Raw genomic sequence first — 115,343 nt, forward strand, 5'->3', positions numbered from 1 at the left:
AAGTGGTATGCTTTCACATGGTGAATCCCTTCCTTCTTTACGTTGTATGGCCACAGATTTACAAATCAATGTATTAACTGTTCGTAAAGCTTATAAACAGTTAGAAACGAAAGGGTATATACGCATCGAACAAGGAAAAGGTGCTTACATATATAAACGTGTAAAGAAAGATTTCAAACCGATACCGTATAAATGGCAACAATCAAGATCTATTAATGTTATGCGTTCTCAATATGCAATGAATAAACACCGTAAATATTATGATTTTTCACAAGCAATTCTGTATCCCCGTCTGTTACCAAATCCATTTTTGGCAGACGAAATGCATAAATTGCTAGATAAAAATCCGATGTTGTTAGCAACTTATGGGCCAGTTCAAGGCGATTATGAATTGCGAGTTGAAATAGCAAATTACTTAAATGAACACCAGAAATTAGTGACGGACCCATCTCAATTATTAATTACAAGCGGAGCACAACAAGGAATTGATTTAATTGCTCAAACATTATTAAAACCTGGAGATACTGTATTAGTAGAAAGTCCGTGTTACAGTGCCGCGCTTGATGTTTTCATCAATAAAGGTGTTCAAATCATTCCTGTTTCTCTTGATAATCATGGAGTTCGCTCCGACTTAATTGATGATATTTGTCAAAGTAAAAATCCCGTTTTATTGTATACGAATCCGACCTTCCAAAACCCGACAGGTACAGTAATGAGTAAAGAACGAAGAATGGAACTTATAGAACTAGCGGAGCTATATCAATTTTTTATCATTGAAGATGATTCTTTCGGAGAAATATATTTTGAAGATGCTGTAGTACCACCTCCAATCAAAAGTTTTGATAAGGATGGCCACGTAATATATATAAAAGGATTTAGTAAAACGTTAGCACCAGGATTGCGTATTGCAGCACTTATTGTCGGTGGCCCTATTTTTGAATGGCTATATGCAGTGAAAGGTTCGATGGATATCGGTAGTCCTTTATTAACACAAAAGGCACTTCTACCGTTTTTACGTGCGGAACGTATGAAAAATCATTTAGAAAAATTACGAACAGCTTTACAAATGAGACGTGATTTAACAATTGATATATTATCGCCATTAAAAGAACTAAACTTTGAAATACCAAATGGCGGTTTTAATTTATGGGTGACACTGCCTGATTCGATAGATCCCTTTACCTTATTACAAAAAGCAAATGAAGTAGATGTCTCTTTTTTACCAGGAACAGCTTGTCTATTAAATTACGAAACAAATGATAACCAATTAAGAATTAGCTATTCAATGTTAAACGAGAAAGATATGGAAATTGGATTAGAGAAATTACACGATACAATACGAAACAGTATTTGTTAGAAGTAATATCACAATAGCCAACAATAAATAATACCCGCAAATGAAAATGTATAGTATGGGATATTATCTATTGTTGAGCTTTTTCGTTATTCAAATCTAGTTACTCTATAAGCTGTAATCTTTATTATCATTCCACTTTAACTACAATCTTTCCTCTAACATGTTGTCCTTCACTCAAAATATGAGCTTCTCGAACTCCTGCTTCATTAAATGGCACCACTTTACTTATGATTGGTTTGATTTTTCCGTTTACAATTAAAGCTGATAATTCTTCTAATTGTTTTCCATTTGGTTTTAGCCATAAAAATTCTGATTTTATTCCTTCTACTTTTTGTAGTGGTTCATGAACAATAGAAACTAGAACACCACCAGGTTTAATAATTCGAAAACTTTTTTCTTGCACTTCGCCACCTATTGTATCTAACACAATATCAAAATCTGATACTAGTTCTTCAAATTTATCTTTTTTATAATCAATAACGAGATCCGCTCCTAAAGACTGTAAAAATTCTTTATTTTTACTACTAGCAGTCGTGGCAACAAAAGCTCCAAATGATTTTGCGATTTGGATTGCCAAACTTCCAACGCCACCAGCTCCAGCATGAATGAATACACGGTCATTTTCTTTTATTTTTGCGTAATCTACAAGACTTTGCCACGCTGTAAGTCCTGCAAGAGGAATAGAAGCTGCTTCTTCGTAACTAATATTATTAGGCATATGTGATACTAAATCTAATTGTACTGCAATGAATTCAGCATAAGAGCCGCTTCCTATATTTTCAGGTTTCGTAAACACTTTATCTCCTATATTGAAGCACTCTACATCTTCTCCAACTTCTTCAATAACTCCAGCTACATCTAATCCTAAAGTGATTGGAAATGAAAAGCGTAACTGTTCTTGTAAGTCACCTTTTCTTATTTTCCAATCAACTGGATTAACAGATGTTGCATGAATACGTATTAATACCTCATTATTCTTAACAATCGGTTTTAAAACTTGTCTTTCTTTTAATTCTTCAACACTACCATATTGATCAATAACAATTGCTTTCATTTCCTCTCCTCCTTGCTGTTTATTTTAATAACATACAATTATTTCTCAAAATTTTTTGCCTTGAATTACCATATACTTATTTTTGGGGGTAATTATGCAAAAAGCATTATAAAGTAAAACTTTAATCATTCCTCACCAATCGGGCTCTTACTGCCCGGCAAATAGCGGGATGAATTTCAAAAAGAATCTTACACACATCTTAGAATTATTCAAAACTGTATTATTAATTAAATTCAAAAGAAATGGGGCTAACTTTATGAGTGAAAAGATATTTAAAATAAACGGTATTGATATATGTACAGAAAGCTTCGGTAACTCTAATGATCCCGCTATTTTATTAATTATGGGAGCTACTTGTTCAATGATATATTGGGATGAAGAATTTTGTGAACAGTTGGCGAACACAGGAAAATTTGTTATTCGCTTTGATAATCGCGATGTTGGACGCTCTGTTACATATGAACCTGGCACTTCAAATTATTCAGTAACAGATATGGCTGAAGATGCAATCGGAGTATTAGACGCTTATCATATTGATAAAGCCCATCTTTTTGGTATGTCATTAGGTGGTATGATTGCTCAAATTGCCGCTGTAAAACATCCCGAAAGAATTTTGACGCTAACTTTACTAGCGACTAGTATAATAGGATCTGATAATAATACTCGCGATTTACCCCCAATGGATGAAAGGATTTTAACACATCATGTAAAGAGCGCAAGTATAGATTGGACAAATAAAAATGATGTGGCAGAGTATTTAGTTTCAGGATCTCGTCTATTATGTGGATCAGAACGAATATTTGATGAAAATAGAGTTTATACACAAGTAAAACAAGAAATAGAACGCGCAAACAATTTATTAAGTATGTTTAATCACGCTTTACTTCAAGGTGATGATGCATATGAAGGTGTACTTCACTCCATACAAGCACCAACATTGGTTATTCACGGAACAGACGATACAGCACTCCCATTTGAACATGGCCTCGCACTAATTGATGAAATTCCAAACTCAGTACTATTAACTCTTAAAGGGGCAGGTCATGAAAATCATCCAAATGATTGGGAAAGCATAATTACTGCGGTTTCTAAACATACATCTGAAATTTAGACAAACAAATAATTAACAGAAGGGGCACAATTTGTATTGTGCCCCTTCCATTTACAAACAAAAACCCATCACTGTATTCGTATGTATAGTGATGGGACTTCTTATATTTTTCTATGTTTAAAAAAATGGACAATCTAATTGATCAACAGATTCCCATAATTTTTTTTTTGCATTTTCAGTGGATGTATTTGCTTCTAGTGTCATGTTTTTAAAAGGGTTTACTTCGACTTTTAATAAGGATGAAGGCTCCACATATAATGAGAAAACATGGCTGCTTGGTAAAGCTTTTGAAACGTCAATATCTCCTACTTGTTTAAATAATTGCTGCGCAGCAAAAAAGAAGAAATTAGTTGGATTTGATTGTTTATTCAGCCACGCAAGCATTTCAGGTGATACCGATTTATGAATATTGATTTTTACTCGATCACCACGTTTATATCGCCTAGATCGCATACTTCCACCAACTAACTTATCGTTAAGTTTGTAAATCCTAACTCTTTTTGCTTATGCTCTCTATATTTTGGCGAACAAGTATAAACTAATAATCCTCGTGCATTTGTAAATAACGGATTATCTACAAAGATTACATTTTTGAGTCGTCCTTTTTGCTTTAAAATCATTTTTAAACTGTTTTTAATAATTACTGCACCCCCGCCATAAATAAACACGTATGGATCGTCTTTCATATCATCAATTTTATTTATAATATCTGTTGCAACACGTGCTGCTAAACCTAATAGCGCTGGCTGTGATTCCTCAACTAATAAGGTATTTCTCGGATGCTTATCATTTAAATAAATTTGATTGAATTCTGTAATACTATCAATCGTCTTAGTTGGATACTTCCGGTTCCATCTCGTAATGATTTGTAGTAACGTCTCTTTTACACCATAAGATAAACCTTTACTTAGTTGCGGACGGAAATTTACCCCTAATGAAACGACTTCTTCTGTCGTCCCTGCACCAATATCAAAAGAGAGTAGAGTTTTATCTACAAAATCAATTTCAGAAACTTGATTTTGCTCACATTCTATTTTATGTTTCACAACATTTCCTTCTTCATCGTATACAATGCCCCACGTCCCAGAAGCACCCTCAGGCAGGCATTTACAATACTCAATTGAAACATTAATTGTCACATCGCGTCCGTTCGGATAATGGAAAATAACCTTATGATTTCCCATATAACGTTTTGCATTTTCAGCAGCTATTTCTTGTGTAATAAGCTGCATAGGAAGAGCGACAGATAAATCATATCGAATATTAATATGGCTAGAAGTTGGACTTTGACGCATAGCGCTTACCGCCAAACCTGATAGTATTGTAATAACCATTAACTCATCCGTTGACTTATTTGATTTCTTCTCTACCTCAGTACCTTTTAATTGATCTTGAATGACTTTTTCTCCAACGATGTATCGTACATTATTTAGCATTAACGATGGCGAACTTATAGTCACATCAATGTGGTTTTCTAATTCAGATAATGAAACATCTACCTCGTCTAAGAGTCCTGTAGGCTCACCTATATATAAAGAATAAATACTCGGAATAAAAATAGGGTCTTGCCCTTTCACCATTAACTTCAAACCGTTGTTTCCTGCATCTGCACCAGCTTTTAAAAGTATAGACATAACTACCCCCTAAATTAATCTGACATCCCTTCCAAATATATGCGAGCCCATTCTTTTACATTCAAATGTATTGTAATTTTTTATTTATCATAAAACCAAAATATTGCATACTTACATATTATATGTAAAAAGTATTTGACATGATTCTTTTCCAATTTTATACTTATATTTGTAAAGAGTTTTTTACAATCGAGGGGGGAATTATTTATTGAATACTAAAAAAACTATTTTTATAATCATTGTTTTAGCATTAATTGCAATACTAGTACATGGCACATATAAATACATCACTGAAGGTTCTATTTTGGGTGGTACGATTTTTGCTATCTCGTTAATACTTAGTAATTTAATTAATCACATTACTTGGGGAGATCCCCACGGTGTATCAGAAGAAAGTCAAGATGAAATGGGCCAGCAAATTACATATAAAAGCTTTAAAATTGCGTATTTTGTGCTTGTAGTTGTAATGTTCCTTTTATTAATCTTCTCCGAAGGATTTTCTATGGGGGCTAATTTAGATGGCGTTAAAAACCTCCCTCTGTTCATCGCAATTTGCTCTTCATTCTTTATTTATCCTATTGTCGAACTCATAGTTGCAAAACAATATAAGTAAAAAGATGAGGTTTTCTACATGTAGAAAACCTCATCTTTTTATATTTACATACTCTCTACAATTGCTTTTAATTTATTCACAGTACGCCAATTCCTAACTGTAGCTGGTGTATGTAACTTCTGAAACTGGTTCATTAATTTAGAATTTCGAATGCTATTTTTGAAAAACAAATAAGCAACCTTCTCATCTATATAGCAATCTTCAAGTTCACTTTTAAATGTAAGCAATTGACTACTTTCCTCTTCAGAAAGTACATTAGCTAAAAAAGCAACATGAACACTTTCTCCTTCTAACAATGAATGAACTTCATACGGACATTGTTTAATAATATTTATAAATTCACCATATGTTCTTAGCATAACTGGAACATCGAAATCAAATTCATTTTTTATTTCAGATTGTATTCGGTCCTTTAGAAAGTTTATATCTTCCTCAGATTCGAATACGATATTACCACTTTGTATATATGTTTTCACTTGTTTTAACCCTATTGATTCAAACACTCGTTTTAAATCAGCCATTTTGATTACTTTATGTCCACCGACATTGATTCCTCTTAGTAATGCAATATAAAGTGTCATATTATTCCCCTCACAATAAAATAAACTTATCAATTGAATCGATTTTCCCACTCATATTTCTCGGATATTTGTTTTAATTCTTCTAACATATCATGAATAGATAATACCTCAAATAAAATAATAGACTCACTTGAAAAATGGTGATGATAATGATTTGGTTTATAATCTTTTAAATCATTTTTATAACTCCAAGTTGAGATATTAAAAAATTCACAAACTAACACTGTAAGAAAAACTGCAATCCCAGTTTTAATCACTCTTCCCCCAACGATATTCCATTTTCTATCTTGATTCATTTTTTATATCCTTCATTTCTGTTTCATTTTATATACATATATTATATATTACTAAAATAAAAAAACCTACTACGTGAATATTCAAGAGTAAGTTTTCTATCTCATTATTTCATTATAGGTAAATGCATTATTATTTGTTGGCCAATTGGTCCCATTCTTCTAAAACCTTTATCCTCGAAGCCGACTTTTGCATATAAATTTTGTGCAGGAATATTTCTTTCATTCACAGCAAGTACAACTTCATTTTTTATTGGAAAATAGCGTTTTACAAACTCTTCTAATAATAACAATGACTTTTTAGCGAATCCTTTTCTTTGTCTATTGTGATTAATAGAAAATGACGTTAAAAGTAAAGCATCCTCATTATCTGTGAACTCCTTTACTCTATCTCCCGTTTCCAATGCGAAAAGACCCACCGGTACGCCATTGTAATCTAAAATAACAATCACATTTTTTGTACGATCACTTTTTGCTTTTTCCAGTAATGCGCTTGGATCTGCTGTAAACTGAACTTGTTCACTTGGTAAAGTAAATGTTTGTATAACTTCTTTATATTTCTCCTTATACGGAACTAATTGAATTTCCCCTGTGTGTATGTTCATGCTAAACTCTCCCATTTTTTAGCTTATTAACTTATACCTTGCTGTGCTTTTGAATGCACTCTTCCATCTAAAAAGGTAATTTCAACAAATGAATTTGGATTGTTTCCTTTCCAAGCAAAAATTTGTTTAATTTGTGTAGAATGTTCTACCCCTTCTTCTATAAGTAAATCCCCTTCAAAACCAATTAAATCTTTCACTTCTGTATAAGTCATTCCTTCATTTATGTTCGAGAAATGATTTATATTGATAGATTCTTTCTGTTGCCTTTCCATCACAGTAGAAGAAGTTGCTGTTTGATTTTTCACTTCTTTTCTCTTTTCACACGCTGTCATACTGAAACCTAAGCATAAACTAAACAATATACATGCGCTTTTTTTCATCATAACAGTTGTCCCTCCCATCATAATTAAACCATATATTCCCTTAAAAATAAACTGAATATTTAATATTATAGTTAAAAACCTCGCACAATTAAGTACGAGGCTAATTTCATTTATTCAAATGATTATTTGATTGATCATCCTGTTCTTTTCTTAACTCTTGTTCTTCATCTTTTGGTAATTGTTTATCATTATCTTTAATTGGATTCGTTTCTCGATTTTCAATCATATCATTTGGAACTTGTGGCATTACTCGTCCCACAATAGCCGCTAATTCATCTAGTATACCTTCACCTGTTTTTCCTTTTTTAATTTGCTTTCCGATTTGTTTGAGGCGTTCATACGTATCAACATCTGCTACAACGACTGCATTAGCACCGTCAGGGTCATTTTTTAAACTTTCTGCAACAGAATATTTAATTGATTCAACACGAGTTCGATCAAGTTTTGCTTTTACGTCTATACCTACAATAGCATATTTTCCAACAACGACCGCTGTCGCATCATTCACACCTGGCACACTTGCTGCTAAAGATGCTAAATGATCTGCCGCTTTTTCATTTGGCTTATTTGATTTATTCGTATAATTAACATTTTTCATTGAAACATTTTTTTGTTCCGGCTTTTCGTTTGGGTTTTCTTTTGTTCCAATACTGCATCCAGTTATAACGAAGCAAAGCATTAATATATATATTAGAGTTTTCATTATTTTCACCACTTCACTTTTAAGGTTTAATCATAAATTTTTTCAACAGCTTGCATTTTCTTTACCTTTTCCTCGGCCCCGCTATTAGCATTAATGAATATTTGGTACGTATCTTTTCCTAAAGTACCTACAAATTCATAGCAAAGTACTTCATTATGCAAATCATTAACTACTACAGCTTTACGTTCTTCCATTACTTTTACATCCGGATTGATTTTCTTTCTTGCTTCTGCTGCAGTTAGCTTTGCCGATGGAACTGTTCGTTTTTGATGTGACGCTAAATATTCTTTTGCGGAGAACCCTACGATAGAACCGTCATCTAAAGCAATTTTCATTTGGATTGCTTCTGGATAAATTCGTACTCCATTTTCATTTACTACATACGTAAATACACCAACATTATCATATTGAGAGCTATCATAAAGCTCCATATTATTAAACTTATGATCCTTTAAAAATTTTAAACCTTTACTACCTGCATCGTTTAAACTAACTTTCTGTTCTTTAATTTCGCGGTTATTCATAACCCAAATTGGATATCCGCCTTTTCCGGTAATATCCATATAGAACTCATTGTTCGTTGCTTCATCTTTAATTTTCACACTATAGAAGGATTCTTTCGCACCTTTTCCACTTTTCTCTACATCTACTTTTTCATTTCCTTTTAAATTTAAAAACGATTTGGCAATTTTCGCCGCTTCATCTTTAGAAATTGCCTTTCCTTCCGCTTCAAATCCGCCTTTTTTATTTTTTTGCGCACTTGTAAAGGTCGGTCCGAAGTTTGTAGAAGAATATGATGTTACGTTTTTCTCTACAGTTTTCAATCCATCAATAATTGTGTTATCTGCTGGATCACGATTTGATGCAAGTGCCATTTCTACATCCATCCAGCGTAAATTATTTTTCAAAACAAGATGTTGTACTTTTCTTAGTTCATCTTGTATATTTCCTGCATTTGAATATAAAGTTTGTAGCGTTTTATATTCTTGCTCATTTAACGGCTCTTTTTCTAAATCACGAATGGCTGCACGGTAACTGAAATCACCGATATTCGCTAAAAATTCTTCCGTTTTATTAAATGGCATTAATGTTAAAGGAAGTTGTCCAACATCTGAGCGAGCTTCAGATGTTAAACGCCATACATCCGCTAATGCAGGTGATAAAGATGATCGTGAATTCATCGCAAGTGTTGTGCCAATTTTATCGTGTAATAAATCGACTTCGTATGCTAAATCATGGAATGCACGTTGATAGCTATTTTCCGCTCGAATTAAAACCGCATTTTTCTCTTGGTGCTCTTTATAGCCCCAATAGCCTGTTCCTACTACACCGACTGTTAATAATACAATGATAATACCTCGTAACATTGTCCCACCTCCGCTCTATTTACAGAAAATATGTTTACCGATTTTTTTAATTTGTGGACGAGTCCAAATCCATTTACTAGTCGCAGTATCTGGATTGAAATAATATAAAGCATTTCCTGTTGGATCCCATCCGTTAATCGCATCTAAAACTGCTTTTTTTGCTGTTTCATTTGGCGTTAAATATATTTGTCCATCGGCTACTGCTGTAAATGCTCTAGGCTCAAAGATTACACCTGAAACAGTATTTGGGAATGACGCACTTGTAACACGATTCAAAATAACGGCAGCTACTGCAACTTGTCCTAAATACGGTTCACCACGTGATTCGCCGTATACTGCGTTTGCCATAAGCTGAATATCATTTTGAGAATAACCGTTCGGAACATTTGTCCCTTTATTTTGAGGTGGTTTATTCTCTTGTGCAGTTCCGCCGCTATTTCCTTTATTCGTTGTTGTCCCTTTATTAGCAGTTGACTTGTCATACTTCGTTGCCTTCACGAGCATTTGCTTCGTTTTAGCTCCAGCTAAACCATCAACGGGTAATCCGAATTTCTCTTGAAAATTCCGAAGTGCCCAGTATGTACCCCATCCGAAAACACCATCCACTTTTCCCGTATAAAATCCGTTATATTTCAAACGAGATTGCAGTTCAATGACATCTTCGCCAGATGCTCCTCTTTGAATAACTTGATTAGAAAAAGCTTCTACATTCTTTAGTTGTATACTACTGACCATTAAAGACAGTCCTATGAACGCAAGTAAAACTGCTATTTTAAAAATAGCTTTTTGGCGCATAATTTTCCCTCCTTAATTACGGAAATGATTTCTTGGTTATGTTTTGTAAAAGCCTCGCTTTTATGTAAAGAAGACAAAAAAATCCAAACTAATATCGTTGAAAAAATATGTAAACAATATAAAAAAAGGATGAAAGGAGTTCATCATGAAGAAATCGTTAAAACGTGTCGCACTCGTCATTCTGTTCCTAACAACATGTTCAAATATATATACAGACTCATCAATTGTTCATGCGCAGCCGCCGTATGCCAAATGGGGTAAACTTGCCGTAGAAAAGACGAAAGAACAATACCCAAAAGCAGAAATTATTGACTATCTTCATATAGGTAGAAAACCAAAAACAGTTCAAATAACTGTTGAAAAATTTAAATTGTGGTTACGTGAAGATGGAAAAGAATATGGTGTTTTTGTTGATGTAGAATTTGAAACGAAGACGGAGAAATTTATAAAGTTGTCGTTTCAGAAGACGAGTAGATAAAGTGAAACCCCACTGTTAAAAATGGAAACAGTGGGGTTCCTTGCATTTCTAAAATTCTTTCCTAAAGTTTCGATTCCCTAAAAATCTTACCAATATACAAATAGCGCCAATTACTACAGCTATCCCTATACTATATAAAAGTACTTTACCATATCCACCTATTCTCGGATCTAAAAACGGATATGGATACCAATTCACGATTGGACCACGTATTAAGCTATATACAACGTAAAAACACGGGAATAAGAGCCAACTTGCAGCTTGCTTCCAAGTGATTTTCTTAATAGGTGGATTTAAAATCCAATCTAAAAGCATTGCAATCGGCATGATATAATGTAGCACAGTATTTACCCATGGTATTGCCGTTTGAAGTGACTCTTCTAACCCTCTTAGTAACAAAAAATAAACGAGTCCTGTCGTAAGTATGTATACCGTTGCCCCACCACGAAGTATACTAAACTGTTCTGAGCGACCAAATGTAGCTGTTCCGATACTGCTTAAAAGGAGAATACATGCAACTAAAATGTTACTTTCAATAGTGAAGAAACTAAAAAAGTTAACTGGATTAAACGGCTTCACTTGTGCCCTAATTATGAATTGCGTAATAATGGCGCTACACACTAGAAGACTTAAACATAATCTAAATAAAGATAAAATTTTTTCATCCTTCATACATTCCCTCCTTTTCTTATATATAATTAGAATTTCCCTGTACATGCTCAATAAATAGTTTTAATGGAACAAGCCCACGTTTTGGCATATGACTACTTATAATAGCTACTATTTCTAACTGAGGAATGATAACGATGTATTGTCCGCCGTATCCCATAGCAAAATATATACAATACGGTATGTGAAATCTTCCGTTATCTAATACCCACCAGTGATATCCATATGCACCGACATGTTCATATGTTTCAAATAGAGCCCTACTTGACTCTTCTAACCATTTCGCTGATACAATTTCTTTTTCATTCCAATATCCATTTTGCAAACATAACTTTCCTAATTTTAATAAATCGGTAGATTTCATTTTCATACCGAAGCCGCCGACATATATACCTTGCGGATCTTGTTGCCACTCGTATTCGTTAATTTCTAATGGATCAAATAAATATTTCTTTGCAAACCGCTCTGTCGACATTCCAGTAGCTTCTTGAATAATATAGCTCAGTAAATGAGAAGAACCTGAATTATAATTCATTTTTGTAGCAGGTTCTTCAATTATTGGCTTTTCTAATATGTACTGTACCCAGTTCTCTGATTCTACAAAGTCATTTGGGAATACTACTCCATTTCCAAACTCTTTCCAATCCTCACCAGTAGTCATTGTTAATAAGTGATAAAGCGTCAAATCATGTTTTTCCCCAGGTACATTTTCAATCCACTCTGTAATCGGTGTATGTATATCATTTATATAGCTCTTATCAAGAGCAATACCAATTAATAAAGATACAATACTTTTTGTAATCGAATTTATTTTATATAATTTATTTGCACATTCAGGTGTTTTATAGTACTCAGTTGTTAATTCCCCTTTTTGATAAACAAGAAATGTATTCACTTTTTTCTTTTCGAATTTATTTTCTAGTTGCTTGAAATCCAAAAACTTTACCTCCATTTAAATAGTTACTCCATTTATTATATCTTGTTCCTTCATTTTAAACATAATTGTGCTCAAATAAAAATAAACCTGTCAGTCATAATGAACTGACAGGTTTATTTTTATAATTTCGTACGAACATTCCACAGCTCTGGGAAGAATTGTTGATCAAGTACTCGTTTTAAATAAGAAACACCGGAGGATCCACCTGTTCCCATTTTATGTCCAATAATTCGTTCTACTGTTTTCATATGACGAAAACGCCATTGTTGTAGCCAGTCTTCAATATCAATCAATTTTTCAGCAAGCTGATATAAATTCCAATATTTTTTCACATCCGCATATACTTCTAACCACGCTGCTTCTACTGTTGCATCTTCTTCATAAGGTTGCGTAATATCACGGTTTAACACATCTTTATGAATAGGGAATCCTTCTTTTACTAATGCTTGAATCGCGACATCATATAGACTTGGTGCATGTAGCGCTTTATGAAGTCGTGCATGTAATTCTGGATCCTTTTCATAAATTTTTAATGCGTGTGGCGTTTTATAGCCAAGTGCATACTCAATCATACGATATTGATACGATTGAAAACCTGAAGCTTGACCGAGTGAATCACGAAACTCAATATATTCTGATGGTGTTAATGTCGCAAGAATATCCCAAGATTGAATAATTTGAGACTGAATTTTTGATACACGTGCTAACATTTTAAAAGCTGGTTGTAATTTATCTTGTTTAATAGATTCAATCGCCGCATTTAGCTCATGTAAAATGAGCTTCATCCAAAGCTCACTTGCTTGGTGAATAACGATAAATAACATTTCATCATGATGGTCCGATAATCTTTTTTGAGAAGATAGTAAACTATCTAATTGTAAATACTCCCCATACGTCATATTCTCTTTAAAATCCGTATGAATCCCTTTTTCCATAATTACTTTTTCATTTTCTTTCATATTAGCCAAACGCCCCTTTTATATGATTCTACTTATATTGGTCTAATAACGGCTCGAACTGGACTTCCATCTGCATCAGTTAATGCAAGTGGTAATGCAATAAGTTCATAATCACCGTCTGCTACATGATCTAGTACGACATTTTCTAAAATATGAATTCCATGTTTAAATAATTGATGATGCGCTGCTAATTCTTTATCATCTAGCGGATCAACTGATGGTACATCTACTCCGATTAAACGAATACCTTTCTCTGAAAGAAAAGGTGCTATGTCTGCACGTAAATGAGGGATCACATCTGGAAATTCTTCAGCTTTTCCATGTGAAGATGTACGTAATAATAATCGTTCTACACCTTCTAAATGAAAGCTTTCTAATTCCTTTTTCCCGATGCTTTCAAAATTAGAAACGTCAATAATCCGTGCTGGACCAACATAAACTTGAACATCTAAATCTAATACTTTCTTTCCATCATTATCAAAATGAAATGGTGCATCAATATGAGTGCCTGTATGAATACTCATCGTTAACTTTCCGACATTTACCGAGCCACTTTCTTCTTTTGACCATGAAACTTCATACGAGAACGGTGTGTCTCCTGGCCACGTTGCAATATTATTATTTAGCGGTTGTGAAATATCAATCCACTCTGGTGTTTTCATATTTATGCCACAACCTCTCGCTTATTTTCAAACTGCTTATACTCTTCATTTTTCATAATTTTCTTTAATATTTGTACAGATTTCCACACTTCTTCGTATGTGTTATATAAAGCGACCGGCGCAAGTCTCACCCCATTTGGCGCTCTAAAATCTGGAATTACTCCATTTGCTTTTAGTGCTTTACATATACGTGCTGCTTCTGCATGCTCTAAATAAATGTGCCCGCCTCGTTTTTCATCCTCTAATGGATTTCCAATTGTAAATTCGAAATCTTTTAATTCATGTTCAATTAAATTCAGCATGTACCTCGTAATATGTAAAGATTTCTCACGTAAACGCTCAATACCAGCATCTTTGAAAATTTCAAGTGAACCAATTAATGGTGCTGTACTTAAAACGTGAGGTGTACCAATTTGATAAGCACCTGCATGATCAGCGGCTGTTAATGTATGCTCCATATCAAACTGCTTATCTTTTCTAGAACTAAACCATCCAGACAACCCTGGTAGTCTATTAAAATGTTTATTATTTACATAAATTCCTGCAACGCCACCCGGTCCTGCATTTAAATATTTATAATTGCACCAAACAGCAAAATCGACATCCCAATCTTTGAAATGATGCGGAATAGATCCTATTGAATGGCATAAATCAAATCCAATGTGAATGCCGCGTTTATGAGCTTCCGTTGTTAAACGTTTCATATCCAGAATTTGACCACTTCTATATAAAACAGAAGGTAATAAAATTAAAGCGATATCATCTTCCATCGCATAAATAATATCTTCTTCAGAAAGTGTTCTACCATCTCGGCTTTTCACTCTTACTAAATGCTCCTCTGGATCTAATCCTTTTAAACGAATTTGACTTTGAAGTGCATAAATATCTGATGGGAAAGTTAATTCATCCGCAAGTATTTTTGTACGTATTCCTTTTGGTTCGTAAAACGTCGCAATAACTTGGTGTATATTTGTAGTTGTAGAACCGGTTACAATAGTTTCTTCCGGTAAAGCACCAATAAGAGGGGCTGTAAGTTTACCTAATTTCTCTGAAAGGAAAAACCACGGGTGCTCACCTTCTGTCCAGCCGTCAATGCCATACTCTTTCCACGAATCTAGCAACGTAAGTAATGATTTCTCTGCTCTTTTTGAAAGTAGTCCTAATGAGTTTCCATCTAAATATATCGTTCCTTCTTTTTTATAGAATTCAGTTTGAAAATCTTTCAGTTCATCATGTTTATCACATTCAAGCGCATATTCATAATTCGGTTGAAATGGTTCTTTATACATGGTGTCACCTTCTCTTAATTTTCTTTTTATTCTAACTAATTGAAATATATCACCTCAATTGATACGACGTCAATGATATTATGTCAGTTGACTTTATATATGAATTTCTTTTACAATACAGTTATATTTTCAGATATTTCAGTATAAAGAGGTGATTCTTTGAAAAACAGTACCCTTTCATCAAGAAAACACCGCTCCTTAGAAACGAAGAAAAAACTATTACACTCTGGTTACACTATTTTTATAAATAACGGATTTCAAAAAACGACAATTACACAAATTATTAAACATGCAGAAACTGGTTACGGAACAGCATATGTATACTTTAAAAACAAAGATGATCTCCTCACCGTTTTAATGGAAGATGTTATGAATCAATTTTATGATATTGCCAAGCGCTCCTTTTTGCCTCAAACGAAGGAAGAAGCACATAAAATGATTCAAAATCAAGTTAGAGCATTTCTACAACTAGCAAAGAAAGAACGAGCTATTTTACAAGTTGTAGAAGAAGCAATCGGATTATCAAAAGAGATACGTCAAAAATGGGACGAGATACGGGAACGCTTCATAAACAATATTACGCAGGATATTACATACTCTCAAGAAAGTGGATTAGCACAGCCTGAATTAAATAAAGAAATTGTAGCACGTGCTTGGTTCGCAATGAATGAGATGTTTCTTTGGGCAATTGTGAAAAATGATAAAAAATTTGAGTTAGAAGAGATAGTACATACATTGACGGAGATGTATACGACCGGGTTATATAAATAGCACACCTTCAATAAGTAAGGTGTGTTATTTTACATCTATAAAAATATATTATCTAGGTATGGTAGCGCTAAAGTAGGCTTTTCAGAAAATGAGAAATATTGTAGTTTTAAAGATTCACCATCTATCGATTTCAGTTTTCCACTAGTAATTTCACATTCAAACACAACAACAATATATTCTACTTGATCGCCATTCGGATATATATGACGGAACCTTTCCCCTCCAAATACCCCTTTTTGTTTTTTTACTTGCACTTTCAAACCCGTTTCTTCCCACACTTCACGAACTACCGCTTCTTCTGGAGTTTCTCCAGGCTCAATTGCTCCAGCTGGCAAACTCCAGTATTCTCCACCAGGATATTGAAATAAGATTTTCCCTTGCTCATTTTTAATAACAGCAGCTACACTCGGTATTAGAATTAGTTCATGGCCTAATTGCTCACGAATTTTTTTATAATATAGCGAAATTGACATACAATTCTCTCCTAACCTATTAATAACTGTATTTTCTGATATTAATTGTATAATATTCTTAATACAAACTACTATATAGAAAGGATAAGAACATGTCACAAGAAAAACTTGTAAACAAGTTTCTATCGTTTTTAGGTGCTACAAAACAACCTACTAGCTTAAAGTTTTTAAATGAGCTTATTAAAGCTCATCAAGAAAAGGTAAAGTGGGAAACTCTTACTAAAATAATTGACTGGGAAAAAAGTAATGAAACAGAGGATTATTTTCCTTACATTGAGACATACATAAACCGTATTACAACAAAAGGTTTGGGCGGTACTTGTTGGACACACTCAATTGGATTCCATTGGTTACTATCCAATCTTGATTTTGATGTTCATTATATGTATGTATATGGATCCTGGACATTTATGTTTACGAGTTAATTTAGAGCAACCTTATTATGTCGATGTTGGTTACTGTGCGCCTTTATTCCAAGCTTATCCACTTTATGAAGCATTTCAAGTAAGTAATGTAAGAGAAACTTTCACTTGTGAAGTCTCAAATAATAGGATTAAAATTGCTAGAAATCCAGGTCCAGCAAAAATCTTACATACAGAACCAATACATTTATCAAGTATGAAAGAACTCATTACAAAGTCTAATGATTGGCGTATATCTCCTGTATTAAAGAAAATTCAGATTTTCGGTTATATCGATGGCATTCCGACTTCTATTAATAATAATGTTTTAAAACAATATTCCCAAGGTAAGAAAATAGAACAAAGCCTTACATTTTCTGAACTTAATTATTGGATAACAGAAAGATTTTGTATTAATTAAGAAATATGTGAAAGAGCTATTGAGATTTTCAATGAAAAATCTTCAAATAGAATATTACAAACAAGTTCTTTAATATCTTTAGGCTGAGGTAATTATCTTTTTAAAATATTTTAGTAGTGGCCATAAAGCATACTCCTTATGATCTACATAACTAACAACATCCCATTTTAACTTTTCATTAATTTCACTCATAAGTTGGGGTATTACTACTTCACCATATTTTTTAAAACATTCATGAGTTCCTTCGTAATTTTAAAATAAAGTTTGATTAAAAATATCGTGTTAACCCGTATTCTATGGTAAATAAAAAGAATCCATTTTGAAAAAGATTGATCAAAATGGATTCTTATCCAGCAGGTTTATGTTTTGGTTTTATAAAAAAGTTTGATCATTTTCTATCAATGAAAACAATTAATTGACTATTTTTATTATGAAAAGGTCGGAGCAGGAAATTCATCAATTTTGATACGAAGTAAACTATAAGGTTTCTGTCGTAAGTCTTTTCCATAATGAAATCTAGGCTGTCGATGTAATTGGTTCACAATGACATACAAATATTGATCCGGACCAATTGAAAAAGTATCCGGCCACAAAATTCTCGGATCATGTGCGATAGCTTCCATTATGCCATTTGGCAATATCTTACGGATACTGTTGTTTTCATAATCTCCAGCATAAACAGCTCCCTTTGCATCGGTGATCATTCCATCAGACGCACCTTTTTCTCCCCAATACTCCACATGATAAGGTAAATTCATGTCCGGTATCGTTCTGTCTCTCAAGGCTTCTGTTGAGATCGAGAACAAATGCCGACTGGTTAGTGGAGCAAAAAATAATATCTTTCCATCGGGAGAAATCGCAAGACTATCAGACGCCAACCTAAATGGAGAAGTTGAACCGTCTTTGTTTCGATTCATTAAAATTTGACCTTCTACTTTCGGTAAAAAATAGGGATCGGGTGAAGTTGAATTTGCTCCATTTAACCGTCTAAACGCGTTTCCATTTGATAAATCTACGACGATAATAGCTCCTGGTCCTCTTGAAGAAGAATCCGTTATATAGGCATAACCTGCTTTTCCAACACGAAAATCAAAACGGACATCATTCAGATAAGTTGTAGGCAGGACAACATCTTCTGTAAAGGTATATACTTTTCTTATTGTATTGGTTTCTAAATCAACAGCGACTAATTTTGCCCCCCCTTTAATAGGTTCAGAAAAATTGGGTGCCGCTGTATCTAATATCCAAAGCGTTCCCCTTCCATCAGCAACTACACTTTGGACACTGATGAAAGTCATTGGGATATTCTCGGGGTTAACCAAATTGGTTTGTAAATTAGGATAAGGCTGCAATTTATCCTCAAAAATTTCCGCCACCGTAAATTTAACATCGTCTCCCCATTTCGGAAAGCAAATGAAAATACGACCAGTTTCTGAAACAGTAACACCTGTAGGCATAGCCCCATAAAATGCATAAACTAGTTCTAAATTACCAAAATATTTTTCACTAGGTAACATAGGTTTCATAATATCCTCCTCAAGCATTCAAACGGGATATCTCCTATATATGATTTATATTTTTTCTAGTGCATGTTTCTTAATAAGTTTTTCTATACGAAAAGATGATTGAATTGATTGTTTTCGAAATTTAATAAGTCTGTCAGAAGAAAGGAAACATTTTAATTTAAAGGTCTCCAGATGAAGTAGAATTCAATTAGCAGGTAGCGAAGTTCAACATTCCCGAATCAACGTTAAGCTGGTATAAAAAATGGGGAAATTTCCCCATTTAAATTTGTGAAAAAATGTACTTAAGCTAAACTGCCCGTTAGTTTAAGTGTAACACTTCACAAACAATCTTTTGAGTATTCTTATTATTCCTGTTTCCTCAACAATCTGGCCCTTTAATTGAACAATACAACTGAAATTTAAGGGGCAAAAGAAAAATCTTATATTAATACAGGGTTTTATCAATCTTTTTTATAAATTATCAAACTTTATTTTAAATCAATACCACACTTTATTCCATGTTCCATGAGTGACTAACGGGTGCTTTGAACAAGAAAATAAAGGTGAGTACATATTATACATGACTAATATGCGCTCACCTTTATTTTTTTAGGATTTTTAGCTTTTAGGTCTTGATAATAATTTTTAGTGGTTTTATTAACAATTTATATTTAGTAAAATTGCTTTTTATGAATTTAATATAAGTCCAAAGAATTTCCTGGTCAATATAATAACGTATATCAGCACACTTTTTCTTTATTTATTCTACTTACAATTCCAACTATAAATTTATATTCAATCCTCCTCTTCTTAGTTTTTTTAAACCCTTCTTTCGTATCAAAAATAAAACACGTTTTCCGAAACCAAATTCGTACATATAAAGACTCAAAATAAATAGGTTTTATAATTCCTCGTTCCTCAAATTCAGTTCCATCTTTATTTTCAGTTTCTGTTCGAACGAACCACCTATTTCCGAAGCCAATTTCAATATACTTCACATAAGTCCCCCTTTCGGAAATTAATTTCTAACTGTTCTATTATTTCCCCGGTAAGCGCACATTCCGACAGAACATGAGCCCACAAAGAAAAAGTAGATTACAAAAATCTACTTTATAACTTATATTTTTGCATTCGTTTATAAAATGTACTACGGGGTACATCTAATAGTTTTGCAGCTAATGAAACATTTCCGTTTGTCTTTTGTAATGCTTCAATCATGCTATCACGCTGTATTTTTTCGCGAAAATTCAATGTATGTTCGGTTTTATTTTCAACTTGTAACTCAAGTTGTTGTTGATTTCCCATCATTGTTTGTATCAAAAGAGCGACTTGTTTTTCGCATATTTCCCGTCCTTGCGACAAAATGTAAATGCGTTCTAATGCATTTACTAGTTCTCGAATATTTCCGGGCCATGTATGTTGTAAAAATTGATTGCAAATACTCTTCGGAAATACAACATTCCAATTCTTCTGTTCGCAAAAGTGTTGTATAAAATATGGGATATCCTCTTTTCTTTCTATTAACGATGGAACATATAACGGATAAACGTGCAAACGATAATATAAATCTTGACGGAATTTCCCTTCTTCTACTAACCGTAGTAAATCTTTATGTGTGGCAGTAATAATACGAATATTTACTGGTACCTCTTTTGAACTTCCTATTGGAGTTATTGTACGTTCTTGTAAAACACGCAATAATGCTACTTGCATCTCTGGTGATACTTCACCAATTTCATCTAAAAATAATGTTCCTCCATTCGCTTGTTCAAATTTCCCTTTATATCCTTGACGTCGCGCACCTGTAAATGCACCTTCAGCATAACCGAACAATTCACTTTCTATTAATTCTTTAGGCAAAGAACCGCAGTTAACAGCTATAAAGGGCCCGTCTTTTCTTGGACTATTTTCATGAATCGCTCTCGCAACATATTCCTTTCCCACTCCTGTCTCACCACATACATACACACTAGCATCAGTCGGTGAAACAAGCTTAATTTCTTCTAGTGTGTGTTGAAATGCTCTGCTTGTCCCAGTAACTCCTGGAAAAGTAATTCCTTTTATAAATGTGAGAGCAGAATATGTATTCATTTGTTCGTTTTCCTTTAAATACATACATTTCCCAATCATTCTTTCATTACTATATACTGGTATCTCTAATTTAGTTTCTAATCCATGGTGCATTAACTCTTCAAGTTTCATTCTTGACCAATTATTTATTCGTTCACGAACGCTCTTACTCGCAGAAACGATAACATCACGATGATTACAAATAACTACTTGTTCATCACTATCAATGACATCTAAAAAACGATGAATTAAGTGTAATTCATTTTGATGAACTCTTATGCTACATTCACGTTCTATCGCATGTGCAATTGAAGTTACCATACCGAGCATATATGGATGCGAAAATTCAATTGGACAGGAGAAATCTAGAACACCAATTAATTTCCCGTCATCATTATGAATGGGAGCAGCCGCACAACTCCAGCTATGAGATACCACGGAGTAATGTTCAGTACCACTTATCATAATAGCTTCTTCAATTTCTAGCGCTGTTCCTATTGCGTTTGTCCCCACAGCTGCTTCCGTCCATTTTACACCTTCAATAAAATTAATATGTTTCGCTCGCTTTAACGTTTGTTTATTTCCACTTAACGATAGAACATAACCATCTGGATCGATTAATAATGCCATCATTTGTAGTTCATCAATGGTTTTTCTCATATTTTGTATTTGAGGGATTGCGATATCTAGGAAGATTTCACTCTTTTTCTTTTGATCTTGAAAAAAATTAGAAGACAAAATTTTCTGACCTTTATTCATGTGAGGATTCACATTTGCTTGTTTACATCGATGCCATGACTCTGAAATTCTTTCGTTTATACGGTTCGAATCAAGGACTCCTTCATTAATAAACTTTTTCCATGTATGTAAGTAAAACGGTGAAGCTAACATTGTATCATCTCCCTATTCATTGTTTTGGAGATCTGTAAAAACATACTTTTATTATAAAACTGAATAAAAGCGTTTTCAATAAAACTAGAAAGACGACACAAATATGTTAATAATTTGAATATCTTAATGCACTTCTTTATTCTTTTTTAGTAGCACTATATTTTGTATAATGGAAGCAAAGAAAATACATAACCAAAACCACTTTTGTGGATTACCGTTTATAAAGAAAACAATCACGGCTATTGCAAATAAAATAGTGGATGCTAAACTAAAATATAATTTTGTTTTCATTCCTATTATCCCTCACCCCTCTATTACTTTACAGTACATACTAACTCTTCATTTTTCATCTCTACTATGTACTCCTGTAAAACATATTCTTTCCCGCCATGGTTTTCATACCATTCATGTATTCTTCTAATATGCCTCTCGTCACTTCTAATTTTCGATTCTATTTCTTTATACTGTTCATAACTATCATATTCCCATATGGCAAATACTTCAGACGTACCATTCTTATTATCTTTCATCCAGCGTCCTATTAGCTTAGAACCATGCTTTAATTGATTAGGTAAGTTCGTGTTATTGAAATGATCATTAAAGACTTCTATGAATTCATTTTTCACTACATAGTACTTCCTTCTGTAAAACATACTTCTTCACCTCTTTTATGAAAAGTATCAGTAAACCTTCCCATCACTACCGTATTATAATACTTTCCGTCCGATAGTCTTTTGTCATTTTTCAAAACGCCTTCTACTTCAAAACCTAATTTTTTATAAAGATGAATAGCTTTCTCGTTTGTCTCTAATACTTGTAAAGATATTTTATTTACTGCATTTTCGTCAGCCCATTTAATAGATTGTTGTAATAGGCTCTTACCCATTTTATATCCCCAAAACTCTTTTAAAATGCAAACGCCAAACTCTACTTTATGAGATAATCTCTTAAAATTTGATCCTTCACACCTTGAAAATCCAACGATTCGATTGTGCACTTCTGCAACTAAAAAGAGATTCTTCGCCTCTTCACTATCTGTTTTTATTATTTTTTGAAACCCTAGGTCATCTATAAATCCCTCTCCAGCATCTCTATCCATATTTTCAGTTTCTCCATCAATCTGAACTCTAATTTTCGATAACTGGTCAGCATCTTTCTCAGCTGCAGAACGAATTGTATAAGTTAATCCATTTATATGAAACTCTTGCTCTTTTACAATCATGTCAAACTCCTTTCAAATGAATATAATGGCGCTATTACAACTTGTTTACCTTGTTTCTCAAAGTCCTGAACAGTTTCTTTACTAGCCTCTTCGTCAGTTATAATAATGTCAATTTTTTTTAGAGACTCTCCTCTTATAAAACAATCTATTCCAAGTTTATTATGCGGAACTAAACAAATATTTCTTCTAGCAATTTCACTTACTCTTTTACTAAAATAAGCAACTTCAGGTGTTGCGGTACTAATACCTTGTAATGAAATGCCTCCACCTGTAGAGAAATACAGATCAATAGAAAATCTACTTATCAATTCAGAGGCAAGTGTATCAGTAATATTCCCTGAAGGTTTTACTTTTCCGCCAATTAAATACGTATCAATATTCTTATATTCTCGTAGATAACCAGCTATTTCTATAGAATTCGTAATAACCGTAAATGATACTTCCGGTAAATATTTCAGCATCGCATTATGAACGGAAGCCCCACCAATAAAAATTGAATCACCTTCTTGTATATAAGATACCGCAACTCTTGCAATTGTGTCCTCATATATTGAGCTATCACTATAACGTTTAGTTGGTTCCGCAGCTAAGTTTCTCACTCGCGTAAGTTCAATTGCACCTCCGTGCGTTCTTTTTAATAAACCATCCTTTTCCATAATAGACAAATCTCTTCTTATAGAATCAATAGACATATCAAATCTTTCCGCAAGATCCTTTGCTATTACTCTTCCATCTGTATTAAGTAGTTCTAAAATTTTCTCTCGACGTTCTTCAGTAAACATGTTATCACCACCGTTATTGAAGGTTCAGAAACTTAAACTTTATATTAATTATATGCATGCCTCTTCCGTTTTACAATATTTTCAATTCTTATTTATTCCGTTTTATACAGTCTTCTCCCTCTTTCTATCCTGTTAACTTGACAACCGAATAAATGTATATCTGTATATTACGCAAAAATACTTCCATTTACCTTCCTATTGATGTAAAATTATTCCTATGTTTTACTTTTTAATACAGAAAGGGATTACTATGAAATCATTAATCAAAACGACATGTACAGCATTATTATTTACTGGAATATTAACAGGATGTAATAGCAATACTACATCAAAACAAGAAAAGAGCGCTCTCAAAAAGAATGCAATGCACTATGGAGAAATAGTTAAAAACGAATACTATAGAGCGACAGTTGAAAATGCAAAGTTTGAAAAAATAGACAAAGAGCGGCGCCTTACTACTCGTGTTATGATTAATAATGTTCGGGACGATGGACAAACTATTGATCTTTCGGAAATAAAATATTTCATACAAGATGAAAAAACTGGCGAGAAATATGAAGGTGAAGCTCATCCGATAGATGACGAGCACTATAAAAATGTTCCACACGAATTCTCTTTAACTACTGACATTGTGTTTGAACTGAAAACTTCACCAAAAGATTTAAATAATATGTATTTATACATAGATAGCAAAGCTGCGCCGTTAACAAATACATATTGGAAGCTTGATAATTTAGTATCTAAATAGAAAGGCCAGCCTTATACGACTGGTCTTTTTACATTCATACATTTAACACTTATATTCATTTTCTAATAACAACTTGAATAACATCAGCTAAACCAGTGTGCCCTTTCCCTTCAACTCGCTCTTGTTCTCCATTAAAGAAATGAATTACCTTATGTTCTTCACACCAAGTAAGGATATCAATTGGATCATACAGCATATCAACATCTTTTGGTCCACCAGTACTATAGTTTATTTGTTTTTTTGAGTAAACTTCAAACATAATTAATCCACCAGGTTTTATCGTTTGTATCATTTTATCTAATATCATTTTTTTATAATCATCATGAAAATGTCCAAATACCATAATTGCCGCATCATATTCATTTTCTGGCAAACTATCAGCTAATAAATCTACTTTTTTTGTATGCACGTTTACGTTATGCTTCTCTGCCAATTTTTTTGTCTTTTCTAATCCATCTTCCGAATAATCAATAGCTGTTACTTCGTTCCCTTGTCTTGCTAGAAATACAGCATTTCTACCTTCTCCCTCCGCAAATGCTATTACTTTATTATGATTTGCTAAACGAAATGCTTGTTCTTTAATAAATGTATTAGGTTCTTCCCCGTAAAAATATTCATCTGATTTATATCGATCATTCCAAAAATTATTCATCATCTTCTCTCCTTCTTCATATCATTTTCTAACTACAATTAAAGATATTAAAGAGCCCTTTTATCCTTAATTAATTTAAAAATAAAAGCAGATTAAAAATCCACTTTTATTTTTTTCGCAAGATCTACGATTTTTTGATTTCTTAACTCTTCTTCCATTTTCTCTTCTGCTGCGAGCATTGCCTCATTAATTAAACATCCAGGTTTGTCATGTAAACAACAGTCAAACAATGATGTTTTGCCTTCAATTGCATGTATAATATCTAAAAATGAAATATCTTCCCAATTCTTACTAAGCGAGTAACCGCCCTTTGGACCAGATGATGAGTGTATCATCCCTTCCTTTGTCAACTTAGTTAGTATTTTAGACAAGTACGTTGGTGAAACATTTTGCATTTCTGCTAATTGGTGAACACTAACTAACTTATTTGGTGTGGCCTTTGCCAGAAAAAGCATTGTATGAAGAGCATAATTTGTAGCTTTAGAATATTTCATAGTACAGCTCCTATTGTAGACTTCATGTATCTACAATAACTTTATTTTTTTATTATGTCAAACGTTTGTAATACTCCATACAACATTATTTCTTCACAAGTAATACATCTGCTGCGCAAATCGTCACTTCTCTAAATGGAGAGTCAAATAAAACACCTAGTTCAAAACCATCTTCAGTAAGAGCTATTTCATGATATAGCCACCAATAACTGTCAAAGTTTTCCTGCATAGAACACTTTGTTACTCCTATAAAGGTTACTTCAAGTTTATCAAATTCACTAAAAGTACCACTGCAATCTAATACGATAGACAAAGTATCTTCTGATTCTCTCTTTATTACTTTAATTACACTATCTTGTAGTGATGTCTTGTGTAACTGAGCGACATTTGACGGAAGTTTTTTCTCAATGGAATTAAAATATTCTACGTATGATTGATCTAATTGTGCCATTCTTTTCTCATAATCTGTTGTCCACTCTTGCATAAGTTTTTTCAGTTCACCTTATGGGTATTCTGAATTAATTGTTATGTTTTGTATAATTGAGTATATCGATTCAGGAAGGAATTTTAATAAATCTATTTTCCTTTCCTCTATTTCTTCCTTTAAACTTTGTATATCCATTTCCGACCATTCTTTTATAGACTCTATAAAACTTACAAATTCTAAAACTTGCATTTTTTTATACCATTCTCTTGTAAAATATTTCAATGACACCTCTCCTAAAATATCTTTACATCCAGTAAAAGCAATACATCCACTTATTATATCATTCCAATAACCATTTTTTCTAAAGAAATAATGTAAAAATGTAAATATTCCGCCTATTATTTCTAAAACTTCAGAATATTTACAAAAGTATAAAATTAGAATACATTTTAGCTGTACAAGATTCACCTGTACAAAAATTCAAACAAAAAGGGATGGTTATATGTTGAAGAAATTAGTAGCAGGGACATTAATAGCTGGTTTTGCATTAACTGGAGGACTAGGTGCAGTAAGTGCTGAGGAAAAAAGTAACACAATTAAGTCATTTGATTATTTAAAAGTGGATGAACAAAATGTTAATTCATTTGCAAAATTAAGTGATCAGGATAAGAAAGATATCCAAATTACTATGGTATTACCAGAGCAAAATGAAAATGGAGATTGGCTAGCTTATGGTTTTACTAGCCGTGAAACATTGGATGCGTATATTGCAAAGGATAAAAAAGCAATTAAAAATAATATTAATCCTTTAGGTAGCGGTGCTGGTAGTACTGATTTTTACGAACATAAAGATAAAGGTGGTCAATATATTTACTGGAGCAGCGGCTTTAAAAACTTACCATCTAGCTGGAATGACAGAATTTCTTCTGTAAGTACAGCGTCACCTTCTGCAAGTTATTCAACGACACTTTGGGAGCACACTTCAACACAAGGATATGGAAAAGGTGTTATATTTAAACACGCTGATTGGTATGGTAAAACTGCTAATTTAGCTCCTGATTGGAACGATATTACTTCAGCGATTGAAATTAAAAAATAATAAGATATTCTATTAATAAAAAATCAAACCACTATTCTCTTATTTGTTTAGAGAATAGTGGTTTATTATATTTCCATTTAAGCATGTACAGCATGTCCTACCGCTTGCATTAACGCTTCATGAATTGCTTCTGATAAAGTAGGGTGTGCTGCAATATAATCTCTCATTATATCAGCGGTAACTTCTGTATGAATCATTATGGTTCCTTGACCAATAAGTTCAGTTGCATGAGGACCGATAATAGAAATCCCTACAATTTCTTGGTATTTAGGTTCTACAATGACTTTTACTTTACCTACTTGTTCTCCTAAAATAAGAGCTTTTCCGTTCGCTGTAAAAGGAAATTCTCCGATGAGAATATCACCATATTGTTCTCTTGCACCTTTTTCACTTAACCCGACACTAGCTATTTCTGGAGCTGTGTATATACAACGGGGCACAGCGTGATAATTTACTTTCACGTCTTCTCCGCTTGCGTGTAATGCTGCTGTCGTTCCTTCATGGAAGGCAACGTGAGCAAGCTGAATTCCACCGATCACATCACCAGCTGCGTAAATATGCGATACGTTCGTTTGCATATGTTCATTCACAGCAATCCCTTTATTTGAAAACTGAACCCCTGCCTTTTCTAATCCTAATTGTTGCACTCGTGGTTTTCTTCCTACAGAAACAAGAACAAATTCTGGAGTTACTTCGTGAGTAATTCCCTCGTATTCAAATGAAGCTTGCTTCTTATAGTTATTTAAACCTTTTAAAACTGCTCCCGTAAAAATTTTCACCCCATCTTTTTCTAATTTCTCTCTTAAAGTATTCGCGATATCTTCATCTTCACCAGGTATTAATTGCGGTGCCATTTCAACTATCGATACTTTTGTGCCAAGTCTACTATAAATGCTTGCAAACTCGCATCCTATTACACCACCACCAACGATTAACAATGAAGATGGTACACTCTCAAGAGACATGGCATGGCTACTATTTAAAATCCATTTTCCATCAAACGGAGCGAATGGTAATTCTGTAGGTTCGGAACCAGCTGCGATAATAAAGCTCTCTCCATCAACTACTTCTTCTTTATTTCCTTGTACAACTCGCATACGATGATCCGTTTCGAATTTCGCTGTTCCTTTTACAACTTTAATTTTATTTTTCTTCATTAAATATTGTATTCCTTGGACGAGTTGCATTACGATTTGTGATTTCCTCGCCTGTATTTGATCCCAATCAATTGATATACTTCCTGTATTAAGCGTAACCCCATAATCATTCGCTTTTCTCACAATGTCATGTACTTCAGCACTTTCTAACAGTGATTTCGTCGGCATACACCCAACATTTAAACATGTTCCGCCAAGGTCAGCTTCATCAATAAGAGTGACATCTTTGCCATTTTGAGCCGCGGTAATTGCTGCTACATAGCCAGCAGGTCCGCCCCCAATAACAACTAATTTACTCATTCTCTCACCTTCTCTTTATAAAAGAATTGTTATAGGTTCTTCTAAATAATGTTTAATTGTGCGTAAAAATGCAGCTGCTGGTGCACCGTCTAATACACGATGATCGAATGTTAAACTTAAAGGTAACATACTTCCTTTTCTTAATTTTTTCCCTTTAAATACAGGAACATGTTCAATTGCACCTACACCTAAAATACCAGTTTCAGGTGTATTTAATACCGGTGTGAAATATTCAATACCAAAGCTACCTAAATTACTAATTGTAAATGTCGTTCCGTGCATATCATCACTACTTAAGCTACCTGCTCGTGCCTTTTGTGCCACATTCTTAATCTCTTTAGACAACTCTACTAAAGATAAATTATTTGCAAAGCGAATAGCTGGAACGACTAACCCTTTTTCTAATGCGACTGCCATGCCTAAATGCACATGTTCAAATTGATGAATTGCATCATCTATATAAGCGCTGTTCATTTCTTTATGCTCTCCAAGTGCTAATACAACAGCATGCGAGACGAAATCCGTAATAGTTAATTTATTATCATATCTTTTTTGTACAACTTCCGCTATTTCTTTATGTAAAGCAACTAAATCTGTTACATCTACTTTCATCGTTAACGTTAATTGTGCGCTATTTTGTAAGCTTGCGTGCATACGATTTGCGATTGCTTTACGCATACCAGTAACAGGAATCGCTTTACTTTCTTCTCGTTCAGATATTTCCGGAACGTTTACTCTTACCTCAAGTGCTTTTAATACATCTGCCTTTGTAATCCTTCCGCCAGGACCTGTACCAACTAATGCCTTGATATTCAGATTTTCAGACTTTGCAATTTTCTTGGCTACAGGTGAAATTTTAATTCTTTGCTTCGATACTTCTTTCCCATTTGCTTCTTGATTTTGTACATTTTGTACTTCTATATTAGATGTTTTTTCTTCTACAACATGTGTGCTTTCCTGCATTTCTACCTTTTCATTCGGTTTACCGATGTAGCAAATTACAGTACCAGGCGGCACTACTTCATCTTCACTTACAGCTATATCAAGTACCGTACCATCAGCTGGTGCTTCAATTTCCGTTTCAATTTTTTCTGAATTAATACTAGCAATTAGTTCTCCTTTTGCTACATTATCGCCTGCTTTAATATTCCAGCTCGTAATAATACCTTCTTTCATCGCCATACCTAACTTCGGCATTACAACTTCTACAGCCATGTCTCTCTCTCCCTTCTCATCGTTTTATTACACATGTAATAAAGATTGGTCTCCGATCATTTCTGATACAGTTTCAATTACTTTTTCTGGTGTTGGCAAATACAACTTTTCAAGTGGTGGTGAGAACGGAACAGGTGTATGTGGTGCTGTAATTCGTTTAATAGGTGCATCTAACAAATCAAAACCTTTATCCGCTACAATTGCCGCAATATCTGTTGCAATACTACATCTAGGATTCGCTTCGTCAATGACGATAAGACGATTTGTTTTTTCAACAGATGATAAAATAGTATCTTCATCAAGTGGTGATAAAGATCGTGGATCAATTACTTCTACTTCAAGCCCCTTTTTCGATAATTGCTTTGCAGCTGCAAGCGCTGTATGAACTTGCTTTCCGATTGCGACAATTGTTACATCAGAACCTTCCCGTTTAATATCTGCTTTTCCTAATGGAATTGTATAGTATCCTTCTGGCACTTCACCTTTCATATTGTAAAGTGTTTTATCCTCAAAGAAGATTACTGGATCATCATCTTCAATTGCCGCTAATAATAAGCCTTTTGCATCATACGGTGTGGAAGGAACAACAACTTTAATACCTGGTATGCTCGTAAATAATGCGTACAAACTTTGTGAATGTTGAGCTGCTGCACTAAAACCAGCGCCATGCATCGTACGTACTGTAACGGGTACTTTTGCTTTACCTCCAAACATATAACGGAATTTCGCACCTTGGTTTAATACTTGGTCAAGACAACTACCGATAAAATCATTAAACATTAACTCAGCTATCGGACGTAACCCAGTTGCAGCAGCTGCCATCGCAGCTCCCATATAACCCGCTTCAGAAATTGGTGTATCCAATATACGATTTCGGCCAAACTCTTGTACAAGTCCTTTCGTAACACCAAGAACACCACCCCAAGCTTCATCATCTTGCAGGTGATCAACTTGTGCACCGCCTGCAACATCTTCACCTATTAAAATTACATTTTCATCACGACGCATTGAGATTTTCATCGCTTCATTAATTGCAGTTGACATACTTACTGTTCTAGTCATAATTTTTCACCCTCCTCTTATTTGTAAGAAACGTATACATCTTTTAATAATTCTTCATCGTCTGGGTATGGACTATTTTCACTAAATTCAATGGATCTTTGTACTGCATCATCTACTGCTTTTTCCATATCAACAAGTTCAGATTCTGTTAATAAACCTTCATGAATTAAATGCTTACGGAAATTCACAATTGCATCTTTTTCGTTTAAATGTTCTTCTTTTTCTTCTGATGTTTTATATGTTTGCGCTTCACCTTCGAAATGACCATAATTACGATATGTCATACATTCAATAATTGTTGGACCATCACCATTACGCGCACGTTCAACTGCTTCTGCAGCAGCTTTATATACAGCTAGAAGATCTTTTCCATCTACTTGAACACCTGGAATATTATAAGCTTTTGCGCGATCAGCGATAGAATCACAACTTGAAGCATATTCAAATGTAGTTGCTTCACCGTAACCGTTATTTTCTGCAATAAAAATAACTGGTAACTTCCAAATCGCCGCTAAATTAACCCCTTCATGGAATGTTCCTTCATTATTTGCTCCGTCACCGAAGAAGCAAACACTTACATCTTTTGTTCCTTTATATTTAGCTGTTAATGCTGAACCGCAAGCAAGTGGGAAACCCCCGCCTACAATGCCATTCGCACCAAGCATTCCTTTATCCAAATCGGCAATATGCATGGAACCGCCTTTACCTTTACATAATCCTGTCGCTTTCCCGAAAAGTTCAGCCATCATACCATTTAAATCACAACCTTTTGCGATACAATGTCCATGACCTCTATGTGTACTTGTAATACTGTCACTATCCGTTAAGTGGGCACATACACCAACTGCTACCGCTTCTTCACCTGCGTATAAATGAACGAAACCTGGCAAAACGCCTTGCGCGAACAATTCATGCACCTTATCTTCAAACTTACGAATTTCTAACATTTTTTCGTACATCCAATGAGCTTGTTCTTTCGTAATTTCATTCCCTTTACTTTCAGTTGTTTTTAACATGTCCAGCCCTCCTATTTTCTTGTTCGTCTTTTATATTGCAAGTATTGTGCCAATTTCGAATCCTTGTTTTAATAGGTTTTCTCTATCTTTTAACAATAAAAAAGTGGACAAAATGAGACGTTTGTCTCGTTTTGTCCACCTTTGTTCCCTTAATAAGAGAATTGTTACTTTATTCATTATCAAAGCTCTTCTGTAATTTTCGGATGTAAATAATTTGACCAATATGATATGCATTATGAGTTGTTACATTCGCTAGCACTTCCCACCACTTTGCAGAAACAGGAAATCCCACTACATCACTTTCAACCTTTTCTTCATTTATGAGATTTTGCCATTGTAACAGTTTTTCTAGTAGTTTTTCCCGTAATTCATCGAAAGTTTGATTATCTGAGAGCATAAAACTTTTGTTATTATCTCCTATAGCGGGTACTGCATTCACATTTGATTCTTTATACCTAGTTTGCCACGTAGAGTTCCAATACAGTAAATGTTGTACGATTTCAGCTATACTATTACTCTCTTCATTCGGTTTCCAGAAAGCTTCCCTCTCAGATAAATCCTTAACTGCATCTGAAAATGGCATATACCAACTGGGATCATTTGCATTCGCTAATAGCTGATCTGCTAATACATCTTTTACATGGACCATTTTTCTTCCCTCATTTCATTATCATATTAATATACACTACTCTATATACGCTGATTCCCTATGATCCCCTTTTTTTACATACAAATTGATTTCATACTAAATGTAAGAATAATAGATTTTCTTATCATAACTCGTTATGATAAAAGAAAAAGAAAGCTGGCGGAAAATGAATAAAAAAATCGCAATAATTACAGGAGCCTCAAGTGGATTTGGACTATTAACTACACTCGAACTCGCAAAAAAAGATTATTTAGTTATCGCTACAATGCGAAACCTAGAAAAACAAGGAACCTTACTATCCCAAGTTACTCAACTTAACTTACAGCACAATATAAAAGTTCAACAATTAGATGTAACAGATCAAAATTCTATACATAATTTCCAATTGTTTTTAAAAGAAATTAATAGAATAGATCTCCTTATAAATAACGCAGGATATGCAAATGGGGGCTTTGTAGAAGAAATCCCAGTAGACGAATATCGAAAGCAATTTGAAACGAACCTTTTTGGAGCTATATCAATTACCCAGCTTGTTTTACCATATATGAGAAAACAAAGAAGTGGAAAAATCATTAATATAAGCAGCATTAGCGGCCAAGTTGGATTCCCTGGTTTATCTCCTTATGTATCTTCAAAATATGCATTAGAAGGCTGGAGTGAATCGCTTCGCTTAGAATTAAAACCTTTCGGAATAGATGTCGCTTTAATTGAACCTGGTTCTTACAATACAAATATATGGGAGGTTGGTAAACAACTAGCTGAAAACCAATCTGATACAACATCTCCTTACAAAGAATATATGGATAAAATACAAAAACATATTAATAGCGGTAGTGATACATTTGGTAATCCGATAGATGTTGCTAATAAAATCGTTGAAATTGCTGAAACAAAGCGTACTACTTTACGATATCCTATTGGAAAAGGTGTAAAATTTATGATCTTTACGAAGAAGATTCTTCCTTGGAGATTGTGGGAACACCTTGTTTTGAGAAGCTTTAAGAAGATGTAATAAACTTTTTGAAAACTATTTTGAAAGAGGTGCTAATTAAATGTTAGGTTTACCGTATGGGAAAGTGTTTTTAGTGCCGTGGACTGAAGAATGGGAAATTGAGTTTATGAAAGAGAAACAAATCATTGAGGAACAAATTGGCGAACATATTTTAGCGATACCCCATATTGGTAGTACTTCTATTCTATATTTAAGTGCAAAGCCAATTATTGATATAGCAATTGAATTAGAAAATTATACGGACGGTATACATTTTATTAAAAAGTTAGAACTACTAAACTATAAATATAGAAAAGAAGTATTACCCGAAAGATACTATTTTAATAAAAGTGAACCAAGAACTCATCAAATTCATATATATGAACAAGAGAATACATATTTAATAGAACAATTACAATTTCGTGATTACTTAAAAGACAATAAAACTGCACGCATGCAGTATGAACAGTTAAAAATTCAACTTTCACAAGCTAATCCTACTGATAAACATAAGTATGCAGAGGATAAAACTAATTTCATTACATCTATATTAACTAAAATAAATGCTTAAATAAACAAGAAACCATTTAGTAGTAAATGGTTTCTTGCTTATTAGTTATTTCATTATTTGTACTATCAAATTTTTATTATACAGCAGGTGGAAAGAAGTAAAATAGTATCGAAGTCATAAAAATAAACGTGAATACCCCAATTACCGAAAATATATATTCTTTCGATTCTTTATCATACTTCCATTCCATCAATGCTCTTAAGATTAACGTCCCACCTAAATAAGTAAAAATGACATAAGCGATATTAACACTTTCAAATTTAAAGATAAATATAAAGCTAGTTATTAAATAAATAAAAAGTAGTCCTATTTCCAATTTTTTATGTAAACTATTTACATGTTTCTTATATCCCCAAAAACCACCCTTGGGCATATTCAATTTTTTTCTTAAAAACTTATCGAGAAAGTAGACAGCTATACAAAAAACAATAGTTATAATCCCAAAAGTAGAAGCTCCCATTTTCACCCCTCCTATTATTTCATTTAATTACTTGAAATAAATTGGACTATATTACGGTTATCCCCTTCTAAATAACTTATGATGCCTTCAGGATATGTCGGCTTCTCCTGTAATTCCTCTAGACTTTTCCAAATTAATATAATATCCTCATGCTCTTTATGCCTTATTTCATTTGTAATGATTTTTTCAACAGTCCCCCAATGTATCAATGTACAATGATGACCATTTTCGTTGCCCCACTCAAAAATATGTTCATTTACAATTGCTAACTCTTGAACATCAACTTTCAAATCGTATTCTTCTATTAACTCTCGGATTATTGCTTCTTTTGACGTTTCACCAAATTCAATAGAGCCACCTGGAAAACGATAAAATGATTCATTCTCATCACATTGTACTAGTACTTTTGAATGTTCGTCGTTTACAATCATTACTTCAGCCCGTAAACGTGGTCTTATCATTTTCTCACCCTTTATTTGTATGACCATTCATCACCAATACGTATTATAGAATACATTCAAAATAAAACCTGTAATTATTAGTAACGGAACAATTCCAAACGAAATAATATATTCTTTTGCTTTCCTATCATATTTCCACTGCATATATCCTTGAAAAATGTACAACGTCATAAAAAAGAAAATTGGTATATAAGTCATGTATATTGGATTCAAAATTGAACCTATCATCATAAGTACTACATAAGAAATAATGATAATCCATTGCCCCCATTTATGTGATTGGCTGACATATTTACTATTCCATCCAGTTTGTCTCGGTATATTTAACTTCTTCCTCACAATTTTTTCTAAAAAGAATAAAATTATAATCCATAACAATAAGACAATTAGTTTCAAAAGAAACAGAAAGGCCTCCTCCTTTACCTTTTCTCCGGCTGATCACTCGGATACGTAGCACTCTCTTTATTTTCAACGTCCCAACTAATTATAGTCGCACTATCGCGTCCGAATTGATGATGAACGTGCTCTAATACATGATGAACACTTTCTTCAAGTTTTTTATTATTTCTATTCATATTATTATACAGATTTACTGGCGTTTCATATCGGCGTTCCCCGCATTCTAATACTCCATCTGTCACCATTACAATTCGGTTCTTTCCAGTACGTAATTCACGAATACCTGATGAATAACAAGGAACAGGTAAATCAAATGTGTTTACATTTCCAATCCATTCGTAAAAATGACGTTGATTTAATGCATATTGTCCTAACTTATGTAACTCTTCATGAAATACATACACTAAACAATCACCAATAGAAAGCCACCATATATAATTTTCTTTTCTTACACATAGTAAGCAAGCTGTTTCACCTTGTATTCTTTTGCACTTTTCCTTAAATGAAGATGACTGAAAAATTGTCAGTATATGATTTTCAATAGATTGAAACACTGTATTAATTGGTTCATTCAAAATTACTTTTATATTTTCATATTCTTTTTCGATTGTATTTACTACTAAATCAACACTTTCTGCACTATTATGTCCATCTAATATAGCTGCAAATTCCCATTCACCATTTGACCAAACTAATACACCATCTTCATTCTTTTTCGCTCCAGCACTTATATTCCCGCCATATTTACCAAGTACAATATCACCATATTGCTTAACTGAAATTTCTCCTAAACACATTTCTATATTTCCAACCCATGAATATTGTGTATTATTTGTTGTATGCATACTCATTTACCATATACTTACGTATTCTTTCGCATAGTTTTTTTATTTTCTCTTCATCACCATATGGTGCACCAGTCCATTTCGCTACTTCGGTTGGTGACCAAAATTCTTTTGGTGTATTTGGATAACGTGGAATAATGTGCATATGCATATGTGGTACACCATTTCCTGAAACAAAAGTGTAAATATGCTCTGCACCTTCGCTTTCTTTTAGCGCTTTACTTACTCTACTTGTTATAAGTCCGAACGCTTTCGCTTCTTCATCTGTTAGTTCAGCAAGGCCAGGTACATGTCTTTTTATATCTATCATTACATAACCTAGGTATGTTTCTTCACTATCCCAGTAGACATGTCCAACGTAAACGAGTTCATCTTCGTAAATAGCTCCACCTGGAACTATAATATTTCCTTTATGTTTTTCGCAAATGAAGCAGTTTTGTTCTACTTGATTGTTTGTTGACATATCCATCACCATCCTTTTCATATATAATATCACAAAAAAAGGAAAAATAAGTTTCGTATTCCGAATTTTCATTCTCTTTATACAGCAATTTTTGAAATGAATTTACACCTCATTATTTCTTCAAAAACGCAATCCCAATTATAATCCCAATCACAATTCCGATTACTAAATTATTTGTAAAGTGCCCTTGAAATACACCGATTACAACCCCTATACCGACACCTATTGCCAAAGCATCATTTCTTTTTTTATTTTTAGCCAAAATTGCATCTCCTCCCATCATTTCTCCCTAAACAACATGCATTCACTTAAATGTATTAATATACGCACTATCTCGCTTGAATCTTTTCAAAAAATGCACTTTAACTTCATATATAATATTTTCCATTTTCTGTACATACTCCTTTTATAATGAAAAAATTTCAAGTAACCATTAAATATATATAGGCATTTACTATAAGAAAGATCCGTAATTTATTGAAGGAGGAACGATTCAAATGCATCCTCATTGGAATCCAAATATAAATCAACAGTATGTTTATTCCCCCATCCTGTAAGGAATACATTGCATCATGATTCACAATATATGATGCAGCGCATCGCAAGTCTTGAAAGTCAGTTAGCTAAATTAATCTCATTAATTGAAGAAAATAATCAATTAATTAAATCCATGGAACAACAGCAAAACCAAGTTTGTGCACCAGCTGGAGGTTCTGTTATCGTTCGTATGTAAACTGGATGCAATAAAAAACACACTTTGTAGTATAAAAGTGTGTTTTTTGGTCATTATTTTCTTTTCGTATGGAACCCTTGTGTAATTCGGTCTAATATAATTGCGATTACTACGATAGCTAATCCAGCTTCAAATCCCATTCCGATATTAACTTGTGTTACCGAGCGATATACATCAACTCCAAGTCCAGGAGCTCCTACAAGTGACGCTGTTACAACCATTGATAACGAAAGCATAATACTTTGGTTCACACCAGCCATAATCGTTCCGGTTGCAAGTGGTAATTGTACTTTAAATAGTTTTTGTGATGCAGTGGATCCAAATGCATTCGCTGCTTCAATTAAATCTTCTGGAACTTGTCTAATTCCTAAGTCAGTAAAACGAATTGTCGGTGGCATTGCAAAGATTACTGATGCAATAATTCCAGGTACTACACCTACTCCGAAAAATGTGATCGCTGGAATAAGGTATACGAATGCAGGCATTGTTTGCATAAAATCTAATGTTGGTTTTAAAAATTTTGAGAAACGTTCATTTTGAGATGCTAATATACCAATTGGAATTCCGACAATAATTGAAATAATAACTGACGTAAGTACGAGTGCTAATGTTTGCATCGTTTGTGCCCAGTAGTTAATATTCAAAATAAATAATAATCCAATAAGCGTAAAAATGACTAAAGATAGTTTTCTCGTTGTGTACCAAATGAGGAAACATAAGATAATAATCATCAATATGGCAGGAATTATTATTAAAAAATTAGTGAGTAAATCAACGAATCCACCAATAATATAAGAGAATCCTCGGAATAAGCCTTCAAAGTGCTCATATAAACTTACAACAAATGAGTCGACCCATTCCCCTAACGGAATACGCGGTATACTATTCATCGTCTTTCACCTCTTCCTCAATGTTTCCTGCAAGAGCTTGAATGACACTTTCACGTTTAATAATTCCTCTTAGCCTTTTCTTCTCATCGATTACTGGTAACGGATATTTCATCTCCGCCATTTTTGCATACGTCTCTTCCAGTAAAGTATCTAAATACACATGCGGAATATCATTAAGTAATAAATCAGCAATCGGCCACTGTTTTTGTACTGCCTTACTCGCATCATCCGCAGTTAATATACCTAAAAACTCATACTTTTTGTTTACAACATATACAGTTGAAACACCAGCATTCCTCATAATTTGAAGGGCTACACGAGGTCCACGATCAATTAATAAAGTTTCTGGTCGTTTTAAAATAGACTCCGCCGTAATTACTTTTCCTAAATTCACGTCCGCAACAAACTTTTCTACAAATTCATTAGCGGGGCTCATCATAATTTCTTCTGGCGTTCCAATTTGAACGATTTCTCCATCTTTCATTAATGCGATACGATCTCCAATTCGAAGCGCTTCATCTAAATCATGCGTAATAAATATAATCGTTTTTTCCATTTTATCTTGCAACTCTAACAATTCATCTTGCATTTCTTTTCGAATAAGTGGATCTAATGCACTGAATGACTCGTCCATTAGTAATACATCTGGATTATTCGTTAGCGCCCTTGCGATTCCAACGCGCTGCTGCATACCGCCACTAAGTTGACTTGGATAATTATCTTTATGATGATCGAGTCCTACTAACTGTAGCGATTCTAACGCTTTTTTCTCTCGCTCTTCAACCGGAACTCCTTGTATTTCTAACCCATATGCAACATTTTGTATAACTGTACGATGCGGAAATAGAGCGAATTTCTGAAATACCATACTCATTTTCGTTCTTCTTACTCTTCGTAACTCTTCTTTTCCCATCGTTGCGATGTCTTCACCATCTATGTATATATGACCTGCAGTTGGTTTAATCAATTGATTTAACATACGAACTAGCGTAGATTTCCCGCTACCAGACAAACCCATAATAACGAAAATTTCTCCAGAGTATACTTCAAACGTTGCTTTTTTCACCCCAACGTTCATTCCTGTCTCTTTTAAAATTTCCGATTTACTTTTTCCTTCTTTTAATAAGGAAAGGGCTCTTTGCGGATGTTTCCCGAATACTTTTGTTACGTTTTCAACACGCACCTTTGTATTATCCATGTCACTACTCCTTTTCTACCCATCTATTCACATAGTGTTGCGATTTTACAAAGAAATATTACATAAAAATGACATTCATAAGATTTCTTTAAAATTCTCGTTTCCGTTCATAATAAGAATGCTTACTTATACATTTATTTTATAAGGCAAACGTTACTTAGGAGGTTTTCAATGCGAAAGAAAATTTGGTTTATATGCCTTGCATTATTTATTACTATGATTTTCACTTCATGTAATGCAACAAATGCAAATTCGAAAGGGAAAATTAAACTTGGTGTAACAAGTTGGAAAGAAAATATTGCAACTGCAAACATGTGGAAAGTTTTATTAGAAGAAAAAGGCTACAAAGTTGAGCTCATGTATTTAGAAAAAGCCGCAATTTGGACTGGTGTTGCTCGTGGCGATGTTGATGCGAATTTAGAAGTATGGCTACCAGTTACAGATAAACCGCTAAACGATCGTTATAAAGATGATATTGTCTTAAAATCAAAATGGTACGAAGGTACTGGACTAGGTTTAGTCGTCCCTTCTTATATGAAAAATATAAACAGTATCGAAGATTTAAATGCTCATAAAGATGAACTAGATAATAAAATTGTCGGTATCGAACCCGGTAGTAGTCTTATGAATTTAACGAATAAAGCAATGAAAGAATATGATATAAAACTAAAACTTGTCCAATCCTCTGAAGCTGCGATGATGAGTGAACTAAAGAAAGCATATACAAAAAAGAAACCAATCGCTGTTACGCTTTGGAATCCGCATTGGGGGTTTTCAGAATTTGACTTGAAATATTTAAAAGACCCTAAGAAAGTATATGGTGAAAAAGATGACATTTATTACTCCGTTCGTAAAGGTTTCGAAAAAGATCACCCAGATGTTATAAAATACTTTGATAAATGGAAAATGAACGATGAACAGCTCGGTACGTTAATGGTCATGTTAAATAAAACAAAAGATCCTGAAGAAGCTGCGCGAAAATGGATTAAAAAAAATCAAGCATTAGTTGATGAATGGGTAAAGGATTAATAAAAAGGCTAGAGAATTAATATATCCTCTAGCCTTTTTCATCTTATTTTTTCGTAACAACATCATCTACAATCCCATATTCCTTCGCTTCTTCTGCAGTCATAAAATAATCTCTTTCTGTATCATGTGCTACTCTTTCAATCGGTTGGCCTGTTTTTTCTGCAATCATTTTATTAATATCATGCTTTAACTTTAATATTCTTTTCGCAGTTATTTCAATTTCTGTTGCTTGCCCTTGTGCACCACCAAGCGGCTGATGAATCATAATTTCACTGTTAGGGAGCGCAAACCGTTTTCCTTTTGCTCCAGATAATAATAGCAATGCACCAAATGATGCCGCAAAGCCCATGCACAGCGTTTGCACATCTGGTTTAATTAAATTCATCGTATCTAATATTGCAAAACCTGCTGTCGTTGAACCGCCGGGGCTATTGATGTATAAGAATATATCTTTCTCTGCATCTTCTGCTTCTAAAAATAATAATTGAGCTACGACACTACTCGCTACTTGATCATTAATTTCTGAACCGATAATAATAATGCGGTCTTTTAATAACCTTGAATATATATCATAGGAACGTTCTCCTAATTTTGTTTGTTCTACTACATATGGAATTGCATTCATTTTAAATCCCTCCAATACTTGTTATGCTGCGCAAAGCATACAACTGTAGGAAGAAGGTTGTTTCACATTAAATAATAAGACTGGCTGTTTAGATGGTAACTTAGTAAAATCTATTGACGGAAGCAGTTTCGTTAATAATTCCGGTCTCTCTTCTCGAATAGACGTTACTACAACTTCCATATCATCTGTGAATTCGACTATCTCGACCCCTTCTTCACTTACAGTTTTCAACCTATTTCTACTCCGGAATAAAGAAGCTTTCACTGCACCTTCTGATACAGAACACACTTTAGCAATATCAGCGATACTATATTGAAAAACATCTTTTAATAATAAAATTGAGGATTGCTGTACATTTAATGAAGACAATACTTTCCCTACCATTTCATGCAAATCTGCAATGTTCTCATGTGGTTCTTCAGAAGTGATTTGTTCTCTTATTTTTTCATGAACAGACTTAGACTTCATCTGATCTAACCAACGATTTCTTGCTATTTTATAGACGAGTGTCATACAAATATCTTTATTTCTATATTTTTGAAGTACTTTACACACTGTTTCTTGGGCGAGATCTTCCCCATCCCATTTGTTTTTCGTTAAAAAAATACAGTATCTTTTTAACTCTCCATATTGTTCAATTAAAAAGTTTATATTTGAATGATTCATATCGATACGGTTCTTTAAAACATGAGTTACTTTTGTGCACAAAATAACCACTCCTTTTCAGCGCTTACTTAATAAACGATTCAACATTAAAAAAAGTTACGGGGATATAAAAAAATAATGTTTATGTTCAATAATTCGCGGTCATAAATATGTTATGTACAATTTTACATGAGGAGGAACAAATTTGCCAAAATTAACAATTGAAGGTGCGGGAACATTTGATGTAAAAGAAGGAACGAAGTTAGTATTAGCAATTGAAGATAGCGGTGTCAACATTCTTCATCGTTGCGGCGGGAATGCACGTTGCACAACTTGTAGAGTAGAAATACTAGCAGGTGATTTCTGTGAAGCGAGTGCGAATGAGAAACATGCAATGACGGAAAAAGGGATTGAAGATCATTTACGATTATCTTGTCAAATGCGTGTACATAAAGATATAGTCGTTCGTCCGGTACTTACAGTTGAAAATTCAGGTCTTGATGCTGGACCGCGTCCGGCGGAGTAAAGCGATGAATTTAAAACAGCTCGCTGGCGAATATGCCGCTAACTTTGTAAATGATGGCATGAAGATTGGGCTTGGTACAGGTTCTACTGTATATTGGACAATACAAAAATTAGGTGAGCGTGTAAAAGAAGGATTATCATTTCAAGCTGTACCGACATCAAAGGAAACTGAAGCATTAGCACATCAACTAAATATCCCCCTAATTTCGTTAAACGACGTACAAAGTCTTGATCTTACAATTGATGGAGCGGATGAAATTGATTCAAATTTACAACTTATAAAAGGCGGTGGCGGTGCATTACTTCGTGAAAAAATCGTTGCCTCTTCCTCTAAAGAACTAATTATCATTGCTGATGAATCGAAACTTGTAACACATTTAGGTACTTTTCCATTACCTATTGAAATCATCCCTTTTTCATGGAAACAAACCGAAAATAAAATTCAGTCTCTAGGATGTCAAACAACATTACGTTTGAAAAATAATGAAACCTATATAACCGATAACAATAACATGATTATCGATTGTATATTCCCTAATCATATTTCTAATCCTGCCCATTTACACACTCAATTAAAAATGATTACTGGTGTAGTTGAAACAGGGTTGTTTATAAGTATGACGAGTAAAGTAATTATCGGCGCTAAAAATGGGATAAAGGAATTGTAATAAAAGCTAACTTTTTAAAGTTGGCTTTTTAGTATGTTCTTCTCTTAATAGCGCTTTATTATGATATACTATGAAAACACAAGCTGATTACACTAGAAAGGACTGAACATTTTGCAATCCAAACTTATAACAGAACTTGCTGATTTAGAAACTGCCTTTCATATTCGAAAAGAAGTATTTGTAAAAGAACAAGGTGTCCCTCTTGCAGATGAATTCGATACATTCGATGAAATCGGAGAGCAATGTAAACATATTTTAGTTTATTATAATGAGCTTCCTGTAGGTACAGGGCGTATACGATTTGTTGATGGCGTCGGAAAATTAGAACGTATTTGCATTTTAAAAGATTATCGTACATACGGATTAGGTAAAGTCATCATTCAAACGTTAGAAGAAATTGCTCGTAACGAACAAGCTACAAAAGTGAAACTACACGGGCAAACACAAGCTGAAGGATTTTATAAAAAATTAGGTTATGAAACTTCTTCTGATATATTTATGGAAGATGGCATTCCGCATATACTTATGACGAAAATGTTATCATAATAAAAAGGGTAGTGTATGAATCTTATGTATTCATACACTACCCTTTATTATTAATAGAAAAGTGAATTCTCAAGATTCTCTTTTGAAATCAAAGCCCATCATCTCTTAGTTCATATCTAGGTAAAGCTTACACTGTTTTCCATAATGATAATGCATAAATCCAGTTCGGATCACCATTTCCTTGATAACTCTGGACTGCTTCATATACTTTTCCTTCGTGTAGAACTCTATCTCCCTTTTTATATGCTTTTTTTGCATCCCACGCTTCATGTGAAGCGCTTTCAGTTTTTGTAGTAATTGTGAATATATCACTCTGTACGGATTCATTTCCAGCTACATCAACAGCTTTCACTACATATTTATAAGTAGTATTAGCGAGCAGATTTTTATCCATATAAGAAGTTGTATTGGATGTTGCAATCTTTTTCATTGACCCTTCTGTTTCTCTATAAATATCATAATGGTCTACACCAATATTATCGTCAGATGGACTCCACATTAAATCCACACTTGACGCTGTCGTTCCCATACTATGTAATCCTTTTGGTTGTGTTGGTGCTTCTGTATCAGGAGTCTCAACTGTCGTTTTTACTGTAAGCGCTGTACTTTCTTTCGATACATTGCCAGCTGCGTCAATTGCTTTTACAGTATAAGAGTATTCTGTACTTGGTTGTAACTTCTTATCAATAAAATGAGTCCCTGGTACTGTATCAATCATCTCTCCGTTACGGAAGATTTGATATCCTTTTACCCCTACATTATCCGTAGAAGCGTTCCATGTTAGTTCTACACTATTCGCTGTTACTTTTTGCGTCTGAAGTCCATTTGGAATACTTGGCGCTTCTATGTCTGGTTTCACATCATTAATAAGATTAACATCAATTACATTATAGAATGCATTTGCTGTATCAGCTACATCCCATACTGCTAAAATCACATGATATCCACTACGATCAGTAGGTACATTGATTTTATGAGTTAAATTATTTGAAGCTGCAGAACCATCATGTTGTACAGTTCCAATTGGTTCGAAATCTGCTCTTGTTAGCGCTTTATTTGGATTCCATCCTTTTTTAGTAATATAGTAATGCCACTTACTCGTTAAGTGAGGCGCAGTATACTTCCAAGTAAATGTATTTTCCCCACCAGTGATTGTATTTTTAAACCAACGATTTGCTGTTTGTTGATCTAAAATACCACCAAATTTTCCGCCTGCTGAAGCAATTTGTCCATCTACTGGACCACCTTGTGGGAAACCTTTTGGAGCTTCTAAACTTTGTGGTTCATACATAACACTTCCACAGTTTACATTTAGCGCACCATAAGTTGAACTACATAAAGCGGATCGGCTACCGGGCTTTTCAACAAAACCGTGCGCATAAGCATTTTGAGGAATAAGTGTCGTACTAATAATTCCAGCTGTTAATGCTACAGCTCCTAAACTTTTTTTGTTCATTTTCATATTTTGTAGTTGTTTTAAAAATCGATTATTCATGTTCATGTCTCCTTCTTGTTATACTTTGTAGTGGAATGTGGGCTTTGATGTAAAAGAATAACAAGAGACAAACTTGTACCGATGTATGTGTTAATTATGCATACACCGCAGTGAAATTATATTTTTCTTGTGAAACATTTCACTTTATGAATATATCATGACATAGAAATTACCTAAGTATGTGCAGAAGTTGTGCAGAAACAGTGAAATTATTACTAACATGTAAAACTAAGTCCTAACATTTTAAAATAAAATTTGAATATATTTATCTATCATCTTTACTTCATAATTGACAATACATTTAACTGGTTAACTTTTATTCTTATACTTATATCTCTCAGTGCCTTAGTTTTAACCATACTAGATATTAAAAATAAGAATTATAAAGTTAAATAAAAAGCATCCTATTTAGATGCTTTTCTAATGTATAATTTCATTTTTTCACTGACCTACAAATATAAAAATTTCATCAACAGCTTCCTTATATCCACCTGATTTTTGGAAAGATTTCTTCAAATTCAAAGCAACTTCTTTAAATGACGGATTATTTAATACCATTTCTACACTTTCACTTAGTTGATCCGCAGTTAATCCTTGCATTTGTAATTTTATTCCTGCTCCAAGACTCTCCACTTGCTTTGCGACTACTGGCTGATCTGCACTTTGCGGTATTACAACGAGCGGAACCCCGTTATACAGTCCTTCATGCGCACTGTTCATCCCGCCGTGTGTAATAAATAGTTTCGTATATGTAAGCAGCTCAGTTTGGGGTACATAGTTTTTCACAATGAAGTTTTTAGGAATTTCGCCTAGATCCCTTATTTTTGTTTTACTACCAATAGACATAACAATTGTATGCTCACTATTCTCAAAGGCCTTCATACACAGTTTATAAAAGTCAATCGCTTCATTAAAAACAGTACCTAATGAAATATAAATCGGACTTTTTTCTTCAATTGAAGTAAAATCAACGTCTCTGTTTTTCATTTGTGCAGAGATAGATGGTCCTACAAATTTATATGTTTCATCAAACGTATCACCAAAAGGCTGGAACTCCTTAATTGTATACACAATAGTAAGGGGTGCAGGATTACAGAAAACTTCATACGATGATTTTATTTCAACACCATATTTTTCAGCAATTCCCTTCGTTAAGTTTTGAAAATCATTCTGTATTTTATCATGAATTTCTACTGGGATATTTTTTGACAGATGACCTAACATTTGCTCAAAAGATTTTTCATCCTGCGCAAAAGATGTACATGAATTTATGGATGGCAATTTAAGAATTTGAGCAATTAAGTGCCCACAGCCAAACATAGAATCATGAATTATGTAATCAAAATGTTCACCTTCAATTTGTTCTAGAACACTAGGTATAACAACATCTGCTGTATGTAGAAGACCGTTTATTCTTTCCTGTAAATAATTTCTGCCTCCAGATAGAAACGCTTTTATAAATTTTTGATCGTCAATCGTTCGTACAGTAGCACCTGTCTTCTCAATTCGTTCCCTAAAAGCTTCTATTGAAAAATAAACGACCTCTTCACCGCGAGAAATCAACTCTTCTACAACTGGCAAAGTTGGATTTATATGTCCTTCTGATCCAGCGTTAATAAATAAAACACGCGCCATTATAAACACTCCTTACGTTAAATCATTCCTATGTTGGCAAGAGTATAGATCCCCTTCGTATCATATTCCTGCTAAATTGACCTAGCAAGTCTAAAACCGAGATCTTCTATATGAAATGTAGGATGGCTTCGACGACGACAAGTAGCGCCGCACCCTCTCGCTGTTTCAGCCCAACTACCACCACGAAAAATGCGGTATGATCCGTACACTGTTTCATCATACAAATCATAACACCATTCCCAAACGTTCCCTAGCATATCATAAAGTCCCCATGCATTCGGTTCTTTTTGGCCAACGTCATGAATCTCTCCATTTGAATTTTCATTATACCACGCTATATCATGAAGTTTCCCGTATGTATATCCGGTTGTACTTGCTTTACATGCATATTGCCACTCCGCCTCAGATGGTAATCGGTAGCCATTTGAATCTAAATTACATTTCACAATTTGACCACCATCACTAATAGAATAATATTCTTTTAATCCCGCTTTTTTTGAAAGTACATTACAAAACGCAATGGCATCGTTCCATGAAATATTGACAACTGGTTTATGATTTTTATCAAAATTATTTAATGTACTATTTGTAATAGCATCATATAGTTCCATTGTTACAGCATACTTTGCAAGAAGAAATGGTTGAATTTGTACTAGCCATTCTTTTTTTATTCGATCATCTCTTAATACTACCTCTCCAGCTGGAATATTGACCATTAATGAATCGATTAGTTGAATTAAATCGTTAGTCATTTTCTATTCCTCCAAACGTTCATTTTATATGAACTTAAAGTCATATACTCATTACAAAATACAATTTTCAAAAAGCGTTAAATTTTTCATAATAAAAAACGATTAGTTTTATTAAACTAATCGGTAAGATTCACAAAGAATTTTTGTGTTACATTCTATAATTATATGTGCTCTAAAAATTTCCGAACCTCATTTGGAGATTTTAAAACAATAACCTTTTTCTCTTCCGGCAATTGCTCTAACCCTTTTAAAATTGTAGGTCGTTTAGCATTAGGATATTCCCATATCCATTTAAAAAATTGCAAATCAAATCTTTCTTCACATCCCGCGCCCATATCTGGTCTTGTTTTATTTCGGTATTTTACAATTCTTTTAAAAGCCCTATAAACACAAATTGTTCTATGAATATCAAGGAAGATAATTGTATCAGCTGCATTCAGTCTTATACCCATCGTCCCGCCATAATTCCCATCAATAATCCATTTCTCATCTTTAATTAAGTTATTTTGAACTGTTATTTGTTCTTCTCTCGGAACACCTTCCCAATTCGGTTTCCAAAATAATGCATCAAGATGATGCACCTTAATATTTAATTTATTCCCTAACTGCCTTGCTAATGTAGATTTTCCTGAACCACCAGAACCAATTAATATTATTTTTTTCATAAAGGGCTCCTTTTTAAAATCGATTATTTCCTCCGTAACATAAACTCACAAAGTATTCCCACTCCAACACCAATTGTATAAGCCACTACATCACTCCACAAAAAACCGTATCCCAACACGAGTCCCCCCAAAGTCGTTGCACGAATGCTATCTATCCATTCCGCATGATACAATTGGCTCGCTTCAATCCCGTAGCAAAACATTAAACTAATAAAAGCCAACTTCTTCGTCTCTGTTTTAGGAAACAAAAATCCAAAGCCAGTGAAAATCATTAATGCCCATAATGCATCACCTAAATAATCATTTAATAGATGTGGTAGTGCAAAAGCAAACTTTCTTGAGCTAAGACCTAAAATAATAACAACTATAGTAAATAGTGCATATACTACTCTATTTCGTTTCGTATTCATTTTAAAGTCTCCTAATATGTAATGTAAAACTGTAAATAGCTAGTAAAACAAAGTTATTTTACTAGCTATTTATTGATTGCTTTTATGATAAGAAAATGTGGATTCATATTTAAATAATGATATGATTTTTCGCTTACTTCTTTCATTTTTTCAATTGCCTTCGGTTCCACTATCTCTTCTAATACAAAATAATTTGTAGTTTCATTTAGTATGTCTTGTAATGATCTTCTAAAAAACTTGACTTCAATAGTAATATTCGGTTTAACCCAAGTATCTATTAATAACTGTTTTTCAAAATAATTTTCACATGGAAACTTTGTGAAATCCATAAAAGGATGATGAATAGAATAAATAAGTTCTCCACCTGGCTTCAATACACGACGAAATTCTTGAAATACTTGATTCCAATTTTCTATATAATGAAGAGTTAATGAACTTACAATCACATCATACATATTATCTTCAAATGGCAATGTTTCTTGCAGATCATGACAAAGGAACGTCGCTTCTTCTCCTATATTTTCTTTTGCTGCTTTTACCATTTCAGGACTTACGTCAATTGCTGTAACATTTGCTCCTCTTCCTATGAATTGAGAAGTATACCATCCAGCTGCACATCCAGCATCTAGTATCTTTTTTCCTTCTAGTTCCTTTGAAATAAGCTCCATCATCGCCGGTCTTTCATAATAACTGTTATATGGATTTGCGAAATCTAGATTTTCTTTATATGTACTCGCTAATTTATCATACGTATCTTTAATCGAATCTTTCATTACACACACTCCTAATACATATTAATTCATTAACTCCTGCTGCTTTTTCTTTGAAAATGATTGTAATACTAAATCATACGACCAATCAATCATTTTATTTATTTGCTCCTGTTCTATACCCTTATGAATATAAATAGTATTCCAATGTTTTTTATTCATATGATAGCCTGGAATAATTGTTTCTGGATAATCTTCTCTTATTCTTAATGCGACTTCTGGGTCACACTTCAATGTAATCGCAGCTTTTTCACCTTCTTCATGATTTACTATCGCAAATATTTTATTATTAAGCCTCATACATGTTGCACTCCAGCCATCTGGAGAATCTTCTTTCGCTTTTCTTTTCGATAAACAGTACGCTCTTGTTGCATTCATTTTAATTGGCACCTCTTATTCTTTCCCTGTTTGATTACGATGCATCACAATTTGCTTCGTTGTTTGAAATTGTTGCTCACCATAAAACTTTATTAGCTTCTCTCCGCAAAATAGACTAACAATATCAATATGAGATATTTCTCGAAGTAATATTGTTAGCATCTTCTCTCCAATACCATTATTTCTTACACTCTCATGTACGACAACATCTTCAATGTATGCTCGAAAAATACCATCAGAAACGACTCTAGCAAATCCAACTAATTCATTTTCTTCCCATACTCCAATGGCTATGCTATTCTTTAACATTTTTTCAATATCGACTTCTTTTCTTTCTGGCCACCAACTGACAGAATCATAAAGTTTTTTTATTTTTTCTGCACAGATTGGTTGTTCTTGTTGCAATTTATACGTGTACATATTCTTTCTCCCATCAAACAGTATACATAATATTATTATAATCTCTTTTCAAAAAAGTGCTGACTATGACCTTTCGGGTGATCTTCAACAATACCATACTCCCTGTAACCGTGCTTTTTATAAAATTCTGGTGCTTGAAAACTAAATGAATCTAGCAATATTAATCTACACCCTTTTTCCTTCGCAATACCCTCAATTTCATGTAAAAGTTGGCTGCCATAACCGTCATGACGAACTGATTCATCAACCCATAAAAAGTCGATATGAAGGTGATAAAAATACATCGTACCTGTTACGCCACCAAAAATTTTTCCTTCTTCATTTTTTACTACGAGGCGTACTTCTTCCATCGTCTGTCTTGCCTCATCTGTTAAGATGGACATATTATATTGAATAACTTTATTTTTAATATATTCTCCTTCAGTGCGTGTACCGTGCTTTATATGTTTCATTTATATTGCTTCCTTTCAGCTTAGTAATCTACATTTTATTTTTTCTCTTTAAAATACTAATACATACGAATCCACCATATGTAACAAAGCATGAAAAGCCAATTATCCCTGGTACAGAGACATATCCTACCCTTATGTAACTTATAACCGCAAAACAAACAATAGACAATAAAATAGATGGCCAAAATATAAGAACTGTTTTTCTTCTTCCTCGTTTCGATGTACTTTCTTTCTCTCCAGAAACACGTGTGCCAAAAAGCAATACAATACAAATAAGGATCGCTGTAAAGTAAATTGTATCTAATGACAAATCGTGATCATATAGTGCGATTCCAACTTCAAGAGCAATAATCGTTAAAATTAAAATAATGATTGTTGAAGTCTTTAAGTTTCTTTTCAACCGTTCACTCCTAGCATGTTTTCACTATATTCTTTGTATATGTACTTTAAAACTACTGCAAAAGCTTCATCTACCTCTTTATTTTCACGGCGATTCGGTAAATCTTTTCCCCTCATCACATAAAGAAGCGGAAATTCGTTAAACATTCCTATTATACCAATAAATTCAATATCGAATATAAAAAAACTTTTCGGCAGCTCATATCAGCTATTTAAATAAGAAAAAGGTAGCATGAATTTTTTCTTGCTACCGAAAAATATTTATTCTTCTATAGGATTTTCAGGACCGTTAAGTTCCAGCTGATAAAAAGCTAAATCTAGCCATTTATTAAACTTATAACCAGCTTTTTTTATTGTCCCTGCATGAACAAATCCATAGTTTTGATGCAAGGCAATACTTTTTTCATTCTCTGCATCAATTCCAGCAATTAAGGTCATATACTCTCTTTCCTTCGCAATTTTGATTAATTCTTTCATTAATGAAGACCCAATGCCATTTTTTCTATATGCCTTATCTACATACACAGAATGTTCAACTGAATATTTATAAGCAGGCCACGCTCTAAATGGGCCGAATGTCGCAAACCCTACTACTTTATTATCTAATTCATATACGAAAATGGGATACCCTTCAGCCTTTTTTTGTTCATACCAATCTATTCTATTTTCAAGGGTTACAGGTTTATACGCATATACAGCTGTTGTATAAAGTATCGCATCGTTATAAATATCTAAAATGTATGCTAAATCTCTTTTCGTTGCTTCCCTTATCATTATTTTCTTCCTTTCATCATGTTCATCTTATTTCACTATCTTTTTAATAGTTTTATTTTATCGAAATTTCCGATTTTTATCTACATACGAATACTAGCTTTTCGGAAACCATCAAATATATTTATTGCAGCAGATAACATATAAAAGAAAATTCCTCCCCCAATGAGCCACGTTTTAAACTCCTCTGGGGAAATAGTAAATGCAATTGCCAAATACGTAATAAATCCTGCGTTAAATAAATGTGGATTTACTACAATTACAATGAATACTATCGTCCCAGCTACTTGAAGAATAGCATTCCCAATCGCCAATCTTTGAGTCCATTGTCCCTGCACCAATTTATAAAGGGATATACATATTTCAAAAACAATCATAATTACAACGATTGGCCAGTACTGCAATAAAACATCTTGATTAAAAGTTGGCGAAACAAACTTCAGTCCATTTGCCGTACCGTTATATACGCCAACAAGATGATTCGCATAAAAGTAAAGTGTAGCCCAAACTGCTGTCCACATTAAACCTGCAAAAACTTCAAACTTCGAGATTGCTTTTTTCTTTGGGATATACGAGATGTTTTTCAAATCATCTGGTGTCTATTTTTTTAAACTTGTCGTCAACGGCTCGATACCTTTGTCTTTATCTGTTCTTTCTAAAATAACAAACACAAGTGTCAACCAGAAAAATACATGGAGGCCCACTTCAAAAATTTCCCCAATGCCTTTACCTATCAATTGTAAAATAACATTTAATACCGCTTGATCACCACTATAGCCTATAAAATTTTCTGCAACCATTGATATGAGTGCAATGACAGCTGCGATTGGTATAATCATTTTTAACAACGTTGTATATACATCAAAATAACGTGGTCCAATTAAATGCATCGGTCTATCCAAATAACCATTAGCCAATGAAACCGGACTCCCCAATTTTTCGAGAACGCTCTTTACATCTTCCTCATTATAATCTTCAGGTAACATATCATCTATAGTTGACCTTAGTTCAAGTGTAATATCTTCACGATTTTTTTCAGGTAATCTCTTCGCAACCTCTTGGATATAGAGATCAATTAAATTCATTCCCTTCCTCCTCCTTTAATAAGTTATAAAGTTCTTTCGAATCTTTTATCCATTCTTTTTTCAACTGCAAAAATATTTCTAATCCATAATCACTTAAAACATAATACTTACGAGGTCTACTCTCCGTTTTATCCCAACTACTCGTCACTAATTCCTGCTTTTCTAATCGGCGAAGTAGTGGATATAAAGTACTTTGATCAATTGTAACCCCTGATTGCTCCAATAACTGGACAAGTGAATATCCGTACTGTGGCGTTCTTAATTGGCTTAAAACAGCTAACGTTAATGTCCCTCTTCTTAACTCAGTAATTAACGAGTTTAATAAAGTATCCATTCACTCACCTCATTTCCATTACTATATGTCATACAGTATGTGTTTTATACTATGTATCGTACAGTATTAGTGTGACAAAAACTGTGCTTTTTTTACCAAAAACAGATAATGAAAAGCGCAAATTATATGATTTGTGCTTTTTTAGCTAAGTTATATATATCTATAACACTCTAAAAGGTAGCAACCTTAACTACTAATTTTGAAATTCCAGTAATGCTATATTAAGTTACAAGTATCGTACACATATGATGTGACCATAACATATCACTATAGGAAGCTAATAAAACGGAAAATTACCATGGTTGAATGATTCCTGTTTTATTCTTTAGGCACTGTTGATTTCACACTGTTTTCAGCACCTAATCAACGTTATTTCCTTCATAAACTTCATCTTGTTCAAAATCTCTATTTTTATTTGGTTTATTAAAGTAAAATAAAAAAACAATTAAATTAGGTTAATTGTTTTTCAAATGCAAAATCTTTATTTTTTTAAATAACCTATGATATTCGAAAAGACAAACTCTCCAAATGCAAGTGGTATATAAATAAACCATAACTTTAATATTGCCTTTGTTTCTTTGTGATCAGAATCCCCCATTAAAACCAGCCCAATCCTTTTTCTTCTAATATTTTCATTTTAATTCCAATAACAAGGAAATTATACCATTTATTAATGTTATAGTCTATGTTTTCTAAAAATTAGATAAATAAAATTTTTGTATTCCCTCAATATTCAGATAAACGTAATAATTTTTTTACGTTTCATCTTCAAAGTCTATAATGACTCCTGTTAGAACTGCTTCATTACCAATCGATTGGATCCCGTGACCAATAAAATCCATCTTAAATTCTTCCCACTCTAACTGCTCTTTTGTGATTCATCGTCACATTATGATGAATCACTCATACATTATCTAGAAGTAAAAACCCTAATTCACTTTTCTCTTAAAGAGCACTATTCAAATGTGCTCTTTTTAAGTCTGTTCGAATAAAATTAAAAATCCTACTGATAAACAAAAAATCTCGTTTATCAATAGGATTCATTAGCTATATATAGCAATTATAGCGAACTCCATCGCCTATTACTAAAGTCGAACTGATTTAAGTAATATAAATTCCCCTTTTTCTTTAGAAAATGGAACAACCTCTACAATCGCCTCAACATTAATTACTCCGTAAACATGCGGATATTCTTGACCGTTTGAAGCAAGTTCATATTTTACTTCTGCTTTTAATAGGGCTGGATCAATTGTAAGTAATAAAACATCTTCTTCATGCTTGAAATATTTTTCTGCAACTCTTAAAGCTTGATCTACTAATGAACAATGAATAAATCCCTCTTCTATAAGGGAATCTTCATTAATTTTTCCAATTATTTTTGCGATTTCCCAATTACTTTTCGTAATTACTTTTGTAATCATAGTAACTCTCCCTTTTTAATTTATGTAATGATATAATAACACTAAATTTTCAACACGTTCTTAATAGATTGGGGACTTATAATGGATAAACCTCTCACTACATTACAAACTATTATTATACATATGAATACAAATGAGCATTGGCATGATTTTATTTGTTACTGTCAGCATCGCGAAGCGGGACTTCGAAAATTAGCTTATAAACATTTAGAGACATTTATTTCCAATGCAAAAACATGGGAATCAAAAGATCAAGAAGAGTTTGCCATTTCGCTGTTTACTATTTTAGATGCATTAAACGAAAAAGATGAGGGCTTAACTTTCTCACTAAATAGTTTTCTAATTGACATTCTATATAGATGGACAGAAAACAACCCGATTGATTCAAGACCTTTTAGATGGATAGGAATTTATATGGACTCTAGCAATAAAGAAGACGATTTAGAAAAATCCCTTCGAAAAGCGATTGAATTAGGTGGTGATACCGAACAAAAAGCCATGATATACCTAGTTTCTAATTACATCAATACTTTAGAATTTGGTACACATGAATTCCCTTCAGGTTATTGCGGAGATTTAAGCGAATGTATAGAAAAACTTCCCTATATGCTTCAATTAACTAATAGAATTCAGAATAAGAACATAAAGGAGCAAAACATTGGTCAAATACAAGAACAACTACACCTTATTCTAGATTGGTTAAAACATACACAAACTCCAGTAGATGCTGTTCGTACATGGGAAAAAGAACAAACTAAGGAATTAGAAAAAAGCATCGTATATCATTTAAACAACAGCTCAAGTCATTAATTCGTCTACCATTTTAATATAAAAAAGAGGATCTTCATACTGTACTAGAAAATCCTCTTTTTATATTTATCCCACATTAGCTTGCAGTAAAACTCCCCACTGATTATAGTTTTACTTTATTTTAATCCTTTAATTAAAGGTGACGCTTCCCCACTATGGAAAATCCATAAGTCATGAAGTGATCTCGTACATCCAACATATAGTAACTTTGCATCATGTTTTGTATTTTTGTAATGTTCCTCATCCACATCAATTAAAAGCACCGCATCAAATTCTAAACCTTTCGCTAAATAGACAGGTACTACTGATATACCACCTTCATATTTACTTTGGTTTGCTTCAATTACGTTTACCGTTAATCCTGCATTTGTTAATTTCACATATATATCACGGCATTCATCTTCTGTTCTTCCGATTACCGCAATTGTTTTCACATCTTCATTTTGCAAATGTTTTACCGTCTTCACAATTTCAGTAAATTGATTTTCTGTATGAATTACTTTCACATCTTCTCCACTGCGGAAGACTGGTGTTGCGAGTCCTACTGGGATTTCTGCATTTTTAATTATTTCATTTGCAAATTCAATAATTTCTTTTGTAGAACGATAACTTCTTGTTAATTCATAATAACCGGTTTCTTGGAATACTTCCTTAAAAGCATTCCAATCTTCAATTCCTTGATAATCATAAATCGCTTGCGATAAATCACCTAATATAGTGAAAGAATTACCTAATGTAATTTCTTTTAATACATAAACTTGGAAAGGCGAAAAATCTTGCGCTTCATCAATAACAACGTGATGAAACTTCTGCCCTATTTCAATCCCTGTTATACGATGATGTATGTATATTAAAGCTGGTAAATCTTCTACATACATTTCTTTTTTACGACAACTCTTTTCTGTTTCTTGAACAAGTTCTTCAGGTAATACCTCAAGTATTTCTTTACTTTTTACTATTGAACTATACAGTGATAGAGCACTCATTTTCGGCCAAAACTTCATATATGCGTTCAGTCTCTTAGTCGCTTCTTTTTTTAGTAATTTTTTCTCGTTTGTTTCCCCGAATTTTTTAAGTTCAATTTCAATCCAGCGCTTCATTCGTCCTACTAATCGTTCTCTTCTTTTCTTTAAAGGATAATGTTTATATTCAACTTGCATCCATTTTTTAATATCTTCTACTGGAATAATCGCTCTATCCCACGCCTCAAAATCTTTTGTCGGAACTAACTCATTTTCAAATTGGATCATTCTCTCTTCAATATACGTCTTAAATTCCAACGTACCCTTTAATTTACCTAGCATTACCTTCTTTTCATCACGATTAATTGAAAATGCTTCTTTCAATTTTTCTTCTGTCTGCTTTAGTATAACTGAATCATCTAACGTACGTAATGCCCAATCCGAAAACGTTGTTTGACTAATATTCCCTACACCTAATTCAGGAAGTACACTCGAAATATAGTCTAAAAACAGACTATTCGGCGCAAATACGATCATTCTCTCAGCTTCTAGCTGCTCACGATATTCATAAATCAAAAAAGCAAGGCGATGTAAAGCGATTGTTGTCTTTCCGCTCCCTGCAACCCCTTGAATAAGTAATGGTAAATTTCTTTCCGCTCGAATAATATCATTTTGTTCCGATTGAATCGTTGAAACAATATCCTTTAGCTTATTATCTTTATTCTCACCTAATCGATATAGAAGAAAATCATCGGCATGCGATACATCTTCATTTCCTTTTACATATGTATCAACAACACGTTCAAGTTCTCTTTTTCGAATAGAAATGTTTCGTTTTAAATACACATCACCTTCTACTAACCCATCTGGTGATTGATAAAATGCTAATTCTTCTCCACCGGTAAATGAATAAAACATACTTGCGACAGGTGCTCTCCAATCAATAATGATTGGTTTCATCGTGTCCATATCCGAAACCCCTACTTTTCCAATATAAATCGGCATAACTGCTTCTTTACCATCTTCCTGAAAATCTAACCTTCCAAAGTACGGCTCTTGCACACCAATACGTAAATTTTGTCTATTAGACTCTCTCATACTTTCAAGAATTTGCTCTTTAAAATCTTCTCCATAATAAACTGGGATTTTTTCAAGCTTATCCAATTGCTCATCCATCGTATGTAAAGTATCCTTCATTTTTTGTAACTCATCTTCAAATATGTTGCTCATTTCGACGATTCCCTCCTGTCCGTTCTAATTTTTCAGTCGAAGTATTATTGTATTAAAAATCCAATCATAAAGTCAATAGTTTCCATTTTAATTTTTCGAAAAAACTTACTTTTCATCTTTCTAATTTAAAAAGAATATGCAACATCTAAATCACACAAATACACATATAGTATAGTGATGCATGCAAAAGATACTACTTTCTATTTGTCTCCTATTTAATTTATTTATTAAAAAACATTGTAAAAATTAAAGACTTTAATCGATGGGCGTTTTACTGCCCATAAATAGTAGGATAAACAAAAGTAAAGGAGGCTCTTCAAATGAATGTCGCGAAAAAGAAATCACTAAAGTTATATTTACTTATTTTTGTATTAACTGTTTTGGCCAGTGGATGGATTGGGGTATTTCTAGATTCTCTTCTAACAAATCAACCTGAAGGAAATACTTTAGGTATGGGGTTATGGCTAATATTACCTTTCCTCGTAAGCATTTTACTTAGAGTTATTAGCCGAGATTGGAATGATTTTGGCATCAAGCCAAATTTGAAAAGAAACTTTATATGGTATTTCACTGCACTACTTATTTATCCATTCGTTACAGTAATAACGATAAGCATATCGCTCATTTTTGGAGTAGCTCATATTGCTAGTTTTGATATATCCACGTTATTGTCACTCATAGTCATGTCTACTATTGGTAACTTTATTAAAAATATTTTTGAAGAGTTTTCTTGGCGTGGTTATTTAACTCCAAAGTTGATTGAACTAAATCTAAATGATTGGTACATTTATATTATTTCTGGTTTAATTTGGGCACTTTGGCATGCTGCATATTATATAGTCTTTTTGCCAAATGAATATTTTGAATCTATCTCAAGATTAAATATGCTTTTATCTGGCTGTATCCTTATGGTTTGTTGGTCAATTATGTATGTTGAAATATATAGACTTACAAAATCCGTCTGGCCATGCGTTATCATGCATGCGATCGAGGATGCTGTTCCTACTGTTTTAGTTACCATAACAGGGATTATTACCCTTACAAACAGTAGTGATTTTTGGTTAAATCCTATTAGCGGGGTCGCTGCTACTGTTTTATTTCTCGGAATTGGAATCGTACTAAGAACTATAAGAATAAAAAGAGAACGACAATTATTCACACAATAAAAAGCAGATAATGAATTCGTCATTATCTGCTTTCCAATTTTTAAAACTACCTTATTATATTTTTTGATACATAAGCCAGTCACCAGATTCTATCACTTTCTTTAACATCTTTTTATCTTGAGCGATATACACATATGCCTCAATTTCTCTATCAGCAACATATACTGTTTGCGTGATTCGATCATATAAATCAGTCTCCGCATTACCTGTATATTCTTCTAGTTCATCTAACTTACACAATATCTCATCATTTACTACATAAACTTCTCCATACACCTGTTCTTCAATCGAATAAGTCATGGCCGGATATCCTTCATTCGTATCAAATAATTTTCCATATGTCCAAGCTCTGTCTGCGATGCATGTTGCACCTTGCATATAATGAGCATTCGTTTGTCCTCTTCTTAACGTGCCATAAACGAAAACATGATACATAAATTCTTATCCCCTTTATATGTCTCTACTTTCTTATTTGTAAATAAGCACGAATCATAAAGTAACTCACTTCATTCGGAAGCTGTTCTTTAATAGATTTCAGACCACCCTCTGCATTTTGAACGGCAGTTTCAATAAGAGATTCATACTCTGCTGGAACAAAACTTTGCCACTCTACTTCCATTCCATCCTCGTAGCAGCGAATTAAATGGTTTTCGATTGTTTGTCTTGATAAGTTGCGTTCTTTTGCAATCTCATTCAAATCAATACCTTGTTTATACATTTCATACGTTTCTAAATGAGAATTTGCGGACGCTTTTCCTGACTTTTTACGCTCTGAAACTACTTCTGTCTTAATCGTTTCAGCATAATTTGGATTTTCTTCAATAAAATGCTGAACTGCTTGTAAGAAGTGCGAGCCATATTTCACAAGTTTGTGTTCTCCGATACCTTTTACCGTCAACAATTCGGAATCACTTTGCGGCATTTTCACGCACATATCTTTCAATGTTTGGTCAGAGAAAATAACGAACGGAGGTACACCTTCTCCTTGTGCAATTTCTTTACGTACTTCACGAAGCACTTCAAATAAAGGATGGTCTTGAACAATTTGTCTTGTCTCTACTCGTTCTTTTCGTAAAACATTCTCTTTACCAAGTAATACTTCTTTCCCTTTTTCAGTTACTTTTAACGTCGGATAAGTGCCATGTTCAACTGCAATTAACTCGTCTGAAATTAAAAACTCAATAAACTCACTGACCTCTTTTACACTACGGTTCGATAAAAGCCCATACGTTGGTAAAGTATGAAAATTAAATTCAATAACTTTCTTATTCTTCGACCCCGTTAATACTTGCGCTATCATTTGCTTTCCAAAGCGTTGGTTCGTTCTAATCATGCATGATAAAACCATTTGTGATTCCCTTGTCACATCGATGCTCTCGCGATTGTCTGTACAATTACCACAGCGTCCACAATCTTCTTTCGGTTCTTCTCCAAAGTATTGCAAAATGAATGATTGTAAACATTGTTCTGTATGACAGTAATCGGTCATATTTTGCAATTTTTCAAGTTCATTTGAAAAACGTGATTCTCCAGTTGATTGATCAATTAAAAAACGCTGTACTTGTACATCTTGAGAAGAATATAACAATATACATGTACTATCTAATCCGTCACGACCAGCACGTCCTGCTTCTTGATAGTAACTTTCCATATTTTTTGGAAGCTGATAATGAATTACGTAACGAATATTCGATTTATCAATACCCATCCCGAATGCAGATGTTGCTACCATTACACTTACTTCATCTCGTAAAAAGAGTTCTTGTTGCTCATTTCGATCACTATCACTCATACCAGCATGATATTTTGATACAGAAACACCTGCCTTCATCAAATCTTCATATAACTGATCGACTACTTTTCTAGTAGCTGCATATATAATCCCGGATTCCTTTTGATTTTGACGAATATAATCCGCCAAATATGCATTTCGATCTTGCCCTTTAATGACAGAAAACGATAAGTTCTCACGCTCAAACGTTGTCATAATTGTATTTTCTTGATTAATTTCAAGTGTGTTACAAATATCATCACGTACTTGCGGTGTTGCTGTTGCTGTTAATGCTAATACGAGCGGCTTTTCTGGAAGATAATCTAATATGCGATGTATATGTAAATAACTTGGACGGAAATCATGTCCCCACTGTGAAATACAGTGTGCTTCATCAATCGCAATCATAGGGATTTTCATATCGATAAGTTGATCAACAAACTCCATCGAATCAAGACGCTCAGGCGCCACATAAAGTAACTTGTAATGTCCTTGTTTCGCTAATTGAATTCGCTGATTTGCTTCTGCAATAGATATAGAACTATTAATATATGTAGCTGAAATGCCATTCTGTACCAATGTATCTACTTGATCCTTCATAAGTGATATTAGAGGCGATATAACCAACGTCGTTCCTTCAAATACTAATGCCGGAATTTGATAACAAATCGACTTACCACCACCCGTTGGCATAATACAAACCGTATCTTTCCCATCTAGTACATTTTTAATTGTTTCATCTTGTCCTCTTCGAAACGAAGAATAACCAAAGTAGGACGCTAAAAGTTCTTGTGCTTTAGTAAACAAAAAAGAGTCACCCGCTTTTCTTTATCTTTCATCTACTTCTATTATATCAATCACTTATGCGACTTGAAAGGGATGATTAGATGCTTATTGTTTTTTCATTATTCTATGTTTCTTCACTTATTTAATATGAATTAGCATCATTATTTTATATGTTTTACAACATTTATAACGTAAATCCAGTACACAAGAAGAAAGAGTTTCAATTTAAATGTTCATTTTATTTCTCTTTCTTGAATACTACTAATCGTATACATATAAATTCAGGAGGTTACTATATGAAACATCGTAATATTAGTTCCATCAAGGCAAAAACGAAAACACAAAAACTCCAATTCTCTAATAATGATGCGTGGAAATATGAATCATACTATAAGTACCAGCCATTATTCTCTTATAAAAAGCTTTTTAATTTTCTTTCTCAACTTTTTAGACGTTAATATATGTGCAAAAAATATATCATTCACAGAATTTTTCTCAATATTAAATGTATAGACTTACTACAATTCAGTTGTTACCATATATAATAATCTGTTGGATAAACCCCTTAAGTTGACCTGCTTATATTAGCAGGTCTTTTTCATGATTACATACTTCTGTGTACCTCGATCTCACTTCTAAGTCTTTTCTCCATTTTATAACCATATTTAGATCCCAACAATTAATGATAATCATAAATTGTTGGGATCTAAATTGTTCACATATAATTATGCAATTCTTCTTTCTCAATACACAAAACACATTTTACTTGTTACTATAAAAGTACTCCAGATGAGTTTTTTGCTCATCGACATTATCTAGTTATTGGGGCCTGCCGCGGGAAGCAGGTCCCTTTGACTGTATGAAGGTCCCAATTTCATTTGGACACATTTACCAGGTTTTTTCAAAAGAATTTTATGATAACATTACGTAGTCGAGTCCGACATCTCGGCAATACCCTTTTGAGGGTCTGCAACTTCCCTTACAGACCCTCTTTTACTTTATATTCAATTTATTCATATATACCACAACACCATTCATTGAATTTCTCCATTTCAAATTCCCTAAAAATAATCTAGGACACGTAACTAAAAATAAATCTTCATCATACTTTGAGTTATACATGTTCAAAGGAGTGTTACTATTTATGTATTCTTATTGGCAATCGTATTACTCCCCCTACCATAACCCTTATGTAAACTATGATTTATCCGTACGGAACTACCGAATTAGTAAAAATGAGAATTTTTTAAAAGGGTATATGCGTTCTTTATGGGAACAACACGTCGCTTGGACGAGATTGGCTATTATAAGTATAGTATTTAATTTACCAGATGTTAATGTTACTGTTGGACGACTTCTACAAAACGCAACACATATGGGACTATCACTTGAACCATTTTACGGTGAGGATGCAGTGAAAAAATATAGTGCATTAATTAAAGATCACTTAGTAATTGCAGCGGATCTTGTTAAAGCCGCAAAAGCTGGTAATCAAAATGCAGCGGCCGCTATAGAGAAAAAATGGTACGCTAATGGTGACGCAATTATTGAATTTCTTAACAGTATCAACCCATATATAGATAAAGAAGAATTTAGAAAAATGTTTTATGAACATTTATCACTAACGAAAGCAGAAGCACTTGCCTTCCTAAATAAAGATTATGAAGCAGGAGTAAAACTTTACGATAAAATTGAAAAAGAAGCATTAGAAATGGCTGACATGATAACAAACGCAATCGTAAAACAATTCCCGCAAGTCTTTCAATAAAGTGAAACTTTAATCAGTGAGGGGTTTGTTCATCCCCCACTGATTATCAGCTCTCACCAATCGGCTTATTTAGTTTTCTCTCCATGATATTTCACCTCTCCTCTTTACATTTAGCTTATATCGATATATTTTATTAATATCCGTTTTTTATAGGAGGAAATAGTTTGATTAACGCGATTGGTCTCGTTTTTATACTTACAAATAAACACGAGAAAAAAAAGAAAGTTTACTTAAATGAAAAATTTGCACTAATAGATATTATTGATTCTAAAGAAGTATTTGATGATGAAGGGAATCCTTTAGTAGAACTAACATGTAAATACAGTATATATTTAGATGAAAAATATTACTGTAAATCTCTCGATGATTATACCGGACAAGTCTTTCCTTTCTTAAGTGCAAAAATAGGAAAAGGTCTTCTAAGAAACTTAAACTACTACTTTTCTTACGTTGATGCCTATGATAAGAAACCACCAGTTAAAGAAATAAGACCACTTATGAAACAAGTAACTAACAGATAGCCAAAAATACAAAAAAAAGAAAGCATCTAACCCTGGATGTTTTCTTTTTTATTAAAAACTCATTAACTTTCATCCTCTTCTAAAAGTATGTATCCAAGCATATTTTAAATTAAAAACATTGGAGGATTAGAGTGAATGAAATACTCAGAAACAATTATAAGCAAACGACTTCGAATACTTAAAATGACGGGTATGTTTTTCATGCTAGTGTTAATAGCATGGATTGGCTATACAAAATTACTTTATGAAAACGGCTTTCTTCAAGAAAAAAAGAATTCAGTAGAAGTAATGAATACTAGCATTACAGGAGAAATAGAGCAGCTTTTTCATATAAACTTGCAAGGTTATCGAAAAACAAGCCTTGATGCTGTTATAGAAGCAAGCAAAACCGATCCAAGCGAACTATCCCTAATTGAATTGGTCAACAAATCCTGCTCGCGAGATTGCATAGGCGAACCAGTAACATATGTAAACTCAAACAATGGATATATCTTTTATAAGGAATCTAATGGAACTAATGTAGCTATAACGGTTAAAAAGAAAGACACATGGGTAATTGTAAAGAAATCTGTTCAAGATGGATTATAATTCCCCCCCAAAAAAAGAGTACGTATCGTACTCTTTTTTATTATTAATTCCCTTCCTCTTCATCCCTACAATGGCATTTCGGTTTTGTTTTACAATGACATTTTTCACACTCACATTTCGGTTTCTCTTTGCAACAACATTCGTGAAAATCTCTGCGTTTACATCTACATCTCCCAAACATTAAATCATCCCAAAATTTATTACAATTTCGGGAATGCCCACAATGACAAGTATTCCTCATGAATATACTTCCTCCTAAATAGAATTCATCATATTCTATGTTTGAAAGTATACAAAGGCTTGTATATTAGTCTATTTTCTCCATATCATAAGTAGAGTTAGAAGATTATATAATAATTAGTCTTATCTCACATACTCATAGTACCACTTACGTGAATCTAACCAAGCTGTAAATTTATCGATATTTCCAGCCGGGTAACCATTCGTTATAGCATAACCAATGCCATCTTTCTGAACGACAATTTGTCCATCAATACCCGCATCAACCATCGCTTGAGCCAAAGCTTGTAAATTACTAAATGCTACACCGCCAGTTTTTACTTTGAGCAAATCCACTGCACCTCCTCCAGTTTGTCCTGTAAGAGCAAATACAATAGAATTAGCGATTTTATCAACATTCCATTTTGCCATGTCGGATTCATTGTCAATAAATCCTAATTCTATAAGAATAGCAGGTGCTTTCGTCCCATTTAATACCGCTAAATCTGTACGCTGTTTCGCACCTCGATCACGCCATCCAATATCTTTTGCTAGTTGAGCTGAGATTTTAGCCGCCAAGTCTTTCTGATCATAATACAGAACCTCAACACCCTGTCCATTTCCATTGCTCGCATTAAGATGAAAAGAAATAACTAAATCCACAGCATGGGAATTGCTTTTACGAATAATATTATTTAAATTTTGTGATTGAGTTGTCCCTACCTCGTCCGTATCGTCATAAACCGTGTGTCCCAAGGCTCTTAACTTAGCCGCCACAGCATCTTTAACTTGCCTATCCAGAACGTGTTCTCTCCGATTCCCAAAATTAGCACCTTGAACAATACTATTGTGTCCTCCGTGCAAACTATATCTGGCCATTATTCATCAACATCTCCTTTCTTAATATCCTATTCAAAACTTGTCTCATTGCTATTCCCACTTACAATCTTAACTGCACCAATACGTCATACATTTTCTAAAAGTGAAGGCAATTCGTTTTCGATTAAAAAAGAGATGTCACTTCACAAATCGGATTCTTTATTCTCTAAATTGTATTAACTTGAATGGTAACACGAACAAAAAAGCATCACCTTTTTGGCGATGCTTAAAAACTCTATTTTACTTTTAAGTTTCCTAAATAAAGTTTAAGATCATGGTGACCGAAACTATACCTATATTTCCGCCTCCTCCTTCACTGCCTCTTTTAACCTCTGCAACATATACCCAATTCCTTTACACCCCTCTAGCGGATATGTAATCATTTCTTCTGGATATAACTTTGTCACTACTTTTTTATGCTTCTTCCCTGCTAGTAAGACGATTTCGTCAAACTGTAGTAAACTTTTATCTACCATCTGTTTTTGTAATTTCTCTATACTTATTACCTCATCGCTTTTTGAATCAAATGCAAGATCATAGTTTTTTAATACAATATCATTTGGCCTTAAAAATCCATGTTTCGCTGATAATATAACCCAGTTTTCGAAAAACATGGATGCGTACGCCTGACATGCTTTTCCGAACGGACTAATATATACATCTTTTGCTTCCATCGGTCCGTAGTTTGAATGCTTATCCCAAATTTTCTTTTTTCCACATGGAATTATACATAGCCTTTTCATATATATTTCTACTCCCTTTACTTCAATAAATAAAATCCATTATTTTGTACATTTTTCTCTCGAAATACTATATAATAATTCTGAAAGTTTTAATTACACATTTTACCATATAAGTGCTATGGATCACTCTCAATGCAAATATTATAATACCATAAAAATTTTTCTTTTTTTCTTCAAAATAATAAAAACAAATCGCAATATTATGATGTACGAATAAAAATTAAAAAGGAGGTTCGTAAAAATGAAAAATATTATCCCTGCACTATTAGTCTATTTTATCGTTTGCGTTATTTCCGTTATCATCCCAGCATCTGAAGGCTACAATTATGTCGGCTGGAAGTTATTTGTTGGGCAAGTGTATGCGATACCTATTTTCTTCATTACTGCGATAATCACATTTTATATAAACAAGAAAAAATCTTACGAATAAACAATTGTAAGGATAGCTAACGCTATCCTTATTTTAATTCGTTAATCAAATCTAAAATAGCCCTTGCAGTACTTTGTATCCTTTCTTCCGAAAAGTCAAACGCAACACCTGTATTTATATATATTTCCTGTATAGATAAATTCCAATCTGAACTCGCTCCCTCTTTAAAGAAAGTAATCGCTTGTTCCGGATTCTCTCGATAAATTTGAAACAATTGAATCGCTCCTATTTGTGCAATTGCATATTCAATTTTATAAAAAGGAAACTGAACAAAGTGAAATGACTCGAACCAACTAGAACCAATTTCATTCTCTACTCCTGCAATATCAACTGATGAATATTGATACCTTTTACATAGTTCAATATATTTCTCATCTCGCTCTTCTGGTGAATGATTTGGATTTGTATAAAGCCAGTGCTGGAATACATCTCCTGAAACTGACGATATTAATAACGATAAAGTACGATATAATTGAACTCGCTGTACTTCTTTATAATCATCCTCTTGCGTATAAAAAATAGTAAGCTTATCCATTAATAATAACTCCAGGCTAAGGGAATAAAGTTCCGCCACCTCTTCACGAAGGTATCTTTCCTGCATACTACTTTCATTGTTAAATTGTTTATGAAAATGTAATGCATGCCCCAATTCATGTATTAATGCATGAATTGCATAAAATGACGGACTAAAATTAGAATAAATAAAAACGTCTTTACTATGAGGTAAGGTAAAGCAAGCAGCTCCTGATGCTTTATTTTTCCGTTCTTGTACGTCAATTAATCCCGCTTCCCTTATATGAGTAAATTCCTCATGAAAACATGAATCTGTCTTCCGAAACATTTCTTCAACCCCATCCAATAAATCAATGTAATTTTCAAATGAAGATTTTTGCAAATTACAAGGAGCAAGATCCCAAGGACGATACGTTTTTACATCAAGATTCTTTTTAAAAAGACTTCCTAACTGTTTCCAAATTGGTACAACACACTTTTCTATCGACTCATGAAACTTATAACAATCTTCAATACTGTAATCTCTATTTTTTTGTTTAAAGGCATACTCACTATAATTATTAAACCCTGCATTTAAAGCCATCTGATTCCGCAATTGTACGAGTTCCTTCATAATACAATCTATTTCTATTTTTACTATACTTCTTGCTTCGCATAAAGCGTACCAAGCTTTTTCACGAATAGCTCTATTTGGGTTATCTATCCTTGCTTTTACGTATGCATACGTCTTTTGCTCGCCTTCCCAATTAATAGATAGGTTAGACATTATTTCTCTATATTTCGTAATAAGTTCTTGCTCTTTAACGGAAAGCGCTATGTTCTTTTCATTAAACATTTCACTCTTCACAAATCTTGCTTTTTTCATAAATCCATATTTCTGCTCATCTAATAAATCAGAAAACGGACAATCTCTAAATTTCTGGTCAAATTTTGCATTGTATCTTTTTAAAAGTGGCTGAATTTCATTTTGGTTATACATATGTATATCACGTATATTACTATCTTTTGTATCTCTATACATAGCGATTAAATTGATCGTTAACTCTTCTTCTATTTCTGCGTTTAAACGCAGCTCCTCCGAAAGCCAGCTCTCTAATTCTGAAACCGACGTAATATTTCGCTCTAAAAGTGACTGTAATTTACTCTCCAAATCATTCAACATACACAATCCTCCCGTTTTTAATTTTCTGTTTTTTAGAGATAAAAAAGGACAAGTAGCCAATCTGACTACTTGTCCTTGCTGTTTATGTGTACTCAATAAAATTAAGCTTGGAATGCTTCTGTTAATACTGGTACGATTTGTTTTTTACGAGATACAACACCTTTTAAAGTAGCTGTGTTGTTTTCTAGTGATACGTTGTATGCTTTCTCAACAACGTTTGCTGCTTTGCCGATCGCAAGACCGACAGAATCGTTAGTTAAGATATCAGTTACAACGAATAAGAATAGGTCTAAACCTTTCTCTTCTACTACTGCAGAGATTACTTTTTCAAGTTCCGCTTGGTGTACAAGAACGTCGTTTGTATCAACAGCGTTTACTTGTGCGATTTCAACTTTCGCATTACCCATTTGGAATTCTTTAGCGTCAAGAGAGATTAATTGCTCCATTGTTTTTCCGCTTAAGTCAGCACCAGCTTTTAACATTTCTAAGCCGTAGCTATCAGCATCTACACCAGCGATTTCCGCTAATTCACGAGCAGCTGCTACGTCTTGTTCTGTGCAAGTTGGAGATTTGAATAGTAAAGAATCTGAAATAATTGCAGATAACATTAAACCTGCAACTTCTTTACGAATTGTAACGCCATTTTCTTTGTACATTTTGTTTAAGATTGTAGCTGTACATCCAACTGGCTCACAACGATAGTATATAGGATCGCTTGTTTCAAAGTTAGCAATACGGTGATGGTCAATAACTTCTAACACACGAACTGATTCGATATCGTTAGCACTTTGTTGACGCTCGTTATGGTCAACTAAAATAACGTTGTCCACTTCGCTTGCTACTGTCTCAACAAAACGCGGTCCTTCTACTTTAAAATAGTCTAACGCAAATTGAGTTTCACCGCTGATTTCGCCTAAACGTACAGGCTCAGCATTCATTCCTAATTCTTTTTTCAATTCTGCATAAGCAATTGCAGAACAAATTGCATCTGTATCTGGGTTTTTATGCCCGAAAACTAGTACTTTTTCCATGTTTTCCACCTCTTCATGAAAAGGATATCTTAAAGAAGCAAATATGACAATATTTAAAGCATATTTTTTTATAAATAATTGCACTTTCTTCTATATTTTTCATCATTTTCATAAAAAAAATCATCTAAAATGAATTAGATGATCGAAATATATGTTTCAATTAAAATAGTGTAGGAGTTTGCACTACGTTGTTAAAAGCGAAATTTGAAGCTAAGCCATTATTCAAAAGGTTTACATCTATAACTTGATAAAACGCATTTCCAGTGTCTGCAATTTCCCAAACAGCTAAAATAAGATGGTATCCACTACGGTCAGTTGGTACATTTGCTTCGTGCGTTACTGTTGTCCCTGGTCTAGCTCCACCGTCATTTTTCACATAGAATGGCACTAAATCTAAATCTGATCGCGTTAAAGGTTTATTTGGATTCCAACCTTTTTTCGTAATATAATATTTCCACTCTTTTGTACTATGAGGAGCCGTAAGTTTCCACTTGAATGTATTCGTTCCGCCATTTAACGTAACTTTCTTCCACCTATCTACAGTTTGAACATCTAACGCAGGAAAATGACCAGCCCCTGCAATTTGTCCATCAGAAGGTCCTAGTTGCGGAAATCCACCTATCCCTTCTACACTTTGTGGTTCATATTGAATCGGTCCACAATTTACATTTACCCCTTGCTTACATAAATAAGATCGGCTCGCTGGTGATTCTACATATCCATGAGCTGAAGCCTTTTCTGAAAATCCAAATGTTAATAATCCCGTAAGTAATACGCCACCACTTAAAATAACTTTCTTCATCTTTTGTAAACTATTCTTTTTCATTCTTTCATCCCCTTCCAATAATAAAGCGAAAATAACTATAGTTGCCTAGTCATCTTCTCTACATTTATTATAAGACGAGAATCATTACTAAAAGAACCCTCTAAAAACTTTCTCAAATTCATTTAGTGCGTTAATTAGATTATAATTAACTATTTTAACACCGCCAGAAAAATATAGACTGTGTTAAAAATAGTCGTTTATTATTCACTTACTAATAATTAAGCACTCTCCCCGTTTGATTATACCTTAAATGTTTTTATAATAAATAACCGTAGCATCTAACTTTCCATTCGGAGAAATTGCATACCCTGGTATTGTTCCAACTTCTTGGTAGTCTAGTGATTTGTACAATTTATTGGAAGGATCTCCTTCTCTAGTATCTAATACTAAAAGAGACCTGTTTTCTTGCTTTGCTCGTTCCTCTGCTTTTTGCATAAGCGATCGTCCAATACCGTTACGTCTAAAGTTTGGATGAGTCATTAATTTACAAATCTCGGCTCTATGAATTCCGTTAGGCTTTGTAACTAATTGTAATTGAATACTCCCTGCTACTTCGTTGTTTATTTTAGCCACATACAATATCACTTCTGGCGCTAATACTGTTTGCCAATACTTTGTTGCGTCTTTTTGTTCCAGTGGAGGCAAAAAACCAATTGATGCCCCATCATTTACAACCATTTTCAAAAGTTTCGAAAGTTCTTCCATATCATTTTCTAGTTTCTTAATTTCTTCAATTACTAAATTTCGCATTACTTTTCCCCCTTTTGTTTCATTGTAACAATTTTTAAAGAAGGAATAATGAAATAATAAGATGAATTTATATTAAGATATGATTTTTTTTGAAAGGATAACGATATGAAATATATATTAGATAGAACGTACGCAAAAGAATTACTCAAATGGGCATATGAACAAAACCCGGGCCCTTGGTTTGAACATTCACTACATGTTGCTCATGCAACTGAAAACATAATTATAGAACTTATAAAAAAAGGGTACAAGCTAGATGCTGACATAGCATATAACGCTGCCCTTTTGCATGATATCGGAAGATACAAAGGTTTTACCAAATCGGTCATTCATTCCTATGATGGTTATATGTATATGAATGATTTAGGATATACAGGAAACGCCATTATTTGTGTGACACACTCATTTCCCTGTAAAAATGAACATATAGATATCGCAGCGGAATGGAGTCTCGTTCCTGACCATATGAAAAGCCGATTAGTTGCAATATTGAATGAACATAGTAACTACGACTTATATAATAAAGTAATTACTCTTTGTGACGCTCTTGCTGATGCAGATGGCTTTACTACGCTGGAAAGAAGATTAATTTCCGTTGGTTTGCGTCATGGTACAACATCTCATACATCTTTACATTGGAAAGGGTTTTATGCGATTAAGAAAGAATTAGAAGCTTTAATCGGTAAGAGTATATACACAATTCTTCCTGATGTAGGAAAATCTATTTATGAAGATATAGAATATTAAATTGAATACAAATTGAAAACGATAAAAATTGAACCCATCCTAGATAATGTTTATACTCAAATTTAATTTCACATAAAAAACGTTTTAAACATAAAGTTTAAAACGTTTTTTATTCAATGCTTTTGATTTTTCAGTTCTGTTAAACACTCTTGCACTAAAGTTACCGCTTGACTCATCGCAGCTCCGCCAGCAAATGCTGCTGAAACACCACATGCTTCCAGAATCTCTTTATCCGAACATCCTTGATCAAGACAACCTTTTGTATGATAAATTGTACAATACTCATCTTGCGTTGCTAAACTAATTCCTAATGCAATAAGTTGTTTTTCTCTTTTTGTTAAAGCACCCTCTTGAAAACAAGCTTGCGTGAACGCATTATATGTCTCAGCGATTTCAGGAATTTGATTTGTAAAACTACCTATACCTTCTTTATAATGATGTAGAATATCATTTATCGAACTATGTTGCTCATGTTCCATCTTATTCCCTCCAGTCATATTATCCATACCTATTGTAGTATGCGATGAAATGGAGGCAATATACCTTCTTTTAAATTAAGAATTTTCAGTTAATTTACGTTATAATTTTAAATTATCATCTACAATAACTTTTTCTCTAGAACTTTTTCTTTCAACCTCTTTACTTCTTTCTTCCCAAAATGTTAATCCTTCAATCCCCACATTTTTAGGATTAAATACTGGATCTTTCCCTTCTTTTTTCTGCCTTTCATAGTCTTTTAACACTTTTAATGCGATTTTACTTAATAATAGAATCGCGATTAAGTTTAACCATGCCATACTACCGATTCCTAAATCTCCGAGATTCCATAAAAGCGACGCTGATTCAACACTACCGATGTAAACCATAATTAAAAATCCAAATTTTAAAACTGGTTTTAACCAGCCATACTTCAATTGACGATCTAAATAAGTAAGTGTCGTTTCAGCGATATAGTAATAAGCGAGTAACGTTGTAAATGCAAAAAAGAAAATTGCAATTGAAATAAATATTGGACCAAACCCTGTCATCACAGTTTCAACTGCTTGTTGCGTATAAATTGGACCTGCTTCCACATTTCCTATGTTTTTTACAATAGCGCTTTTCCCTTCAGGTATAACATTATACATACCTGTAATTAATATCATAAGAGCTGTCGCTGTACATACGACAATTGTATCGATATATACGGAAAACGCTTGAACTAATCCTTGTTTTGCAGGATGCGATACTTCAGCAGCAGCCGAACTATACGTCGCTTCTCCGACACCAGCAACGTTTGAAAATACAGCACGTTTTACACCCCATGCAATAGCTGCACCAACAATTCCACCAAACATTTCATTTACACCAAATGCGCTAGAGAAAATTAAAGCAAACATACTTGGGATCTCCGTTACATTCGCAATTAATATGATACATGTAACAATTACATAACCAATTGCCATAAATGGAACAAGCATTTGAGAAACGCCAGCAATTCTCTTTACACCACCAAAAATAATTGCCGCTAGTAACACGACTAAAAATATACCAGTTATATATTTGTTAATACCATTAGAGTTTTCGAATCCAACTGCGATACTACTAGATTGAATACCTGGTAATAACATGCCATATGAAAGTGTTACAACTACCGCTACAATGACTGCAAACCATTTCATTTTTAAACCTTTCTCAATGAAATATGGAGTACCGCCGCGATATTCATTCCCTACTTTACTTTTGTATACTTGAGATAATGTTGATTCAACAAACGCACTCGCTGCCCCTAACAAAGCCATTACCCACATCCAAAATACAGCTCCAGGCCCGCCGAAAGCGATCGCTGTCGCTACCCCTGCAATATTACCAATTCCAACTCTTCCTGATAAGGCTAAACAAAATGCCTGAAAAGATGATATTCCCGTCTCGGAACTCTTTCCTTCAAATAATAGTTTAATCATCTCTTTAAAATAACGAATTTGCAAAAAACGTGTTGCAATCGTGAAATATACGCCTGCCCCTAATGCAAAAACAACTAAACCGATACTCCACACTTGCCCTACTAACCATTCTACTAAATTCTCCATCCAAATCCCCCTTATCATTCTTTTGAAAAGCAATTTTGTATATAAGAAAACGGACAACTATTATCAAACTTTCTAGTTGTCCGCATCTTTCATTATTTCATCCCTCAATTTTTGTCAGTAAAACACCCTATTACTTTATATTTACCCAAACACTTTTCACTTCTGTATAATTATCAAGCGCATATGAACCTAATTCGCGGCCAATACCAGATTGTTTGTATCCACCAAATGGTGCAGCTGCATTTTCTAAGTTATAATCATTAATCCACACTGTTCCTGCTTTTAATTTATTTGCCACTTGATGACCCGTTTTGATATTTTGCGTCCATACACCCGCAGCAAGGCCATAGGATGAGTTGTTCGCTCGTTCAATTACTTCTTCTGTCGAATCAAATGGAAGTACAACAACAACTGGTCCAAATATTTCTTCCTTAACGATTGTCATATCGTCTGTAACATCTGTGAATACAGTTGGTTTAACGAAATAACCTTTTTCAAGCGCACGTTCGCCACCAGCCGCAACTGTAGCACCTTCTTTCTTCCCTTGCTCAATGTAATTTAACACACGCTCTTGTTGTTTCTTAGATACGAGTGGACCCATTTCCGTTCCTTTCTCCATACCTGCTCCAAGTTTTACGTTGTTCGCCATTTTCACAAGTGCATCTACTACAGTTTCATAATGTTTACGATGAACAAATACACGTGATCCTGCGCTACAATTTTGACCATGATTATACATAATACCTTGGAATGCACCATTAATTGCTTCTTCCAAGTCCGCATCTTCTAAAATGATGTTTGGTGATTTGCCGCCAAGCTCTAACGTTACATGCTTAATCATTTCTGCAGACTGACGCATAATATACTTTCCTGTAACAGTAGATCCTGTAAAAGCAACTTTATCAATGTCATGATGATTTACAATTGCTGCTCCTGCTTCAGGACCAAAGCCTGGTACAAAGTTTACAACACCGTTTGGAAATCCAGCCTCTTTAAAGAGTTTTGCTGTATATAGTAAGGATAAAGGTGTTTGCTCTGCTGGTTTTAATACGATCGTACAACCTGTCGCCAGTGCAGCTCCCATTTTCCAAGAAGACATAACGAGCGGAAAGTTCCACGGAATAATCTGACCTACAACACCTACAGGTTCATGTCTCGTGTAATTTAAGTAATCTTTTGAAATTGGGATTGTTTGCCCAATAATTTTTGTAGCCCATCCTGCGTAATAACGATAATTTTCTACAGTCGCTGAAATATCATCATCAAGTGCTACTTGATATGGCTTTCCATTATCTAAAGCTTCTAGTTGCGCTAATTCTTCTCTATGTTCTTCAATTAAATCTGCTAACTTATAAATAAGATGCGCTCTTTCAGCAGTAGTCATTTCTGCCCACGGACCAGATTTAAATGCAGATCTTGCTGCTTTTACTGCAGCATCAATATCCTCTTCTTGCGCTTCACATACGACTGCTAGAACATCTTCTGTTGCTGGATTGTATGTTTCAAACGTCTTTCCGCCAATAGCAGAAACAAATTCGCCATTAATAAACATTTTAATTTCTTCATTTAAAAACGCTTCCACTTTTGGTTTCAGCTCAATATTTGTCTTTAACATTATGTTCTCCTCCTTATTTAAACAGCTGCATGAGCTGCAATATTTGATAAAATCGTTTGAAGCTTTTGATCTTCGTCAACAGTTAATCCTAGTCTTGGATAGCGAGAAGGTCCTCCCGCTTGCCCATGTAATTCCATGGAACGTTTAACGATTTGAACATATTTCCCTGATCCTTCAAGAAACTCGCAAAGTGGTAAAATAGCATCGTTTATTTCCCACGCCTTTTCTAATTCACCATTTTGAAAATGCTCATACATTTTTGTAACGAGACCGGGAACGATATTTCCTGCTACTGAAACCCATCCCGAAGCACCAACTAAATATGATTCCATAACTAAATCTTCAGAACCACAGAAGACTTGGAAAGCCCCTTCACTTTGTCTTACTAAATCTCTCGCTTTTCGAATATCTCCGCTAGATTCTTTAATATGTGTAACATTTTCACACTCTTTTCCAATACGGAGCATTAGCTCTGTACTCATATCGACACCAGAAGTAAATGGGTTATTGTATAGCATAATTGGTATATTTACAGAGTTTGAGATTTCTTTAAAATGAAAATAAATCTCCTCTTCCTTCGGTTTACAATAGTAAGAGTTTATAATTAATGCACAATCCGCTCCGTGCGCTTCTGCATGTTTCGTATATTCAATTGTTTCTTTTGTGGTCTCTGCTGCAGTTCCAACAATGACTGGAATACGGCCATCAATTTCTTTCAACACAGTTTCTACCATTTTAAATCGTTCTTCTTTTGATAAACTTACAAACTCTCCTGTACTTCCATTAATGATAATACCTGCAACCTTTTGTTCGATAAAGTAATTTACATTTTGTTTTACCCCATCCCAATTAATTTCCTGAAATTCATCCATCGGTGTTATTAATACTGGAAATGCCCCTTTAATTTTTTGCATATTTATCTCTCCCTATCACATTTTATTTTAATAAGAATCCTGCCGGAAACGGATCCGTAGGGTCTAATAGAAACGTCTGCATCCCTGTAATAAATCCTCTACTTTCAAAACGGAAAATGTATCCTAGTTCCTCCTTCTTCACTTTTTCCACAGTTATAAAACTATTAAATATACTTTCATTTTTAAAAGGTTTATCCGCCATATAATCATTTTTAAATAATGCATGAACATAGGAAACGATAGTAGAAACAAAACCTGGCGAACGTACGATAAAGTTATCTTCATGAAATGTAATCGACTTTATATGGTTCTTTTCTTTTTGCGAAGGATCTACTAAAATAAGCCTTTTTATTAGCGACTGTTTTTGTATAGCCTGCAGTGTAGCTTCTCCCCATCTTTTCAATTCTGAAATGTTTTCAACACGAATTTCTGGCGAATACGCACCTTTTTCTACAACTGCATATACTTTATCTGCTTGTATGAGAGAATAACTTACATTACCAACCTGTAAATTTTCCTCAATCAAATAGCAAAGTTTGCTTTCAAACGAAACAGATATAACTTCATCATTCTCTACATACGCATGAACTAAAAATATTCCAGATAACGTTTCAATTTTGTATTGATTGGACTCTCTCTTTTTTAAATACCCACTTTCGAGTAACATCGTTATTACCGCAACCATGCCCCCATAATGAAGCGGAATCGAACCTTCATGATTAAAAAATAATACAGCTGCATCCACTTCATTATGGATAGATGGAACGACAATACACCCATTCAAACCGATAAAACCACGTGGTTCATTTAATAAAAGCTTCATCTCTTCTGCTAATTCACCTGAAAATTGTTCATTTAATTGCTCCAAACTGTAGTAGTATTTGCATGGTACGTCTTTCATTACACGAAATGCCTCGCCATTTACATGTACGTCTACTGCTGTATACATTTTTTGAATGTTCATTTTATATCCTCCGTTTCATGTTCCATCGGCGGAATTAGCAAAAATCCTTCTTTGAGTGGATCCATTTCATTGTAAAAAAATTTATGCATACCCATAAGCCAAGCTGATCCCGTAATTTTCGTTATGACAGCTTCAATATTTTCAACATGTGTCGTATTCACGACATATCCTTTAAATAAAGAACCAACGATACTCTCATGAATGAACTCTTCACCAATTTTGATTTCTTTCTGAGCGTATAATACAGCTAGCTTCGCAGATGTTCCTGTACCGCATGGGGATCGATCTATTCCGCCTGGTGGTACAACAACTGTATTTTTCACATGCGCACATTCATGAGTAGCATCTGTATAAAATTCAACATGTGTTAATCCTCTAATAAACGAATACTCTGGATGAATGATTTCAAACTTCTCATTAATTGTGTTTCTTATATGAATCGCCTTATCGATGATTGTAGATGCATTTTCTGGTACTAATTCTAGGCCTACTGACTTCGCATCAATAATGGCATAAAAATTCCCTCCATACGCAATATCAGCCTCTACAGTTCCAATGTCTTTGACGTGTACAGTAATATTTTTCAATAAAAAAGCTGGTATGTTACAGAAAGATACCTCTTTTGCTTTTCCATCTTGAACAGCAATATCTACTTCCACTAAGCCAGCCGGGGTATCTAGTTTTAAAGAAGTAATCGGTTCAACTACTGGAATTAAACCTGATTCAACTAACGCTGTACATACACCGATTGTATCGTGACCGCACATCGGTAAGTATCCACCTGTCTCTATGTATATAACACCTATATCAGCCTCAGGATGACATGGGTCTGTTAATAATGCCCCTGACATTACATCATGACCACGCGGTTCATTCATTAACAATTTTCGAATCCAATCATATTCCTTTTTCATATGTAACATCTTCTCTGCCATCGTCTCTCCAATCAACTTTGGAAGTCCGCTAATTAATGTCCTCGTTGGATTCCCGCCCGTATGTGTATCAATAGTCGTAAAGACTCTTTGTGACCTCATCCGTTTAACACCCTTTCTGTAAAACGACTCAAACGAAGTGGTTCAATAGGAATAATTGTCTCTTTTTCATTTAATAACTCTTCAATTACTTTCCCAGTAACTGCTGCAAGACTAATCCCATCCCCTTCATGTCCAGCGGCAATGAAATAATTCGGAATATGTTCCACTCGTGAAATAATCGGCAAATGATCTTCTGTCCACGGACGTAAACCAGCGTAAGAACGAATTACCATCATATCTGCCATTTTCGGATAAAAGCGAATCGCTCTATTTGCGATACATTTAATGACTTCATTGTTTATTCTCGTATGAAACCCTACAAATTCACGACTACTTCCAATTAAGAAATTTTGACTTTCAGTAGGCTCAAATACGAGCGCAACCCCGTATTTTTCAGTTAAAACATCTACTTTTCTTTTTCCGCCAAATTTAGAAATTAAATAACCGAATTCCATTACTTTACGGCATCCTACATGTTGTTGCCTTGATGCTACTATAATATGCCCTTTTCTCGGTTCAATTGGTATATTTACATTTAACATCTGACCAATCTTAGGAGCCCACACACCGGCTGCATTTACAACTTGTTTTGCTGTAAAAGTACCATTCGTAGTTTCTACAACAAATGAACCATTCGTCTCTATTTTCATACTCTTTACTTCGGTCTGCTTAAAGGCTTTTGCGCCAAACTTTTGTGCCTCTGACAGAAGCGAGAAAGCAAGGAGATATGGATTCACAGTTGAATCCGTCGCACATTCTAAACCGCCTAATAAATCATCAGCAAAAAAAGGCGACTCTTCTCTTATATCTTGCCTATCAAGCATTCGAAACGGTAATCCAGCTTCTTTTTGCCGATCTACCCATTGTTGCGCAGCTTCCATCTCTTCGTCTGACTCACATACGAGAATACTTCCTGGTGCCCTATATTCAAATGAATGCTCTAATTTTTCACTTAAATCAGTTACTAATTTTTGACTTACTAAAGACATTTGACTATCAAATCCCGGATCTTTATCAATGGCCAAAATATTCCCATCACACCGTGAAGACGTCCCGCTGACAAATTCTCCTTTTTCAATGATTGTTACGTCTCTTCCGTATTTTGAAGTGTAATAAGCGATAGAACACCCTATTATTCCACCACCTATAATTAAAACGTCGCAGTGCCTCACAATATACTCCTCCTTTCCCTAAACCTCTCACTTTCTTTTATGCAATTGACGTGCCAATTCTTCATATATACAATTTCCATAAACAATATTTTTATTTGTAAAAATAATTTAAATTTACAGTAAATAGGTGTATTATTTTTTTATCACTGTCAAAATTTTTATACATAACAGGAGGGCATTATGGCATTTTCATTTCCGACTATACAAGAGTTTTTGGAACGTGTTTTAATCGATCATACATGTAGCCTTAATCACATTAAGCAAGTAAACGAAAGGTTTTATTATCTCCCTTCTACTACAGATGAATATAATTGCGCCATTATTTATGTAGATGACTCATTCACTGCACTAATTGACGCTTTTTCTTATGAATTAGCTGTTATCATCCTTAACGAAAACGATGAGCCGATATGCTGTATAACTTCTCAGCAAATGATTCCATTTCTTTATAAGTCCTACAATGAACTACAGGCATTTTATGACACCGTAATACAAACAACTGACTCTTCTGTTACAGTCATTGATAGTAAAGAATGCGTTCGAACTTGGACAGATGGTGCTGAAAAAATATTTTCAGTCAACCATAATGAAATTATTGGGCAACCGATTACTCGTTTTTTTGATTATAAAGACTTGGAAATTTTACAATCTTTACATGATGGAAAAAGCATAGTCGCTCAGTTCCATCAGCCTCGTCCCGATTTATTCGTATTAATTAATTCAAATCCAGTTTATTGTAATGATGAAATTATAGGAGCAGTCGTTTCAGAAACAGATGTTACAAATCAAGTCGCTTTAAATGAAAAACTATTTAATATGTCACATGAAATGCACCGTTTAGAACAAGAAGTGGCAAAGTATAAAGATGAATCCGATCCATTCCTTGCGATGAATGGGAAAAGTCCTGTTATACAAAGAACGATACAATTAGCTAGAAAAGTTTGTTCGGTGAAATCAACTGTTTTAATACTTGGGGAAAGCGGAGTTGGAAAAGAAGTATTTGCGAAAGCAATTCATGAAGCAAGTGAGGCAGCGAAGGCGCCTTTCATTTCGATTAACTGCGGGGCAATTCCAGAAGCGTTATTTGAAAGTGAATTATTCGGTTACGAGCGTGGGGCGTTTTCTGGAGCAAATAGTAAAGGAAAAAAAGGTAAAATTGAACTCGCGCAAGGCGGTACTTTATTCCTCGATGAGATTGGCGAAATGCCGCTCGATATGCAAGTAAAACTGTTACGTGTACTACAAGAACGAAAGTATTACCGAGTTGGCGGAGAAAAAGAAATTAATATTGATTTCCGCATTATCGCTGCTACAAATCGGGATTTACAAGAAGAAATGAGAAAAGGAACTTTCCGAGAAGATTTATATTATCGTTTAAATGTAGTTAGCCTGCATATTCCACCGCTGCGTGAAAGACGAGAGGATATTATCGAACTCACATACTCATTCTTAAACGATTTTTCAATCAACTATAACAGACCAATTCGTGACTTACCTTCAAGCATTATGCATGAACTGCTTCATTACAATTGGCCAGGTAATATTCGCGAACTTCGAAACGTTGTTGAACGACTTGTGGTATTTGCGACAGACGGAATTATAAAACAAGAATATTTACCATTTCATACAACCGAAAATTTAGACAATCATACAGCTCATTCCTTATTACTCAGCAACAATAATACAATCCTTTCTTTACAAGAAGAGATGGATGAGCATGAGAAAAAAGTTATTGAAAGGGCTTTACGAATTTTAAATGGGAATAAATTAGAATGTGCAAAACAACTTGGCGTAACAAGGGCTACTTTATATAACCGTTTAAAAAAACTTGGACTTCAATAAAGAAGCAGTATGCACCGATTAGGCGTTTACAGGTAGCTCTCTCTCCTTCCTCTATATTGGCATGATTTTTGCATATATAATTTGTGCAAACCGAACTAGAGGAGGAATACACATGACCAATAAAAACAACTTAATCGTTTGTCGTTGTGAAGAGGTTACATACGGACAACTTCAATCGACAATTGCTGAATATAACTGCTCGGCAAGAGAATTAAAACTAAGAACACGTGCTGGCATGGGATTTTGCGGTGGTCGTACATGCAGAATAATGATAGATCGAATGATTGAAAATGCGAATCCTGACGTAACTCTTAATGAACTACCGTTAAAATATCAACCACCAATACGTGCAGTTACTTTTGGATCGGTAGGTGAAAGTAAATGAGTAGAATTACACATCACCCTATTTTAGGTACTTTACAAAGTAGTGAGCGTATTACTTTTCAATTTAACGGTCATCAATACGAAGCATATGAACATGAAACGATAGCTGCTGCCCTGTTAGCAAATGAAATACGGACATTAAGAGTTCATGAAGATAGCGGGACACCGCGAGGTATTTATTGTAATATTGGGCACTGTTCTGAATGCCGCGTGACAGTAAATAATCAAACAAATGTACGCGCATGCTTAACTGTTGTAGAAGAAAACATGGTTGTTGAAAGCGGGAAACAGCATCCGAATATCGTGAGAGAGATGGTGAAAAAACGATGAGTGATGTAATTATCATTGGTGCAGGACCAGCGGGATTATCTGCTTCTATCTCTTGTGCTCGTTTCGGACTAAAAGTGCTCGTTATTGATGAATTTATGAAGCCGGGTGGGAGATTGTTAGGACAGTTGCATCAAGAGCCTACTGGAGAATGGTGGAACGGAATAGAGGAATCGAAGCGACTTCATGAAGAAGCAGAATCACTTTCAGTACATATCAGGTGCGGTGTTTCGGTCTATAATTTAGATAAAGATGAAAACAATTGGTTTGTACATACTAATATCGGTACGTTAGAAGCACCTTTCGTACTACTTGCTACTGGTGCTGCGGAATATTCTATTCCCCTTCCAGGCTGGACACTTCCAGGAGTGATGTCAATTGGAGCAGCTCAAGTTATGACAAATGTTCATCGCGTGCAAGTTGGAAAAAAAGGAATCATTATTGGTGCTAACATTTTGTCTTTCGCCATTTTAAGTGAATTGCAATTAGCGGGAATTAAAGTAGATCATATTGTACTCCCTGAAAAAAGCGAGTTAAGTCAAAAAGCTGGTGAACCTGAAGAAGTTTTAAACTCTCTTTTAAATGCAGCACATCTCGCTCCTTCTGCTATTTTACGAATAGGTAGCCACTTTATGAAATATGATTGGATTCGAAAAGCTGGATTAACATTCTATCCAAACAGCGGAATGAAAATAAACGGAACGCCACTTCACCTTCGGAAAGCAGCTCTTGAAATTATCGGAACAGATCAAGTTGAAGGTGTACGCATTGCTAATATTGACTCTAAAGGAAATGTTATTAATGGATCAGAGAAAATATATGAAGCAGATTTTGTTTGTATTGCTGGGGGATTATACCCACTTGCCGAACTTGCAGCTGTAGCTGGTTGTCCCTTCCATTACATTTCAGAATTAGGTGGACACGTTCCTCTCCATTCCGAAACAATGGAAACCCCTCTTCCTGGTTTATTTGTAGCTGGCAATATTACAGGCATTGAAAGCGGAAAAATTGCGATGGCGCAAGGAACTGTTGCAGGTCTATCTATTGCTAAATATGCAGGTGAACAACATGATATAGTCGACCAACAATTATATCACGCCATTCAAAACGTTCACTCTGTTCGTCAGAAAGCTGCAATTCAGTTTAATCCGATGGTAGATATCGGTAGACGAAAGATGAATGATTTATGGCATAAATTCCAAACAAATGATAAAGATTTCTATAAACAACAAGAAATTATTTAATAAGACTTATTTGTCAAAAAGCTCCCCTTATCAAAAACATAAGGAGAGCTTTTCAAATTATTTCACTTCGATTGTCCAATCACCATCAGCTTGAATAGTGAATATATGTATACCATTTTCTTTTACAGGTACTTTTTTCGTAGTATCGGCAGCACCAATTTCATTAAATATCATGCTATCGTTTAAATCCACTACAAAATTACTTTCACCATTCTTATGTACACCATGCAATTCTTTCAAACCTTTTTCAAGTTTCACAAAAACAACATCAGATCCGTGACCACTAATTGTTCCTGGAGCTGTTACTACTTTATCTATTGGAATAGACTGAGACATATTCACTTTCCAGTGACCATCTGCCATTGGATTAATAAAATATTTTCCACTCTTGTTTAATAAAACTACACGTTTTTCTTTTCCATTACCAATAAAATTCGAAAGTGAACCAGAGTCATTACCTTGTTCATCTTTTAACTCTAGAATTGCATTACTTTCTCCTGTATGTTCTACTTCCGCAATAACAAATCCGGATTTTAACTCAAAAAAATCAGAAGAATTCGCACCATCACCTTCTAACGAAACACTATGATCTTGTGATAATCTCTCCACTGCACTTTTTTCTTTTATCTCTTTAGCTTTCGGGCTAGTTGTTGCTGTTTGCTGTTCAGTATTCTTATCTTTTTTTTCATTCGCTTGTACATCTTTTGTTTGCTCCGTTGAATTACAAGCAGTTAAAGATAAACATACCGCAGCAATTGTTGCTAATAATTTCTTTTTCATAATATCCTCCTATTAACATAAAACATTCTTAATAAGAATAACATATTTTTACCAATTCATCAGTTTATTAAAAATTGAATTTTATCCCAAAATAGGAAACATACTAAAAATATAAATTAAAATAAAAAACTGCTAGAGCATAAAGCCCTAACAGTCTTATTGTTCATCACTATTAAATTTCGCTAATGCGTAAATACCTTCTTCATCATCTAATTCAAGTTGTAATCTCGCTGCGAATGAATTGACATTATATTCTCTGTCAAGCAATAAGCGTAATGCTTCGATTAAGTTTGCTTGAATTAAAATTTGCTGGCGACCATTTACCTCTACTTCCGAAGAGAAACCGTAGTCATCGTCATACATGAGTTCAACTAACACTTCTTCTGGACCCACTTGTCTTTTTTCAGCTATATATACGCAAAGCGCATTTATTAATTCTTGTTCAGAAATTTTTATTGTTTCCATGCTACTTCATCTGCCTTCTTTTTACGTTGGTCTTTGAAGTATTTAAATGCACGAACTGCTAACATTACGATACCAGCCATTACTAACATATTTACCATAAATGCTAATACAGAACCAAGAGCTCCCATATTTGCAAATAAGCTACCCATTAGTAAACCACCAAGACCACCTAGTAATAAACCTTTCATAAAGCTTCCTTTATTACTTTTTGGTGCTGTGTTTGTTGCTTTCGTTTTTGAATCTGGAGTCGTTTTTTGAGAATTTACATTTGAGTCTTTTTTGTTTAAATCAACTTTTGACTTTTGACCTGAACTTGGTGTAAATGATTTTTTACCAGATTTGTAACTTTTCGCTGCTGCATGATCTACGAACATAAAGCTGCTAGCCCCAAAGATAACCATGAATGCTGTCATTACTGCTACAAGTTTTTTCAACATATTATATCCATTCTCCTTTTATATAGATATATGTGAAATCTATCTTTCTAGTAAATTCAGAATGATAGATTTGTTTTTAAGAACATTTTAAAGGTTCTTATGAACTTATTATATGAACTTTTGTCGAAATATGCAAGTATTATTTACTTTCAACAGTTTGGTGACAAAGGAAAAATTAAGCAAAACAGAATTGACTTTAAATGAAACAAAACATATTATAAGTTCATAAGAACTTTTTATTATTTTGGAGGTGAAAAGATGGAAACATTTCATCTCACACGAAACGAAATGGCTACCCTTCTTCTATCACTAAGAGGATGGAATACGAAAAAGCCTCTCGGTATTTTACAAGAAGCTTGGGCAAAGTCACATAAAAAAGATATTGAAAGCGGACAAAGCGTTACAGCTTTTATTACTACCGCACTTTCTCCTATTTTTGAAAAGCTGATTAAAATTGACGATACTGATGTCGGTTTTTCTTTAAATGAAATAGTTGCGCTTGGAAATCAGATTGAAAACACAAGTTTCTCTGTAACTGCTATGCAAAACTGGGTGAAACGAGATATAAAAGAAATGATTGGCTCTCCTCAAAAAGGGAAAAAATATTCGATTGAACAAGCAGCCTTACTATTTATTGTCGAAGATTTAAAAACAGCACTTGATTTTGAATCAATTCGTAAGCTATTACGCCTTATCGTTAATGACCCAGCCGATCGAAGTGATGATTTAATCAATCCTGTTCATTTATATGTAGCATACTCTTCTCTATTTGAAGAACTCAATCAAGGGAATTGCTTACAACTAAATGCAACAGATACAGTTCATACAATTGAAAACATCGTAAAAGAAAAAGCTGATAAAATCGCAAGCAAGTTCGATCAAATTAATAACGAACAACGCGAAGCAATTCGTAACGCTATTATCATTGCGACCCTTTCTGTACATACCGCTTATGTACAAATGTTAGCAAAGCGTTACGTAACAGCAACTTTATTTTTACAGAACTTAGATGTGAAGCCTTAAAAAATAGGAGCAGAAATGCTTCTATTTTTTTATGAGAAATTTTTAATAATCTTTTCATTAACCCTTCATAAAAACGCGGCTTATATCCTTTACTATAATACTTATGAGAGACATAAAAGAATTGAAATAGCAATCCCCTATGTAAATAAGGTATAATCTACATATAGTGAACCTTTTACGTGATTAAATAAAAGGTTCTTATACTCAAAAATTCATAAACTAGAAGGTGCAACAATGTTAAGTAGTTTTATTCATTCAGTATTAACGTTTTTTGAAGGATTAGGTTATTGGGGCATTATGCTTGGACTTATGATTGAGATTATCCCAAGTGAAATTGTCCTTGCTTATGCAGGATACTTAGTATTCAATGGAAGTATCTCATTTATAGGCGCTGTTGTATTCGGTACAATTGGCGGTGTTATTGCTCAAATCTTTATTTATTGGCTTGGACGATACGGCGGACGCCCTATATTAGAACGTTACGGAAAATATATTTTCATACATAAAAAACAAATAGATGCTGCAGAAGATTGGTTTAATCGTTACGGAACTGGCGTCATTTTTACAGCACGCTTCATTCCAGTAGTGCGTCATACGATTTCAATTCCTGCTGGTATTACAAAAATGCCTTTACTACGTTTCACTACATTAACAGCACTCGCAATCATCCCTTGGTCAATCATTTTCATTTATTTAGGTGAAAAACTAGGTGAAAATTGGGAGAATATAAATGATATTGCTGGTCCGTATGTGAAATCATTCGCAATTGGTGGCGTCGTACTTATACTTTTATACTTCGTTATAAAAAAATGGACAAAAAAGCGTAAAAATCTCGCTTAAGAATATAATAAAAAACCGCTATAAATTCATTCGGAATTATAGCGGTTTTTTATTTATATATGAATTAATCTTCAGGAATTATATAACACCTTTCCATCTACATTTACATGGATAAGCAACCATTCGATCATTCTTTTCGTATATTATCTCAAAAAGGAGTGATTCCCCTATGCATTGGCAGCAAAAAATACCATACTTAATCGGACGCCCTATCGGTATTTCCTTCATAAATGGGCAAGGAACTTCTGGCGTATTATGTTCAGCGCATGATGGTCAATTATATGTGTATGAATACCTTTACCAAGCTCAGTTCGCAATGAAACATTATGATTATAGACAGGTTCAAGATATACATGCATTCCCAAATTGCCCTCACTAAAATCCTCTATACTAAAAAAATCGGAACGGCTCATAGCCATTCCGATTTCTATACTTTATTTCTCAGAATAAAATTTCTGCACTGCTTCATCAAAATAAATCCAACCTTTCCAGCCTAAATGAATCGTATCTTTTAAGAAATACTTATCATATTCATGACCAGAGAAATCAACTACTGGATATCCTGCTTTCTCAACCTGTTCTCGAACTTTATTATAATACACTTCACGGCGTTCTTTCGGGAAGCCAGTATAATCATACCAAGGCCCATTTACAGGTACAGAAATAAAGAGTGGTTTGACATTTTTCTCTTTAAATAAATCTAAAATAATTTGTAAATCATCATATTCTGGTGATTCATCATATGTTTCATTTGCTCTAAAGTTTTTTAAACCTTTTAGTTTTTTCTTCAGTTTATTCTTATGATAATACGGATTTTCAATTCCGAATGTATTTGTAGTAGACTCAGCTTTCCCTTCTTGTTCCGCATGTTTACGTGCATCTTCCCAAGAAATTGAACGAAGTCCGATATTTGTTTTCTCTTTCATCGGTTCGATTTTAAATAAAGAGTTAAATAAATCTCTATGATCTAAAATATTTCGATGCATATAAGCAAGTAGTTTAGCTAAACCTGCTTTTATGTTATGTTTTGTATCATTATATACAATACCTTCTAATGAATTTTTTAATATATCATCTTCTTGAACAACTTTATAATCTAATAGCCGTTTCGCGATTTGCTTCTTCATTTCTGGATTTATCTCATCATTAAAAATAAAATGATATGCTTGTTGTTTGGAGAAATTATTAGTGAAATCCCCTTGTGAGACACCAGTCTTTGTAAACCATTGTGGTGAAAGAACAAAGACTACTTTTTTACCTTCTAATTCATCCATAGTAGATGTCATATTTAAAATATGAGCTAAGCTTTGTGTACCGCCAGTTCCAATTAAAAACGGTGTAAAACCAGCTGGATTTACTTTGAAATAATTAGACGGATGATATGCATCCATTCGTAAAAATTCTGATGAACCGTACATCGGTAAATACTGTGAATTCTCTAACATTTTTTGCTGTAAGAAAACACTTTGTAATTTCTCTTTTTGTAAAGAAGTAGCCGCATCTTCTACCTTCTTATCACTAATAAGCGATACTAAACTTTTCGATGGGATTAGAATGATAATGAAAAAAAGCACACACGCTAAAATTATAGGACCAAAAGCATGCTTCATTTTCATCTTCTGTCCCTCTTTCTATCGTTATTAAATTGTAACCCTTGTCTTTGACACGCCATCTTTTCTCTCCTTTTTCTCTATACATGTTCCATTCTATTTGTCTATTATATACATGTATGTATTTCCTTCCTTGTTCTATTAAATCCTATAGAAATAGCGCAAGAAAATGTTTCCATAGAAACACGTTAATTATACAAGATTCTACATAAATTTCACACTGGAATTTTAGTAATAATTTTATTTTTAAGTCGTAAAAAAACATATGAAATGTCTATATTTCATTCGGAACTGTACAAAAAAACAGACTATCACATACGTGAAGTCTGTTTCTCCATTCTTTTATTTTTGTACATCTGCCCCTTTTAAACTTGTAGCTGGACCAAATTGATGTACATATAAATCTTTCACATATGGTTTTTGTAAGTAAGATAATCCGCGCTGGAATACCGGTGCAATTACTGCATCATCAAGTAGCATTTTTTCAGCTTCTTGCATTGCTTTCCAGCGAGCTTTTTCATCATTACCTAATTCTGTTTTAATCTTCTTAATTAACGCATCATATTCTGGGTTTGCATATTCTGTATTATTAACACTGCTTCCAGAAAGGAATACTTCTAAGTAAGTCATTGGATCTGGATAATCCGGTAACCAGCGTGATAACGACATTTCATATTCTTTCTTCTTCTCTAGTGCTAATTTTTGCGTATGTGGTTGCAATTTCACATTCACTTTTAAACCTGGTAAATTTTTCTCAAGCTGCTCTTTAATGTACTCTCCAACTTTTTTAAAGTTTTCTAAGTCATAATTTAATAGTTCTAACGTCACTTCATCTGTACCTGTTTCTTGCTTTGCCTTTTCCCAATATTCTTTCGCTTTTTTTACATCAGTTTTATTAAACTCACCTGCCGTACTTCTAAAATCTTTTTTATCTGGTCCCTTTAAAAATCCTTTTGGTACGTAATAGTTTGCAGCAACCGAACCATCATTTAAAAATGAATCCGCAAGTCCTTTCTTATCAAAAACTGTACTTAGCGCAAGACGTGCATTTTTATTTTTAAGAATCGGTACATTTTCATTAAATCGGAAGAAGTACATAACTGGATCTGTATATTGTTTTAGCTCTTTATTATTTTTATATTTATCCACGAATTCTGTAGAAATAACAGCTCTATCAACTTTATCTGTTTCATATAAATTTACCGCAGTTGAAATTTCTTTTACAATTTGATAGTTTACTTCATCTAACTTCACTTCTTTTTTATCCCAATACTTATCGTTTTTCTTCATTGTAAAGCTAGCTTCATGCTTCCACTCTGATAATGTAAATGGTCCATTATATACCGCTTTATTTGCTTCTAATCCGTATTTATCACCTTGCTCTTTCGCATATTTTTCGTTAATTGGATAGAAGGATGGTAAAATTAATAATTTCGTAAAATACGGTACAGGATGTTCTAGCTCTACGACGAACGTTTTATCATCCTTCGCTTTTACTCCTAATTCATCTAGACCTAGTTGTTTTTTATTTATCTTCTCAGCGTTTTTCACATCGTACGCAATGTATGCATATTGAGAAGCGGTATCTGGATTAATCAATTGCTTCCAAGCGTATACGTAATCATGAGCGGTTACTGGATCTCCGTTTGACCATTTCGCATCACGCAAATGAAATGTATATATCTTTCCATCTTTACTCACTTCATATTTTTGTGCGCCTGCCTCAATTACTTCATCATTTTTCGATAGACGGAATAGTCCTTCCATTACGTTATTCAAAACGTTAAACGAGACTGCATCTGTGACTTTCACTGAGTTTAACGACGGAATTTCACCCGTTTCTAGTAACTGTAATACTTTCTTTTCATCTTTCGGCTTTGTTGTAGTTTTTTCTTTTGCGCAGCCAACTAAAAATGAAGAAACTAATAGAGTACTAACTAATGAGTAACGAACAACTTTTTTCATTTAAAAACCCCCTCTATTTTTAAGGTAAGTAACGACGAGCACCAGCGTATTCTTCTATATATCCTGGTGTATTTAGTGGTATAATCTCTACCGACCTTTCAGCTCTTGGTGAGTGAATCATATTGCCATCACCAATATACATTGCAACGTGATGGACACTACCTTTCCCTTGATCATGTGCAAAGAAGATTAAATCTCCCTTTTGTAAGCTTTCTTTATCAACTGCAATTCCTGCTCTTGATTGCGGTCCAGAATCTCGCGGAATTGTAATGCCGTGCGATTTATAGATCGTATGCGTGAAGCCAGAGCAATCAAATCCAAAACCACTTGTACCAGCCCATATATACGGTAAACCTAAAAACATTTTCCCTGTGTTAATTAAATCATCAGCTGTCGGTTTTGGAATATCAGTTTGAGAACGGTAAACTGTTCCATCATTTTTTCGTAGCCATGCTTTCTGACCATTTGGCAACAATACACGGTATGAAATTGTGTCTTCACTTAATAGCGGCAGTCTTGTATTATAACTGACTTCAAGTGATTTATGTTTTTCAGAAGGATTTATATATAAAATCGCAGTTGGCTTTGTTATTAACACAAAAGGTTCATTTGTTTTATCTGCAAATTCTTGATTATATGTTAATTGCTTTTCAGGCATCCAGCCCGGATAACCTTCTTCATTTCGTGGTGTTGGCTGTCCATGCACTAATACCTTCACCCACTCGCCTTTCTTATCAATAACGGTTACTTCTTGACCGAGTAACGCTTGTGTTTCTAATTTATTTGCATTTGTTAACCATAGTTTCTCGTCAAGTGTCATTGATTTCGTCCATTTCCATAGATCCACTGGATTTGTTGCACTCGGTGTATCGATTGACCTTAATGAATCAGGTGCTGTCCATAACGTTGCAGCAGATACATCTATAAATGCTTTATTATCCTTCTTTTCTTCAGCATTTGCCGATGTAAACGATGAAAATATAAATAAAGTTGTTAAAAATGCAGTTCCTACTTTTTTCATATATATCCCCCTTAAAAAAATAATTTACTAGTCTCTTTTCCTAAGACTTACTATTCACTGTCGATTGAAGGTTTACCTTTGATCCAGAATAAGTCATTCCTTCTGGCTCTTCCATTAACCAAAGCGGTGCATCAAGATCAAAATAATGTATATTAGGATGTGCTGCCGCTAAATGTGCAACAGCGCTAACGGAAAGTGAAGATTCCATCATGCTTCCCACCATACACTTCACACCAGCCGTTTCTGCGATATCTGCAATACGCCATGCTTCACGTATGCCACCACATTTCATTAATTTAATATTAATTAAGTCTGCGTATCTTCCTTGAACGAGCTTTAATGCATCACTTGCTGAAAATATACTTTCATCGGCCATAATTGGCGTTTGCACACGATCTTTGACGTACTTTAACCCATCCCAATCTTTCGCGTGTACTGGTTGTTCAATAAATTCTATATTTAAATTACGATTTTCCATCTCTTGAATGATAGAGATCGCTTCTTTTGGACTCCAACCTTGATTCGCATCTAAACGTAATGTCGTATTTCTTGGTACCACATTTCGAATTGCCTCAATACGTTCCAAATCTAAATGCGCCTCTTTACCCACTTTAATCTTTAATGTTTGAAATCCTTTTTCTATATGTTTCTTCGCTTCTTTTGCCATTAATACAGGCTCATCCACACTCACTGTAATATCGGTATAAATTTCTTTCTTCCCGCCTAACAATGCATATAACGGCACATTTTGATATTGGCAATATACATCATATAAAGCGATATCTACCGCTGCTTTCGCACTTGAATTTCCAATACAACTCATTTGAATGCGCTGTAGTAACTGCTGAAACTGAATGATATCTTGACCAATTAAACATGAACGCATCGGTCCTAAAATCGCTTCTTCCATTCCACTGGTGAAATCACCCGTAATAACTGGCGTTGCGGCTGCAGCCCCCTTACCAATCAATCCTTCGTCTGTATGAATATAAACATCTATACTTTCAATTTCTGTTACAGTACGAAGTGCGGTTTTAAACGGTGTATGCAGTTTTATACGTCTACGATTTACTTTTACGTCTGTAATTTTCATTTTGTTCATCCTTTCTTCTTCCAATGAAGTGAAATCTTAATCCACTGGAAATTTATACCCACAGATTATTAGGTAAACCTATTGAGCATTTACTCTCCTATCTCTCTACTTTGTTTTCGTTTACTTTTGGTGTAGGATGATAATATGAAATAAAAAAATCCAGCCATAAGAATGATTCTTACGGCTGGATTTTGTCTATGATTGAGTAGACAAAGCAGCAATCTGATTATATTTTTTCTGTGCATCTTTTAGCGCTACAAGTAACGCTTTTTGAGAAGAGCCGAAATATCGGTTCTTTACTTCCATTACTAACGCCGGGTCATTTATATTTTTATGTAGAAATAAATATTTAACAAATTGAGATGTTAATTCAATTGTCGCTGAGCAGTCTGCATCTACAATTTCCCCTGTATCCTTAACAAGTACAAATGCTACGAAATAGCTTTTAAACTTTTCAGTAATGGGATTATTTTGAGGTGCTTTCGCATCCCCTACGATATAAATTGTATTTGAAGCGTACACAGCTATCTTCCTTTCTTATACGAGGATAACGGGTTTCTTAATAGTCGTATGAGCGAGGAACTCAACGTTGATTAAAAAATGTATCCGCTTACCTTGTATTATAATATAATTAACAGAATTTTAACAATATTTATTTTAGTGCATATTCCATATTTATGCAAATAGCTTAAACTCTTCATTTTTACAATATGTGATTGTTCCTTGTACCATGACATTCATACATAAAAAACTGCACCTCCAATTGTTAGACGGTGTCTAACAATTGGAGGTGCAGTTCAATGGCTAGCTGTTTTTTATTACTTTGGCATCACAAATATAGTTTCATTTGACTTAGAAAATTGATACTCTTTTCTCGCAAACTTCAAAATTTCTTCTTCATCGTCTGTTAAATTTTCTATGTTAGTCTTTAAAGAACCTTTATCTTTCTTTAAAGATACTAATTGTTTCTTTTGATCCGTAATCGTATCTTTCTTTTTATCAATTACTTCTTGTTGTTTCGTTAAAATATATTGAACATACAGAGTAGTTGCCGCAATAAAAAGGACCATTAAAATAAGACGCCTTAACTTCTTTTTATTTATCTTACGCTTGTCACTAGGTTGTGATGATTGTTCTGGTATATTAGGAACATTTACTCGTTTGAGTTTCCTCATTCAAATCCCCCTAACCCATATTTTTCACTATCATCGGCACGTTTTCTTACTAAACTAAATTCTATTCTTATAAAATAAACTCCTTCACAAAAATATCCCATAAATTAACCAATTAAAGATAGCATTCGACGACATTTCTACATTTACACTGTTTTTTTTTATACATGCTGCTATAAAATAGTAGTTTCTGTAATTCTTTTTCTACTATTGTAGAAGAGTTTTTTCACACACAAAATTCTTACCTCACATATCCATGTTATAACATGCTTACAAGGAGGGGAAATATGCATTACCGCACATTAGGTAAAACTGGAATAACTGTTTCTGAAATAGGTTTTGGGGCATGGGCAATCGGTGGTGATGAATGGGGACCTGTTAACGATAAACAATCTATAACTGCTATAAAAAAAGCAATTGAGTGTGGTGTGAATTTTATTGATACTGCGGATGTGTATGGTTTAGGACATAGTGAAAAGTTGGTGGCTACCGCGATTAAAGGACATCGTAATGATATTATCCTATCAACGAAAGGTGGTTTAATCGGACACCACTACGACCCTAATGGAGTTCCTGTATATGATACTCCCGAAAAAATCATCGCCGTATTTGAAACAAGTTTACAACGTCTTCAAACAGATTATATTGATCTTTATTTTTGTCATATTTGGTGGCATAATCGTAGAGAAACAGAAGCATTTCTACGTGCATTTGACATATTAAAACGTGATGGAAAAGTAAGGGCAGTCGGTGTTTCGACTCATGATTTACAATACATTCATCATTTCAATAACAACAACGAAATTGATATCGTACAACTTGATTACAATATATTAAATCGAAAACCTGAAAAAGATATATTACCATTCTTACAAGAGAAAAATCTAGGAGCTATTATTCGTGGTCCATTAAAAATGGGCATTTTAACTGGAAAATTCACAAATAAAACAATTTTTCCAGATGGAGATTTACGCAAAGAATGGCCAAATGAAACTTGGTTTCAAGAAGACTTACAAACCGTAGAAAAACTTCGATTGCTCTCAAATAAAAATCAGACCCTAGGGCAACTTGCACTTCGCTATGTACTCTCTCATCCGGCAGTAAGTGTTGTAATTCCTGGTGCCAAAACCGGAATGCAAGCACAAGAAAATGCAAATGCATCTGTTCGCCCTATTTTGAGTGATGAAGAGCTTAACTATATTCATTCAATATAAAAAGCCCAATCCGGGCTTTTTAATTTGGCAAACTAATATCATACTCCATTCGCTTCGCTGTGTCCTCCGCAACATGCATACCTAACAAGTTTTTCACAATATGAAATGCCATATTAATTCCAGCTGAAATTCCGGCAGATGTTATAATATGTCCTTCATCTACAAACTTTACATTTTCTATAACTTCAACATTTTGAAACTCATTTTTAAACTTTTCAATACTAGCCCAATGTGTTGTTGCTTTTAAACCTTCCAGTAAACCTGCTTTCGCCAGTAATAGCGCTCCTGTACAAACTGAAGTCATCAGCTTTACTTCTTTCATTTGTTGGCGAATCCATTTTATTACTATTTCATTTTTTATTTCATATTCTCTAGCACCTAGCCCACCCGGAATTATTAAAATATCCACTGGTGGTAAATTTTCAATACTATAATCTGGCTGTACCTTCAATCCGTTCCTTGCTGTAATCATTTCCCCATTCTCGCTAACGGTATAAACAGTAAATGGTTTTTCTTCATTCACCTCAGTTACAGAAAAAACTTCAAATGGCCCTGCAAAGTCTAACACTTCTACTTCATTAAATAAAAATATACCAACACTCCATTTATTCATCATAAGTTCACTTCCTGTTTCAAATGATGTAATAGATGATCATATCCTTTTTCTAATGCAATATCATACGCTGTTTTCCCATCATTTTTCTTTATCATCTTATTAGCTCCATTTTTAAGGAGTAACATAATTATTTCTTCATTTCCTAATAATGCCGCTTCGTGAAGTCCTGTCCAGCCACCACTTTGCATAATATTTACATCTGATCCTTTTTCAATTAAGAAAGCAACAAGTTCACTTTGCTTGTTCGCAATTGCTGCTTGCAAAGGCGTATTTTCATTTTCGTTTTTCGCTCTACTATGTATATCTGCACCGCTTTCTAAAAGAAAACTCGCTATTTCTTTCTGTCCAAAATAAGCTGCTAAATGAAGTGGTGTCCATCCATCTTCACTACATTCGTTAACAATACTTGGACTCGCCTTTATAAACTCCACTACTTTTTCCTTATGACCACTTAAAACAGCTTGTACTATTGATTGTAAATGCTCCATAATAATCTCCTATCCTTCAAAATATTTAAGCATCCCCTTCTACATGTTCTATTAATTATTACATTTTCCTTTTAAAAACTTAAGTTTACATAATAATATTATAAATTACTTTTGTACTTAATGTTGAATAGCAATAATGTTTAAAATAATACCTTTAAACAATAAAGACTATGATTTCATTAGAGTTACTGAAAAAAGCAATAAAAAAAACTATACACATAGTTTTCATCGTATTCGTTCAGTTGCATGAACTAAAACAGGTAATGTTTATTCTGCTATTCATGCTTTCAACATATCAAATAATATTATTCCAATAAAAAAACAATCCATTTTTAAAATGGATTGTTTTTTTATTTCTGTTTTATGCGGTTTATTTTATTTTTGTATTTTCAATGACGAAATAATTACACTTACAAAAATGAAATACTACTATCTTAGCCCCTCTTATAGTAAGTTTTTCGTTTGAAAACCAAAAACACATTTTCGCCTTACGATTAAAAAACATATGTAAAAATCTCTAAAACAGCTGCCTTATCATACTAATCTATAGCAATTCTGTCTTCTTCCCTTACCTGTTTCCTTTAACACATACGATTTTAAAACAAGCGCCGTTAATGAATCTGTTAATGTTTTATATGATAAATTTGATAATGCCAATAGATCGTTCGTATATAACATTCTATGCTTCTCTAATAATAATAGTACTAATCGTTCAGACGGTTTTAATGCCTCATCACTTTCTAGTATAAAGTCTATATTTTTCATTTCTCTAATTACTACTCCTTATATAAAAAAATACTTTAGGTGCTAATTTAATATAAAAATAATACATAACAAAATTTGAAATATATTAAAATAACATTGTTTTAAAACACTATTATACTATAACATATATAATTCTTCAAAAACTACATTTAAAAACGGTTAGTCATTCTCTAAATATGAATGACTAACCGTCTTTCAGCTTCTTCTCAATTAACATGTTTTACCTTAAATATTTCTTGCAATATGCGGCTTACTGTAATGACTTGTTCCACCGCCACCAACTACTACTTTACCGCCTTTTTCGAAAATTAATAATTTACTTGAACCATCTGCAAGAAGCACTATTACTTCAGCATTATTACTTGTTGCTACATAAATTACATAACCACTCTTTGATATACAAGTTTCCCAATTCGAATCAAATTCTGATCTTACTACACGATTTGAATACACTTGATTTTCAATTCTATCTTGTTCTACGTTCTCCAAATTTATTCTCCCCTCTTCCCTGCATAGTTATATATATTAAAATAGCAGTCCTGTTTAAAATAGTGACCGATTTTAACATAAATAGTATATGTAGTTAGTAGGAGAATGCTTGGACAATGGAAACAAGACAGTCGATTTTGTATTGACTGCCTTGTTTCCATAGATAGTTCTCTATTTTTCGTTTCGCAGAGCTTCAAAAGTAATCATTTGATTTGCATTTGACGGTTCTTTTTCATAAACATATTCAGCAGAGCAAGTAATGTTAGAGAAACCTATACTTTCTAAAAGGAGTTTAAACTCTACTATTCCATACCAGCGCAGCGCAAAACGTTGTAACTCTGTTTGTACTAGCTGTCCTTTACTCCACTTTTCATATTTCAAATATGATACAGTAACTTGGTTCAGCCAATCTATTTCAATTGATTTATTTTCTAATGTGATTCCGTCTCCACTCGGCAAAGAAAAAGTCGATGTATGAATTTCCCCAGTCTTCCAGTCATGCGGAAGCATAATATCTACGATTAATCGGCCGCCTGGATTAAGATGTTCATAAAAACATTTCAATGCGTTTATAGAATCCACACGATTTTCAATTAAACAAAAAGATCCAGTAGGAATGATAATCGCCTCATATTTATGCGGAAGTGAAAATTGTTGCAAGCTTCCTTCATATAAATTAGGATGTAAGCCTCTCTCTTTACACCGCTTACGGCAAGAATCAAGCATTTCAGGTGAATAATCTATCCCATCCACTTTAAAACCAGCCTCTAGAAGCGGAATGATGACACGCCCTGAACCTACTGCAGCTTCGAGAATTCTACCTCTACAATCTTTTAAACGTTCTTTGTAATACTCAATATCACCATTTAAAGAATAACCGACTGGTTTTGTGTAATCATACAGTTCCGTACAAAGTGTACTATAAAAACTAAACATTTATTTTCTCCTCCGTTTTTACGTACGGAAGATTCCAATTCAACTAATCTTCTCGTACCTCTAATTTTAATGCGCTTTCGAAAGAGCTGACTGTCATAATATATCACTCACTTTCCATAGAATATAATGATATTGTATTACATAACCTTCCAATTTGAAATATAAAATTAAAAATTCAGACTATAAAACAAAAAGCTTACTTTAGTAAGCTCTTTGGAAAAGATATTTATTTCACAATCGGCAATGTCACTTCACTTAATTTCACTGTAAGTTTCGTGCCCGCTTTCGGTCTAATTGTATAATCATAGTCGCTAGCAATTAAAACGATCCCTATTTGATGTCCAGCTTTAAAGACATAATCATCTGGCTGCATGTCCCATGTGAATGTATAATCTTTGCCCGGTTGAATCGCTGTTGAATCTTCTATATTATTTAAGTTTTGTGGATCCATCCAGCCTCTCGTTACGATTTCCGGCTTCGTTCCTTCATAGTCAACAAGTAATGCTGTTAAATTTGATACAGATCGATCAATATTTCCTGTAATTGAAATCTTTGGTGTACCACTTATGCGTGTATCTTTTCGCAGTACAGGCATTGTATATACTAATCGATTGGCTACTTCTAATTCTGGGTTTGCTACTAATTGATTTGATTTCATTTGTGCATCATCTAAGAATGAGAAAACTTTATTAACAGATCCCATACTTAGTGGAAAATTGACTGATTTATTACTTAAATACATACGGATTTTTGAAGGTACAGCCGCTGGATCTGGCCAATTTTTTATCTTTTGCCACGATTTATTTTCTCTTTGCACATCAACCATTGGTTCATCCATAATTCCATTTTCAATTCCGTACAACCAATAATCTAACCATTTATTTTGTGTTTGCTGCCAGTTATTACTTGATGTCCCACCATGACCACCTTGGTGTAGCCACATTTTACGAGGTACATGATTTTCTCCGAGTGCATCCCACCATTGCGCGAACTGCTTCGTCTTAACATTCCAATCATTTAAACCATGAACAACAAATACGCTTGCTTTTACATTTTTAGCATCTTTTACATAATTGCGTTTATCCCAAAAATCATTATAATTACCTGTTTTTCGGTCTTGTCCAGCCGTTAACTCTTTTATAACTTGTCCGCAAACTTCAGGATTTTCCCTTGTCAGTACTGCTTCTGCCATATTATCTGTATCTTCTCCTTGATATCCGCCTGGCGCAATTACTGCACCATTTGCACGATAATAATCATACCAACTACTAATTGCTGCGATTGGAATAATTGTTTTTAAACCTTCAACTCCAGTAGTCGCAACAGCATTTGGTAGTGTACCATTATAAGAAACTCCAGTCATACCTACATTTCCTGTAGACCAATTTGCCTGAACTTCCTCACCCTGTTCTGTAAATGCTTTCGCGCGACCGTTTACCCAATCAATAACAGACTTTGTACCGAGTATTTCTTGTTCATCTCCAGTTGTAGGGCATCCATCTGATTTTCCAGTACCGATACTTTCGCCTAGAATAACTGCATAACCTCTTGGCACGTAATAGTTCCCATACGAACCAAGATTAACCGCTCCATACGGTTTTCCTTCATACGCATACAATTCTTCATCTACATTATATACAGGAACATCTTTTAATCCAGATCGATATGGACTCATTTCATAAATAACAGGAACCTTCACATTCGAATCTGTCTTTGGACGCATAACTTTTATCGATACTCTGTCTTTCTTACCGTCGCGATCACTATCAACTTCTGTCTCTACATATAAATTTTCGATAATGGCTTCATCGAGAGAATAAATCGGCTTTGTCATCCCATTTTCTAATTCAATTTTCGTATTTTTAGTCTCTTCTTTCTTCTCTGCATGCACATCCATAGTAAAGCTAGGTATAATTGTTGCAGATAGCATTGCTGACAGTGTAATTGCCATTTTCTTTTTACTCAAAATGTTCCCTCCCCTTATTCGTTCTCTTTTACTATATAACAAAATAACTGAAAATTCAGTTTTATTTTTATATAATAGTTGAGAAACTCAAAGATTTCTTATTAAGTAAAATTCAATACAGGTGTGAAAGTATTTTCCCATTCCCAGCTTCTATATAAAGTGAGCCCTCACCAATCGGGCGTTTACGGGCAGCGGGGCCCCCACCTAACTTCTTTGCTTCCGCTGAATTTTGAGTTTTGGGGTCTTACTGCCCGGCAAATAGCCGGAAAAATAGAGAAAAAGACAACCGATATTTCTATCGATTGTCTTACATTCCATTTATTATTTTTCTAACTCTTTAAAGGTATCTTTCAAGTCTTTATCAGATACTTTTATATCTGCATTTTTAAGCAGATCTCTAGTAACTTGTTGATGGAATTGAGGATCTTGTATACGTTGCTGTTCTAATTCTTTACGAATATTCTCTTTCTCTTCCTCATATGGTTTAAGCTCTTTTTTATCCGTTAGCTTAATAATATGATATCCGAAAGAAGATTTAACAGGTTCACTCAATTGACCAACTTCTAACTTATATGCAGCATCCTCAAATTCTTTCACCATCATACCTGGTCCAAATTCAGATAGTTCTCCACCTTTTTCTTTAGAACCTGGATCCTCTGAATATTGTTTAGCCAATGCCGCGAAATCTTCGCCACTATTTAATTTTTCTTTAATTTCTTTTGCTGTCTTTTCATCTTTCACTAAAATATGGCTAACTTGAAGCTTTGGCTTATAGTGATCTTTAATATCTTTTTCCGTTACGGTTGCTTTAATAGCTTTTTCAAAAGCGAAAGTAAGCTTTAATTTCTCTTTCAACTGATCTTCATTTTTCACACCATTAGATTCCATATATGTATTAAAATTATCGCCCATCTTGTCTTTTAATTCTTTCAGTTGTTTCGTTACCTCTTCATCCGTAACTTTATATTTATCATTTAATACTTTCTCTACTACCATTTCAGATAAATTCTGTTTACCATAGTTTTCTTTTAATTTTTTGTTAAAATCACTTTCTGAAATGCTTCCTGATTTTGTAGTTACAATATTATCTGATGAACCACATGCAGATAAAGATAACGTCATCCCCATTAAAATGCTACCAATTACTAATTTCTTTCTTTTCAAATCCGAATACCTCACTTCATTAAATTCAAATGTAACTATGTAAATATAACGTTTCCCTGTGAACTTCACGTGAATTTAATGAAAGTAGAACATTTGCTAATTCTCCATTTAATACATCAATTTTGAAAATTTTGGTGATTCATCCTGTATCGCTAACCTCTAAAGCTGCAAAAAGGACTAAATTTTCATTAGTCCTTTTTCACATTTATATAAAATTGAATTTCTCCATTTATAGAGGAAACTCCATATTCAAAACCATGTCTTTCTAAAATACTTTTCACTATCGCTAGTCCTAATCCTGTACCTGATTTTTCTTTACTACGAGAAGATTCTAGTACGTAAAAAGGCTCCCAAATTTTCTCGGTATCTTTAATTTTATCCGTATGAATGCCATTTTTTATTTGAAAATATATACTTTTATTTCTATCTTCTAAAGTAATTATTATGCTTTGATTTGCTGTATATTTTATTGCATTAGAAATTAAATTTTGAAATACCATTCTCATTTTATTTAAATCTGCATAAACGATTGTATCACCCGTATTACAGTTTACTTGTAAGTCAATTGCTTTCGAATCCAGGTCAATCTGATGCTTATCTAATATACTCTGGACCAGTGGTTCAATGGAGAATTCTTCTTTTTGTAAAATATCTCTTTCTAGTTTAGAAAATCGTAATAGTTCTTCAATTAAGTTTGATATTTGATCTGTTTGTTTAATAATTGTATCTACATAAGTCCCATCATCTAATCCATCTTTAATCCCCATAGAGTATGCTTTTACTAATGCGATCGGTGTCTTTAATTCATGCGTTACATCACCCATAAATCGTTTTAAATGTTCATTACGATCAGTTAAGTCTTGATGTGCCTCATGTAGTTTTTCACTCATGATATTAATACTATTGGCCAACTCTCCTATTTCATCATTCGTTTTCACTTTCGTTCTTTTAAACTGCAAATGTGAAATATCCTGAGCCACATCACTTAGCTCCTTAAGTGGCGTCGTTATTATTTTTGAAAGTATCCACACAAGTAAAATAATAAGAAGGAGCGAGAAACATACGATGTATAAGTAAAATGTATTTAACGTATTTATAATTTCATTTGAATTCGCAATGGAAGTCCCAATTAAAATTATCGTATCATCTTTCGCAATATATTTAGCAAAAAAACTCGCTTTTACCTTTCCTTGATCGTACAGTTTATTCGATTGCCCTTCCGTCTTCACTTTCATAACTTCGTCTTTCGTAATCCAAAGCTTATTTAAAGTTACTTTCTTTTTCGTAAGTTGCATGCGTAACGCTTCGTTCATAGCATCTTCTGACTGATTAATTGGCGTATACGCAATTGTAACGTTATTTTCACTTTCAACTGTATGAATAACATCCTCTATATTTTCCACTGTTGTATTTTGTATCTGTGTTGTAAATTTATTTAAGTTTTCACGTGTTTTATAAATATTATAGTTCGGTAAGAGATTGTTAATGAATAATAATGAAATCATAAAGATGAGAATAACAGTTGCAGAAATACTTAAAAATAACTTTTTCCCAAGTTTATTCACTTTGTTCCTCCAAACTATAGCCCAGCCCGCGATGCGTCTTAATAATATTTTCTCCAATTTTTTTACGCAGCCTTCTTACATGTGTATCAACCGTTCTCTCTTCTCCAAAATAGTCAAATCCCCATACAATATCTAGCAATTTTTTACGAGTTAAAATCGTTCCTTTATGATTTAAAAAGCATTTTATTAATTCGAGCTCTGTTTTTGTAATTTCTAACTCTATATCATTTTTATATACTTTATTTTTGGCGAAATTTATCTTTACATCTTGTACTTGAATAATATCATCATGCTGAATAAGCTTTTTCGCTCGCGTAATTAGTACTCCTGGATGAAATGGTTTTTTCACGTACTCATCTGCCCCGCTTTGAAGTGCTGCTAATTCATCTTCACTTTCACTTTTCGCCGTAAGCATTAATACTTTTACGCTTGAATTCTTTTTTATTTCCTGACAGACAGTAATACCACTATGTTTTGGCATCATCCAATCCAAAATAGCTAAATCAATTTTTTCATCATAAAATATTTGAAGTGCTTCCTCTCCGTCTTTCGCTAATAAAACTTCGAAGCCTTCTTTTTCAAAATAAGCTTTTAAAATTCTTAACATATCTTGTTCGTCATCTGCAATTAAAACTTTCATATTTTTTCCTCCATTGCTTTTAAACAAAAACCAATTGTATCATACAACATCTTTGTTACATGAATGTGACAGAAAAATATTTAAAGCTTTTGAGGGGATAGTAATGGTGAGGTGTTGTATTATGATAAAAAAAATCGGGGTCATTTCTCTTCTTTTATTTCTATTATCAACAAATGCATTAGCAAATACAAATCAACAAATTGAAGTGTTTGATTGTCAAAAAGAAATGGTCATTCAAAAACAATCTTTAGATCCAATAGTCCAAAAAGAAGCAGTTCAATACGCTAAAGCAATTACTGGTCCATTTAAAAACTTAAATGTCGTTCCAAAAGATGGCTATATGATAAAAATCCCATTATCTAAGCCGGTTTCTATTACTAATCAATGGTTACACACTACAATAGACGAAGTACTTATACTGCTCCCACTAAATGAAAAGCCTTATATTATGCTTTATGATGATGAAAATAATCCGCATTTTTATTATGTAAAAGGTAAACCAGGATTATTATTGAAACAAATGAACGTTAAAACGTAATTGACTGAAAAGGAGTCACCTTATAAGCTAAATTTTAAAAGCTAAGGTGCTCTTTTTTATAATAACAATTTAGTAAATGAAATTATAAAAGTTGGTTTTTAATATAAGGATCGCAACTTCATATATCAGCGATTTTTAAGATATATCGATTTACCAACAAAAAACCTGTTCGTAGCTATTATTTGGATAGCAATCTCTATAATAGTTTGTAGTGACTCGATCCCTTATATAATCCCCCTTTTACAAATCCATTCGCAGTATAAAACACATCCCCTTGCTTCGTGTCAGTATGTAAAACAATCACTTCAAAATACTTTTCCGCATGACATAATAGTTGGTTTAATAATAAGTTCCCTAACCCTAAACGCCGATAATCCCTTGAAATATAAAATCTCCTTAACCGCCCAATCTTATTGTCTTTTGTGTACGGATCCTCATTTAAACCTCCAACTCCAATTAACATATCACCTTGAAAAATACCATATAAACATTCTCCAGTTTTATTGAATGTATTTATTTCGTTTTTATATTCACTTATTAGCCTTATAAGGAAATTAAAACCTTCTTCTTCACTGTCTTGAACGAGATGACTGAATTCATATCCCATTAAATTTTCTATTTGTTGAATATGTATATCTTTCAAGTCCATTCCCCCTAAGTACGAAAATATATAAAATGCTCGAGAATCATTTATTCTGAGCATTTTTATGGTTGTTACTTTATGTAATTTATAGCGTGCGTATTCTTCACTTCATATCTAAACCGATAATACAGTTGATTAATTTTATTATGAAAATATAAGAGCCTTGCTACAATCTAGTGTGTGATAAGGCTCTTTAAAGTTGTTTAATTCTTATCGAATTAAAGCATGTGTTTGTTTAAGTGTATACATTCACCATTTATAAATTCTCTCAAATATACTATAAGTTTATATATTTCTCATTCTTCTCTAACAGGTTCAAAATAAATTGTAATTTGTTAATCGATATGTTTGTGTAACCACTGTTCAAATATCTTTAACTGTTCTTCAGTATGAAAGTAATGTTCACCCGTCTCCATAACTTCTAATTCACAACGATGTTTTTTTGTAAAATAGTTAATAGTTTCAAATTCGCACAGTTCATCCTTGGCTCCGTACATAATATATGTATCTATATTCCATATATTAATAGGATGTTCTTTTACATAGCATAAATAATCCCAATATAACTTTTGACCAATAGGTGTCTCTATAATCATTTCTTTTTGCAAAAGCTCTGGTGTTACATTAAACCATTTCATCATATTTTCGATAATTCGTTCCATATTAACTACTGGTGATAAAAATAATGCCTTTTCTACCACATCATTTTGATAAGCTAAAAGGCTAAAATACGCTCCCATACTACATGCAAACACGTTTATTTCTTTCCAATGTTCTTTTGCATAATTCATAATTATAGATAATTCACTAACACAAATCTGTACTTTGCAAGGAGTATTATCATCTTTTCTTTCTCCATGCTCAGGTAAATCAAAGCTTAATACTTGATAACCTTTTTGTTTGGCTTCTTCAGCTAATATTTGAATAATTGTATCTTCCTTATTTGACATATTTCCATGTACTGCAATAAAAATTTTATCACTCTTATCTCCCCATAAAACCGCAGGAATATTACTAATTTTAAAATTATTTTTAATCATATTCCCTCCATAAACTAAGACATATAGGACTTGGCAAAAAACGCACACACTTTATTTACCTCTGTACAGCAGGTAATATCCCCTTCAACTCCATTAAATCATCTATTACTACATCAGCCTGAGCAAGTTCATCTTCTTGCGCAAAATCAAAATTACACCCAATTGCAAGTAAACCGTTGTCTTTCGCTGCATTTATATCAGATAGCCGGTCACCAACTACCGCTGCCTCTTTTATATCATATTTGTTCATAATACTTTTAACTAAGTCACCTTTATTTAGCGATTGTATTTGTTCAATACTAAACGTTTCAATCACCCACTTGTCTAAAGCATAATAAGTTACGATTGCTCGTAAATATTCTTTCAAACCATTACTAGCAATGTAAATGGAACAATTATTTTCTTTTATATATGTAAATATTTCTTTTACATTTGGATATAAAGCGCCTTTTCCGCTTTTTATGTTTTCAATAAGTCTATCTAAAAAATATGCATCTGTTTGTTCTCTTATTTCAATAGAATGGTCTGGTAATAAAGCTTCCCAAACTTTCGGTAACGGCACACCCATAATTTCTCTATATTTATCAATTGGTGTTACTGTATCCCATAATTGTAATGATCTTAAGTGATCAAAAGTATCATCTAATGATAATTCTAAAATTTTATCTGTTTGAAATAACGTACCATCCATATCAAAAATTAATGCTTGTAACATCCCATTCTCTCCTTTTGAACTATAGTACAGTTTTACTCGTTATATTTTTAAGCATCTCAATAATAATTTCTGAGCAATAATTCGCAGCAGTTTTCGCGAAGTCATCATAAGAAATTTGAGCTTCATCATCTGCGCTGTCAGAAATACATCTTATAATGAGAAACGGTATATCATTTATATAGGCAACATGTCCAATTGCTGCCCCTTCCATTTCTGTACAATGAGGTGCGTATTCGTCTATTAATTTCGCCTTTAACTTTGAATCTTCAACAAAACATTCACCGCTGACAATTCTTCCTTCATGAACTGCAATCTGTAAACTACTACTAATACAAGCTTTACGTGCTAACTCTACCAATTCCTTACTTGCAATAAATTCCTCTTGGAACGGAAATAAGTTTTTCATTTGAGTTTTACTTACATCATGATGAGTAACATTCGTTGAAATAACTATATCGCCGACTTTTACATCTGAATGTAATCCGCCAGCAACGCCCGTATTAATGATAGAGTCTACATCAAATTTATGAATTAATGTTTGCGCGCATGCAGCTGCATTTACTTTCCCTACACCAGAACGTGTAATAATTACTTCTATTCCCATGAATTCTCCAATATAAAAAGGCATTCCCGCTATTGTCTGTTCCTCTTGTATAACTAGTTTTTCTAAAAGTAAATCTATTTCAATTTGCATTGCTCCAATAATGCCGATTCTGTTCATGTATGTAGTCTCCTCTTTATTTATAAGTCGGCCAATATATTATGTAATACACCATAATTTTCAGCTATCCAATTCATTTCATCTGCAAAGCGTGAAGGTGGTACACTATGCTGATCCATATTGGCATGGATCCACCAAGTACTCTCCATGTACCAAAGCATTTGAATTGCCCGAACAATATTCCCTACTGGAAAGTCTACTTCATTTCGGTACCCTTCTAAAAATGATGCAACAAGACTCTTATTTAATACTCCGTCACTTAATGCGCACGATATAACTACACGGCCAATATCTAACTCTACATAATCGTAATCCATGCGATCAAAATCAAGAATCGCTGATACTTTATCATTAAGAAACAAGAAATTATCTACCCATAAATCACGGTGCACCCATCCCCGTTGGCTATTATGAAATTGTTCTGTGTTTACCAATTGTGTTGCTTCTTGCTGTAATTTTATATAAGAGAGAATGTGCTCTTTTCCTAGCTTCTCTACTTCTCTCATTTTTTCTTCCCAATGTTTCAATCTCGCCTCTTTAGTAGGTGGAACAAATTTAGGATTTTCTCCTTTTATTAAAGAGCCATCATTTAACAAGTTATGCATATAACCTATCGTCTGACCAAGAGAGTGAATTTCCTTTTGATTCACTTTTCCTGGTGAAACTAAGCTACCTTCCTTATGTTCTAATACTATAAATCTTTCATCACTTTTTGATATATGCATTACATTATTTTTATAAATTAATACCCTTGGACAACTTACACCATTATTATGTAATCTTTGCTGTTGTTGTAATGCTTGTATTAAAAGGTCTGAGTTATACATTTTGTACCGTTCTTGATTATATTGCTTTAATACAAAATCCCCTGCATCCGTTTCGAGTTTCCACTTCAAATTTAGCCAACCACGATGAATAGGTATTGCATTTCGAATTTTAAATTCAAATAAAGTTTCACATTCTACTTTCAGCTCTTGAAAAATCATTGTAGCTTTTTCATTAGATAACGGCTCTATCATCTTACTTGTCCTTTCTTAGCTTGGCATTCCTTTCACTCTCTCTAACATAACCGACAATAAAAATTTCGGAAGTACAAGTTGCCTCTTCAATCTTTTCGGCTGTGAGAGTAACCTATACAGCCATTCAGTTCCAGTATCCCTCATCATTTTCGGTGCTCTTTTTACAGTACCAGATACTATATCAATCATGCCTCCGATACCAATAGATAGCGGAACGTTTAATGTTTGTATGTTTTCATAGATGAACTCTTCTTGTTTTGGTGAACCTAGTCCTACGAGTAGTAAATGCGGCTTGAATTGCTTAATTTTTATTTTTATTTTTTCTATTTCTTCACCATTTACAAATCCATGCTGTCCTTTAAACTGTGCTCCTGGGAACTGCTCATTTAATTTTTCTAATGCCTTTTTATTACTTTCTGGAGCGGCTCCAAAAAGAAAGACACGATATTCATTGTCGTTACAATATTTTATTAAATCGTGAGTTAAATCCGCCCCAGTAACACGTTCTTTCAAAGTTCCTTTTAATATTTTCGAGCCAATTATGACACCAATCCCGTCCGCTGTTATTAAATCCGCAGATAGTAACATCTTTTTAAACTGCTTTGATTTTTCCGTATTTTCCTTTGCAGACATAACAATTTCAGGATTTGCAGTTACTACAAACCTTGGTTTCTCTTGTTGTTCATGTATCCAACCTTTTAATAAACTTATAGCTTTTGCATATTCTAAAGTTGAAAAAGGTATACCTTTTATAAACTGTTGATCCACTATACTCTCCCCTTACATAAGCTGCAAATATTCATCAATGTCTTTAGAAATTTGAATAAAAGCCTTATTCCAAAATTCATAATTTCTTATATCTATTTCAAAATATTTTTTCATAAGCTCCTCTACTGGAGCCTTTCCTGTTTCTCTTAAAAACTCTTTATATTTCGGATGAAAAGTACTTTTACTTTCTTGAGCTATTTCTAATAAACTAAAACTTACTAAATATCCAAATGTGTATGGATAATTGTAAAAAGGAACATCTGCTATATAAAATTGAATATATTTCATCCATACAAACGGCTGGTATTCACTTAAAGAATTTCCATATGCTTCTTTTTGTGCCATTATAGATAATTTCTCAATTTCATCAGCACTTAATGGACCCTCTTTACATTTTTCATAAAATGTTTTTTCAAACTGGTACGATGCTCGTATTGCCATTACATAATTAAAACTATTTCTTATTTTCCAGCTAAGCAATGCCTTTTTCATATCTTTACTATCAGTTGTTTCAATTAGATAATTTAAGAGTACCGTTTCAAAGAAAATAGATGCTGATTCAGCCGTACTCATCGGCAAATAATCATCTAAAAAAGATGTAGATTGTTCAAAACTCATATTATAAAAATGCCAAGCATGTCCTAATTCATGAGCGAGCACTCTTACACTATCTATACTCCCATCATAATGCATGGAGATTCTCGATTCTTTCTCACTGAAAAATGGAGCACAAAACCCACCTGGTGGTTTATTCTCTCTCGGTTCAGCATCTATCCATCCACTTTCTATCGCATTACGTGCAAATACTGCTAATTCTTCATCAATATTCTTACATGCATCATAAACGTTTTGTACTGCTACTGAAAAAGGAATAGTAACCTCATTACTTTCCTTTACTGTCATAAGTTCATGCCATGTAATCGAAGCTTTCCCTTTCTTATACACGCTTAAAGCACTTACTAATTTATCAAGGTTTTCTTCTGTCACATTCCACATTTGTAATAATACAGTTTCTGAAATGCCATTCGCATGAAAAGATTGTGTTAAAATCTCTCTATCTTCTATTTCATTACTCTTTATATTACGTAATCTCCCTATTTGATTTAATACAGTAGCAAAGATTTCTTTTTCTTTATTTAATGCATTTGTAAGTAACTCGAATAATTCTAATCTTTCCTTTTCATTATCACTATTCATTGCAATGTTATTTGCTTGTCCAAATGATAATTGTTTGTTATTGTGCGCTATTTCTATCCTATCCCGTAATTGTATGTACATATTTTCCCACGCATTAAGTTCATCTTTTATTAACTTAGTATTATCTGAAGTTTCCACTTCATTATGTTTTATTACTTGCTGTACTTCACTTTTTAGTTCCTTCACTTTCACAGTCAATTTAGTAAGGTCAGATGAAACACTTTCTTCAACCGATTGACAGTACAAATAGTATTCTGCTTTTTCAATAACTTGTATAAGCTTTGAAAGAATCTCTACATCTTTTGTTACAAAATATTGCTCTTTCAACTCCAAAATCGGAAATAGAATATCCTCATTCAAATACAGTCGATTTAAATCCCATCTAGCAATTTCTTGCATTTTTATAGCCGCCTCCTATTTTTACAAATAGTTACAGATATTTCTCCCTACACAATTATATATGAAATGACAAAATTTCGATATCATTAAATATTCAGATTCCTATAAATACATTCTTATTTATACTCTTTTCTTCTACCATTAAGTATCATTCCACATATAAAAAATACTCCCTCTACAAGATTGCATTTGATATAGGAAAACTTCAAAGGTTTTATCTTCATCAATACCATAACGACCGATTATCACAGATTAAAAAATAAAAAAGGATTGATCAAAAGATCAATCCTTTACTCTACTTCATTTAAGAAAAATAACGTTATAACGCCAGGTCCTGTATGTGCTCCGATTGCTGCACCAATTGTATTTACGATAAATACTTCACAGCCAAATCTTTCCGTAATTAATGCTTTTAATGCTTCAGCTGTTTCTAAATCGTCACCGTGAGTCATACCGATTGTTTGACCTTTAAGGTCTTTACCACGCTCTTCCATAATATCAACAATACGGCTTAATACTTTCTTTTTTCCTCGTACCTTTTCAAGTGGTACAAGTTTTCCTTCTTCCACGTTTAAGATCGGCTTAATGTTTAGTAAACCACCGATAAAACCAGCTACTTTACTTAAACGTCCACCTCTAACAAGGTACTGTAAGTCAGCTACAGTGAAGATGTGCTCCATATGGTTCATTAGAAAAGCGACACGGTTTAAAATATCTTCTTTTGATGCGCCATCTTTTGCCATTTTAGCAGCTTCTAAAACGACAAGACCTTGACCAAGCGAAGCACATTTCGTATCAATAATTTCTAAATCTAAATCTACATATGTTTCTTTTACTTCCTCTTTAATGACAACTGATGATTGATATGTACCAGACAGTTCAGATGAAAAAGCTAAATATATACAAGGATTACCTTCTTTTGCATAAGAAACAAATTTTTCTTGGAAAGTTTCAAGTGAAGGCAATGACGTTCTATAAACAGCGCCTTCTCTCATTTTTTGCAATAATGTAACTGACTCTAATGTTACTCCATCTAAATACTCTGTTTCTGCTTCATCATATACACGGAGTGGAATTAAATCAATATCATATGCTTGCAGCAATTCTACTGGTAAATCCGCCGCACTATCCGTAATGATTTTAACACCCATTTTTAAACCTCTATTCTGTTATAAATATAAAATAATAAAATAAAAATAGTACTTTTAAATTATATACGTAAAACTTAAATGAAGAAAGGAAAACACTTTATATTGTATGCACTATTCTTCAAAACTTGAACTATTAATGAAAATGATTCTATTTTAAACACCTTTTTCTTATTATTTTTCTATAACACGAATAATTTTATAAGTATTTTGTATCATTATATTTTGATTCTTTATCTTAATATAATCTTTTCAAATTCATACTGTTTAAAATTTAAAAGCCAAATCCAATAAAGGAAATGGCTTTTAAATTTTCATAAAATAACCAAAATTTATTTTCCATCACATTGTTCTCATTATTATTTTGGCGATGTTAAATATTAGTCCAGTTATGATTAATATTTATAGCCTGTACTATAATTAAAACAGTGAATATTCACCTGTAAGAATCACTAGATAAAAAACAAGTTAAACATTTTATAAAATATTTAATTTTACTAGTAAAGCTAATAAAATTTGGAGAAGAATTTGAACATTTACTGCTATGTCTGTATCCGTAGTCGTAACTGTAACATTTCTAGAATTTCTAATAACCGTTTCTTGTTTATTAATTTGTTTAATAGATGATTTTTGAAACAATTCTTGTGCTACACGGTCAGCTTTTTCACTGTCTGCTATAGAAACACTTATTATAACCACAATAGCTGCTTGTAATGCTGCTTGAATAGATAAAGCAGCTTTTGTATCTGTAGTAGTAACTTCTACATCTGCTGAATCTACAATTGTAATAGATTCTTCAGAAATTTGGTACGTTTTACTTTCTTGCGCAGCTGCTTCTGAAACGCTAGCATTTTTAAAAGACGGATGAGGATTTGAGGAATCTAATGCACTCCACTTTTTATTTTCATCTGAATGACATGTTTTGTCCATACGTTCACCCCCTTTCAATCTAAATAATTATTAACTTGTGATTGTATTTCAGAAACAATACTTTTAATTTGCTGCTTTTTTTCTGGTGATAAATTTTTTAGTTTTTCTTCATTGATTCCATGCCTATTAAAAATATCTGAGAGTAAAAGGTCTATAATTATATTCTTTTGATCCTTATCAAACTTAAAGGAAGAAAATTTATTTAAATCATCCATTTACAATGTTCACTCCTATCAGTTTCCTATAAAAATTTCAAATAACTACCAGCATTATATGCATTTAAATAAAAATTGCTTGGACAAGTAACTTAATCTTCTATTTTCACTTCTTTTTACTAATAAAATCAAAAAGCTGTCTTCTAATAAGAAGACAGCCTTCCTTTACTTCACATATATAAGTTTTATTCAATGTTAAATTATAAGTTCACCTTTGTTATTGTGTAGTTTTCCACACTTAATTTCCCATTAATCTTGAATATTAATTCAGTCATAATGAGAAGTCCAAGCTTGTACCACATATTACAACAAAAAAATATTTACTTAGAGTGAACCCTTATAGCTAAATATAAATGGGATAGACACTTTATAAAATATTTAATTTAACTAGTAACGCTAATAAAATTTGAAGGAGAATTTGAATATTCACTGCAATATCTGTATCAGTAGTTGTTACGGTTACGTTTCTGGAATTTTTAATAAATGTTTTTTGTCTATTAATTTGTTTAATAGATGATTTTTGAAACAATTCTTGTGTTATTTTATCTGCCTTTTCACTATCTGCTATAGAAATACTTACCACAACCACAATAGCTGCTTGTAATGCAGCTTGGATAGATAGCGCAGCTTTTGTATCTGTAGTAGTAACTTGTACATCTGCTGAATCTACTATTTCAATATATTCCTCAGAAATTTGATCGATTTCATCTGTTTGTATAGCTTTTTCTAAAAAATTTGCATTTTTACTAAATGAATAATAATTTAATGATTCGCAATCTTCTTTTTTTGATTCACAGTCCTCTTTTTTTGGCTCACAATCCTCTTTTTTTGGCTCAGGAACTCGTTTTTTCGGCTCAAACTCCCGGTTTAATGGATCCCGATTTTTCTTTCGTCTACAAACTTCACATTCACACATAAAATCACCCCTTTTAGTCTTAAAAATTAGCAATATTAAAATATTGACTAACTAATAGCATTTTATGTATTTTTTTAAAATTTGTTTGGACAAGTAACTTAATCTTCTACTTCTTTTTCTAATAAAAAAAGCTGCCTTCTAATAAGAAGACAACTTTCTTTGTGACTACTCTAGAATAGATTTCATACAATATAATTGTTCCTTCCTTATAACCTGAGTTCGTCACTTTAGTTATAAAAATGTGGGTATATCCTATAACCTTTTTTAGGGATCATCCATAATTTATTTCATAAAAAGTGCTTTGTTTTACTGAAAGGTGGTTGCGGAAACAACCGCCTTTTTATTCGGAACAAAATAAAACTTTTATATAAAAGGCCCATAATTAAATACACTAAACTTCATATGATATATTGCATCCTTTCTTTTTAGAATGAGTAGTCATTACTGAAGGGCACTTTTCGAAGTGCTCTTATCTTTAATCTCCCTCTTTTTCAGGAAGAGTTTTTTACTAAATCCTAATATGATTTGTATCAATAAGGCTGGCGATTACCACATTTCCTTAATAGCTTCAATGAATACAGTAGCTACTAATTAAAATACCCCTATGATTTTCTCTACACTTAAACAATCGTGCGTTATCGAACACATGAACTATTTTTTATTTTGACTATGTAACACTAAATTCACAACATTATTATCCTATATTTGGTGAAGCCTACATTTCAATGCCAGCAATCCCAAACTTTTAACTAATAACTTAAACAAATGTGCTATCTCAAGGTTCTTTTGATATAGTATGTTATGTTCTATATAATGAAGAGAGCGCTAGTATTTCCAAGGAGGATGTATATGAGTATTCAATTGGCCACATCTAACGATTTAGAATGGGTTAATAATCAATATGACTCAATAGGATTTGTAAGAAGTGATTTAAAGAGAGATAAAGTTGCAATTATTACATATAACAATGAGTATGCAGGTGTTGGACGATTAGTCCAAATAGATGCAGATACTTTAGAAATGGGTGGAATTTTTATTCTGCCTCAATTTAGAGGGCTACAATTAGCTGGTGAGCTTGTTTCATTTTTAGTGGAAACTGCGAGAAAATCACAAATACAAGATGTATATTGTCTTCCTTTTGAGGAATTAGAAAACTTTTATAAGAAATATGGCTATACTGAAGTCGATACTACGAAAGAAGCAGTCCATCCAATTATTATAAAAAAATATAATTGGTGTTTGGAGAACTACGAAAAACACGTTCTACTATTTAAATTGTAAATGTAATAAAGCGAAACTTTAATCAGTGGGGGTTTTACTGCCCGTTAATGCGGGATAACAAAGTATATTCTCAATCGTTTTTCTATTAGTACTCCTAATCGGAACCTAAGGATTAATTAAAGATATTTTATCTCTCCTTTTATAAATGGCTGATTAAAACTTAATGTTCCGTCAATACTATAGGTAACATGATTGTATTTCTCCATTCTCCCTTGG

General features: G+C 33.5%; 131 protein-coding genes, 4 pseudogenes and 1 riboswitch (1 of these 136 cut by a window edge). Of the genes and pseudogenes, 33 read left to right on the plus strand and 102 right to left on the minus strand.

What is annotated here, in order from left to right:
* Window positions 1-1,357, plus strand: the 3' portion of a protein-coding gene (locus tag BUA87_RS05250; RefSeq protein ID WP_072938679.1) for a MocR-like pyridoxine biosynthesis transcription factor PdxR. 77 nt of this gene lie to the left of the window's left edge; 1,357 of the gene's 1,434 nt are visible here — the last part of the coding sequence; its start codon lies off the left edge, out of view; the stop codon is at window positions 1,355-1,357.
* Between the two features lie 127 nt (window positions 1,358-1,484).
* Here BUA87_RS05250 and BUA87_RS05255 read toward each other — a convergent pair whose 3' ends face one another.
* Entirely contained in the window at window positions 1,485-2,411 is a 927-nt protein-coding gene (locus BUA87_RS05255) for an NADP-dependent oxidoreductase (RefSeq protein ID WP_072938682.1), read from the minus strand.
* Window positions 2,412-2,667: 256 nt separating this feature from the next.
* Between BUA87_RS05255 and BUA87_RS05260 the strand changes: the two genes are divergently transcribed.
* Window positions 2,668-3,522 (plus strand): BCA family alpha/beta fold macrolide esterase, encoded by an 855-nt coding sequence (locus BUA87_RS05260; RefSeq protein WP_001290781.1) that lies wholly within the window; start codon window positions 2,668-2,670, stop codon window positions 3,520-3,522.
* Between the two features lie 117 nt (window positions 3,523-3,639).
* Here the strand turns inward: BUA87_RS05260 and BUA87_RS05265 are convergent, their stop codons facing one another.
* Together BUA87_RS05265 and BUA87_RS05270 are read right to left on the minus strand one after the other, a co-directional pair.
* Window positions 3,640-3,975, minus strand: a complete 336-nt coding sequence (locus BUA87_RS05265; protein ID WP_001257761.1) for a hypothetical protein — start codon at window positions 3,973-3,975, stop codon at window positions 3,640-3,642.
* Between the two features lie 11 nt (window positions 3,976-3,986).
* On the minus strand, window positions 3,987-5,156 hold the full coding sequence (locus BUA87_RS05270; protein WP_000025622.1) for a ParM/StbA family protein: 1,170 nt from the start codon (window positions 5,154-5,156) through the stop codon (window positions 3,987-3,989).
* A 208-nt stretch (window positions 5,157-5,364) separates the two neighbouring features.
* Between BUA87_RS05270 and BUA87_RS05275 the strand changes: the two genes are divergently transcribed.
* Window positions 5,365-5,769: a hypothetical protein gene (locus BUA87_RS05275; RefSeq protein ID WP_001093141.1), complete on the plus strand. Its 405-nt coding sequence runs from the start codon at window positions 5,365-5,367 to the stop codon at window positions 5,767-5,769.
* A 44-nt stretch (window positions 5,770-5,813) separates the two neighbouring features.
* On the opposite strand, the gene BUA87_RS05280 is transcribed toward BUA87_RS05275, so the two are convergent.
* The 7 genes from BUA87_RS05280 to sleB form a co-directional block, all read right to left on the minus strand.
* On the minus strand, window positions 5,814-6,350 hold the full coding sequence (locus BUA87_RS05280; RefSeq protein ID WP_000177384.1) for a DUF1697 domain-containing protein: 537 nt from the start codon (window positions 6,348-6,350) through the stop codon (window positions 5,814-5,816).
* Between the two features lie 29 nt (window positions 6,351-6,379).
* Window positions 6,380-6,646: an aromatic acid exporter family protein gene (locus tag BUA87_RS05285; RefSeq protein WP_072938685.1), complete on the minus strand. Its 267-nt coding sequence runs from the start codon at window positions 6,644-6,646 to the stop codon at window positions 6,380-6,382.
* A 104-nt stretch (window positions 6,647-6,750) separates the two neighbouring features.
* Entirely contained in the window at window positions 6,751-7,263 is a 513-nt protein-coding gene (locus BUA87_RS05290) for a GNAT family N-acetyltransferase (protein ID WP_072938688.1), read from the minus strand.
* Window positions 7,264-7,274: 11 nt separating this feature from the next.
* The gene (locus tag BUA87_RS05295) at window positions 7,275-7,631 is read right to left on the minus strand and encodes a hypothetical protein (RefSeq protein WP_016512697.1); all 357 of its coding nucleotides are present in this window, start codon (window positions 7,629-7,631) and stop codon (window positions 7,275-7,277) included.
* Between the two features lie 106 nt (window positions 7,632-7,737).
* Window positions 7,738-8,334 (minus strand): YhcN/YlaJ family sporulation lipoprotein, encoded by a 597-nt coding sequence (locus BUA87_RS05300; protein WP_000854060.1) that lies wholly within the window; start codon window positions 8,332-8,334, stop codon window positions 7,738-7,740.
* Window positions 8,335-8,360: 26 nt separating this feature from the next.
* A complete protein-coding gene (gene ypeB / locus BUA87_RS05305) occupies window positions 8,361-9,701 on the minus strand; it encodes a germination protein YpeB (RefSeq protein WP_016081334.1) in 1,341 nt (446 codons plus the stop codon).
* Window positions 9,702-9,716: 15 nt separating this feature from the next.
* The gene (gene sleB / locus BUA87_RS05310) at window positions 9,717-10,496 is read right to left on the minus strand and encodes a spore cortex-lytic enzyme (RefSeq protein ID WP_001249053.1); all 780 of its coding nucleotides are present in this window, start codon (window positions 10,494-10,496) and stop codon (window positions 9,717-9,719) included.
* 145 nt (window positions 10,497-10,641) lie between these two features.
* On the opposite strand from sleB, the gene BUA87_RS05315 reads away from it, so the two are divergent.
* A complete protein-coding gene (locus BUA87_RS05315) occupies window positions 10,642-10,974 on the plus strand; it encodes a DUF3889 domain-containing protein (RefSeq protein ID WP_016512695.1) in 333 nt (110 codons plus the stop codon).
* 48 nt (window positions 10,975-11,022) lie between these two features.
* Here the strand turns inward: BUA87_RS05315 and BUA87_RS05320 are convergent, their stop codons facing one another.
* The 5 genes from BUA87_RS05320 to kynU all read right to left on the minus strand — a co-directional run bounded on the left by BUA87_RS05320 (window position 11,023) and on the right by kynU (window position 15,490).
* Window positions 11,023-11,646, minus strand: coding sequence for a Pr6Pr family membrane protein (locus tag BUA87_RS05320; RefSeq protein ID WP_072938692.1), 624 nt, complete (start codon window positions 11,644-11,646; stop codon window positions 11,023-11,025).
* Between the two features lie 16 nt (window positions 11,647-11,662).
* Window positions 11,663-12,580, minus strand: a complete 918-nt coding sequence (locus BUA87_RS05325) for a serine hydrolase domain-containing protein (RefSeq protein WP_000346232.1) — start codon at window positions 12,578-12,580, stop codon at window positions 11,663-11,665.
* Window positions 12,581-12,699: 119 nt separating this feature from the next.
* Window positions 12,700-13,539, minus strand: a complete 840-nt coding sequence (gene kynA, locus BUA87_RS05330; RefSeq protein WP_000661957.1) for a tryptophan 2,3-dioxygenase — start codon at window positions 13,537-13,539, stop codon at window positions 12,700-12,702.
* 32 nt (window positions 13,540-13,571) lie between these two features.
* Complete coding sequence (gene kynB, locus BUA87_RS05335; protein ID WP_072938695.1) at window positions 13,572-14,201, minus strand: arylformamidase; 630 nt, start codon at window positions 14,199-14,201, stop codon at window positions 13,572-13,574.
* A gap of 2 nt (window positions 14,202-14,203) precedes the next feature.
* Complete coding sequence (kynU, locus tag BUA87_RS05340; RefSeq protein WP_000276261.1) at window positions 14,204-15,490, minus strand: kynureninase; 1,287 nt, start codon at window positions 15,488-15,490, stop codon at window positions 14,204-14,206.
* Between the two features lie 159 nt (window positions 15,491-15,649).
* Between kynU and BUA87_RS05345 the strand changes: the two genes are divergently transcribed.
* A complete protein-coding gene (locus tag BUA87_RS05345) occupies window positions 15,650-16,261 on the plus strand; it encodes a TetR/AcrR family transcriptional regulator (protein WP_000798544.1) in 612 nt (203 codons plus the stop codon).
* A gap of 35 nt (window positions 16,262-16,296) precedes the next feature.
* Here BUA87_RS05345 and BUA87_RS05350 read toward each other — a convergent pair whose 3' ends face one another.
* On the minus strand, window positions 16,297-16,734 hold the full coding sequence (locus BUA87_RS05350) for an NUDIX hydrolase (RefSeq protein ID WP_072938698.1): 438 nt from the start codon (window positions 16,732-16,734) through the stop codon (window positions 16,297-16,299).
* Between the two features lie 92 nt (window positions 16,735-16,826).
* On the opposite strand from BUA87_RS05350, the pseudogene BUA87_RS30840 reads away from it, so the two are divergent.
* Window positions 16,827-17,556, plus strand: a pseudogene (locus tag BUA87_RS30840) (hypothetical protein).
* Window positions 17,557-17,984: 428 nt separating this feature from the next.
* Here the strand turns inward: BUA87_RS30840 and BUA87_RS05365 are convergent.
* The 6 genes from BUA87_RS05365 to BUA87_RS05390 all read right to left on the minus strand — a co-directional run bounded on the left by BUA87_RS05365 (window position 17,985) and on the right by BUA87_RS05390 (window position 24,026).
* Window positions 17,985-19,082 (minus strand): L-dopachrome tautomerase-related protein, encoded by a 1,098-nt coding sequence (locus BUA87_RS05365; RefSeq protein ID WP_033657518.1) that lies wholly within the window; start codon window positions 19,080-19,082, stop codon window positions 17,985-17,987.
* A gap of 719 nt (window positions 19,083-19,801) precedes the next feature.
* Window positions 19,802-20,059, minus strand: coding sequence for a DUF3977 family protein (locus tag BUA87_RS05370; RefSeq protein WP_000873825.1), 258 nt, complete (start codon window positions 20,057-20,059; stop codon window positions 19,802-19,804).
* Window positions 20,060-20,171: 112 nt separating this feature from the next.
* Complete coding sequence (locus tag BUA87_RS05375; protein ID WP_065228952.1) at window positions 20,172-22,022, minus strand: sigma-54-dependent Fis family transcriptional regulator; 1,851 nt, start codon at window positions 22,020-22,022, stop codon at window positions 20,172-20,174.
* A gap of 314 nt (window positions 22,023-22,336) precedes the next feature.
* Window positions 22,337-22,675, minus strand: coding sequence for an NIPSNAP family protein (locus BUA87_RS05380; protein ID WP_000499988.1), 339 nt, complete (start codon window positions 22,673-22,675; stop codon window positions 22,337-22,339).
* Window positions 22,648-23,244 (minus strand): GNAT family N-acetyltransferase, encoded by a 597-nt coding sequence (locus BUA87_RS05385; RefSeq protein ID WP_072938704.1) that lies wholly within the window; start codon window positions 23,242-23,244, stop codon window positions 22,648-22,650. The genes BUA87_RS05380 and BUA87_RS05385 overlap by 28 nt, the downstream gene beginning before the upstream one ends.
* A complete protein-coding gene (locus BUA87_RS05390) occupies window positions 23,241-24,026 on the minus strand; it encodes a DeoR/GlpR family DNA-binding transcription regulator (RefSeq protein ID WP_000493642.1) in 786 nt (261 codons plus the stop codon). The genes BUA87_RS05385 and BUA87_RS05390 overlap by 4 nt, the downstream gene beginning before the upstream one ends.
* 250 nt (window positions 24,027-24,276) lie before the next feature.
* Here BUA87_RS05390 and BUA87_RS05400 point away from each other — a divergent pair, with 250 nt between their 5' ends.
* On the plus strand, window positions 24,277-24,774 hold the full coding sequence (locus BUA87_RS05400) for a hypothetical protein (protein WP_048564773.1): 498 nt from the start codon (window positions 24,277-24,279) through the stop codon (window positions 24,772-24,774).
* A 55-nt stretch (window positions 24,775-24,829) separates the two neighbouring features.
* On the opposite strand, the gene BUA87_RS05405 is transcribed toward BUA87_RS05400, so the two are convergent.
* The 3 genes and pseudogenes from BUA87_RS05405 to BUA87_RS05415 form a co-directional block, all read right to left on the minus strand.
* Entirely contained in the window at window positions 24,830-25,429 is a 600-nt protein-coding gene (locus BUA87_RS05405; protein ID WP_065228954.1) for a class I SAM-dependent methyltransferase, read from the minus strand.
* Between the two features lie 89 nt (window positions 25,430-25,518).
* A complete protein-coding gene (locus BUA87_RS05410; RefSeq protein ID WP_000877649.1) occupies window positions 25,519-25,920 on the minus strand; it encodes an Rrf2 family transcriptional regulator in 402 nt (133 codons plus the stop codon).
* Window positions 25,921-26,005: 85 nt separating this feature from the next.
* A pseudogene (locus tag BUA87_RS05415) lies at window positions 26,006-26,629 on the minus strand (DUF4085 domain-containing protein).
* Window positions 26,630-26,849: 220 nt separating this feature from the next.
* On the opposite strand from BUA87_RS05415, the gene BUA87_RS05420 reads away from it, so the two are divergent.
* Entirely contained in the window at window positions 26,850-27,446 is a 597-nt protein-coding gene (locus BUA87_RS05420; protein WP_072938710.1) for a hypothetical protein, read from the plus strand.
* Between the two features lie 77 nt (window positions 27,447-27,523).
* On the opposite strand, the gene lpdA is transcribed toward BUA87_RS05420, so the two are convergent.
* Genes lpdA through BUA87_RS05445 form a run of 6 tightly spaced genes read right to left on the minus strand, consistent with a single transcriptional unit; the run spans window position 27,524 to window position 32,845 of the window.
* Entirely contained in the window at window positions 27,524-28,903 is a 1,380-nt protein-coding gene (lpdA, locus tag BUA87_RS05425; protein WP_072938713.1) for a dihydrolipoyl dehydrogenase, read from the minus strand.
* A gap of 15 nt (window positions 28,904-28,918) precedes the next feature.
* On the minus strand, window positions 28,919-30,118 hold the full coding sequence (locus tag BUA87_RS05430) for a dihydrolipoamide acetyltransferase family protein (protein WP_072938716.1): 1,200 nt from the start codon (window positions 30,116-30,118) through the stop codon (window positions 28,919-28,921).
* A gap of 27 nt (window positions 30,119-30,145) precedes the next feature.
* The gene (gene acoB / locus BUA87_RS05435; protein WP_000198898.1) at window positions 30,146-31,180 is read right to left on the minus strand and encodes an acetoin:2,6-dichlorophenolindophenol oxidoreductase subunit beta; all 1,035 of its coding nucleotides are present in this window, start codon (window positions 31,178-31,180) and stop codon (window positions 30,146-30,148) included.
* A 17-nt stretch (window positions 31,181-31,197) separates the two neighbouring features.
* Window positions 31,198-32,196 (minus strand): acetoin:2,6-dichlorophenolindophenol oxidoreductase subunit alpha, encoded by a 999-nt coding sequence (gene acoA / locus BUA87_RS05440; protein ID WP_000921262.1) that lies wholly within the window; start codon window positions 32,194-32,196, stop codon window positions 31,198-31,200.
* Between the two features lie 30 nt (window positions 32,197-32,226).
* Window positions 32,227-32,373 carry a hypothetical protein gene (locus BUA87_RS31215; RefSeq protein ID WP_001045415.1) on the minus strand — a complete coding sequence of 49 codons (147 nt, stop codon included), beginning with the start codon at window positions 32,371-32,373 and terminating at the stop codon, window positions 32,227-32,229.
* Window positions 32,366-32,845: a DinB family protein gene (locus BUA87_RS05445; protein ID WP_000233794.1), complete on the minus strand. Its 480-nt coding sequence runs from the start codon at window positions 32,843-32,845 to the stop codon at window positions 32,366-32,368. The genes BUA87_RS31215 and BUA87_RS05445 overlap by 8 nt, the downstream gene beginning before the upstream one ends.
* Before the next feature lie 166 nt (window positions 32,846-33,011).
* Between BUA87_RS05445 and BUA87_RS05450 the strand changes: the two genes are divergently transcribed.
* Both BUA87_RS05450 and BUA87_RS05455 read left to right on the plus strand, forming a co-directional pair.
* Window positions 33,012-33,857 (plus strand): oxidoreductase, encoded by an 846-nt coding sequence (locus BUA87_RS05450; protein WP_001034793.1) that lies wholly within the window; start codon window positions 33,012-33,014, stop codon window positions 33,855-33,857.
* A gap of 40 nt (window positions 33,858-33,897) precedes the next feature.
* The gene (locus BUA87_RS05455; RefSeq protein ID WP_072938721.1) at window positions 33,898-34,407 is read left to right on the plus strand and encodes a GrpB family protein; all 510 of its coding nucleotides are present in this window, start codon (window positions 33,898-33,900) and stop codon (window positions 34,405-34,407) included.
* Between the two features lie 76 nt (window positions 34,408-34,483).
* Here BUA87_RS05455 and BUA87_RS05460 read toward each other — a convergent pair whose 3' ends face one another.
* The 6 genes from BUA87_RS05460 to BUA87_RS05485 all read right to left on the minus strand — a co-directional run bounded on the left by BUA87_RS05460 (window position 34,484) and on the right by BUA87_RS05485 (window position 37,315).
* Window positions 34,484-34,867 (minus strand): DUF4181 domain-containing protein, encoded by a 384-nt coding sequence (locus BUA87_RS05460; protein WP_000501282.1) that lies wholly within the window; start codon window positions 34,865-34,867, stop codon window positions 34,484-34,486.
* Between the two features lie 23 nt (window positions 34,868-34,890).
* On the minus strand, window positions 34,891-35,328 hold the full coding sequence (locus BUA87_RS05465) for an NUDIX domain-containing protein (RefSeq protein ID WP_000620919.1): 438 nt from the start codon (window positions 35,326-35,328) through the stop codon (window positions 34,891-34,893).
* Between the two features lie 30 nt (window positions 35,329-35,358).
* Window positions 35,359-35,724: a DUF4181 domain-containing protein gene (locus tag BUA87_RS05470; protein WP_000767735.1), complete on the minus strand. Its 366-nt coding sequence runs from the start codon at window positions 35,722-35,724 to the stop codon at window positions 35,359-35,361.
* 23 nt (window positions 35,725-35,747) lie between these two features.
* Window positions 35,748-36,572: a PP2C family serine/threonine-protein phosphatase gene (locus tag BUA87_RS05475; RefSeq protein WP_000557601.1), complete on the minus strand. Its 825-nt coding sequence runs from the start codon at window positions 36,570-36,572 to the stop codon at window positions 35,748-35,750.
* Window positions 36,556-37,056 (minus strand): HIT family protein, encoded by a 501-nt coding sequence (locus BUA87_RS05480; protein ID WP_025118383.1) that lies wholly within the window; start codon window positions 37,054-37,056, stop codon window positions 36,556-36,558. The genes BUA87_RS05475 and BUA87_RS05480 overlap by 17 nt, the downstream gene beginning before the upstream one ends.
* Before the next feature lie 91 nt (window positions 37,057-37,147).
* Window positions 37,148-37,315: a glycine zipper domain-containing protein gene (locus BUA87_RS05485; protein WP_000508401.1), complete on the minus strand. Its 168-nt coding sequence runs from the start codon at window positions 37,313-37,315 to the stop codon at window positions 37,148-37,150.
* 217 nt (window positions 37,316-37,532) lie between these two features.
* Here BUA87_RS05485 and BUA87_RS30845 point away from each other — a divergent pair.
* Window positions 37,533-37,768: pseudogene (locus BUA87_RS30845) on the plus strand (hypothetical protein).
* A gap of 53 nt (window positions 37,769-37,821) precedes the next feature.
* On the opposite strand, the gene BUA87_RS05495 reads toward BUA87_RS30845, so the two are convergent.
* Window positions 37,822-38,658, minus strand: a complete 837-nt coding sequence (locus tag BUA87_RS05495; protein WP_001084773.1) for an ABC transporter permease — start codon at window positions 38,656-38,658, stop codon at window positions 37,822-37,824.
* Window positions 38,651-39,856, minus strand: a complete 1,206-nt coding sequence (locus BUA87_RS05500) for a quaternary amine ABC transporter ATP-binding protein (RefSeq protein WP_000370606.1) — start codon at window positions 39,854-39,856, stop codon at window positions 38,651-38,653. The genes BUA87_RS05495 and BUA87_RS05500 overlap by 8 nt, the downstream gene beginning before the upstream one ends.
* Before the next feature lie 171 nt (window positions 39,857-40,027).
* Between BUA87_RS05500 and BUA87_RS05505 the strand changes: the two genes are divergently transcribed.
* Window positions 40,028-40,885: a glycine betaine ABC transporter substrate-binding protein gene (locus BUA87_RS05505; RefSeq protein ID WP_001227615.1), complete on the plus strand. Its 858-nt coding sequence runs from the start codon at window positions 40,028-40,030 to the stop codon at window positions 40,883-40,885.
* A 43-nt stretch (window positions 40,886-40,928) separates the two neighbouring features.
* Here the strand turns inward: BUA87_RS05505 and clpP are convergent, their stop codons facing one another.
* Window positions 40,929-41,510 (minus strand): ATP-dependent Clp endopeptidase proteolytic subunit ClpP, encoded by a 582-nt coding sequence (gene clpP / locus BUA87_RS05510; RefSeq protein ID WP_000991612.1) that lies wholly within the window; start codon window positions 41,508-41,510, stop codon window positions 40,929-40,931.
* A gap of 21 nt (window positions 41,511-41,531) precedes the next feature.
* Window positions 41,532-42,218, minus strand: a complete 687-nt coding sequence (locus BUA87_RS05515) for an RNA polymerase subunit sigma-70 (protein ID WP_072938724.1) — start codon at window positions 42,216-42,218, stop codon at window positions 41,532-41,534.
* Window positions 42,219-42,360: 142 nt separating this feature from the next.
* Here BUA87_RS05515 and BUA87_RS05520 point away from each other — a divergent pair, with 142 nt between their 5' ends.
* The 3 genes from BUA87_RS05520 (at window position 42,361) to BUA87_RS05530 (ending at window position 43,894) form a co-directional block, all read left to right on the plus strand.
* Complete coding sequence (locus tag BUA87_RS05520; RefSeq protein WP_001125388.1) at window positions 42,361-42,681, plus strand: 2Fe-2S iron-sulfur cluster-binding protein; 321 nt, start codon at window positions 42,361-42,363, stop codon at window positions 42,679-42,681.
* A 4-nt stretch (window positions 42,682-42,685) separates the two neighbouring features.
* The gene (gene rpiA / locus BUA87_RS05525) at window positions 42,686-43,348 is read left to right on the plus strand and encodes a ribose 5-phosphate isomerase A (RefSeq protein WP_001049982.1); all 663 of its coding nucleotides are present in this window, start codon (window positions 42,686-42,688) and stop codon (window positions 43,346-43,348) included.
* Between the two features lie 111 nt (window positions 43,349-43,459).
* Window positions 43,460-43,894: a GNAT family N-acetyltransferase gene (locus BUA87_RS05530; protein ID WP_001190868.1), complete on the plus strand. Its 435-nt coding sequence runs from the start codon at window positions 43,460-43,462 to the stop codon at window positions 43,892-43,894.
* 127 nt (window positions 43,895-44,021) lie between these two features.
* Here the strand turns inward: BUA87_RS05530 and BUA87_RS05535 are convergent, their stop codons facing one another.
* The 15 genes and pseudogenes from BUA87_RS05535 to BUA87_RS05600 form a co-directional block, all read right to left on the minus strand.
* On the minus strand, window positions 44,022-45,389 hold the full coding sequence (locus BUA87_RS05535; protein WP_001065161.1) for a lytic polysaccharide monooxygenase: 1,368 nt from the start codon (window positions 45,387-45,389) through the stop codon (window positions 44,022-44,024).
* Between the two features lie 441 nt (window positions 45,390-45,830).
* A complete protein-coding gene (locus tag BUA87_RS05540; protein WP_000124876.1) occupies window positions 45,831-47,024 on the minus strand; it encodes a macrolide family glycosyltransferase in 1,194 nt (397 codons plus the stop codon).
* Between the two features lie 71 nt (window positions 47,025-47,095).
* Window positions 47,096-47,776: a formylglycine-generating enzyme family protein gene (locus BUA87_RS05545; protein WP_000180346.1), complete on the minus strand. Its 681-nt coding sequence runs from the start codon at window positions 47,774-47,776 to the stop codon at window positions 47,096-47,098.
* A gap of 161 nt (window positions 47,777-47,937) precedes the next feature.
* Window positions 47,938-48,441, minus strand: coding sequence for a DNA topology modulation protein (locus BUA87_RS05550; protein WP_000720562.1), 504 nt, complete (start codon window positions 48,439-48,441; stop codon window positions 47,938-47,940).
* 23 nt (window positions 48,442-48,464) lie between these two features.
* Complete coding sequence (locus tag BUA87_RS05555) at window positions 48,465-48,851, minus strand: ribosomal maturation YjgA family protein (RefSeq protein WP_001093460.1); 387 nt, start codon at window positions 48,849-48,851, stop codon at window positions 48,465-48,467.
* 65 nt (window positions 48,852-48,916) lie between these two features.
* Window positions 48,917-49,624 carry a class I SAM-dependent methyltransferase gene (locus tag BUA87_RS05560; RefSeq protein ID WP_000655265.1) on the minus strand — a complete coding sequence of 236 codons (708 nt, stop codon included), beginning with the start codon at window positions 49,622-49,624 and terminating at the stop codon, window positions 48,917-48,919.
* Between the two features lie 21 nt (window positions 49,625-49,645).
* On the minus strand, window positions 49,646-49,999 hold the full coding sequence (locus BUA87_RS05565; protein WP_000994614.1) for an MmcQ/YjbR family DNA-binding protein: 354 nt from the start codon (window positions 49,997-49,999) through the stop codon (window positions 49,646-49,648).
* A gap of 15 nt (window positions 50,000-50,014) precedes the next feature.
* The gene (locus BUA87_RS05570) at window positions 50,015-50,419 is read right to left on the minus strand and encodes a GNAT family N-acetyltransferase (RefSeq protein WP_000288977.1); all 405 of its coding nucleotides are present in this window, start codon (window positions 50,417-50,419) and stop codon (window positions 50,015-50,017) included.
* Between the two features lie 35 nt (window positions 50,420-50,454).
* Window positions 50,455-50,871 (minus strand): GNAT family N-acetyltransferase, encoded by a 417-nt coding sequence (locus BUA87_RS05575; RefSeq protein WP_072938727.1) that lies wholly within the window; start codon window positions 50,869-50,871, stop codon window positions 50,455-50,457.
* 28 nt (window positions 50,872-50,899) lie between these two features.
* On the minus strand, window positions 50,900-51,271 hold the full coding sequence (locus tag BUA87_RS05580) for a hypothetical protein (RefSeq protein WP_000827991.1): 372 nt from the start codon (window positions 51,269-51,271) through the stop codon (window positions 50,900-50,902).
* Complete coding sequence (locus BUA87_RS31220; RefSeq protein ID WP_000481403.1) at window positions 51,268-51,417, minus strand: hypothetical protein; 150 nt, start codon at window positions 51,415-51,417, stop codon at window positions 51,268-51,270. The genes BUA87_RS05580 and BUA87_RS31220 overlap by 4 nt, the downstream gene beginning before the upstream one ends.
* 114 nt (window positions 51,418-51,531) lie before the next feature.
* Complete coding sequence (locus BUA87_RS05585; protein WP_000617523.1) at window positions 51,532-52,044, minus strand: GNAT family N-acetyltransferase; 513 nt, start codon at window positions 52,042-52,044, stop codon at window positions 51,532-51,534.
* Between the two features lie 80 nt (window positions 52,045-52,124).
* Window positions 52,125-53,126, minus strand: a pseudogene (locus BUA87_RS05590) (hypothetical protein).
* Window positions 53,113-53,460 (minus strand): PadR family transcriptional regulator, encoded by a 348-nt coding sequence (locus BUA87_RS05595; protein ID WP_000380302.1) that lies wholly within the window; start codon window positions 53,458-53,460, stop codon window positions 53,113-53,115. The pseudogene BUA87_RS05590 and the gene BUA87_RS05595 overlap by 14 nt, the downstream one beginning before the upstream one ends.
* A 1,027-nt stretch (window positions 53,461-54,487) precedes the next feature.
* Window positions 54,488-54,549: riboswitch (Fluoride riboswitch) on the minus strand.
* Window positions 54,546-54,881 carry a DUF952 domain-containing protein gene (locus BUA87_RS05600; RefSeq protein ID WP_000629080.1) on the minus strand — a complete coding sequence of 112 codons (336 nt, stop codon included), beginning with the start codon at window positions 54,879-54,881 and terminating at the stop codon, window positions 54,546-54,548. Its footprint overlaps the riboswitch before it by 4 nt.
* An 81-nt stretch (window positions 54,882-54,962) precedes the next feature.
* Between BUA87_RS05600 and BUA87_RS05605 the strand changes: the two genes are divergently transcribed.
* Window positions 54,963-55,691 (plus strand): hypothetical protein, encoded by a 729-nt coding sequence (locus tag BUA87_RS05605; RefSeq protein WP_000360509.1) that lies wholly within the window; start codon window positions 54,963-54,965, stop codon window positions 55,689-55,691.
* A 116-nt stretch (window positions 55,692-55,807) separates the two neighbouring features.
* Here the strand turns inward: BUA87_RS05605 and BUA87_RS05610 are convergent, their stop codons facing one another.
* Window positions 55,808-57,883 (minus strand): HelD family protein, encoded by a 2,076-nt coding sequence (locus BUA87_RS05610; RefSeq protein ID WP_000065167.1) that lies wholly within the window; start codon window positions 57,881-57,883, stop codon window positions 55,808-55,810.
* Window positions 57,884-58,203: 320 nt separating this feature from the next.
* Here BUA87_RS05610 and BUA87_RS05615 point away from each other — a divergent pair, with 320 nt between their 5' ends.
* On the plus strand, window positions 58,204-59,049 hold the full coding sequence (locus tag BUA87_RS05615) for a CPBP family glutamic-type intramembrane protease (RefSeq protein ID WP_016512686.1): 846 nt from the start codon (window positions 58,204-58,206) through the stop codon (window positions 59,047-59,049).
* Window positions 59,050-59,103: 54 nt separating this feature from the next.
* Here BUA87_RS05615 and BUA87_RS05620 read toward each other — a convergent pair whose 3' ends face one another.
* Together BUA87_RS05620 and recQ are read right to left on the minus strand one after the other, a co-directional pair.
* A complete protein-coding gene (locus tag BUA87_RS05620) occupies window positions 59,104-59,484 on the minus strand; it encodes a gamma-glutamylcyclotransferase family protein (RefSeq protein WP_000274914.1) in 381 nt (126 codons plus the stop codon).
* Window positions 59,485-59,509: 25 nt separating this feature from the next.
* Window positions 59,510-61,627: a DNA helicase RecQ gene (gene recQ / locus BUA87_RS05625; RefSeq protein ID WP_000494271.1), complete on the minus strand. Its 2,118-nt coding sequence runs from the start codon at window positions 61,625-61,627 to the stop codon at window positions 59,510-59,512.
* A gap of 275 nt (window positions 61,628-61,902) precedes the next feature.
* Here recQ and BUA87_RS31225 point away from each other — a divergent pair, with 275 nt between their 5' ends.
* The 4 genes from BUA87_RS31225 (at window position 61,903) to BUA87_RS05640 (ending at window position 64,483) form a co-directional block, all read left to right on the plus strand.
* Window positions 61,903-62,064, plus strand: coding sequence for a hypothetical protein (locus tag BUA87_RS31225; protein WP_176524320.1), 162 nt, complete (start codon window positions 61,903-61,905; stop codon window positions 62,062-62,064).
* Between the two features lie 686 nt (window positions 62,065-62,750).
* Window positions 62,751-63,374 (plus strand): acetylglutamate kinase, encoded by a 624-nt coding sequence (locus tag BUA87_RS05630; protein WP_072938730.1) that lies wholly within the window; start codon window positions 62,751-62,753, stop codon window positions 63,372-63,374.
* 164 nt (window positions 63,375-63,538) lie between these two features.
* Window positions 63,539-63,895: a hypothetical protein gene (locus BUA87_RS05635; protein ID WP_000606231.1), complete on the plus strand. Its 357-nt coding sequence runs from the start codon at window positions 63,539-63,541 to the stop codon at window positions 63,893-63,895.
* 135 nt (window positions 63,896-64,030) lie between these two features.
* Window positions 64,031-64,483 carry a hypothetical protein gene (locus BUA87_RS05640; RefSeq protein WP_000877573.1) on the plus strand — a complete coding sequence of 151 codons (453 nt, stop codon included), beginning with the start codon at window positions 64,031-64,033 and terminating at the stop codon, window positions 64,481-64,483.
* On the opposite strand, the gene BUA87_RS05645 is transcribed toward BUA87_RS05640, so the two are convergent.
* From BUA87_RS05645 to BUA87_RS05655, 3 genes are all read right to left on the minus strand, one after another.
* Window positions 64,478-64,660 (minus strand): hypothetical protein, encoded by a 183-nt coding sequence (locus BUA87_RS05645; protein ID WP_000502997.1) that lies wholly within the window; start codon window positions 64,658-64,660, stop codon window positions 64,478-64,480. The two genes, BUA87_RS05640 and BUA87_RS05645, sit on opposite strands and share 6 nt — an antisense overlap.
* A gap of 186 nt (window positions 64,661-64,846) precedes the next feature.
* Complete coding sequence (locus BUA87_RS05650; protein WP_000135300.1) at window positions 64,847-65,581, minus strand: N-acetylmuramoyl-L-alanine amidase; 735 nt, start codon at window positions 65,579-65,581, stop codon at window positions 64,847-64,849.
* 293 nt (window positions 65,582-65,874) lie between these two features.
* On the minus strand, window positions 65,875-66,324 hold the full coding sequence (locus tag BUA87_RS05655; protein WP_000824876.1) for a DUF6884 domain-containing protein: 450 nt from the start codon (window positions 66,322-66,324) through the stop codon (window positions 65,875-65,877).
* Window positions 66,325-66,565: 241 nt separating this feature from the next.
* On the opposite strand from BUA87_RS05655, the gene BUA87_RS05660 reads away from it, so the two are divergent.
* Window positions 66,566-66,754, plus strand: coding sequence for a DUF4017 family protein (locus tag BUA87_RS05660; protein WP_000789485.1), 189 nt, complete (start codon window positions 66,566-66,568; stop codon window positions 66,752-66,754).
* A gap of 28 nt (window positions 66,755-66,782) precedes the next feature.
* Here BUA87_RS05660 and BUA87_RS05665 read toward each other — a convergent pair whose 3' ends face one another.
* From BUA87_RS05665 to BUA87_RS05680, 4 genes are all read right to left on the minus strand, one after another.
* Window positions 66,783-68,429 (minus strand): M3 family oligoendopeptidase, encoded by a 1,647-nt coding sequence (locus BUA87_RS05665; RefSeq protein WP_072938733.1) that lies wholly within the window; start codon window positions 68,427-68,429, stop codon window positions 66,783-66,785.
* A 101-nt stretch (window positions 68,430-68,530) separates the two neighbouring features.
* Window positions 68,531-69,460: a manganese-dependent inorganic pyrophosphatase gene (ppaC, locus tag BUA87_RS05670; protein WP_000416871.1), complete on the minus strand. Its 930-nt coding sequence runs from the start codon at window positions 69,458-69,460 to the stop codon at window positions 68,531-68,533.
* Between the two features lie 160 nt (window positions 69,461-69,620).
* A complete protein-coding gene (locus BUA87_RS05675) occupies window positions 69,621-70,286 on the minus strand; it encodes a lytic polysaccharide monooxygenase (RefSeq protein WP_000742277.1) in 666 nt (221 codons plus the stop codon).
* A gap of 246 nt (window positions 70,287-70,532) precedes the next feature.
* Window positions 70,533-71,036, minus strand: a complete 504-nt coding sequence (locus tag BUA87_RS05680) for a GNAT family N-acetyltransferase (protein WP_001245255.1) — start codon at window positions 71,034-71,036, stop codon at window positions 70,533-70,535.
* 105 nt (window positions 71,037-71,141) lie between these two features.
* Here BUA87_RS05680 and BUA87_RS05685 point away from each other — a divergent pair, with 105 nt between their 5' ends.
* On the plus strand, window positions 71,142-71,783 hold the full coding sequence (locus BUA87_RS05685; RefSeq protein ID WP_000875116.1) for an HD domain-containing protein: 642 nt from the start codon (window positions 71,142-71,144) through the stop codon (window positions 71,781-71,783).
* A gap of 113 nt (window positions 71,784-71,896) precedes the next feature.
* Here BUA87_RS05685 and BUA87_RS05690 read toward each other — a convergent pair whose 3' ends face one another.
* From BUA87_RS05690 to BUA87_RS05720, 7 genes are all read right to left on the minus strand, one after another.
* On the minus strand, window positions 71,897-72,289 hold the full coding sequence (locus BUA87_RS05690) for a carboxymuconolactone decarboxylase family protein (RefSeq protein ID WP_001999958.1): 393 nt from the start codon (window positions 72,287-72,289) through the stop codon (window positions 71,897-71,899).
* A gap of 72 nt (window positions 72,290-72,361) precedes the next feature.
* Window positions 72,362-73,852 (minus strand): alanine/glycine:cation symporter family protein, encoded by a 1,491-nt coding sequence (locus BUA87_RS05695; protein WP_000429515.1) that lies wholly within the window; start codon window positions 73,850-73,852, stop codon window positions 72,362-72,364.
* A gap of 130 nt (window positions 73,853-73,982) precedes the next feature.
* A complete protein-coding gene (locus BUA87_RS05700) occupies window positions 73,983-75,467 on the minus strand; it encodes an aldehyde dehydrogenase family protein (RefSeq protein ID WP_000920979.1) in 1,485 nt (494 codons plus the stop codon).
* A gap of 17 nt (window positions 75,468-75,484) precedes the next feature.
* Window positions 75,485-76,381: a 4-hydroxy-tetrahydrodipicolinate synthase gene (gene dapA / locus BUA87_RS05705; protein WP_001169449.1), complete on the minus strand. Its 897-nt coding sequence runs from the start codon at window positions 76,379-76,381 to the stop codon at window positions 75,485-75,487.
* A 22-nt stretch (window positions 76,382-76,403) separates the two neighbouring features.
* Window positions 76,404-77,345, minus strand: coding sequence for a proline racemase family protein (locus BUA87_RS05710; protein ID WP_072938736.1), 942 nt, complete (start codon window positions 77,343-77,345; stop codon window positions 76,404-76,406).
* Complete coding sequence (locus BUA87_RS05715; protein WP_001257537.1) at window positions 77,342-78,379, minus strand: proline racemase family protein; 1,038 nt, start codon at window positions 78,377-78,379, stop codon at window positions 77,342-77,344. The genes BUA87_RS05710 and BUA87_RS05715 overlap by 4 nt, the downstream gene beginning before the upstream one ends.
* Complete coding sequence (locus BUA87_RS05720; RefSeq protein WP_001215274.1) at window positions 78,376-79,551, minus strand: NAD(P)/FAD-dependent oxidoreductase; 1,176 nt, start codon at window positions 79,549-79,551, stop codon at window positions 78,376-78,378. Before BUA87_RS05720 ends, BUA87_RS05715 begins: the two co-directional genes overlap by 4 nt.
* 180 nt (window positions 79,552-79,731) lie before the next feature.
* On the opposite strand from BUA87_RS05720, the gene BUA87_RS05725 reads away from it, so the two are divergent.
* The 4 genes from BUA87_RS05725 to BUA87_RS05740 all read left to right on the plus strand — a co-directional run bounded on the left by BUA87_RS05725 (window position 79,732) and on the right by BUA87_RS05740 (window position 83,348).
* Complete coding sequence (locus tag BUA87_RS05725; protein ID WP_000885730.1) at window positions 79,732-81,393, plus strand: sigma-54 interaction domain-containing protein; 1,662 nt, start codon at window positions 79,732-79,734, stop codon at window positions 81,391-81,393.
* A 112-nt stretch (window positions 81,394-81,505) separates the two neighbouring features.
* Window positions 81,506-81,778: a (2Fe-2S)-binding protein gene (locus BUA87_RS05730; protein WP_000182619.1), complete on the plus strand. Its 273-nt coding sequence runs from the start codon at window positions 81,506-81,508 to the stop codon at window positions 81,776-81,778.
* Entirely contained in the window at window positions 81,775-82,107 is a 333-nt protein-coding gene (locus tag BUA87_RS05735) for a (2Fe-2S)-binding protein (RefSeq protein WP_000087063.1), read from the plus strand. Before BUA87_RS05730 ends, BUA87_RS05735 begins: the two co-directional genes overlap by 4 nt.
* Window positions 82,104-83,348, plus strand: coding sequence for an NAD(P)/FAD-dependent oxidoreductase (locus tag BUA87_RS05740; RefSeq protein WP_001286084.1), 1,245 nt, complete (start codon window positions 82,104-82,106; stop codon window positions 83,346-83,348). Before BUA87_RS05735 ends, BUA87_RS05740 begins: the two co-directional genes overlap by 4 nt.
* Before the next feature lie 57 nt (window positions 83,349-83,405).
* Here the strand turns inward: BUA87_RS05740 and BUA87_RS05745 are convergent, their stop codons facing one another.
* The 3 genes from BUA87_RS05745 to BUA87_RS05755 all read right to left on the minus strand — a co-directional run bounded on the left by BUA87_RS05745 (window position 83,406) and on the right by BUA87_RS05755 (window position 85,030).
* A complete protein-coding gene (locus tag BUA87_RS05745) occupies window positions 83,406-84,128 on the minus strand; it encodes a hypothetical protein (protein WP_000727976.1) in 723 nt (240 codons plus the stop codon).
* A 156-nt stretch (window positions 84,129-84,284) separates the two neighbouring features.
* Entirely contained in the window at window positions 84,285-84,593 is a 309-nt protein-coding gene (locus BUA87_RS05750; protein ID WP_072938739.1) for a YxcD family protein, read from the minus strand.
* Entirely contained in the window at window positions 84,581-85,030 is a 450-nt protein-coding gene (locus BUA87_RS05755; RefSeq protein WP_000914478.1) for a hypothetical protein, read from the minus strand. Before BUA87_RS05755 ends, BUA87_RS05750 begins: the two co-directional genes overlap by 13 nt.
* 258 nt (window positions 85,031-85,288) lie before the next feature.
* Between BUA87_RS05755 and BUA87_RS05760 the strand changes: the two genes are divergently transcribed.
* From BUA87_RS05760 to BUA87_RS05770, 3 genes are all read left to right on the plus strand, one after another.
* A complete protein-coding gene (locus BUA87_RS05760; RefSeq protein WP_000447231.1) occupies window positions 85,289-86,053 on the plus strand; it encodes a DUF1836 domain-containing protein in 765 nt (254 codons plus the stop codon).
* 234 nt (window positions 86,054-86,287) lie between these two features.
* Window positions 86,288-86,893 (plus strand): undecaprenyl phosphate transporter UptA, encoded by a 606-nt coding sequence (locus BUA87_RS05765; protein ID WP_072938742.1) that lies wholly within the window; start codon window positions 86,288-86,290, stop codon window positions 86,891-86,893.
* A 169-nt stretch (window positions 86,894-87,062) separates the two neighbouring features.
* Window positions 87,063-87,272 (plus strand): hypothetical protein, encoded by a 210-nt coding sequence (locus BUA87_RS05770; RefSeq protein ID WP_000558691.1) that lies wholly within the window; start codon window positions 87,063-87,065, stop codon window positions 87,270-87,272.
* 55 nt (window positions 87,273-87,327) lie between these two features.
* Here BUA87_RS05770 and dltD read toward each other — a convergent pair whose 3' ends face one another.
* The 6 genes from dltD to BUA87_RS05800 form a co-directional block, all read right to left on the minus strand.
* Window positions 87,328-88,509, minus strand: a complete 1,182-nt coding sequence (dltD, locus tag BUA87_RS05775) for a D-alanyl-lipoteichoic acid biosynthesis protein DltD (protein WP_000782298.1) — start codon at window positions 88,507-88,509, stop codon at window positions 87,328-87,330.
* Between the two features lie 336 nt (window positions 88,510-88,845).
* Window positions 88,846-90,468: a peptide ABC transporter substrate-binding protein gene (locus BUA87_RS05780; RefSeq protein ID WP_000758268.1), complete on the minus strand. Its 1,623-nt coding sequence runs from the start codon at window positions 90,466-90,468 to the stop codon at window positions 88,846-88,848.
* Between the two features lie 19 nt (window positions 90,469-90,487).
* On the minus strand, window positions 90,488-91,489 hold the full coding sequence (locus BUA87_RS05785; protein WP_000755424.1) for a C40 family peptidase: 1,002 nt from the start codon (window positions 91,487-91,489) through the stop codon (window positions 90,488-90,490).
* 40 nt (window positions 91,490-91,529) lie between these two features.
* A complete protein-coding gene (locus BUA87_RS05790; RefSeq protein WP_025118374.1) occupies window positions 91,530-92,591 on the minus strand; it encodes a dipeptide epimerase in 1,062 nt (353 codons plus the stop codon).
* 186 nt (window positions 92,592-92,777) lie between these two features.
* Window positions 92,778-93,104, minus strand: a complete 327-nt coding sequence (locus BUA87_RS05795) for a DUF3870 domain-containing protein (RefSeq protein ID WP_000271315.1) — start codon at window positions 93,102-93,104, stop codon at window positions 92,778-92,780.
* Between the two features lie 296 nt (window positions 93,105-93,400).
* A complete protein-coding gene (locus BUA87_RS05800; RefSeq protein WP_001228739.1) occupies window positions 93,401-93,757 on the minus strand; it encodes an FtsB family cell division protein in 357 nt (118 codons plus the stop codon).
* A 284-nt stretch (window positions 93,758-94,041) separates the two neighbouring features.
* On the opposite strand from BUA87_RS05800, the gene BUA87_RS05805 reads away from it, so the two are divergent.
* Entirely contained in the window at window positions 94,042-94,968 is a 927-nt protein-coding gene (locus BUA87_RS05805; protein WP_000559354.1) for an aldo/keto reductase, read from the plus strand.
* A 19-nt stretch (window positions 94,969-94,987) separates the two neighbouring features.
* Here the strand turns inward: BUA87_RS05805 and BUA87_RS05810 are convergent, their stop codons facing one another.
* From BUA87_RS05810 to BUA87_RS05850, 9 genes are all read right to left on the minus strand, one after another.
* Entirely contained in the window at window positions 94,988-95,584 is a 597-nt protein-coding gene (locus BUA87_RS05810; protein WP_000981422.1) for a DJ-1/PfpI family protein, read from the minus strand.
* Window positions 95,581-96,072, minus strand: a complete 492-nt coding sequence (locus tag BUA87_RS05815) for an ankyrin repeat domain-containing protein (protein ID WP_000400689.1) — start codon at window positions 96,070-96,072, stop codon at window positions 95,581-95,583. Before BUA87_RS05815 ends, BUA87_RS05810 begins: the two co-directional genes overlap by 4 nt.
* A 534-nt stretch (window positions 96,073-96,606) precedes the next feature.
* Window positions 96,607-96,837, minus strand: coding sequence for a hypothetical protein (locus tag BUA87_RS05820; protein ID WP_000789031.1), 231 nt, complete (start codon window positions 96,835-96,837; stop codon window positions 96,607-96,609).
* Between the two features lie 225 nt (window positions 96,838-97,062).
* Complete coding sequence (locus BUA87_RS05825) at window positions 97,063-97,326, minus strand: hypothetical protein (RefSeq protein ID WP_000432429.1); 264 nt, start codon at window positions 97,324-97,326, stop codon at window positions 97,063-97,065.
* 171 nt (window positions 97,327-97,497) lie between these two features.
* Window positions 97,498-98,262: a class I SAM-dependent methyltransferase gene (locus BUA87_RS05830; RefSeq protein WP_000490914.1), complete on the minus strand. Its 765-nt coding sequence runs from the start codon at window positions 98,260-98,262 to the stop codon at window positions 97,498-97,500.
* Window positions 98,263-98,488: 226 nt separating this feature from the next.
* Window positions 98,489-100,228, minus strand: coding sequence for a Xaa-Pro dipeptidyl-peptidase (locus BUA87_RS05835; protein WP_072938745.1), 1,740 nt, complete (start codon window positions 100,226-100,228; stop codon window positions 98,489-98,491).
* A gap of 321 nt (window positions 100,229-100,549) precedes the next feature.
* Entirely contained in the window at window positions 100,550-101,392 is an 843-nt protein-coding gene (locus BUA87_RS05840; RefSeq protein WP_001987511.1) for a peptidylprolyl isomerase PrsA, read from the minus strand.
* Window positions 101,393-101,580: 188 nt separating this feature from the next.
* A complete protein-coding gene (locus tag BUA87_RS05845; RefSeq protein WP_001037239.1) occupies window positions 101,581-102,957 on the minus strand; it encodes a sensor histidine kinase in 1,377 nt (458 codons plus the stop codon).
* The gene (locus BUA87_RS05850; protein ID WP_000865979.1) at window positions 102,950-103,597 is read right to left on the minus strand and encodes a response regulator transcription factor; all 648 of its coding nucleotides are present in this window, start codon (window positions 103,595-103,597) and stop codon (window positions 102,950-102,952) included. The genes BUA87_RS05845 and BUA87_RS05850 overlap by 8 nt, the downstream gene beginning before the upstream one ends.
* A 121-nt stretch (window positions 103,598-103,718) precedes the next feature.
* On the opposite strand from BUA87_RS05850, the gene BUA87_RS05855 reads away from it, so the two are divergent.
* Window positions 103,719-104,135, plus strand: a complete 417-nt coding sequence (locus tag BUA87_RS05855) for a hypothetical protein (RefSeq protein ID WP_000591776.1) — start codon at window positions 103,719-103,721, stop codon at window positions 104,133-104,135.
* Window positions 104,136-104,331: 196 nt separating this feature from the next.
* On the opposite strand, the gene BUA87_RS05860 is transcribed toward BUA87_RS05855, so the two are convergent.
* The 11 genes from BUA87_RS05860 to BUA87_RS05910 all read right to left on the minus strand — a co-directional run bounded on the left by BUA87_RS05860 (window position 104,332) and on the right by BUA87_RS05910 (window position 113,846).
* A complete protein-coding gene (locus BUA87_RS05860) occupies window positions 104,332-104,784 on the minus strand; it encodes a GNAT family N-acetyltransferase (RefSeq protein ID WP_072938748.1) in 453 nt (150 codons plus the stop codon).
* 329 nt (window positions 104,785-105,113) lie between these two features.
* The gene (locus BUA87_RS05865) at window positions 105,114-105,818 is read right to left on the minus strand and encodes an alpha/beta hydrolase (protein WP_025118010.1); all 705 of its coding nucleotides are present in this window, start codon (window positions 105,816-105,818) and stop codon (window positions 105,114-105,116) included.
* A 55-nt stretch (window positions 105,819-105,873) separates the two neighbouring features.
* Window positions 105,874-106,533 carry an HAD family hydrolase gene (locus BUA87_RS05870; RefSeq protein WP_000938413.1) on the minus strand — a complete coding sequence of 220 codons (660 nt, stop codon included), beginning with the start codon at window positions 106,531-106,533 and terminating at the stop codon, window positions 105,874-105,876.
* Between the two features lie 19 nt (window positions 106,534-106,552).
* Window positions 106,553-107,254 (minus strand): 5'-methylthioadenosine/adenosylhomocysteine nucleosidase, encoded by a 702-nt coding sequence (locus BUA87_RS05875; RefSeq protein ID WP_025118011.1) that lies wholly within the window; start codon window positions 107,252-107,254, stop codon window positions 106,553-106,555.
* 20 nt (window positions 107,255-107,274) lie between these two features.
* Window positions 107,275-108,273 carry a phosphotransferase gene (locus tag BUA87_RS05880; RefSeq protein ID WP_000572384.1) on the minus strand — a complete coding sequence of 333 codons (999 nt, stop codon included), beginning with the start codon at window positions 108,271-108,273 and terminating at the stop codon, window positions 107,275-107,277.
* Window positions 108,274-108,288: 15 nt separating this feature from the next.
* A complete protein-coding gene (locus BUA87_RS05885; protein ID WP_000372650.1) occupies window positions 108,289-109,041 on the minus strand; it encodes a WecB/TagA/CpsF family glycosyltransferase in 753 nt (250 codons plus the stop codon).
* 12 nt (window positions 109,042-109,053) lie between these two features.
* The gene (locus BUA87_RS05890; RefSeq protein WP_016512675.1) at window positions 109,054-110,637 is read right to left on the minus strand and encodes a M3 family metallopeptidase; all 1,584 of its coding nucleotides are present in this window, start codon (window positions 110,635-110,637) and stop codon (window positions 109,054-109,056) included.
* A gap of 290 nt (window positions 110,638-110,927) precedes the next feature.
* Window positions 110,928-111,788 carry a DegV family protein gene (locus tag BUA87_RS05895; protein ID WP_000538280.1) on the minus strand — a complete coding sequence of 287 codons (861 nt, stop codon included), beginning with the start codon at window positions 111,786-111,788 and terminating at the stop codon, window positions 110,928-110,930.
* A gap of 474 nt (window positions 111,789-112,262) precedes the next feature.
* Complete coding sequence (locus BUA87_RS05900; RefSeq protein ID WP_000361677.1) at window positions 112,263-112,715, minus strand: spore coat protein; 453 nt, start codon at window positions 112,713-112,715, stop codon at window positions 112,263-112,265.
* A 14-nt stretch (window positions 112,716-112,729) separates the two neighbouring features.
* Window positions 112,730-112,930, minus strand: coding sequence for a spore coat protein W (locus tag BUA87_RS05905; protein WP_000342253.1), 201 nt, complete (start codon window positions 112,928-112,930; stop codon window positions 112,730-112,732).
* Between the two features lie 367 nt (window positions 112,931-113,297).
* Complete coding sequence (locus BUA87_RS05910) at window positions 113,298-113,846, minus strand: spore coat protein (RefSeq protein WP_072938750.1); 549 nt, start codon at window positions 113,844-113,846, stop codon at window positions 113,298-113,300.
* Between the two features lie 849 nt (window positions 113,847-114,695).
* Here BUA87_RS05910 and BUA87_RS05915 point away from each other — a divergent pair.
* Entirely contained in the window at window positions 114,696-115,127 is a 432-nt protein-coding gene (locus BUA87_RS05915; RefSeq protein WP_000027160.1) for a GNAT family N-acetyltransferase, read from the plus strand.
* The last annotated feature ends 216 nt before the right edge of the window (window positions 115,128-115,343 follow it).

The organism is Bacillus sp. bc15, from assembly GCF_900142585.1.
Lineage (GTDB): Bacteria > Bacillota > Bacilli > Bacillales > Bacillaceae_G > Bacillus_A > Bacillus_A cereus.

Excerpts from the sequence above, each read along its gene's own strand:
- BUA87_RS05255 (WP_072938682.1), bottom strand. The coding sequence starts at position 2,411 with ATGAAAGCAATTGTTATTGATCAATATGGTAGTGTTGAAGAATTAAAA.
- BUA87_RS05260 (WP_001290781.1), top strand. The coding sequence starts at position 2,668 with ATGAGTGAAAAGATATTTAAAATAAACGGTATTGATATATGTACAGAA.
- BUA87_RS05265 (WP_001257761.1), bottom strand. The coding sequence starts at position 3,975 with ATGCGATCTAGGCGATATAAACGTGGTGATCGAGTAAAAATCAATATT.
- BUA87_RS05270 (WP_000025622.1), bottom strand. The coding sequence starts at position 5,156 with ATGTCTATACTTTTAAAAGCTGGTGCAGATGCAGGAAACAACGGTTTG.
- BUA87_RS05280 (WP_000177384.1), bottom strand. The coding sequence starts at position 6,350 with ATGACACTTTATATTGCATTACTAAGAGGAATCAATGTCGGTGGACAT.
- BUA87_RS05285 (WP_072938685.1), bottom strand. The coding sequence starts at position 6,646 with ATGAATCAAGATAGAAAATGGAATATCGTTGGGGGAAGAGTGATTAAA.
- BUA87_RS05290 (WP_072938688.1), bottom strand. The coding sequence starts at position 7,263 with ATGGGAGAGTTTAGCATGAACATACACACAGGGGAAATTCAATTAGTT.
- BUA87_RS05295 (WP_016512697.1), bottom strand. The coding sequence starts at position 7,631 with ATGATGAAAAAAAGCGCATGTATATTGTTTAGTTTATGCTTAGGTTTC.
- BUA87_RS05300 (WP_000854060.1), bottom strand. The coding sequence starts at position 8,334 with ATGAAAACTCTAATATATATATTAATGCTTTGCTTCGTTATAACTGGA.
- ypeB (WP_016081334.1), bottom strand. The coding sequence starts at position 9,701 with ATGTTACGAGGTATTATCATTGTATTATTAACAGTCGGTGTAGTAGGA.
- sleB (WP_001249053.1), bottom strand. The coding sequence starts at position 10,496 with ATGCGCCAAAAAGCTATTTTTAAAATAGCAGTTTTACTTGCGTTCATA.
- BUA87_RS05315 (WP_016512695.1), top strand. The coding sequence starts at position 10,642 with ATGAAGAAATCGTTAAAACGTGTCGCACTCGTCATTCTGTTCCTAACA.
- BUA87_RS05320 (WP_072938692.1), bottom strand. The coding sequence starts at position 11,646 with ATGAAGGATGAAAAAATTTTATCTTTATTTAGATTATGTTTAAGTCTT.
- kynA (WP_000661957.1), bottom strand. The coding sequence starts at position 13,539 with ATGAAAGAAAATGAAAAAGTAATTATGGAAAAAGGGATTCATACGGAT.
- kynB (WP_072938695.1), bottom strand. The coding sequence starts at position 14,201 with ATGAAAACACCAGAGTGGATTGATATTTCACAACCGCTAAATAATAAT.
- kynU (WP_000276261.1), bottom strand. The coding sequence starts at position 15,490 with ATGTATAAAGAACCATTTCAACCGAATTATGAATATGCGCTTGAATGT.
- BUA87_RS05350 (WP_072938698.1), bottom strand. The coding sequence starts at position 16,734 with ATGTCAATTTCGCTATATTATAAAAAAATTCGTGAGCAATTAGGCCAT.
- BUA87_RS05365 (WP_033657518.1), bottom strand. The coding sequence starts at position 19,082 with ATGAAACCTATGTTACCTAGTGAAAAATATTTTGGTAATTTAGAACTA.
- BUA87_RS05375 (WP_065228952.1), bottom strand. The coding sequence starts at position 22,022 with ATGTTAGCTTCACCGTTTTACTTACATACATGGAAAAAGTTTATTAAT.
- BUA87_RS05380 (WP_000499988.1), bottom strand. The coding sequence starts at position 22,675 with ATGTTTTACAGAAGGAAGTACTATGTAGTGAAAAATGAATTCATAGAA.
- BUA87_RS05385 (WP_072938704.1), bottom strand. The coding sequence starts at position 23,244 with ATGATTGTAAAAGAGCAAGAGTTTCATATAAATGGATTAACTTATACA.
- BUA87_RS05390 (WP_000493642.1), bottom strand. The coding sequence starts at position 24,026 with ATGTTTACTGAAGAACGTCGAGAGAAAATTTTAGAACTACTTAATACA.
- BUA87_RS05400 (WP_048564773.1), top strand. The coding sequence starts at position 24,277 with ATGAAATCATTAATCAAAACGACATGTACAGCATTATTATTTACTGGA.
- BUA87_RS05405 (WP_065228954.1), bottom strand. The coding sequence starts at position 25,429 with ATGATGAATAATTTTTGGAATGATCGATATAAATCAGATGAATATTTT.
- BUA87_RS05410 (WP_000877649.1), bottom strand. The coding sequence starts at position 25,920 with ATGAAATATTCTAAAGCTACAAATTATGCTCTTCATACAATGCTTTTT.
- BUA87_RS05420 (WP_072938710.1), top strand. The coding sequence starts at position 26,850 with ATGTTGAAGAAATTAGTAGCAGGGACATTAATAGCTGGTTTTGCATTA.
- lpdA (WP_072938713.1), bottom strand. The coding sequence starts at position 28,903 with ATGAGTAAATTAGTTGTTATTGGGGGCGGACCTGCTGGCTATGTAGCA.
- BUA87_RS05430 (WP_072938716.1), bottom strand. The coding sequence starts at position 30,118 with ATGGCTGTAGAAGTTGTAATGCCGAAGTTAGGTATGGCGATGAAAGAA.
- acoB (WP_000198898.1), bottom strand. The coding sequence starts at position 31,180 with ATGACTAGAACAGTAAGTATGTCAACTGCAATTAATGAAGCGATGAAA.
- acoA (WP_000921262.1), bottom strand. The coding sequence starts at position 32,196 with ATGTTAAAAACAACTGAAAGTAAAGGGAATGAAATTACGAAAGAACAA.
- BUA87_RS31215 (WP_001045415.1), bottom strand. The coding sequence starts at position 32,373 with ATGAATAAAGTAACAATTCTCTTATTAAGGGAACAAAGGTGGACAAAA.
- BUA87_RS05445 (WP_000233794.1), bottom strand. The coding sequence starts at position 32,845 with ATGGTCCATGTAAAAGATGTATTAGCAGATCAGCTATTAGCGAATGCA.
- BUA87_RS05450 (WP_001034793.1), top strand. The coding sequence starts at position 33,012 with ATGAATAAAAAAATCGCAATAATTACAGGAGCCTCAAGTGGATTTGGA.
- BUA87_RS05455 (WP_072938721.1), top strand. The coding sequence starts at position 33,898 with ATGTTAGGTTTACCGTATGGGAAAGTGTTTTTAGTGCCGTGGACTGAA.
- BUA87_RS05460 (WP_000501282.1), bottom strand. The coding sequence starts at position 34,867 with ATGGGAGCTTCTACTTTTGGGATTATAACTATTGTTTTTTGTATAGCT.
- BUA87_RS05465 (WP_000620919.1), bottom strand. The coding sequence starts at position 35,328 with ATGATAAGACCACGTTTACGGGCTGAAGTAATGATTGTAAACGACGAA.
- BUA87_RS05475 (WP_000557601.1), bottom strand. The coding sequence starts at position 36,572 with ATGCATACAACAAATAATACACAATATTCATGGGTTGGAAATATAGAA.
- BUA87_RS05480 (WP_025118383.1), bottom strand. The coding sequence starts at position 37,056 with ATGAAAAGGATGGTGATGGATATGTCAACAAACAATCAAGTAGAACAA.
- BUA87_RS05485 (WP_000508401.1), bottom strand. The coding sequence starts at position 37,315 with ATGGGAGGAGATGCAATTTTGGCTAAAAATAAAAAAAGAAATGATGCT.
- BUA87_RS05495 (WP_001084773.1), bottom strand. The coding sequence starts at position 38,658 with ATGAATAGTATACCGCGTATTCCGTTAGGGGAATGGGTCGACTCATTT.
- BUA87_RS05500 (WP_000370606.1), bottom strand. The coding sequence starts at position 39,856 with ATGGATAATACAAAGGTGCGTGTTGAAAACGTAACAAAAGTATTCGGG.
- BUA87_RS05505 (WP_001227615.1), top strand. The coding sequence starts at position 40,028 with ATGCGAAAGAAAATTTGGTTTATATGCCTTGCATTATTTATTACTATG.
- clpP (WP_000991612.1), bottom strand. The coding sequence starts at position 41,510 with ATGAATGCAATTCCATATGTAGTAGAACAAACAAAATTAGGAGAACGT.
- rpiA (WP_001049982.1), top strand. The coding sequence starts at position 42,686 with ATGAATTTAAAACAGCTCGCTGGCGAATATGCCGCTAACTTTGTAAAT.
- BUA87_RS05535 (WP_001065161.1), bottom strand. The coding sequence starts at position 45,389 with ATGAATAATCGATTTTTAAAACAACTACAAAATATGAAAATGAACAAA.
- BUA87_RS05540 (WP_000124876.1), bottom strand. The coding sequence starts at position 47,024 with ATGGCGCGTGTTTTATTTATTAACGCTGGATCAGAAGGACATATAAAT.
- BUA87_RS05545 (WP_000180346.1), bottom strand. The coding sequence starts at position 47,776 with ATGACTAACGATTTAATTCAACTAATCGATTCATTAATGGTCAATATT.
- BUA87_RS05550 (WP_000720562.1), bottom strand. The coding sequence starts at position 48,441 with ATGAAAAAAATAATATTAATTGGTTCTGGTGGTTCAGGAAAATCTACA.
- BUA87_RS05555 (WP_001093460.1), bottom strand. The coding sequence starts at position 48,851 with ATGAATACGAAACGAAATAGAGTAGTATATGCACTATTTACTATAGTT.
- BUA87_RS05560 (WP_000655265.1), bottom strand. The coding sequence starts at position 49,624 with ATGAAAGATTCGATTAAAGATACGTATGATAAATTAGCGAGTACATAT.
- BUA87_RS05565 (WP_000994614.1), bottom strand. The coding sequence starts at position 49,999 with ATGAATGCAACAAGAGCGTACTGTTTATCGAAAAGAAAAGCGAAAGAA.
- BUA87_RS05570 (WP_000288977.1), bottom strand. The coding sequence starts at position 50,419 with ATGTACACGTATAAATTGCAACAAGAACAACCAATCTGTGCAGAAAAA.
- BUA87_RS05575 (WP_072938727.1), bottom strand. The coding sequence starts at position 50,871 with ATGAAACATATAAAGCACGGTACACGCACTGAAGGAGAATATATTAAA.
- BUA87_RS31220 (WP_000481403.1), bottom strand. The coding sequence starts at position 51,417 with ATGTTTAACGAATTTCCGCTTCTTTATGTGATGAGGGGAAAAGATTTA.
- BUA87_RS05585 (WP_000617523.1), bottom strand. The coding sequence starts at position 52,044 with ATGATAAGGGAAGCAACGAAAAGAGATTTAGCATACATTTTAGATATT.
- BUA87_RS05595 (WP_000380302.1), bottom strand. The coding sequence starts at position 53,460 with ATGGATACTTTATTAAACTCGTTAATTACTGAGTTAAGAAGAGGGACA.
- BUA87_RS05600 (WP_000629080.1), bottom strand. The coding sequence starts at position 54,881 with ATGATTACAAAAGTAATTACGAAAAGTAATTGGGAAATCGCAAAAATA.
- BUA87_RS05605 (WP_000360509.1), top strand. The coding sequence starts at position 54,963 with ATGGATAAACCTCTCACTACATTACAAACTATTATTATACATATGAAT.
- BUA87_RS05610 (WP_000065167.1), bottom strand. The coding sequence starts at position 57,883 with ATGAGCAACATATTTGAAGATGAGTTACAAAAAATGAAGGATACTTTA.
- BUA87_RS05615 (WP_016512686.1), top strand. The coding sequence starts at position 58,204 with ATGAATGTCGCGAAAAAGAAATCACTAAAGTTATATTTACTTATTTTT.
- BUA87_RS05620 (WP_000274914.1), bottom strand. The coding sequence starts at position 59,484 with ATGTATCATGTTTTCGTTTATGGCACGTTAAGAAGAGGACAAACGAAT.
- BUA87_RS31225 (WP_176524320.1), top strand. The coding sequence starts at position 61,903 with ATGAAACATCGTAATATTAGTTCCATCAAGGCAAAAACGAAAACACAA.
- BUA87_RS05630 (WP_072938730.1), top strand. The coding sequence starts at position 62,751 with ATGTATTCTTATTGGCAATCGTATTACTCCCCCTACCATAACCCTTAT.
- BUA87_RS05640 (WP_000877573.1), top strand. The coding sequence starts at position 64,031 with ATGAAATACTCAGAAACAATTATAAGCAAACGACTTCGAATACTTAAA.
- BUA87_RS05650 (WP_000135300.1), bottom strand. The coding sequence starts at position 65,581 with ATGGCCAGATATAGTTTGCACGGAGGACACAATAGTATTGTTCAAGGT.
- BUA87_RS05655 (WP_000824876.1), bottom strand. The coding sequence starts at position 66,324 with ATGAAAAGGCTATGTATAATTCCATGTGGAAAAAAGAAAATTTGGGAT.
- BUA87_RS05660 (WP_000789485.1), top strand. The coding sequence starts at position 66,566 with ATGAAAAATATTATCCCTGCACTATTAGTCTATTTTATCGTTTGCGTT.
- BUA87_RS05665 (WP_072938733.1), bottom strand. The coding sequence starts at position 68,429 with ATGTTGAATGATTTGGAGAGTAAATTACAGTCACTTTTAGAGCGAAAT.
- ppaC (WP_000416871.1), bottom strand. The coding sequence starts at position 69,460 with ATGGAAAAAGTACTAGTTTTCGGGCATAAAAACCCAGATACAGATGCA.
- BUA87_RS05675 (WP_000742277.1), bottom strand. The coding sequence starts at position 70,286 with ATGAAAAAGAATAGTTTACAAAAGATGAAGAAAGTTATTTTAAGTGGT.
- BUA87_RS05680 (WP_001245255.1), bottom strand. The coding sequence starts at position 71,036 with ATGCGAAATTTAGTAATTGAAGAAATTAAGAAACTAGAAAATGATATG.
- BUA87_RS05685 (WP_000875116.1), top strand. The coding sequence starts at position 71,142 with ATGAAATATATATTAGATAGAACGTACGCAAAAGAATTACTCAAATGG.
- BUA87_RS05690 (WP_001999958.1), bottom strand. The coding sequence starts at position 72,289 with ATGGATAATATGACTGGAGGGAATAAGATGGAACATGAGCAACATAGT.
- BUA87_RS05695 (WP_000429515.1), bottom strand. The coding sequence starts at position 73,852 with ATGGAGAATTTAGTAGAATGGTTAGTAGGGCAAGTGTGGAGTATCGGT.
- BUA87_RS05700 (WP_000920979.1), bottom strand. The coding sequence starts at position 75,467 with ATGTTAAAGACAAATATTGAGCTGAAACCAAAAGTGGAAGCGTTTTTA.
- dapA (WP_001169449.1), bottom strand. The coding sequence starts at position 76,381 with ATGCAAAAAATTAAAGGGGCATTTCCAGTATTAATAACACCGATGGAT.
- BUA87_RS05710 (WP_072938736.1), bottom strand. The coding sequence starts at position 77,345 with ATGAACATTCAAAAAATGTATACAGCAGTAGACGTACATGTAAATGGC.
- BUA87_RS05715 (WP_001257537.1), bottom strand. The coding sequence starts at position 78,379 with ATGAGGTCACAAAGAGTCTTTACGACTATTGATACACATACGGGCGGG.
- BUA87_RS05725 (WP_000885730.1), top strand. The coding sequence starts at position 79,732 with ATGGCATTTTCATTTCCGACTATACAAGAGTTTTTGGAACGTGTTTTA.
- BUA87_RS05730 (WP_000182619.1), top strand. The coding sequence starts at position 81,506 with ATGACCAATAAAAACAACTTAATCGTTTGTCGTTGTGAAGAGGTTACA.
- BUA87_RS05735 (WP_000087063.1), top strand. The coding sequence starts at position 81,775 with ATGAGTAGAATTACACATCACCCTATTTTAGGTACTTTACAAAGTAGT.
- BUA87_RS05740 (WP_001286084.1), top strand. The coding sequence starts at position 82,104 with ATGAGTGATGTAATTATCATTGGTGCAGGACCAGCGGGATTATCTGCT.
- BUA87_RS05745 (WP_000727976.1), bottom strand. The coding sequence starts at position 84,128 with ATGAAAAAGAAATTATTAGCAACAATTGCTGCGGTATGTTTATCTTTA.
- BUA87_RS05750 (WP_072938739.1), bottom strand. The coding sequence starts at position 84,593 with ATGGAAACAATAAAAATTTCTGAACAAGAATTAATAAATGCGCTTTGC.
- BUA87_RS05755 (WP_000914478.1), bottom strand. The coding sequence starts at position 85,030 with ATGTTGAAAAAACTTGTAGCAGTAATGACAGCATTCATGGTTATCTTT.
- BUA87_RS05760 (WP_000447231.1), top strand. The coding sequence starts at position 85,289 with ATGGAAACATTTCATCTCACACGAAACGAAATGGCTACCCTTCTTCTA.
- BUA87_RS05765 (WP_072938742.1), top strand. The coding sequence starts at position 86,288 with ATGTTAAGTAGTTTTATTCATTCAGTATTAACGTTTTTTGAAGGATTA.
- BUA87_RS05770 (WP_000558691.1), top strand. The coding sequence starts at position 87,063 with ATGCATTGGCAGCAAAAAATACCATACTTAATCGGACGCCCTATCGGT.
- dltD (WP_000782298.1), bottom strand. The coding sequence starts at position 88,509 with ATGAAAATGAAGCATGCTTTTGGTCCTATAATTTTAGCGTGTGTGCTT.
- BUA87_RS05780 (WP_000758268.1), bottom strand. The coding sequence starts at position 90,468 with ATGAAAAAAGTTGTTCGTTACTCATTAGTTAGTACTCTATTAGTTTCT.
- BUA87_RS05785 (WP_000755424.1), bottom strand. The coding sequence starts at position 91,489 with ATGAAAAAAGTAGGAACTGCATTTTTAACAACTTTATTTATATTTTCA.
- BUA87_RS05790 (WP_025118374.1), bottom strand. The coding sequence starts at position 92,591 with ATGAACAAAATGAAAATTACAGACGTAAAAGTAAATCGTAGACGTATA.
- BUA87_RS05800 (WP_001228739.1), bottom strand. The coding sequence starts at position 93,757 with ATGAGGAAACTCAAACGAGTAAATGTTCCTAATATACCAGAACAATCA.
- BUA87_RS05805 (WP_000559354.1), top strand. The coding sequence starts at position 94,042 with ATGCATTACCGCACATTAGGTAAAACTGGAATAACTGTTTCTGAAATA.
- BUA87_RS05810 (WP_000981422.1), bottom strand. The coding sequence starts at position 95,584 with ATGATGAATAAATGGAGTGTTGGTATATTTTTATTTAATGAAGTAGAA.
- BUA87_RS05815 (WP_000400689.1), bottom strand. The coding sequence starts at position 96,072 with ATGGAGCATTTACAATCAATAGTACAAGCTGTTTTAAGTGGTCATAAG.
- BUA87_RS05820 (WP_000789031.1), bottom strand. The coding sequence starts at position 96,837 with ATGAAAAATATAGACTTTATACTAGAAAGTGATGAGGCATTAAAACCG.
- BUA87_RS05830 (WP_000490914.1), bottom strand. The coding sequence starts at position 98,262 with ATGTTTAGTTTTTATAGTACACTTTGTACGGAACTGTATGATTACACA.
- BUA87_RS05850 (WP_000865979.1), bottom strand. The coding sequence starts at position 103,597 with ATGAAAGTTTTAATTGCAGATGACGAACAAGATATGTTAAGAATTTTA.
- BUA87_RS05855 (WP_000591776.1), top strand. The coding sequence starts at position 103,719 with ATGATAAAAAAAATCGGGGTCATTTCTCTTCTTTTATTTCTATTATCA.
- BUA87_RS05860 (WP_072938748.1), bottom strand. The coding sequence starts at position 104,784 with ATGGACTTGAAAGATATACATATTCAACAAATAGAAAATTTAATGGGA.
- BUA87_RS05865 (WP_025118010.1), bottom strand. The coding sequence starts at position 105,818 with ATGATTAAAAATAATTTTAAAATTAGTAATATTCCTGCGGTTTTATGG.
- BUA87_RS05870 (WP_000938413.1), bottom strand. The coding sequence starts at position 106,533 with ATGTTACAAGCATTAATTTTTGATATGGATGGTACGTTATTTCAAACA.
- BUA87_RS05875 (WP_025118011.1), bottom strand. The coding sequence starts at position 107,254 with ATGAACAGAATCGGCATTATTGGAGCAATGCAAATTGAAATAGATTTA.
- BUA87_RS05880 (WP_000572384.1), bottom strand. The coding sequence starts at position 108,273 with ATGATAGAGCCGTTATCTAATGAAAAAGCTACAATGATTTTTCAAGAG.
- BUA87_RS05890 (WP_016512675.1), bottom strand. The coding sequence starts at position 110,637 with ATGCAAGAAATTGCTAGATGGGATTTAAATCGACTGTATTTGAATGAG.
- BUA87_RS05895 (WP_000538280.1), bottom strand. The coding sequence starts at position 111,788 with ATGGGTGTTAAAATCATTACGGATAGTGCGGCGGATTTACCAGTAGAA.
- BUA87_RS05900 (WP_000361677.1), bottom strand. The coding sequence starts at position 112,715 with ATGGACAAAACATGTCATTCAGATGAAAATAAAAAGTGGAGTGCATTA.
- BUA87_RS05905 (WP_000342253.1), bottom strand. The coding sequence starts at position 112,930 with ATGGATGATTTAAATAAATTTTCTTCCTTTAAGTTTGATAAGGATCAA.
- BUA87_RS05910 (WP_072938750.1), bottom strand. The coding sequence starts at position 113,846 with ATGTGTGAATGTGAAGTTTGTAGACGAAAGAAAAATCGGGATCCATTA.
- BUA87_RS05915 (WP_000027160.1), top strand. The coding sequence starts at position 114,696 with ATGAGTATTCAATTGGCCACATCTAACGATTTAGAATGGGTTAATAAT.